We start from the raw sequence: 115,343 nt of genomic DNA, 5'->3' as shown, positions 1-115,343 counted from the left end.
CCTTCGACCTGTTGTGGTCCTCGTAGCGTGACGCGCGAGATAATTCCCGCGATCGGGGCGGTGATCGCCGCTTCCATCTTCATTGCTTCGATCGTGGCCACGGTGTCGCCGGCCTCGATCTTCTGGCCTTCCTTCACCGCGAGCGTCACGACGCCCGCGAACGGTGCCGCCACGTGGCCCGGGTTGTTCTTGTCGGCCTTCTCCGCCACCGGTACGTCACTGGCAATGGAGCGATCGCGGATCGAGACCGGCCGCAATTGGCCGTTCAGGATGCACATGACAGTGCGGTAGCCGCGCTCGTCGGGCTCGGAGATCGCCTCGAGCCCGATTATCAGTTCCACACCGGGAGCCAACTCGACCCGGTGTTCGTCGCCGCGCCGCAGACCGTAGAAGAACTGGTTTGCCGAAAGCCGCGACGTGTCGCCGTACTTCTCGCGGTGTTCGAGGAATTCCTTTGTCGGGCCGGGGAACAGCAGACGGTTCAGCGTCGCCTGACGGTCCTTCGACGAGCCCTCCAGCAGTATCTCGTCCTCGGCGGACAATGTCGCTTCCGGCTTGGCCTGGCCACGTCCTTCGAGTGCCTTGCTGCGGAACGGTTCCGGCCAGCCACCGGGAGGCGTACCGAGTTCACCGCGCAGGAAACCGACCACGGAGTCGGGAATGTCGAACTTCGCCGGATCTGCGGCGAACTCCTCCGAAGGCACGCCGGCACCGACAAGATGGAGCGCGAGGTCGCCGACGACCTTCGACGACGGCGTCACCTTCACCAGATGCCCGAGCATGCGGTCTGCGTCGGCGTACTTGGCTTCGACCTCTTCGAACCGGTCGCCGAGGCCGAGAGCAACGGCCTGGGTGCGGAGGTTGGAGAGCTGACCACCCGGGATCTCGTGCGTGTACACACGTCCCGTCGGAGCCGGTAGCCCGGATTCGAAGGGCGCGTACACCTTTCGCAGCGCCTCCCAGTACGGCTCGAGGTCGCACACGTTCTGCAGGTTCAGTCCGGTGTCGAACTCGGAGTGCGCGGCAGCGGCGACGATGGCCGAGAGCGCAGGCTGGCTGGTGGTTCCGGCCAGTGCCGCCGAAGCACCGTCGACTGCGTCGGCGCCCGCCTGCCACGCGGCGAAGTACGTGGCCAACTGTCCACCGGGGGTGTCGTGCGTGTGGACGTGAACCGGCAGATCGAAGTTGCTGCGTAGCGCCGTCACAAGCTTGGTGGCCGCCGGAGCGCGCAGCAGGCCGGCCATGTCCTTGATCGCGAGCACGTGAGCGCCGGCATCGACGATCTCTTCGGCCAACTTCAGGTAGTAGTCGAGCGTGTACAGCGTTTCGTTCGGATCCGACAGATCGCCGGTGTAGCTCAACGCCACCTCGGCGAGGGCCGTTCCGGTCTCACGCACCGCGTCGATGGCAGGGCGCATCTGGTCGACGTTGTTGAGCGCGTCGAAGATTCGGAAGATGTCGATGCCGGTGTCGGTGGCTTCCTGAACGAATGCGCGCGTGACCTTTTCGGGATACGGCGTGTAGCCCACCGTGTTTCGGCCGCGAAGAAGCATCTGGAGGCAGATGTTGGGAATCGCCTCGCGGAGTGCGGCAAGCCGGTACCACGGATCCTCGTGCAGGAAGCGAAGTCCCACATCGTAGGTCGCGCCGCCCCAGGCTTCGATCGAGAGCAGTTCCGGCGTCAACCGCGCAACGTGCCCGGCAACTCCGAGCAGTCCGCTGGTTCGAACTCGCGTGGCCAACAACGACTGGTGCGCGTCACGGAAGGTGGTGTCGGTGACGCCGACGGCCTTCTGCTCACGCAGTGCCTTCGCGAAACCTTCGGGTCCGAGTTCGAGCAGGCGCTGACGGCTACCGGCAGGAGGAGGCGTCGAAAGATCGATCTTGGGCAGCTTGTCCTGCGGGTACACCGCCGAGGGCCGCTCACCGTGCGGCTTGTTGACCGTCACATCCGCGAGGTAGGTCAGGATCTTCGTGCCGCGGTCTGCCGAAGAACGCAGAGTCAGCAACTGAGGACGTTCCTCGATGAAGGAGGTTGTCACGCGTCCCGCCCGGAAGTCCGGGTCGTCGAGAACCGCCTGCAGGAACGGAATGTTGGTCGAGACGCCACGAATGCGGAACTCGGTGACCGCGCGGCGAGCTCGCGCCACAGCGGCTTCGAGGTCGCGACCGCGACAAGTGAGTTTGACCAGCATGGAATCGAAGTACGCTCCGACCTCGGCTCCGAGCGTGGCGCCGCCGTCCAAGCGGATACCGGCTCCGCCCGGGGTGCGGTACGCGGTGATACGGCCGGTGTCCGGGCGGAATCCGTTTGCCGGATCCTCGGTCGTGATGCGGCACTGCAGCGCCGCGCCGCGAAGCTTGATCGTCTCCTGTGACAGACCAAGTTCTGCAAGCGTCGAACCGGACGCGATCTTGAGCTGCGACTGGACCAGGTCCACGTCCGTCACTTCTTCGGTGACGGTGTGCTCGACCTGAATTCGCGGGTTCATCTCGATGAAGACGTGGTTGCCGCGCTTGTCGAGAAGGAACTCGACGGTGCCCGCGCACGTGTATCCGATCTCCTTCGCGAAGGCGACGGCGTCGGCACAGATCTTGGCGCGCAACTCTTCCGAGAGATTGGGCGCCGGAGCTAGCTCGATCACCTTCTGGTGGCGACGTTGCAGCGAGCAGTCACGCTCGAAGAGGTGGATGACGTTGCCCTGCTCGTCGGCGAGGATCTGCACTTCGATGTGCCGGGGGTCGATGACGGCCTGCTCGAGGAAGACCGTCGAATCGCCGAAGGCCGACTCCGCTTCGCGTGCTGCGGCTTCGATCGATTCCTTGAGCTGTGAGCGCTCCGCAACGCGGCGCATTCCGCGCCCACCGCCGCCTGCGACAGCCTTGACGAAGAGCGGGAAGGTCATGTCCTCGGCGGCTGCGAGCAACTCGTCGATGTCCGCTGACGGCTCCGAAGACGCGAGCACCGGGAGACCGGCGGCCTTTGCCGCTGCGATGGCCCGAGCCTTGTTTCCGGTCAACTCGAGGATCTCGGCGGACGGGCCGACGAACTTGATGCCTGCCTCGGCACACGCCGCCGACAAATCCGGGTTCTCGGAGAGGAAACCGTAACCGGGGTAGATGGCGTCGGCTCCGGCGCTCTTGGCGGCGGCAACGATTTCCTCGACCGAGAGATACGCGCGAACGGGGTGACCCTTCTCCCCGATCTGGTAGCTCTCGTCTGCCTTGAGACGGTGGATCGAATTCCGATCCTCGTACGGGAACACCGCGACGGTTCCGGCACCTAGTTCGTAGGCGGCGCGGAAGGCACGGATCGCAATTTCGCCGCGGTTCGCGACGAGCACTTTGGAGAACATGGACTGCGGAACCTCACTGTCGGGTGTTGCCGCTGAGACATGGCAACACAGCGACCCGCACCGAGGGTTCGGTGCGGGTCGGGGTGATTCAAATAAGGAAGCGCCCCGGGGTGCAGGAGACGGTGATGCCAATAACCGAACCCCGGGACGCTGATCGTGGGCTCAGGCCACCACCGCGCGCTGGGGCACGCCGGTGTATTCGCTGAGCGGTCGGATCAGGGCGTTGGATTCGCCCTGCTCGATGATGTGGGCTGTCCATCCCGTAATGCGACTCATCACGAAGATCGGTGTGAAGACCTCGATATCGAAGCCCATCAGGTAGTACGCAGGTCCAGTGGGGAAGTCGAGGTTGGGTTTGATACCGGTGGCCTCGTTCATGGTGCGTCCGAGGATCTCGTACATCTGGACCCACTTCTCGCCGCCGGTGTGAGTGGCGACGTCGAAGAAAGCTTTCTTCATCGTGGGTACCCGTGAGTCGCCGTTCTTGTAGACGCGGTGACCGAATCCCATCACCTTGTCCTTGGCCGCCAGTTTGCCGCGCATCCAGTCCTCAGCCCGTTCGGGTTCACCGATCTCGAGCATGTCGTGCATGACAGCCTCGTTGGCGCCGCCGTGCAGGGGGCCTTTGAGGGTTCCGATGGCGGCGGTGACGGCGCTGTAGATGTCGGAGAGCGTCGAGGTGACGACACGCGCGGCGAAGGTGGAGGCGTTGAAGCTGTGCTCTGCATACAGGATCAGCGAGACCTCGAAGGCCTTCACGATTTCCGGGTCCGGGACCTTCCCGAAGCACATGTTCAGGAAGTTCTCGGCGAAACCGAGGTGGCTGTGCGGGGCAATCGGGTCGAGACCGCGGCGACGACGATGATCTGCGGCAACGATGGTCGGCAGGACCGCCATCATGCGCAGCGACTTCTCGCGGTTGGCCTTCGGTGAATTGTCCCATTCCTCCGGATCTTCCGCCCCGAGGAAGCTGATCGCGGTCCTCACCACGTCCATCGGGTGGCAGTTTTCCGGCATCTTCGTCACCAGTGAAAGCAGCGAACGATCTGCCCGACGACTGGCGCGTTCGCGCTGACAGAACAGCTCGAGCTGCGTATCCGAGGGTAACTCGCCGTTCCACAGCAGGTAGGCGACCTGCTCGAAGCTGCAGTTGGCGGCGAGGTCCTGGACGGCGTAGCCGCGGTAGGTCAACGAGTTGGTTTCGGGAACGACTTTGGAGATCGCGGTGGTGTCGACGACGACACCGGCGAGTCCCTTGTAGATCGTCGGAACTGCTGTTTCGGGTAGTGCAGACATCACTGACTCCTTCCCAACGTGAAATTGAAGATTCCGGCATCGAATTCGTTGTAGCGCTCGTACTCGAGCACCTCGTACAGGCGCGAGCGCGTCTGCATCTGGTCGAGCAGCCCCGCTTGGGTTCCTGTCGAGTGGATCTCTTGCAGTCCTTGCTCGATTGCACCCATTGCCAGGCGCAGCGTGGTGACCGGGTAGATGACCGCGTTGAAGCCGATATCCTCGAGCGTCTTGGCCGGGATCAGTTGCGATTTGCCGAACTCGGTCATGTTTGCCAGCAGCGGGATCTGCACTGCGGCGCGGAACTTCTCGAAATCGGCTTCGGTGTGCAGTGCTTCGGTGAAGATCATGTCGGCACCGGCGTCGGCATATGCCTTGGCGCGTTCGATCGCGGCGTCGATTCCGTCGATGCCGGCGGCATCGGTGCGGGCGCAGATAACGAAGTTCGGGTCCCGTCGCGCGGAGACTGCGGCACGCAAGCGGCGGACCATCTCGTCGGTCGGGATGATGGCCTTGCCGTCGAGGTGGCCGCAACGCTTGGGGTTGACCTGGTCTTCGAGGTGCAGACCGGCGAGGCCGTCGTCCTCGAAGACCGTGACGGTGCGAGCAGCGCTCATCGGTTCACCGAATCCGGTGTCAGCGTCGACCAGAACGGGCAGGTCGGTGACGCGGGCGATCTGCTTGCTGTGCGCGGCAACTTCGGTGAGTGTGGTCAATCCGATATCGGGCAGGGCCAACCCGGCTGAGAACGCGCCACCGGAAACGTAGACGCCCTCGAAGCCGATTTCCTGGACGAGTTTTGCGGTCAACGGATTGATCGCACCCGGGAGTCGTTGGATCTTCCCGGACGTCAGGCCGGCGCGGAACGCGATCCGCTTGTCCGCTGCCGACGTGGTGGCGGCAATGAGGCCGGTCATCTCAGAACAGTCCCTTCGGCGACTTCGGTGCGCGGGCAAGCACGTCGTCGGGGACGGTGAACGTGAGCTGATCGAGTTCGCCGGCCTTCAACTCGGGGGTGCGCTGAGCCACGTCGAGGAAGCGGTCCTGCTCGGCAGGTTCGATGACCCCCTCGGCGAGCGTGCGGAATTTCGCAATGTACTGATCACGGGAGAAAGGTCGTGCGCCCAGCGGATGCGCGTCGGCAATCGCAAGCTCGTCGACAATCACCTCGCCGTTCTTGAGAGTGATCTCGGCGCGGGCGCCGAAGGCCTTCTCGTTCGGATCCGTCGAGTGGTAGCGCCGCGTCCACTCGGGATCTTCGGCGGTGGAGATCTTGTTCCACAGTGCGATCGTGTCGGGACGCTGCGCCCGCTCGGGCGCGTATGAATGCTCGTGATGCCAGGTTCCGTCCTGCAGCGCCACGGCAAAGATGTACATCACCGAGTGGTCGAGGGTCTCGCGGCTCGCCGTCGGGTCGAATTTCTGCGGGTCGTTGGAGCCTGTGCCGATGACGACGTGCGTGTGGTGGCTGGTGTGCAGCACGATCGTCGCGATCTGCTCCAGATCGCCGATCCGGTCACGCATCCGACGAGCAAGATCGATCGGTGCCTGGCTCTGGTACTCGGCGGAGTGTTCCTTGGTGTACGTGTCGAGGATGGCGCGCTTCGCCTCCCCCGGGCCGGGCAACGGCACCTGGTATTCGGCTTTCGGTCCGCCGAGAAGCCACGCGATGACGCCGTCCTCGCCTTCCCAGATCGGGGACGGTGCACCTTCGCCGCGCATCGCGCGATCGACAGCTTCGACAGCCATCTTGCCCGCGAATGCCGGCGCGTACGCCTTCCAACTCGAGATCTCGCCCTTACGGGACTGGCGCGTCGCGGTCGTGGTGTGCAGAGCCTGTCCGACCGCCTGATACACAGTTTCGGTGTCGAGGCCCAGCAGTGTGCCGATACCGGCTGCCGCTGACGGGCCGAGGTGGGCGACGTGGTCGATCTTGTGCTCGTGCAGGCAGATCGAGCGCACCAGGTCAACCTGGATTTCGTAGCCGGTCGCCAGGCCCCGGATCAGGTCCTTGCCGTCACGCCCGGCGTGCTGTGCAACCGCGAGGATCGGCGGGATGTTATCTCCCGGGTGCGAGTACTCCGCAGCGAGGAACGTGTCGTGAAAGTCGAGTTCGCGTACGGCTACACCGTTGGCCCATGCTGCCCATTCGGGTGAGAACGTGCCGCCGATGCCGAACACCGTCGACCCCGGCGAGTACGGGTGGGAGAGAGCCTGCGCGCGGGCGTTCGACACCGGACGACGGGTCAGCGACGCCGCCGCGACGGACGCGTTGTCGATGATCCGGTTGACGATCATCTCTGTGGTGTCGGCCTGCACCTCGACCGGATCGGTGGCGATCTCGGCCACCTTCCACGCGAGGTGCTCGTCCTTGGGGAAGTCTTCAGCGGAACGGTGGGTGCGAACTGTGTGCGTCTTCAACTCTGTGTCCTCCGGTCAATCATTTGCTGCGGTAGTTGCAGCATATGCAGAGCTTCGAGGTGCATGAAGTGACTGAATGTGCGTATTTTTGTGGTGTGAATCTGCTTATTTTGCAAATGGTGCGAATCTAGGTAATCGTGTTTGAGTGGACAAGACACAGTGGATGAACAGCGCGGCTAAAAAGGACGCCAAGATGCAAAAGATCTACGGCGGTCCCCGCTTGCGGCGGCTGCGCGAAGAGCGAGGTCTCACACAGCTCGCGCTTGCGCGGATACTGGACCTGTCTGCCAGTTACGTCAATCAACTCGAGAACGATCAACGTCCGTTGACGGTCCCGGTGCTACTGAAACTCAATGCGACATTCGATCTTGATGCACAATTCTTCGCCGCGGAGTCCGATGCCCGGCTCGCGGCAGACCTGCACGACGCTCTGACCGCTGTGGGGCCGGCCTCCGCCGGCCCGGCGATGATCGAGGAATTCGTGGCACGCATGCCCGAGATCGGGCAAACTCTCGTCACCCTGCACCGGCGGCTGCTCGCGGCGACAGAACAACTAGACCAGTACAGTGCGCACCTTGCAGCGCCGTCGGAGATCGGCGTCGAAGAAGGGGTGCCGATGCCCTTCGAGGAGGTTCGAGACTTCTTCTACGACAGGCATAACCACATCTCAGAGCTCGACGAGGCCGCAGAGCGTTTATTCGTCGAGAGTGGGTTGCGTATCGGGTCACTGGACGCACAGTTGACGGCCTTACTCGAAACCGAGCACGACATCGTGGTGCGGATGCGTACCGATCCGCCGAATCGCCCGGGACCCAAGCGGACCTATGACGAGGTCAATCGAATCCTGACATTGTCGCGGCACCTCTCGCCAGGCCAGCGTGCATTTCAGATTGCCACGCAGCTGGCTTTTCTCACCCAGTCCGAGACGATCGAAAGGCAAGCAGCGGCCGCGAACACGTTGAGCGACAACGCCCGTGAACTTGCAAAGATCGGACTGGCCAACTATTTCGCTGGCGCATTGCTGCTGCCGTACGGCCAGTTCCTCGCCGCCGCGGAGTCGCTGCACTACGACATAGAAATGCTCGCGTTGCAATTCGAGGTGGGCTTCGAGACTGTATGCCATCGACTGTCCACGATGCAGCGTCCCAACCGCCGTGGGGTACCGTTCTTCTTCGTCCGCACCGACCGAGCGGGAAACATCTCGAAGCGCCAGTCCGCCACCGCTTTCCATTTCTCCCGTGTCGGCGGCAGCTGCCCACTGTGGGTGGTGCACGACGCCTTCTCCACACCTGGCCGCATCCTCACCCAGGTCGCGCAGATGCCGGACGGGCGCACGTATCTGTGGATCGTGCGCACCACCGACGACGGCGCGCACCCGTACGGGACGCCGGATCGAAGCTTCGCTGTCGGTCTCGGCTGCGATATCACCCATGCTGACCGGATCGTCTACTCGCAAGGGTTACGATTGGATGAGCACATGTCCGCGGTGCCCATCGGATCCGGCTGCAAGATCTGTGAGCGCACCGACTGTGCGCAGCGGGCATTCCCGCAGATCGGCCGTCCGGTGCGTGTCGACGTCAACTTCAGCAGTCGGCTGCCGTATCCGCCGGCATCCTGAACTCGCAAGTCACGCTGGATCATTAGGCTGCGACTTGCTTGGGGAGTGCTCTATCGGACCGAGCGGGCGACCGCTTGCTTTTTGATAGCGCTATCGACCGCTACGTCTCCGATCAGTTGGGGCGAAAGCGCATGGCGGTGCATCTCTTTTGGCTCGTGGTCCAGCATTGCCCGGTTGTAACGAGATCTTCCTGGCGAAGGAATTCTCCCGCGTGAAGATCACGCATTCACCCAGTCGGACCAACAGCGTCGGCATTAAATCAACAGCGCCGACCCGATTCACGGCGAGTCGAGCAGCCCGATTCCGTAATCGGCGACGACGGCCCGTACCTCGGCGAGGTAGCGCTGCGCCTGCACCGTGAGCGGGACCCCGGAATGGCTGATCCAACCGATCTCGATGCTCTCGTCCACATCGAGTGGGATGGCGACGATCTCGGGGTCGAGGTCGTCACTGATGATGCCCGTCGAGATCGTGTAGCCGTCGAGTCCGATCATGAGATTGAAGATGCTCGCGCGGTCGGAGACCCGGATTTCCCGCTTGCTCGACAGGGTGGAAAGGATCTCTTCGGCGAAATAGAACGAGTTGTTAGCGCCCTGATCGAAGGTGAGCCGCGGCAGGTCGGCCAGATCATCGAGAGCGACGCGATCTCGGGAGGCCAACGGGTTCTGTCTGGAGATGAAGATGTGCGGCACCGCGGCGAAGAGCGGGCGGAACACCAGCCCGGAATCTCGCAGGAGTTTTTCGATGACCTTCCGGTTGAAGTCATTGCGGTACAAGATGCCCACCTCACTGCGGAGCATCCGGACGTCCTCGATGATGTCCCAGGTCCGGGTCTCACGAAGCGAGAACTCGTACTGTGCCGCGTCAACGGAGTCCACCATCCGGATGAACGCCTCGACCACGAATGAGTAGTGCTGAGCCGAAACTCCGAGCAGCCGACGGGACGGTGGCTGACCGAGGTAGCGCTGCTCCAGCAGCGACATCTGCTCGACGACCTGCCTGGCATAGCCGAGAAACTCCGCGCCCTCCTCGGTCAACGTCGCCCCACGGGCTGATCGAGTGAGGAGGGTGCGTCCCACTCGGGATTCCAGGTCTTTCATCGCGGCAGACATGGTCGGCTGGGCGACGTAGAGAAGGTCGGCGGCGCCGGTGATCGACCCCTCCGCCGCGACCTCGATGAAGTAATGCAGTTGCTGCAGTGTGATGCCTCTGGATTCTCGCGCCATAGCTAAATGCTATAGAGGACCATAGGCAACATTTGTTACCCGATAACTGAACTGGAACTGCAGGATAGTGGCAGAGACTTTCCGCAAGGCCGAGCCCGGCCGATCAAGACCCGAATTGGACGTTCATGTCGAACGATTTCACGTTCAGCATCACCACTACCCGCTTCGACGAGGGCTACTCGCCGTCGGAGCATTCTCGGACCACCACGAACTTCGCCAACCTGGCCCGAGGCGAACACCGTCAGCAGAACCTTCGCCGAACCCTGGCGATGATCAACGACCGGTTCAACGATCTCGAACGCCGGGACAACCCGGGCCTGGACCGCTACGCCGTCGAGCTCGAGATCGTCTCCGCGGAGTTGCAGTTCAGCTCGGACGGCGCGGACCACCGGCACCCCCTGATCGAGGTACTCGATATTCAGATCGTCGATCGCCTCACCGGCGCACGATTCCCGGGGATCGTCGGGAACAACTTCTCCTCCTACGTCCGCGACTTCGACTTCAGTGTTCGACTGCCGGCAGTCAACGAGGGCACCTCCGAGTTCACCGTGCCCGGCGACTTCGGCGACCTGCACGGCAAACTATTCCAACATTTCCTCGCCTCCGAGGCCTACCGGGAGCGCTTCGCGGTGGATCCCGTGATCTGCATCAGTGTGTCCACGAGCCGGACCTACCGCCGGACCGGGAATCACCATCCGACCCTCGGTGTCGAGTACCAGCAGGACGACTACTCGTTGACCGACGAGTACTTCGGGAAGATGGGTCTCCAGGTCAGGTACTTCCTGCCGCCCGGCGGTGTCGCCCCGCTCGCGTTCTACTTCCGCGGCGATCTGCTCAGCGACTACACCGACCTGCAGCTCATCGGCACGATCAGCGTGATGGAGACCTTCCAGAGGATCTATCGGCCGGAGATCTACAACGCGAACTCGCCCGCCGCTCGGATCTACCGACCGACCCTGGATCAGCCGGACTACTCGCCTACCCCGATCGTCTACGACCGCGTCGAACGCGGTCAGCTGGCAACCAAGCAGGGCAAGTACGCGGAAGACCACTTTGTGAAGCCCCACCGCGAGCTACTCGAACAGTGGGCCGCCCGCTTCCCTGTTCTCGTCGGATGATCACCGGAGGAAGGTCGACCATGAACCAGATCATGCCCACGTCCACCGTCGGCAGCCTGCCCAAGCCCTCGTGGCTCGCCCGGCCTGAAACTCTCTGGGCGCCCTGGAAGTTGCAGGGCGATGAGTTGGTCGAAGGCAAGCAAGATGCACTGCGCATCGCCGCCAAGGAACAGAGCGATCGCGGTATCGACATCGTCAGCGACGGAGAGCAGACCCGTCAGCACTTCGTGACGACGTTCATCGAGCATCTCGACGGGGTCGACTTCGAGCAGCGCGAGACGGTTCGGATCCGCAATCGTTACGACGCGAGTGTGCCTACCGTGGTCGGCGCAGTGAGCCGCTCCAAGCCGGTCTTCGTCGACGACGCGAGATTCCTCCGGCAGCAGACCGATCAGCCGATCAAGTGGGCACTCCCCGGCCCCATGACGATGATCGACACGCTGTACGACGGCCACTACAAGAGCCGCGAGAAGCTGGCGTGGGAGTTCGCGACGATCCTCAACCAGGAGGCACGAGACCTGGAGGCTGCGGGGGTCGACATCATCCAGTTCGACGAGCCAGCGTTCAACGTCTACTTCGATGAGATGAAGGACTGGGGCGTGGCGACGTTGGAAAGGGCAACAGAGGGATTACGTGCGGAGACCGCAGTACACATCTGCTACGGCTACGGGATCAAGGCGAACACCGACTGGAAGGCCACCCTCGGCTCGGAGTGGCGACAGTACGAGGAGTCGTTCCCCCTCCTACAGCAGTCCAGCATCGGCATCATCTCGCTGGAATGCCACAACTCCCATGTCCCGATCGACCTCGTCGAACTCGTCCGGGGCAAGAAGGTCATGATCGGTGCCATCGACGTGGCGAACGGGAAGATCGAGACTCCGGAGGAAGTCGCCGACACCATCCGGAACACTCTCAGGTTCGTCGACGCGGACAAGCTTCTGCCGAGCACGAACTGCGGCATGGCGCCCTTCCCCCGGGACATCGCACTGGCGAAGTTAAGCGCGCTCAGCGCGGGTACGCGCATCGTTCGTGAGGAGCTATCGGCCGCGAAGCCTTAACCTATTGGGGCCGCATCTCACCGATTAAGAACAATGTTTGATGCGAGATGCTGGGTATGTGCTGCGCGCCGATGAGAGCATTTGATCGGCAAACCGGACTTTCCACGTATGGACCCTCGGCAAAGACGATGTGACGTCAGCTATGGGATCCGAAGGAGATGATGATGGCGTGGTGGTCGGTGAATGCCATCAGGATTGATTTTTTGAAGAACTGGACTGAGCGGCGGACCCCGACCCTCAGGAATCAGAAAGCACCGAATGCCCCATCAAGAAGTGGCGTGCCTCTACTCCCGGATCATCATTGATTTAGCGGGTGCTAAGTTTCCTCGTGCAGGGAACACCGGTGTGAATCCGGGGCTGTCCCGCAACTGTCACCGAGTAGCAGACCTTCAATGCACTGGCCACGACCTCCCTGGGTTGGAAGGCCGAAGGCGAGTGTTGATCCGGAAGCCAGGACACCTGCACCCCAACAGGTTCACGTCACGAGGATGAATAATGCGAGCGCTCACTCGCCGCGATCGGCTCACCGCCGAGCGGCTACCCAGTCATACCCCCAACCAGTCACCGAACGCACGCAGGTTGGGGTGCAAGATCGTCACCACCGCGATCCTGGTCTCCGCGCTCGTCATCGGCGGATGTTCATCGAATGGGGACACCGGTTCCACGGGATCTTCCTCGCAGGCCAGTGCTCTGCGCGCCGATGGAGACGGCATTCTCACGATCTACAACTCCTACAAGATCGCGGGGCTCGATCCAGCGGGGACGGGAACCAACTGGCTCTTCGACTGGGGTGTCGCAGAGAACCTGCTCCAGGTCACCGACACCGGCGAGATCAAGCCTTGGCTCGCGGAGGATGTTTCGCGTGACGGTGACACCCGATGGGTGGTTTCCTTGCGTGACGGTGTGACGTTCCAGAACGGGAACCCAGTAGATGCTCAGGCCGTTGCGGCTGCACTGACCAGGCAGATCAGTAAGTCCACCGCTGCGCAGGTCTACCTCGATCCGGCCACGGTGGTCACCGCCGAAGGCGGCAAGGTCGTGCTCACCACGCCGGAGCCGAACGCTATGGTTCCAGCGGCGCTGGCCGCTCGCGACAATTCGCTGCAGATCTACGACGTTGCCATCATGGACGCAGCCGGCGGCGATTCCACCAAAATCGTCGGCGCCGGCGCGTACTCCGGCCCCTATTCGATTACCGAGTGGAGCCCCGAGAATCTCGTTCTGGCGCCGTTCGCGAAGCACTGGGAAGGGACCCCGCCGCTGCAAGGCGTGCACGTGAAGGTTGTCGCGGACGAGCAGGCTCGATTAGCCGGCGTCCAGAGCGGCGAAGCCGACATGGCGTTCTACCCATCCACTTCAGCGAAGTTGGAACTGCAGTCGAACCCGGATATCAGTGTGTTGTCCTCGAAGTTGGCGTTGCAGTCGTTGCTGGTCGAGATGAACCTCAAGTCGGGGATCTTCACCGATACCGACGTCCGGAAGGCTTTCACCTCGGCGATCGATTACCAGGGAATCGCAGATGGTGTGGGCAACGGTCAGTTCGAAGCTGCTACCGGGTTGTATCCCGATGCGATGGATTTCGCAGTCGACAATCAGCATTTCGACCTACCGGCGGCGAAAGCGCTCCTCGACGGGGCTGGCTGGGTTCCCGGTGAGGGCGGCCTCCGTGAGAAGAACGGTCAGAAGCTGGTCGTACGATTCGTCACCCAAGCTCAGGGGCCCGAGACCAATGACGTCGCTATCGCGATGAAGGATCAGGTGGCCAAGGCGGGCTTCGATCTGCAGATCGACAATGCCGAGGACTCCGCAGCAGTGAAGAAAAATGCTGAGGGCTGGGAGGCATCGGTGGCGCTGAGTGGTTCGCTCTCTGGCACAGCTGATCCGATTCAGCCGTACCTGGTGCGTTGGACGACCGGCGGCTCCTCCAACGCGCAGGGCATAGCGAATCCCGTCATCGACGAGATCGGCGCGAAACTGCGTACCGAGTTCGACGATCAGGCCCGCAACAACCTCCTCGAACAGGCACAGGGCATTCTCGTCGAGGATCAGGCGTATGTCGTCGCCGGCACCTACAAGTACTTCACCGTTGTGACCGGACCCGAGTGGGCCGACTACCAGGTGTCGAGTGTTCGTCGGCACATCACGAGCACTACCGGACAGTAGCGACGGTCCCTTCGATGCGAGTTCTCGTACTCGTACGGCGCCGGGCGACGGAAGCGTTGATCACCTTGTTGGGCGCCAGTGTTCTGATCTGGTGCCTGCTTCCGCTTGCTCCTGGAGACCCTGCGCGAATGATCCTTGTCGCGCAGGGTATTCCGGAGCCCAATCCAGCTCAACTAGCTGAACTCAGTGAGCGCCTTCACCTGGACTCTCCTTTGTTCTCGCAGTATCTGCATTGGTTGTGGAATTGCCTTCGTGGCGATTTCGGGTATTCGTTCGCCTCCGGCCGACCTGTGGGCGACGAGTTCCTCTCGCGGTTACCGGCCAGTTTGCGGCTTGCACTGGTGGCGTTGGTGATTGCGGTGCTCTTGACGGTGGTCCTCGGAGTCGTCGGAGCATACTGCCGCGGCCGGTGGCCTGATTACGCCGCGCAGGGCTTCGCGTTGCTCTCGGCATCTATTCCCGGTTTCGTGGTGGCTTTGCTGTTGATTCAGGTGTTCGTCATCGATCTCGGGTACGGCAAAGCCGTCCTCGATGGTCAGTGGAGCCAGACATGGATGCCGGCCTTGTGTCTCGCACTCGGGTTGTCGGATGCCTGGTCGCGTCTATTGCGGGCAAATCTGATCGAGTTCATGGACACCCCGGCAGCACACGTTTTGCGGGCCCGGGGAGCGAGGCCATGGCGGATCTTGTGGCGTCACGGATTACCCAACAGCGCCGTCCCGTTGTTGCATGCCTTCGCCGTCGGGGTCGCGATGCTGATCGGCGGTGCCACCGTCATCGAAACAGTCTTCACCTGGCCGGGGTTAGGCTCGTTCGTCGTCGACGCGGTTCGCACACGGGATCTGCCGGTCGTCCAGGCCTTCACGATCTTCGCCACCCTCACCTATGTCATCGTCAGCGTCCTTGCCGACGTCATGACGACCGTGATCGACAAACGGATAACGGTGAACGCATGAGAAGCAGCCTGAAGTTGCGGACACCGAAACCTGTTCGTGAAAAAGGTAAGCGGGTATTTCGTGATACGCCTCGACCGGTACAGATCGGCATGGTGCTGCTCGCGTTGGTTGCCGTCATCGCGCTGTTCGGACCACTGCTGGCGCAATTCCCGCCGAACGAACCCCACTACTCGGACAAGTTGCTAGCACCGAACAGCATCTATTGGTTCGGCACCGACCAGTACGGCCGTGACCAATTCGCTCGAACGGTCAACGGTCTACGACTGTCTCTGATCTCCGCGATTCTTGTCTTGCTCGGATCCACCACCGTGAGCGTGTTGGTCGGTATCGCCGCTGGTTTGTCCGGCGGCGCCCCGGACAAAATCGCCTCTCGACTGATCGACATCGTATTGGCCATCCCCAGCCTGGTGCTCGCGCTCGCCATAGTCGGATTGTTGGGCCCCGGATACGGGAATTTGTTACTTGCGCTGGTGATTTCCAGTTGGGCAACCGATGCGCGGATCGCACGGGCACTGACCATGGAAACACGAACTTTCCCGTTCGTAATGGCTGCCCGCATTTCCGGTGCAAGCACAACAGCGATCGGTGTCCGGCACATCCTTCCGGCCGTCCTGCCACAGATCGCGATCATCTCGACCCTGCGATTAGGTGGCATCGTCGTCTCCCTCGCAGGATTGTCGTTCCTCGGGTTGGGTGTACAGATGCCCACAGCCGAACTCGGCGCCATGCTCGGCGATGGTCGCCGCTTCCTCACCGCAGCACCGTGGCTGTTGATAGCCCCATCGATCGCCATCTTGCTGATCGCCACCGGCGCCAATCTGCTCGCCGAAGGCCTGCAACAGAAAAACAGTAAGGGTTCACGCTGATGTCCCGAACCGAATCTGTCATCGAAATCCGTGGCCTCACCGTCTCGTACCTCGGCGGAGCCAAGGTTGTGGACAACGTGAACCTGACGGTGGGAGAGGGAGAAGTAGTGGCGATCGTGGGCCCCAGTGGCAGCGGGAAGACCACGATTCTCGAAGCACTTCTCGGGACACTGCCCGCGACTGCCACTGTCAGCGGCGAGATTCTGGTCAACGACCAGGACATGGTGGCGATGACCGAAGCGCAGTGCCGGGAGGTGCGCGGTGAAGTCCTCGGCTACGTCAGCCAAGATCCTTTCGGCGCCGTCGACAACTTGATGACGGTGGGCACCAACATCGCCCAATCGTGGAAAGCGAAACAACACAAAGTAACCCACGGCCAGATTGCGTCACGACTCGATCACGTTTCCCTCTCGCCCGGCGATACACGCCGACGCGAATACCCGTTCAGTTGGTCCGGTGGCATGCTCCAACGCGCCTCGATCGTCGCTGCCGGCGCACTCGATCCAGCAGTCGTGCTCGCAGACGAACCGACATCCGCACTCGATTCGAACAACGCACATGGCGTGATGGGCACCCTGACAGGCACTGGCCGCGCTCTCCTTGTCGTCAGCCACGATGTCGATTTGGTCTGTGGCTACGCCGACCGCGTGTATCGGATGGCGGCCGGGCGCATCGTCTCGGTCGACGACAGCGCGACCGCACTGCGTGAGTATCGCGATCGAACAGCGCTTCGGCCACCACGTCCAGTCGCGGCCACCGCAGGAACCATGCCGCTGCTTCAAGCCCGATCGCTGACCAAGAACTACGGTGCCGGACGGGGCCTGGCCCCCATCGACTTCGACGTCCGCAGTGGCCAGATCCTCGGAATCAGCGGATCCTCGGGTACCGGCAAAAGCACTCTGCTGCGATTGCTCGCCGGGGAGGAAGAACCCACAAGCGGAAAACTACTGTGGGACGACCCCGATCGCAGGTCCAGGCCAGGCACCGTTGCCATGGTCTTCCAGAATCCGCGGGGCAGCCTTAATCCGCGGTGGCCTCTGCATCGCATCGTCACCGAACCACTGCGCCCACGACTAAGGGACCGCCTGAGCAAGAACGAATCCATCGACCAGACACGCCATGCACTCGAGCGGGTGGGGCTCGGCCATATCGATCCCTCTCGCGGCGCGACTCAACTTTCGGGTGGTCAGGCCCAACGTGTAGCCATCGCACGTGCGCTGGTCGGCGACACGCGATTGTTGTTGGCCGATGAACCCACGGCAGCTCTCGACGACGAAAGCGCCGAGGTTGTCATGACGTTGATGCGCAGCCTCACCGAAGACGGACTGGCCATCGTGGTGGTCTCCCACGATGATCGCATCCTGGAAAACTACGCCGACACCGTGATCTCCACCGACCCTGCACCTTCCGGTAGCGCCGCCCCCGACTTTCAGACGAGTGTGGTGGTGTGAACGACGCTATTCCAGGGTGCGATGACATCGTCGGAAAAGATTCGTAAACTTTCACCGATCGCTGTATAGCTCGGGCTGGCCGGCTGCACGTTGCACAACACGTCGGTCGCATGAGGAATCACTAGGTCTTCCGAAAGCGCTTCCCGCACTTGTAGTCCGGTGCCGATATACGAGTGCCCTGTGGACACGTAGTCGTGTGCTGTGAAATCGGCCGGGAATCGACCCGCGGCATAGGCCTTCTCCAACGATCGTTCGATGCCCGGCCGTAGGTGCGTGAATGCGTCACGTGCACTGGCTGCGCACAGAATTGACCGTGATACTCCCACTCGCGGCGCCCCTGCCCCTTGATACCGGCGGCGATACCGCGCAGATCTGGCGGCGGCTATCCCGTCACGGGGGCCGAGCGGGGAGGACGCACGGCCGGTGAGAACGCCAAGTCCACATTCAGCAGCAAGTTCGAAACCGGACTCCGAGGCGGTGCCGATCCAGAGTCTTGCGCGCAGGCCCGATACTGCGGGAACAACATCGCTATCGGCGGTCAACGCGCTGCTGAGAATGTCGAGATTGCCGCGGAAGAGTTCGTGTCGACGGGCATGGTCGACACCGAAGCGGCGCGCAGTCACCTCATCGGAACCCGCCCCGAGTCCGAGTTCGAGACGTCCCCCGCTGAGCGCGTCGACCATAGCAGCGTCCTCCGCCAACCGAAGCGGGTGTTCCATCGATCCGACGACCACCGCAGTGCCGAGTCGAATCCGGCTGGTGTGTTGAGCGATGGCGGACAAAAGAACGAGGGGTGACGGACAATGCGCCTGTTGGGCACCGAAGTGGTGCTGCGCGACCCAGAAGGAGTCGAAACCGAGTTCCTCGGCCAGGATCGCCAATTCGATATTCTGTTGCAGCACCACCACCGAGGAATCGTGCCCGACGATATGTGAAATGAATCCGAACCGCACGCACAAACCTCCACCGAACCAATTACTTCCGAGTTCGACTCTATCGTGTGAAGTCAGCCGACTTCGGCGCCTCGATCATTTCGATCGAATGGTCTTGCCGGTCATCGAATGACCACTGTCGCGTGTGGGGAGGGTCGGGACAATCTGTTGCTGAAGGTGAGTCGGAAGCGGCGCCACGTCGAGGCGCACACCGACACTAGTATGCCCTCACCTACTTCGCCGACAATGAATCGCGGAACGTCGGCCGAGCCCCGAAGGTTGACGTCGATCTTCCCGAACATCCCGATGTGTCAGAACGACTGCGGTGACTTTGCGCCATCGGAACTCGGCCCATCGCTGGCTGCGCGGAAGTACACTTTCCCCATGCCCGGACTCTCGCGCCGACGCCTGCTGTTCGGTGCGGCGGCGATGGTCGGGGCCGCACCGGCGTCACCGTCGATCGCCGCAGCCGACCCCGCCGTGCCACGCCCACTTGCGGAACTGCATCCGGAAAATCCGGGGTTGGCAGGCCTGGCGCAGCGCGGTTACAACCCCCGTTTCGTCGCCCATCCCGATGCTATTTTCGTGCCGACCAACGCCGAGGAGACCGTGCTCGCGGTCCAGCAAGCCCTCGACAGGGGTCTGCGCATCGCGGTTCGCTCGGGTGGGCACTGTGTCGAGGACTTCGTCGACAACCCCGACACGAGAGCAATCATCGATCTGAGTCGGCTCACTGCCATCGACTACGACCCCACCTACCAGGCATTTTCGGTCGGGTCCGGTGCCGATCTCGGCACGGTGTACGAGCAACTGCACCGCAGGTGGGGTGTGACGATTCCTGGTGGTAGCTGCCTCGGTGTCGGAATGGGTGGTCACGCCGCCGGCGGCGGATTCGGACCTCAGTCGCGACTGTTCGGGTCGGTCGTCGACCACATCTACGGTGTCGAGATCGTCGTCGTCGACGCCGGAGGGCAGGCTTCGGTTGTACTCGCCACCCGAGATGGTCCGAATGCCGATCTGTGGTGGGCACACACTGGCGGCGGAGGCGGCAACTTTGGGGTGGTCACCCGCTACCTGCTCCGCTCACATGATACCGACGGATCCGATCCGACTCGGCTTCTGCCGATACCGCCGACGAACCTGCTGACGGCACAGATTGTTCTACCCACGGCCACCGAGGAATCGTTCGTACGGTTCGTCGGGAACTTTCTACGGTTCTTCGAACGCAATAGTGAACCGGGCTCGCGGTTTTCGAGCCTCTACGCACAGTTCTTCGCCAGCGCCTATCTCGGAGGGCTCTGCCAGCTCACTCCGCGGCTCAACGCCGACCGCCCAGATGCCCACACCCTGCTCGACGAATTCATAGACGCAGTCACTGACGGGGTGTGGCCGCCGCCGGTCGTGGTGCCCGCGACTCAGGGACCGTTCCTGGATGTGTCGACTCGGCTGTCCGCACCACGAGGTCGAGCTCCATTCCTGGGCAAGTACAAGAGCGCAAAACTGCGCCGCGCGTACTCCGATGACCAGCTACGCACACTGCACCGCTATCTGAGTGATCCGCGGTTCCAGAGCCAAGACTCGGGAGTGGAGTTCTTCCCGGCCGGCGGCGCGATCAACGCCCGCCCCGCTGCGGTGACAGCTATGCCGGGGCACTGTCACGTTGTTGAACGCGGCGAACTGGGAGAATGCGGCGTGACCACTCCAACGCTGTCGTACAAAGGGCACCGCTACCCGGTCGAGATCATCAACCACTGTGTGTGGTTGTACTTCCGGTTCCCGCTCAGCTTCCGTGAAGTCGAGGAACTTATGCTCGAACGCGGTGTCGTGGTGAGTTACGAGACGATTCGCCGGTGGTGCGCCAAGTTCGGGCAGGCCTACGCCAACCAGTTGCGCCGGCGGCGGGCGCGGCCCGGTGACAAGTGGTACCTCGACGAGGTCTTCATCAAAATCAACGGCACACTGCATTACCTGTGGCGGGCGGTCGACCAGGAAGGCAACGTGCTCGACGTGCTGGTCCAGTCCCGCCGAAATACGTTGGCGGCCAAACGGTTCTTCCGCAAGCTGCTCAAAAGGCTGGAGTATGTGCCGCGAGTGATCGTCACCGACAAGCTCGCCAGCTACCAGGTGGCGCACCGCGAGATGCTGGCCTCGGTCGAGCATCGCAGGTCGAAGTATTTGAACAATCGAGCCGAGAACTCGCACCAACCGACCCGACAGCGGGAGCGGGCGATGAAACGCTTCACATCACCTGGGCATGCGCAGCGGTTCCTGTCCGCATTCGGTGACATCTCACCGCACTTCCGGCCCAACCGGCACAAGCTCTCGGCACCCCAATGGCGTACCGAGATGGCCGACCGCTTCGCGGTCTGGCAGGAAGTCACCGCGACCGCCGCCGCCTGAAAGTGAACGACCCGGCGGTGTCCCGTAGCAGGATGACCCAAACTAGATGTGCCACTATATTTTTCGATTAACGTGACAGTGCCTCGCAGGTATCGCCGTTACCGGCACTCTCGGCGCCGGCGCGACATCGGCGGCAACCCCCTCGTCGAACCTGAGCTGGGCCGGATCGGATTCTCACTCTCAAATGCGGAAACGGCGGCGTTGGCGACGAGCCCTATCCCCGACGCAATCTCCGACATCGTCCCCGGCTCGCAGCGATGGATTGATCTGACACCATGGTCGTCGCTCACCGCCGCCCCGAACGACAAGCTCAGTGCCCCGACCGGGTCACGATCGGCGAAACCGCCGCCCATCCAGGCGGCTACCTCGACGTTTACCTTGCTGACCCCGATCACCCAGCCAATGCCAGACACATCGTCCAGACCTACCAGCACTGGAACTGACTTCGCAGCCCACGCTCCGATCCCGACTGACTGCAATGGAGCGCTCACAGCGCATCTTAAGTCCGCAACCACAAGTCAGCCTCGCGATCCCGAATCGACAGTCGCTCTCCCGCCCGGCCTCGTCGAGATGACGATCGTCCACCAAATCCTTTGCACCACTTCACCCGTCCACCCTTTGGAGTCCCGTCATGACCATCCACAACGCCGAACACTCGCGGCCCCGCCCGATGACGGAGCCGCCGGCCATCACTCGTGGTGACAGAGGCACAGACGTCGACGACTGGGACCGCGACAGTGAACTGAGCGAAACAACGAAGGCGGTGATCGCGACCATCTTCGGGCTCGCATTGTTGATCGCGGCGTTCGCGGTGATCGGACGACTCGGGGACTGGGCCACTGATTACGGGACGATTCTGGTGTATCTGGCCTTCTTCCTGTGGATGTCGATCGCGGGCCGGGTGTTCTGGTGGGGCGCGGACAAGCTCATCGCCGAGATCCGGAAGAAGTCGAACACGGCCGGTGATCGTCGGTGACACCCACACGAACACGCACGGCGAGAATGACGCTACGCAGGTCGCTGGCGGGGGTTCTTGCTGCCGGCGCACTGTTGACCGGGACAGCAGGGCTGATCGGTGCGGGTATCGCCTTGACTGCCGGGCCCGCGTCGGCGGGGCCTGCGGAGGATTGCGCGGCGGTGCGGGCCCGCGATCATCAGATCTACCTGAACCTGATCGCCTCGCTACCACCCGGTGCTCCCATCCCGCCCGAGGTCATCAACCCGTGCCTGAGTGCTCCCACCACGACCGCGACGGCCGCCCCGACGACCACCGTCGGACTCCCCGGAGCACAGGCTCCAGGCGGCGGCCCCAACGTCGGGGCTAATGCGCCCACGAACTTTCCCACCTACAACGGCACCCCCATCGTTCCTGTCCCGACGATCGAGGTTCCGCCGATTGCTTCCGAGTCCCCGACCTCGGAAACCGGTGCCGGCGCACCCCCTGACGCGTCGACGCCACAGGTTCTCTCACCCACATCCACACTCAACCCCACCCCGGGTGAGGGAACCACCCCCGACTGCGGTCCCGGACCAGTCCCAGCAGCGACACCCAATAGTGTTCCCGGACAGCAGGAATAAACCCCCACCGTCACGACCTCCGGCCTCGACGAAGGCGACGGACGCGATCGCTACCTCGAATTGGTTCTCGTCGGCGCCGCCGCGTTCACTGCCGGCGGGATCGGAGTGCGCGGGCGCCGTTCACCGTTCGGCCCCCGTCTACCGCTGAATGGTCGTACGCCGGAATCGATACTTTCCCAGGCAGTCGGAACTCTCGCCTCACCCCTGATGCAGTACGCCAAGGGCGGGCAGTCGAAGATCACTGTCACCGAACCCGACGGAGGACGCCGCACGTTCTTCCTCATCCACGACGAGACGTCCTCACACGAAGCGGAAATCCCTGTCGAGGTGCCGCCCGGCGGACACATGTCAGTCAACCCGGACGGCTCCGTCACCGTCTTCGACGCAGACGGAAATCCCGTCTCACTCATCGCAGCACCGTGGGCGTACGACGCCAACGGAAACCCGGTCCCGACCGACTACGAAGTCCGAGACGGCCGCCTCATCCAGAAGGTGTACGCCGACGAAGCGACCGCGTACCCGATTTTGGCTGACCCGCCCGAGGACAAGATCGGGATGGTGGACACCACCGGCCGCTCTGATGGAGAAACGTGGACCGAAACTCTTCCTGGTGGACAAACCGCCACGCACACGCTGGTCAACGCGGAAGCGGTCGACACTCGCATTACTCGTGAAGACGGCACGTGGACCGACACCAGAACCAACGACGACGGTCAAGGAAACATCAACACCTGGTCCGACGACAGTTGGGGTGCAGCGTCGTACAACAACACCGATGTCACCGCGGACGAGTCCTCAACCGAGACGTGGACCACGGACAGTCCGACCAACGGCGCGTCGCCTGATGCGGTGTCCCAGGCGAACGCGGCGAACACCGAGGGCAGCACTGTGGTGGCGAACCAGGACGGAACCACGTCGACAGCGGACTGGGCTGCCAACGACGACGGTTCGTACGATTCGACCATCACGAACCCGGATCAATCGAATTCGTATGTGCATTCCGGTGCGCTTGACGAAAACAACGACAACAACACCACGGTGTCGAACCCGGACAGGACACAATCACTCCTGACAGCCGACGGGGAGCTGATACAACTCAACTCCGACGGATCACCCGAGTCGGGAGTGGACCCGGACGGAAACTCCGACACCCGTTGGGATTCGGATGCAGGTCAGTGGGTGCACAATCCGACGGCGGAAGAGTCGGCAGGATATGCCGCGTTCGTCGATGCCTACGGTATTACCCCTGTCACTGCAGAGGAATGGCGGCAAGCTGCTGCTCTCGGCCCGTATGGGGAATCCGGCGGCGAGAGTCCGTCCGAAGGCGGGAATTACCTCGATTCACTTCAAGCGTCCGCGACTGCAGTTGCGACTTTCGGTAGGGCTCGCCCTTCCCCCGCAGGTGCTGGGCTTATTATCGTCGGAAGCGTCGGGCTTCTCGGCGTACTCGCGTTCAGGGCCTACCAAGAGCGCAACGCGCTCGGGCAGTATGGTGTGGGAAATACAGGGGACGGATCGAAGGAAGCGGAACAAGCGGGCCTCGACAAAGTCTCCGAAGAGGAAGGCGTCGAAGTCTTGCGAGATCAGGTTCTCTCGAAAGTGCCCGGTGTAGACAACAGCCGCCGCTATGACGGCCTGTTCGAGAACGAAGACGGCACCTATACCGGGGTCGAAATCAAGAGCGGTGACTCGCCCTACGGTGGCCAGCAAGAAGCGTTCGACAAGGCCGTCAGCCCGGACAACCCGGCCGTGGCCACATTGCACGGTGAAACCATACGCATCGTAGACGTGATCATGAAACGCGTCCCTCGCTGGACGAAGTGACCCACCGCGACACGAGAGAGGAAAGGAACGATCTCATGGCAATCCCCACCTACATGGTCACCCACAGCGACGGAAGTACCTCCTTCGGTTCCGATTTCGGCGCAGAAGGCATGGCCAAACGACTGCCCCGCAACCTCGACGGCGTCAAACGGTCGTACATCATTTTCGAGAAACTGCCACGCCCCGCATGGCCGGACAATCTCACCGACGCCGAGCGGGCCTCGATGGGACGTACTTACTGCCAATGCGCCGGATCAGCCGAAGGGCTCACCGTCGAAGTCAGCATCGACGACGAATCAGGACGCATCAACTACGCCATCGGCCGCGGCGGACCGCGCGGCAGCGAACCCGACCACGGCATCACCTACAACAACGGAACAAGCGTCATCCCCGTCTACACCGATGAGGTACTCACCCCCGACGAAGCCACCGAAATCCTGCTGTCCTACATCAAAACCGGTGCCATCCCACCGCGATTCGTCACCCGCGCTCTCGCCCTGCCACCCCCAACGCAGGAATACACCTCCCCTTTCTGACGATCACCAAAACCTGTCCGGGTGGGATCGTTCACGTCTCGGTGGTCCGATCCACGTGAGCCCCGAGCTTCCGCTCAGAACACCTGGCTGACTTTCAGCTGTTGGGTGCGTCGCCCGGTTTATTGATCTGGAGTTTCTGAAACCCCGGGAAGCAGCGCGGAAGAGCGGGACAGTTGACGCCCAAAGATGATTGCCTGCACTCAGATGGTCACCGCCCCTGCGCCGCCGGCAACTGTGACCGAAAGTGTTTGAGTGGCTAGAACCAGAAACCCCAATGGAGACGGCACAGTGACCCGGTGAGTAAAGACGGGCCTTGACCCCGGAAGCTGGACACGGGGTTTGTGAACCGTGCCGCGTTTGATGCCGCTTCCTTTCTTGTGACGGATGCAGACCATGCCCAAGCGTTACCGATCGAGCAGCGTGGAGCGAGCGGTGAAGATGGTCCAGGGCCACCTCGACGAGTACCGGTCCCTGCACGCCGCCTGCCAGGCCATCGGCCCGAAGCTCTGGATCGGCCCGGAGTCGCTGCGGACCTGGATCAAACAGGCCCAGATCGACAGTGCTCAGCTGCCCGGTGCCACGTCCGCGGGGCAGCAGCGGATCAAAGAACTCGAACGTAAGAACCGAGAACTCAAGGAAGCCAACGAGATCCTGAAATCTTCCTCGATTTTCTTCGCGAGGGAACTCGACCCTCGCCACCGCTGATCTGCCAGTTCATCGATGATATGCGTGCACAGAACTACAGGGTCGAGTCGATCTGCGCCGTGCTCACCGCGCAAGGAATGCAGGTCGCCCCACGCACGTACCGGGACTGGAAAACCGCGCCACCGTCAGAACGGACGGTGACCGACGCGCACCTGACGAACGCGCTGCTCGGCACCGACAACACCGCTGAAGGGCTCTACGGGCGCCGCAAGATGACCGCCCACCTGCGACGTAGCGGCCACCAGGTCGCAGCCTGCACTGTCGACCGACTCATGAGCGACGAGGCCCTGTCCGGCATCGTCCGTGGCCGCCGGCACCGCACCACTATCCCTGGTAGGAAGAACAGCCGACGGGCCCCGGACCTGCTCGATCGGGACTTCACCGCCGAGGCACCGAACCGGAAATGGGTCACCGACTTCACCTGCTGCCGAACATCGGCCGGGTTCGTCTACGTGGCGTTCGTGATCGACTGCTTCTCCCGCGCGATCGTCGGCTGGCACGCCGCGACCGTGAAGGACACCACCATGGTCACGACCGCGTTGAAGATGGCGCTGTGGCGACGGGACCACAGCGGCCACGCCGTGACCGACGGGCTGATTCACCACAGCGATGCCGGCAGTCAAGGCGGATTCAACTGATCGTCGCAACACCGTCCAGTGGGAGTGAGTATACTTGTTCAGCAAGGACTTCCGCGGGCGTTAGCCATTTGAGTTCTTTGCGAGGCCGATTGTTGAGCGCGTCAGCGATTGCATCAACTTCACGTCGATCGTATCGGGACAGGTCGGTGCCCTTCGGAAAATATTGCCGAAGAAGACCATTCGTATTTTCGTTCGTCCCACGCTGCCACGGACTGTAAGGTTCGCAGAAGTAGACACTGATCCCGGTGGCCGCGGTGAGGTCCGCGTGTCGCGCCATTTCCTTCCCTCGGTCCCAGGTCAACGATCGCCGGAGATGCTCCGGTAGAGGCAACAACGCCTTGGTCAGAGCATCACGGACAGCCTCCGACCCGTACCCGGACAGTGCCGGCCCGTTCTTCACGGGTGGTATCGTGCCATATCCGATCTTGCGCGGCAGGTGCAGCAGCACCGTGAATCTGCTGGTCCGCTCGACCACCGTGCCGATCGCCGAACGATTCAATCCAATTATCAAGTCCCCCTCCCAATGTCCCGCAATGTCGCGACTGGCGACTTCCTCGGGCCGCGCGTTGATGGTGACTTCGTCGGTGATGAACCCGGCCGGTCGCTGCCGCGCCCGGGCGCGAGGCCTACGCAACGCTCGCCCTGTCCGCAAACAGGTCACCAACTCCCGCTCCAATCCGCCGCGCCCTTCGATATAGAGCGATTGGTAGATCGCCTCGTGCGAGATACGCATCGACGTATCGTCAGGAAAGTCGATACGTAACCGATTCGAGATCTGCTGCGGACTCCAGGCAGTCGCCCACCGACGATCACGACGCCAAGGCTTATTTCGACCTTTCCATCCCGCGACGTCCGGTCCGGCGACCACTGTTCCGTCTTTGGCATAGACGTATCCGGAAAGCTTGTCTTGCACGTACTCTCGCAACCGTTCGTGCTCTGCGAGCTTCGCCGGCTTCGGGCGCCTCGCTGCGAGGTCGGCCTTCCATTGCGCGGTAGAGGCGCGGTACTCGATCTGCCCGCTTCGGGTGGCGGCGTTGCGTCGCAGCTCTCGCGAGATCGTCGACGGCGACCGCCCGATGTGGCGCGCAATTTCCCGTACGCCGATCTTCTGGGCTCGCAACATCGCAATTTCCTCGCGCTCGGTGAAGGAAAGGTATCTCCCCGAGACCGGGGTCAGCTCAATGGGCGGCATACCCCCAGCGTGCCGGAACCACCGTGTGCCAACCGGTGCCGACACGCCGCATGCGATAGCAGCATCCTCGCTGGTGAGCCCCTTGACGATCTGCGACCAGAATGCCCGTTCGAGGTCCCTGCGTACCGGGGGACGTCCCGGTGACCGCATCACCGCTCGCCCGGTCAACGCTGCCGCCCATCCTGATGGTCGTCCCATCTAACACCTCCATTGTCGAGGTGTTGCGTCCACCGGTTGAACCTGGCCTGTAACGCTGACTGAACCGTTGACGACAACTGTGATCAGATACCAGCGAAGGGAAAAAAATGTCGACGTTCACTACTGCCGACGGTTCCATCCGAATAGAGCAGAAATCGGTCACAATTACATTTGACGAGACTGCGCCCATCGAGAAAAGACAAGAGAGCCCACGCACCCTCCCCTTCTCAGCCCTGCGTGTCAGGGTGAGTTGAGTCCAACGGTTCACAGCAACCCCGCCTGCAGGGCGAGATACGGATCAACTCTTCTATGACAATGTCCAGCCTGGCCGTGGCCGGGGACAATGCCCGCATGGACTCCTCGCAGCCGCGTTCCGACGGCGCACGCCGACGCCGCGCGTTCACCCCGGCGGACAAGCTCGCGCATCTGGCCGCCTACGAACAGGCCTGCGAAAGCAACGAGGGCGGCGCCTACCTGCGCCGTGAGGGCCTGTACTCGTCGCTGATCAGCGAGTGGCGCAAGCAGCGCGACGCCGGTGTCCTCGACGGCAAACCAGCCGGCGCGAAGGTCGGCAAGCTCACCGCCGAGCAGGTCGAGATCGCCCGCCTGCGTGCCGAACTCGATCGCACCAACAAGCGGCTCGCGACGACCGAGGTCGCTCTCGAGATCATGGGAAAAGCACACGCGCTCTTGGAACAGATCTCCGAGAGCGCGGACACCGACGAGCCGCGCAGGAAGCGTTGATGACCGCCCACCACGACCTCACCGATGCCGGTGTGACCACCAGGGCAGCAACAATATTGACGTCGGTGACCCGGTCGACCGCAGCCCGGAACAGGACGCGTTCGCTGGTGCCGGTGCGGTCGGCAGCAGCGGTGAAGCAGGTTCCGGCGAACAAGCTCACCCCGGCCGAACGCCAGGCGGTGCTCACGATGCTCGACTGCGACCGGTTCGTCGACCAGGCCCCACTCGAGGTTTATACCCAGCTCCTCGACGAGGGCACCTATCTGTGTTCGGTGTCGACGATGTACCGAATCCTGCGGGAAAACATGCAGGTCACCGACCGCCGCCGGCAGGCCCGACATCCCGCCAAAGCCTGCCCCGAGTTGGTGGCCGAAGCGCCACGGCAGGTCTACACCTGGGACATCACCAAACTTCCCGGCCCGACCAAGGGCGTCTACTTCGACGCCTATGTGATGGTCGACATCTACTCCCGCTACGTCGTCGGAGTGCACGTCCAGACCCGCGAATCCGGACTCCTTGCCGTCGAGTTCATGACGGAAATCTTTGCCGTGCACGGCATCCCGAACGTTGTGCATGCGGACCGGGGAACGTCGATGACCAGCAAGCCGGTCGCCACCCTGCTCGCGGATCTCGAGGTGACCCGCTCGCACTCGCGGCCGAAGGTCTCCAACGACAACCCGTATTCCGAATCGCTGTTCAAGACCCTCAAATACGGGCCGGGGTTCCCGGAGCGGTTCGGGTCGATCCACCACGCCCGACAGTTCATGGAAACGTTCGTGACCTGGTACAACCACGAACACCGTCACACCGGAATCGGCCTGCACACCCCCGCCGACGTCCACTTCGGACTCGCCGCGCAGAAAGCCGCTGAACGCTCCGCCGTCCTGGCTGAGGCTCGGCGCAGCCATCCGGAGCGATTCGGGGCCTCGGATCGAGGCCCGAAGATCCTGAATTTGCCCACCGAAGCGTGGATCAACAAACCCGCGGTCATCGACGGCACCGAACCCGTGGCAGATCAGGCCGCCGCGTAACACCCATTGGACTCAATCACCTTGACAAGTTCCGCAGCGATGATTGCCGCGACGTTGGTGGAGCCTTCCCGAAGCTCGCCCGGATACATTCGATTCACGATGGCAGGAGGGGACAAAAGCCGAGATCCGAAGTTCGATCCGAACACTGTCCTTCTCACGCGCGGTGAAACCTTTGAGGCCGCACAAGGATATATCACACTGCTGCGCGAAAAGAAATGGGGCGGGAAAGCAAAGTTCCACCCCAACGTTGCCTTACAACACGCTGTTCCACTTCCTGTGAAGACATGCCCGGGATGGCTCCCCGACACACCATGCGGTATGTCGATCGTTGCGGGATCCAAATGGTGCACAACCTGCACAGATGCCATGCAGGAGCGATGGAAGGAAAATCAAGCAAACCAAAAACCCCTAGCGAAACAGGTTTCCCCAGTCTCCCCTGAGCCAACCCTGATTCATAAGGTTTTGGCAGGCGCGATTCTCGCAACAGGGCTCATAGCGCTCATAGGGCTTGCTAGTTGTTCTGTCGCAGCATTCAGCGATAGCGACGACACTCCCACACACCGAGTTCCGTCGAACTCCAACGACCAATGTGCAGTTCTGCGATTCACTATCTTGTCCGATGCATCCTCAGATTCGGAAAAGAGCAGCGCAGCCGCGAAATACAGCATGCGCTGCCAGTGAGCATCGACTAGTAGGACTTTGTTAGGTCGGGAAGCTGTGGTGACACAGCGGGCAGGTGCCGATCCAGATGGCAAGTGCGCGTTGGATATCGCGGACGATGCCGTAGAGGGTCAGCCCTGTCCATCGGCTTTTGGGTCGGTCAGCCGCAGGGTCGTGAGGAACAGGTGGGCGGCGGTGACGAGGGTGGCGTGGTGGTGCCAGCCGAGCCAGGAGCGGCCCTCGAAGTGATCGAGACCGAGTGCGACTTTCAGTTCTCTGTAGTCATGTTCGATGCGCCAGCGCAGTTTCGCGAGTCGGACGAGTTCGTCGATCGCAGTGTCGGCAGGCATGGTGGATAGCCAGTAGTCGGTGGGCTGCGCTGCGCAGGTGGGCCATTCGGCCAGCAACCACACCTGTTCGACTGTTCCGTCGTCGGCGCGGGGCACCCGATGACCTGCGGGCAGGGCTCGCAGGGCGACGAACCTCGAACGCATGACGGCATCAGGATTGCCCGGTGCGGTCTTGGTACCGCGCCGCCACGCCACTTCCTGCGCCGCGTCCGGTCCGGCAGCGAGCACCATGTCTGCGCAGCTGGACTTCGGGGCCCTGTAACGGGCGGTGAACGGGCGTCCTCGGCCGATGCGCGGTGGCGTCTCGGGCACCGCGTCAGCCGGATAGACGCTGGTAGCGGCCTTGACCGCCACCATGTAGGCGATGTCGCGGTCGGTGAGCGCGGCACGGAACTGCGCACCCTCACCGTAGCCGGCGTCCGCGACCACCACATCGGGTCGTGGCCGGCCCCAGGCGAGGAGTTCGTCGATCATCTCCACCGCCATTTCCCATTTCGGTCGATGCCGCTCACCGTCAGGGATCGCCGATTTCTTCCGACGCGCCGCGACGACGCCCACGGCATTAGCGTCATCGATGCAGTTCTCGTCCCAGCTCTGCGGCACGAACAACTGCCAGTTCAACGGGCATGAGGCGTCATCGGACGCGGCATGCACACTGACCGCGATCTGGCAGTTGCCGACCTTGCCCAACGTGCCGCAATACTGCCGGGCTACACACGGCGAGGAGTCGCCGTCCTTGCCGAAGCCGGTGTCGTCGACTACCCACGCATCTGGTGTGATCAGCTCGCACGCCTTGCGGGAGAGTGCCATCCGTACCGGTTCGACTTTCCAGGGCGAGCTGGTCACGAACTGTTGCAATCGCTGATGGTCGACACCGAGCCGCTGCGCCATCGGCTGCATCGACTTGCGTTCACCGGTGAGCATCAACCCACGCGCGTACGCGCCTGCGGTCGCCACCCTGTCCTTGCGGGATAGTGACGAGAACACCTCGCCGACAAAGGAATCGAGACGTTCATCAACGTCGGACAGGGTTTCGGTATCCACCCCGTCATCGTCTCGAGAATCGTGCCGAATCTCGAGACCCCACACCCAATCGTGACAAACCTAACAAAGTCCTACTAGTCCCCGTCTGGTTCGAGCTGGGGCAATGGCCCCGTCGCCATCCGGTCCGTCTCGCTACTGTGGGGTTGTGAGAATAGGACGTTGGATCGCCACCGTTGTCGTCCTGCTATGCGCGGGGGTGGCCGCTGTCTACTTCACGGTGGAGTCTCGCACTCTGCCGAGTCACCCTGACGCGATCGCCACGCGCGACATCACATGTGAGGCACCGAATGTCCTCGGGGCAATCACGACTGATCCTGTCCGAGAGATTCCGGGAATCCCACCAGCTCCTGAGGCAGGTGCCGTGCCGGAGGACTTCACACCCGTACGGGTTGTCACGTGCAGCGAGAGCGCCGAGGTCGAGGGCAACGACCCGTTGTCACGACGGGTCGACGAGACGGTTCGTGACGGTGACCTTTCCGAGATCATGGCGGCGTTGTCGCAACCTTCTCGGCCGAAGTCCCCGTTCAGTTGGAGTGATTGCAACTTCAGTCTCGGGCGCCAGCCTGTCGTGTGGCTGGTTGACGCGCAGGGCAATGGGATCCGGCCCGCAATCCCTAGTGATCGGTCGTGCGGGATGCCCAGTGCCGCACCGTTGGCCGCTATCTACGATCTGCCCGTCGTCGATCACTCGACCTACACGGTCCAGGCGTACTGAACCATGTAGGTCGACGTGTCGCGAGACCTGAGGGAGGAGTCAGTTCGGGGTAACTTCGTTCTCGCTCGGGACAACCTCGTTCTCGATAGCGATGCGCATGTCGGTGACGGATTGCAGCTCAGGAGGGGCGGCCCGCCCCCTCCCTGCCCCTTCCAATTGAGAGGCAGTGTCGACCGGAATGTCTTGATGGCCGGTCACCGGAGTAATCGTGTACCACCCAACTTTCGGGTCGAGCACGGCAGTGAACAGATATGCGGATCCGGCCTCGACCAACGGATCGTTTTCCAGAAGCAGCAGAGTATTTTTCTCAGCGTCGATTCCGCCTTGCTGGCTGATCGTGATGTCGCCTGAGACATCGCCTTTCAGAACCGAATTGACGTGGACTGTGTACTGGGTTTCGGGTAGATCTGCCATCCGCGATGTCGAGTCGAGTTTTTCGAGGACTGTGCCGACGAAAATGCTGTCCGATGCGCCGGCGACCAAGGTTTGATCTTCGATGTCGTATGCCCAACTGGCCTCGACACTGACAGTCTTCATCACAGAACTTGCAGAAGATGCCTGATCGGACGCGGGATCGTGTGGAGCAGTCGACCCGCATCCGGCGATCAGAAGCGTGATCAGGAGCGCTCCGCCGGATGCTCGGGACGACGTGGTTCGTACGTTCATAGCTTTCCTCACGGATTCAGGTACAAGGTTCGGTAGGCATATTGATCGATGACGCCGAGATGGTTGACCGTGGAACTCACCGGGTCCATCAATTGCGTGGTGCAGTCGTGCGCAAGCCCTTGAGCGTGTCCCAGTTCATGAGCGATCACGTGCTGTCGGTACGCTGAACTGCGAGTATCCAGATTCGCAGTATTCAATCGCAGTGTGCCCATCGTCGTGTTGGTTCGACCGTCCCACGTCCCACCGGGGATGCTGTCCTCACCGATGATGATCTTCGGGAACGTGTCGTCGCGACGAGTTGTCACCCGACCGCTTTCGTTGTTCCACATCGTGACCGCATCATTGAGCTCGGTCGTGTATTTCGTTGTTCCGCCATATCGAAGCTCGCGCGCACCGGTCGAGAGAGTGAGAACGACACCTTTGGACTCGCCGTCGGTGGTGTACGTGGTGGGGTCGGACGCCGATACCAAGAACTTCTTTCCATCCTTAGATCCAGAGAATGTTTGCCCGGATCCGCCATACGTTGCGTTGACTCGTCCATTGGCCGAGCATTGAAGCTCGTCGGACGTAGGGAACTTCAGCGGTCCGGTCTCGTATCCCGTCTGCGCCCACTGATTACGGATATCTCCCCAGTCGGCGTAGGCGGCGGGTGCCCCGTATTCGTACGTGATTGCACCGCCTTGGAAGTTGTTGTAACGCCCGCCTTGTGCCTGTGACTCAGGTGTTGTCGGGTACCCGAGTCTGCCCCGCTCGTCGGCACGAACCTCGGTTACCTGACCTTGAGCATTTCGAAGGGATGGCAAATTGAGCCATTTCGCCATGATCAGGCCACCGATCTGTCGGCCTCGATTCGCGTCGACGTCGGGACTCCAATAGATGCGGTTCGTATCGAAACCGAATGCTTGCCACCTTCCCCGTCCGTCGCTCCCCGCTATCAGCTCGTCACTGTTCGGCTCACCGATCGACGAGGTCCCTCCCTGCCCGTACTGATCCTGACCGCTCAGATAGTTGAAGAATTCGCGCTCGATAGAGCCGTAATCCAATGATTGGATCGGTACTGATCGGCCCAGGCTGCGTGGGGCAACGCGGCGACCACTGCGATGGCGAGGCCCAGAACGAAACCAGATTTCGTCCACGCGCGAAGTCGTCGTGGCCTTCTCGACGCTCGATTCGGATACTTCTCCATGGAAAACCTTCCGTCTGTCTCCGGTACGCGTCCGAGTGCCTTACCACCCTCGGATACGCATCTGATCGCTACTTGTGGTGCACACCGTTGTTCGGGAGGGCATGTCAGGGCATCTGTGCAGGGTCCCGTTCCTTGGACCTGGACCAATGAAATATGTTTCAGCACAGAGAGATACACCGGAATCCAGTAAAGATCAGTCGTCGCACCGTCCGAGGTGTTCGTGGTGACGCTCTCTGTGGGCATTTTCGTTGGTGCGTTGAAAGCCGAACGCGATCGTGGGCACATCACCCGCAATGACGGTCATCTTCCTACGTTTCCGGCCGTCAATGCTCGAATACTGCAGTCAAGTGCACGGCAGAGGCAACTGGTCGCGAGACCATCAGGCAAACAACATCTTTCGTCATCACAGAAGCCGCACCACCCCAAGGCCGAATCCCGGAATCCCCTACGAGCGGGCCGTGAACCCCGAACGATGCTTACGGTAAGGGGAAACGACTGATTTGCCCATAGTTCGATTGTCTCGGTTGTGTCACAGATACCCCATGGTTTGTTTAGGTCCAGGTCAGAGCCCGGCCGGATCCCAAAAATTCATGCGATGGAGGGCTTTTCGCACCTGCTCACCGTCATTGCGGGCGCCGTCGGACGAGCAGGCCGACAATCCGAGAGCCTATTCGGGGGCGCCGGGGAAGGTCGTCAGTGGCTTCATGCTCTTGCTCGGCGGTGTTCGCAGTGAGGTGTCGCCAGGGCACTGTCACGTTGTTGAACGCGGCGAACTGGGAGAATGAGGCGTGAGCACCTCTATACCGTTGTACAAAGGTCACCGCTACCCGGTCGAGATCATCAACCACTGCGTGTGGTTGTACTTCCGGTTTCCGCTCAGCTTCCGTGAGGTCGAGGAACTCATGCTCGAACGCGGTGTCGTGGTCAGTTACGAGACGATCCGGCGGTGGTGCGACAAATTCGGGCAGGCATACGCACACCAGCTGCGCCGACAGCGAGCGCGGCCCGGCGACACATGGCACCTCGACGAGGTCTTCATCCGCATCAACGGCAGCCAGCATTATCTGTGGCAGGCGGTCGACCAGCACGACAACGTGCTCGACGTGCTGGTCCAGTCACACCGAAACAGCAACGCCGCCAAACGATCCTTCCGCAAGCCGCTCAAGGGGTTGCAGTATGCGCCGCGAGTGATCGTCACCGACAAACTGACCAGCTACAACGTCGCTCACCGCGAGATACTGGCCTCGGTCGAGCATCACCGATCCAAGTACTTTCAGCAACCGGGCCGAGAATTCCCATCAATCGACCCGACAACGCGAGCGGGCGATGAAACGCTTCACATCGCCTGGCCACGCGCAACAATTCCTGTCCGCGTTCAGCGGCATCTCACCGCACTTCCGGCCAGTCCGGCACCGACTCTCGGCGTCCGAATGGCGTACCGAGATGGCCGACCGATTCGCGCTCTGGCAGAAAGTCGCCGCGATTCGACGCCGTCGTGTGAAAGTGAGCGGCCCGGCGGTGTCCCGCAAAAGCCTGTCCCAAATTAGCTGCGCCGCTGAACTTTTCGATTAACGTGACAGTGCCCTGCGAAGGTGCGACGGCGTCGTCGCGGCCGGCGTGAGAGCTTCGCCGTCGGCCGTCAGGTGACGAGCACACACCGTCCTGAAACAAGCAAGCGGCAGAAGGGAACGGCATGGGGGAGTGGAACTCGACTGCGGGGAGGTGGGTTCGCGATCACCGGCGGCCGCTGACAATCGTCGGTGTCGTTGTCGCGGTTGTGGCTGCAATCATCGGGGTCATCACCGTCGTCGCCCAACGTGATGACCCCCTCGACATGCAGGCCTATGCCGTGCCGATTGTCTCGATCAACGACATTCCCGCCCACGAATTCATCGGATCGTCGCAACAGGCTGTCGATGCTCGGCCACAGCACTCACCAGTGCCCGAGAACATGAGCGCCCCCGACAACGGACAGTGCGTACCCGGGGGAAAACTGCAAACCACAGTACAATCCATGGTTCTGTCAGGTACACGCTGGTTGGGCAACAAATTCGTCAACTCTGGCGGTGCTCAGATCATCAACGTTCACCTGTCGAACTCCCCCAACACCGACCCTGACGTGATCGACAACTGGCTGTCCTCCCGCGCACAAACCCACCTTGCCGCGGCCGGCGGCAGCGATCAGGAACTACGTATGGCATCGCTGCCCGCTCACCTCCCAGTTCTACCGACTCGACGACGCCCGGGTTTACACCGCCACACTCGAAGGCGATCGGACGGTGACCGGATGGGGTATCGCTGACGGGATCACCGTCCAGGTCGATTTCACCTTTGTCGGACAGCCCAGCGACGAAGCGATCGAGCAGTTCGACGTGGTGTGGCGCGCTCCGGCCGGCAAACTCGTCGGCATGCAAGAGGCTGGCGTTCTCTAGCCGATCCAGAGTTTCAGTGAGTTTGTTGATCCGGGTCTACAGTCTCAGCTCTAACGATCAGGTCGGCTTATCACCAGGTTAATACGACACAGGGCCGTCGGGCAGAAGGGCGCTGCTTTCGCACGTACTCGGGACCGCGAACGGTGTAGAGGATTCGCTCGACGGCACTTGGCGCGATCTGAGTGGCTGCACTCCGGCGATCCGATACGACCCCGCCTTCATCTGCCATCGAGGCCACATGGGGCCACATACCAGTACCGCATATTGTACAAGTCTGGTACGCTTCGGGATAGAGCTTTCGAGGCACACAACGCAAAGTAAAGAACCGCTCCAACGGAGCAAAAGGACGGGGACTATGTCCGCAATTACAGCCACCGATGCACGCAAGGCCCTATTTCCGTTGATCGAACAGGTCAATGACGATCACACCCCAGTCGAGATTGTCTCGAAGAAAGGCAACGCGATCCTCATCTCCAAAGATGACTACGACGCGATGGTCGAAACCGCCTACCTATTGTCCAGTCCCGCCAACGCGCGCCGACTGCTCGACAGCATCGAGGCGGTGAGAGGCGGCCACTACCAGGAAAGGGAACTCCTCGAATGAAGGTCGCTTTTGATCACAACGGGTGGGAAGACTACACCCATTGGCAGTCAGCCGATCGCTCGATCCTCAAGCGCATCAACAAGCTGATCGACGCCATACTGCGAGACCCTACCTCAGGGGAAGGAAAACCGGAGTTGCTCAAGCATTCACTTGCCGGCGCTTACTCGAGGAGGATTGACCGGGAACACCGGCTGGTCTATTTCATCGAAAATGATACCGTCGTCATCGTCCAAGCCCGGTACCACTACTGAGGCACAAAACACGCCGTCCCGCATTGCGGGGCCAGCACCGTAGTCCCACGGCGCTGGCCCCGTTTTCGAGTCGGCTATCAACCGCGGAATGCCATCCGGCATGACGGCAGCACTGTCACGTCAATCGAAAAGTCTGGCTGCGCAGATAGTTTGGGACAGGAAGCTACGGGACACCGCCGGGCCGTTCACTTTCAGGTAGCGGCGTCGGTCGCGGTGACTTCCTGCCAGAGCGCGAATCGGTCGGCCATCTCGGTACGCCACTCAGGCGCCGAGAGCTTGTGTGGGTTGGGCCGGACGTGCGGTGAAATACCCGAGAAAGCGGAGAGGAAGCGTTGCGCATGTCCGGGTGAGGTGAATCGTTTCATCGCCCGCTCCCGCTGCCGGGTCGGTTGATGGGAATTCTCGGCCCGGTTGCTGAAAGTACTTGGATCGGCGATGCTCGACCGAGGCCAGTATCTCGCGGTGAGCGACGCTGTAGCTGGTCAGCTTGTCGGTGACGATCACTCGCGGCGCATACTGCAACCCCTTGAGCAGCTTACGGAAGAATCGCTTGGCGGCGTTGCCGTTTCGGTGGGACTGGACCAGCACGTCGAGCACGTTGCCGTGCTGGTCGACCGCCCGCCACAGGTAATGCCGTGTGCCATTGATTTTGATGAAGACCTCGTCGAGATGCCAATTGTCACCCGGCCGTGCCCGCCGTCGGCGCAGCTGGTTGGCGTATGTCTGTCCGAACTTGGCGCACCACCGCCGGATCGTCTCGTACCTCACCACGACACCGCGTTCGAGCATGAGTTCCTCGACCTCACGGAAGCTGAGCGGAAACCGGAAGTACAACCACACGCAGTGATTGATGATCTCAACCGGGTAGCGATGGCCCTTGTACGACAGCATTGCGGTGCTCGCCCCACCGATTCTCCCAGTTCGCCGCATTCAACAACGTGACAGTGTCGGCTTATGGCCGCACAGCGATGGTCTGCCGCGCTGGACGATTTGTGGACCTGCGGCCGGCTGATGGATGTCTGGGGAATAGATCAACCCACGTTCTTACCTTCGCGCGCAGACGTTGCGAATGTGCTGTTGCGCCTGGGCCGCCGGAGCGACGCCGTCCGGTAAGGCATGGAACAATTGGCGAAAACCTCTGCTGGCCGGTAGCGCGCGCACGGCATCGCGCTACGGACCATGGCGATGACCGAAACGAATTCGAAGAGACGCCGAGACACACTGCCACGAGCTGTCGATGTTCTGGAAGGCTGCGCCGACCGAGCCGAATTGGCTTACACTGTAGCCGAACTCAGTGATACTTACGTGCTTCTCGGGGAACCTCGCCGAGCACGACATGCGGCGCAACTAGCGAGCGGTATTGCCGGAGAGTTGTCGTTGGAACCGCTCTCGGCGCGACTCGAACTCGGTCGTCGTCCTATCGAATCGGCCTCGTTCTCACCCCAGGCCGATTCCGCGTGCACCGACAGCAGTCAGTTGAGTGCGGCCGAACGACGAGTCGTGATGTTTGCGGTCGCTGGGCGGACTAATCGTGAGATCGCAGCAGAGTTATACATAACGGTGAGTACGGTCGAGCAGCATCTGACCCGGGTCTATCGGAAATGGCAGGTCAAAGGCCGTGGAGATTTAGCGCTGCATCTCGGCGCTAACGCTGGATCGGGCGGGAGTCAGTTCACGGTCCGCGGCGTGGCGTGAGCCCACTCCCGCTGCGGTGGGTGTCATGCCTCAGTTTGTTGCTTGGGGATCTTGATCGCGAAAAGGCCGATCAACAGCGCCAAGGCAGTGAAGATCACGGCAGCAATCACCGCGTGCGCCAGTCCGTGCGCGAGTGCGTCCGAGGCAGATGACGACACCCGTTCTCGGTCGGTACGCGCTGACTGATTCAGGGTGGTCAGGATGGCGACACCGAGCGACAGCCCGATCTGTTGTGTCGCTTGAAGAAGTCCGGACGCGGCGCCCATGTCACGAGGTTCCAGACCGCCGAGGACCGTCATGTTCAAGGTGACGAACGCCAGGCTCAGCCCCGCGCCGAGCAGAATGAACGGGCCGAGTACCCCAGTCAAATAGTTGGTAGATGCGTTGGTGGTGGTCAACCAGATCGCTTCCGCCATCATCAACGCTACTCCTACGATCAGCACCGGTTTGCGTCCGAACCGAGCAATGACCTTGGGTGCGAATTTCGCGACACCGAACTGAACTGCAGCCATCGGGAGGAATGCAAGGCCGGCAACGAGGGGACTAAAACCCAAGGCTTCCTGAATGTAAAGGGAAAGCAGGATATAGGTTCCGGCCATCGAGGCCATCAACAACACGAACGTCGCATAAGCACCGGCACGAACGGGATTGCCGAGTAGTCGTAGCGGCATGATTGGCTGATCGGCGGATCGTTCCACATAGACGAACAGTGCAATCAGCGTAGCACCCACGATGATCGGAGCTACGGTGCCGACTTCGGTCCAGCCGCTCGACCCGTTCGTGAGGCCGTAGACGATGCCGACCATACCCACGGTCGACAAGATTGCACCGAGGAGATCGAATTTTCCGGAGTGGCGTTCGGTTTCGTCGAGGTAGCGCAATGCAAGGATGATGGTGAGCACGCCTATGGGCACGTTGATGAAGAACACCAAACGCCAACTCAGAGTGGTGAGTACACCGCCGAGAATCAGCCCTAGCGTGATGCCGAACCCCGTGACCATGGAGAAGACTCCGAGGGCGCGAGTGCGTTCCGGGCCTTCGTCGAAGGTAGCGGCAATCATGGACAGGGCAGCCGGTCCGGCGAACGCAAACCCGACCCCTTGAAGTGCGCGTGCACCGATCAGTAACCAGTCGTTCGGAGCAATGCCACCGAGAATGGAGGCGAGGACCACCAGTGACAGTCCCCAGACGAACATGCGGCGGCGGCCGAGGATGTCGCTTGCGCGTCCGCCGAGGAGCAGGAGGCCACCGTAGGCCAAGGAATAACCACTGAATACCCAAGCGAGGGCCAAAGCCGACAGTCCCAGTCCGGATTGAATTTCCGGGAGTGCGATATTGACGACGTTGCTGTCGACCGCGACCATCAGTTGGCATGTGACGATGACGCCGAGGACGATGGACAAGCGGCGGTCTCGATGTTGGCGTGTGCCGTCTGCCGGTTCGGTAGTTGGCGGCTCCTTATGACCGTGGAGTCGGTCGATGGACGGTGCTTCTGTGTGCTCGATTTCTGTGTCTCGGTTGGTCATCGACAGTCCGTTCGAAGTGATCGGGAAGAGTCGGGTCGGAAGCTCCACGTAATTGCTCAACAGTTGTAGACTCAGATCAGCATAGGGAAGAATTTCAATTTCGTCTACACGTGTTGAGCGAGGCGTAATGGCAGTGCAGGTATCAGAGGCTTCACCGATGTTTGTCAGCCGTGCCGAACGGCGAAGCCACAGCAGAGAGTCGATCGCAGGCGCTGCGCGCGAACTGTTCGCCGAACGGGGTTACATCGAGACCACTATTCGCGCCGTTGCGCAGCGGGCAGATGTCGATCCCGCCTTGGTAATGCAGCATTTCGGATCCAAGAGCGCATTGTTCGATGCGGTGAGCGGTATACCGGTCACATTGGATGACGCTTTGGAGGGCCCGCTGGAGGAGCTCGGCGAGCGCCTGCTGAGGCATGCGTTGTCCGAGGTTGATCGTAAGGACGACCGCACGATGCCGGTACTACGGTCCATGCTGACCCATCCGGAGGCCGCACATGCTGTTCGTTGTGCAATCATGAATCCGGAAACGAGTCCGTGGACGCGCGTGCTGGTCGGAGAGGATGCCGAGAGGCGATCAGCGCTGATCGGCACCCTTGTTCTCGGGGTGCTGGTGGCCCGCTACATGGTTCACATTCCCGGGGTTGCGGATGTGCCTGCGGAGCGACTGGTCGAACTGCTCGGTCCGTGCCTACGTCCGCTGGCCACCGGCGACGCCACCGCGCGCGATTCGCAGGCATTGACGAACCCACTAGATGCGCTGGCGGACGCCGAGAACAAGCGCAGGGTCGCCGCTGAGCGGGTAGACGAGTGCGCACGATCGGCCCTGGAGGGGGGTGCTTCCTACGGCGATGTTGGTCGAATGCTCGGGATCAGCCGCCAGGCAGCTCGTAAACGCTGGCCGAATCCACTCAACAAGTGACACCTTTGGTTGTCGATGCCTCCTTAGGTGTGAATATGGACACGCGTATGGGTGACACATGTAGTTGTCGACCGGTCTCTTCGGTCGACTGAACCATTCATGTGCGAGGTCTGTTGTCGACTGCACTACATCCCTCTACGTCCTCCCTATTGTCGTCTTGTAGGGGCTGCGCGCGAAGTGTTAGGGGTGCCACCCGAAGGAAATGCGGCCGCATTCTTCTCATGGTGGAAGTTGCTGTCCCACATGAGCTCCTGAGTGGACACTGTCACGTTGTTGAACGCGGCAAACTGGGAGAATCGGTGAGGTGAGAACCGCAATCCTGTCGTACAAGGGCCATCGCTACCCGGTCGTATTCGACGGGAGTCAATCGGCCGAAGGCGGTTTGACGACGGCGGTGGTGGTAGGTCCGCTCGATCCAGGTCACGATCGCGATCCGCAACTCCTCGCGGGTTGCCCAGGAACGTCGGTCGAGCACGTTCTTCTGCAGCAGGGAGAAGAAGCTCTCCATGGCGGCGTTGTCGCCGGCCGCACCGACCCGTCCCATCGACCCGACCATGGCGTGCCGGCCCAGCGCGTGGACGAGTTTCCGGCTCCGAAATTGACTGCCCCGGTCGGTGTGTAGAACACAGCCGGCCACGTCATTGCGCCTGGCGACCGCGTCGCCCAGCGCTGTGACGGCGATCCGGGACTTCATCCGTGAGTCGATGCAGTAGCCCACGATCCGGTTGGAGTAGACGTCCTTGATCGCGCACACGCAGAGCTTACCTTCCTCGGTCCAATGCTCCTTGATGTCACTGAGCCACAGCCGGTTTGGAGCATCTGCGGCGAACTCGTGCCGGACCCACCCCTTGGCATCGACGACAGCACAGAGGTCGTCGTGGACCGGTGGGCCGGGCTACTTGCCGTTCTTGCCTCGAATCTTCCCGAACACTGACCACCAGCCCAGGTTGGAGCAGATCCGCCATGCGGTCCGTTCGGCCATCGACTCGCCAGCCTCTCTGGCTTCGTCGACCAGGAATCGGTACCCGAATTCCGGGTCGTCGCAGTGGGCATCGAACAGCGCGTCGGCGCGATAGGCCTCGACGCGTTCGGCGTCGGTGACCGGGTGCGCAAGCCAGCGGTAGTAGGGCTGGCGGGCGATCTTGAGGACCCTTTCGCGTCACCGTGACGGGGATCCCGTCCTCGGCCAGCTCACGGACGAGTGGTGGGGGTCCCTCCCGCTTGCGGGGGAACATCATTTTCCCGGCAGGTTTGCCTGTGACAGATACGCGGCTGCCCGGCGCAGGACCTCGACTTCCTGCTCGAGCAGCCGGTTGCGGCGCTTCAGCTCGCGAAGCTCGGTGTTCTGGTCTTCGGTCGTCCCGGGCTTCACACCGTCTTCGACATCGGCCTTGCGCATCCATCCGGTAAGGGTGGTGGCGTGGATCCCGAAGTCCTTCGCGATCTGTTCCAGCGTGGTCTTCGGATCTCTGGCCCGCGCGACTCGGACTACGTCTTCGCGGAACTCCTTGGGGAACGACTTGGGCACTGCAACATCCTTTCAGCCCGGTCTCTCGACCAGACAGATCAGTTGTCACCTATCCGTGCAGCAGACCCAACGGCATGAAGGCGATGCACTTCCATACAGACGTCTGTCAGGACGATTACGGTCGTCCCGTGACTTCACCTGAAAACCCGCCGACAACCGCACTCGAACTCAACCACCGCCTGTCGACCTTGGTCGACCGCTACATCGACTGGTTCCAAGCGTTGACCGTACAACCCGATTCGATGATCGACCGCGCTAACCGCCGTATGAAATACGCTCGTACCAGGAGACCGTGGAATTGCCTGTCATGAGCGCGCTTGATCATTTCAGGCTCGTCACGAAGTCAGTCGAAACACTTAGGGGCTCAATTCCCTTCGCCCACGCAACTCCGCTGAGAACTGCGATTACTGCGGCCGCTACCGCTGTGTGGGCAATGGCCGACGATGAGGATACGAGACTCAAGAGGGCGGCCGTGCTGAGTTTCCATGATGCTGAAAACGCCAGAAAGTATGTCAATGGCCGTCCGGTCGACAAAGTCGCCGGTATCGATGAGGCACGGTCGGCGCTGCATCGGCGTTCCGACTACTTCGCGGATATGGCATTGGAGTTCGGTGAGGATGTCCGACGAGACCGATGGCGCCCGACCGCGGACTTTGCGATGGTCGAGGCCGCGTCGAAGGGCATGCCCGAATGGAGCGGCGGTTGGTCACCTAGAACGGAAGTCCCATCACAGTGGAGACTGCTCAGCTGCTATGCCCACGGCATGGGGTGGGCGACCGCACGGCACGTGGAATACGGTGAGCCTGACGAGATCGGTCTCGCGAAGTCCACGCTGGTGTTCGATCTCGACGACCTCATGAGCAGCGCGAGCATTGTGCGATTGCTGATCGAACGAGCGCTCGACCGCTACAGGGAGATGGCAGGTTACCCCGAGAGCACGAACGCCGAACTGACGAAGATCCTGCACGAGTCAATGAACCGCCCCGGAGTTTCCGGAGACTGATGTACCCCGAGTTTTCCGGAGTTCGTTTGTTTTACTTCAGGCATTGATGCACCCGAGAGAGGTTCACGATGCCCCGACGTTATCCACCTTCAGTTCCGCCGGAAAGTCCTTGATCTGTTGAAGTCAGGACTCACGGTTGCCGAGGTCGCCGCAGGTCTCGATGTCACCGAACAGACCATCTACAACTGGCTTGGGTCAGGAGCTCATCGATACCGGACAAAAGCCGGGCCTGAGCTCGATCGAGAGCGCCGAACTCGCCGCCGCCCGCCGCCGCATCGCTCAGCTGGAGACCGAACTCGCCATCGCCACACGGTCCACCGAGTTACTGAAGTCGGTGGCGGCCGCAAAAGGCGGTTCGAAGCGATCGAAGTGATGGCCAAGGAAGGACTACCCGTGCAGACGGCATGCCGGGTTATGGAGGTGTCCGAGTCCGGTTTCTATGAGTGGCGAAACCGGCCACCCTCGGAACGCTCACTGCGACATGCCTCGCTGACACAGCTGATCACCGAGGTTCACACCGCCTCCCATGGCACCTACGGCGCCCGGCGTGTTCATGCCGAACTTACCCTTGGTCACGGTATTGCCGCTCGAGCTCGATCATTTGCAACCGGTCTTGCGTCCGATCCCGAGCTGCCAGCAAATTTCCGAGTTGTTCAGCCCCTGCCGGGTCAACTGGATATAACGGGCACGTTCGGCTGTCTTCCCGGCTACGCCGGCCATCTTCTGCGAGATCCGAGCGGTTGCCAACATAACTCCTGAAAATAGCTGATTCACGACATCGGTAAGTCAGGTGTTGCAACCAGCGTTAGAACTTGCCCCGCCCTCCTGGGTTCGAATCAGATTGACATTCTCACCTGGCATAACCGCTTCACCGGGTAGGTGTCGCAAGTAGTCGGCGACGAAGTGGAAGCGGTTCACCAGTTCGTCTCCGGCGAAATATGTGGCCGCCGACCGCAGGATGTCTCGCTCGGTTTCGAGCTTGGTTTTCTCCGCGCATAGGTGTGCGACCTCGGCGCGGAGCCGGGCAGCTTCTTGCTGAGGCGTTTCGCCGAGGTCGGGCCGCGGTGCGCTGCTGGTGTGTGTCTGCGGATCGGGATACCCGCATTCTTCAGCCACGTGGATAGGGGGCCGTGGGATATGCCGAGATCGGCGGCGATCCCGGCCACGGTCGCGCCGTCGGTGTCGCGGTACAGCTCGACTGCGTCGCGGCGAAACTCTTCGGTGTAATTCTTTATGATCATCGGGTTAGATCTTCTCGCTTTTCCCAGTCTGGCACCAGGATCAAGCGTGTCCAACCCACGGAGTCAAGGCCCCTTACAGGATAAACCTTGAGATCTGAGGTTCACCCCGGATCATGATGCGCGCGATATCGAATGTCGCCTCGAACTCGGCTGACCAGTGCAGTCATGGTCAGCCACCGAGCTCGGCCACTCATTCCGCTCGAAAACTGGGGACTCGTCTCTACCTGAGGCCTGTCACCCGCGGGGGAAGTGCAGCATTTCGCTTGGCGTAGTACCGATGCCACCCTGCCGCCACAGGGGTCAACAGTGTCACTTCACCCGTGCGCGCCGCGAGCACGTTCAATCTATACAGCAGGACCGACACTCCGACGACTGTCATGACGCTGACGACGAGGTAGCGAACGTCGCCGTGTTCGAGCAACTCGGAAAGTACAGCAAGCTGGTATATGAGTCCGATAAGCACGTACAAGACCGCGCGAAACACATGTTCGACGACTTCCGACCCCACCCGTACGTACCTAACTAGTCGTATGTACTGCGCCGCATAGAGATACGCAAGCGCCGGCAAGAAGGACGCGACGATTGCCACCAAGAGTTTCTGGATGGAATCGAGTGGGAAAACCGATTTCGTCAGTTTCAGCAGTAAAAGCACACCGAGGGCAAATACGATGTGAAGAATCCATCCCGCCAAGGCCGTCCACCAGTCGACATTCGCAGGGGGTACTGCAGCACCAGCACCCAGAGTTTTACCTGCAACTAACTCTTTCACCTGCTTGCCCGCTTTTATGGACTGCTGGTAGTCCCGTCGTCGACTTTCGCTACGCACAGCTGCAGCAACCTTAGGATTGTCAGAGATGCTGTGCAAAACCGACAGCGCACACAACCCCGACACCCCGACCGTCATCGCTGTAATCCCAACCCCAACAGGAGTGACTGTCGCGACAAGAGTTCCAAGCAGAAGTGGAAGAATCACCGCAAAGCTGCGCAGCTTGTACAGTCGAATTTCGCGGCGGAGTTCCCACTTCTCAAGTGATGCAGGATCGGCGCTCGACGTGTTCCTCACAAGGCCGAGCGCTACAGCGACGAAGCTGAGAGCGATCGGCAATATTTGAATTGGTGTCAAACCGGTCACCCGCATGGGCGATCCCATCAAATGCACCATCACCACCGATGTCGCCATGATGACGCTCACCAGAAGTCCTGGAACGACATACCTATCGAGGAACGCAATCAGCCCGTCACTTGTCGAATCACGTCGCATACCGCTCCCCCACCCGCAACCTACTCAGGTTCTCGTCTCTATGCATCACGTGCCTCCAGCATCTCCCAAGTACGCATGACGCCTTAACGATACCTAGGCGGACTCGAGTCTGAGCGCACCTTCCATCCACAGTGTGGAATGAAACGCGACGAAAATGAGCTATTCCCCAGACCACAGGCCCGACCGGGTTCAGCGTCTGCATAATCTCCGAATCGGAGAACAAGGGCGCAGGTTCCGCGCTCAGCTCGATGTTCCAGCGATACCGTGTGGGTGAAGGGGCAGCGCTCGTCCTCAAGGCACAAAGCGGTTCAGCACAGCCCCTTAGCCAATCCTTAAGGGCGAGTAGAGAGGGAGTCCTGATGCTTGTCGGACGGTTCCAGTCAGTGATCAAGACGGACTACCACCAATTCCATATCGACCCGGTCCAGTCCGACAACATCCCCGATGGTGTCTACCCTGAATTCACCCTTGCGGTGTTCGGCGGACAACCGATCCGGGTAGAGGTCGGAATACGAGTGGGACCAGTCAACCTCGTCCTGGAAATGTACGACTCGGCACCCCAGTACGTGGATGCCGAGTGGGAAGATACGGTCGAAGGTGACCTGTTCTACGACAACCCCGGAGGCGTCGTCGTCTGGCATTTCTACTCCGGCGGCTTTGATCAGGCCATCCCCGAGACAGCCGGCCAAACTCTCACTCCCCCAGGAAAACACCGGTACCGTGTGCGGATCTACGCCCGCGAGCGTGACATTGAATACGATGGCCCACTCGCCGGTGACCCCATCGAGGACTATCTCATTCAGATGTGGCCGACGACAGAACCTGAATCGGCACGAGCGATCAAAAAACCTCTCAGGCCGATAGGTCACGGACGGTGCCAGCTCTTCACCCGCCCGGCGGGCCATAGAGAGGAGCCTCCCGACATGATCGTCAAACGACACCACACCGTCCTCGACGCCGACTACCAGCCAGTTCATGATCGAAGCTGGACCTCCACGGGATTTGGTACACGGGCGCTATCCAGACTTCCCCTCGCCATCTTCGCCGAAGACACCATCAGCGTAAAAGTGGGAATCAAGGGTGGACCGGTAAACGTCACACTTGAGGTTCACGACGGACCAGCTGAATACGACGCCAGCGAATGGGAGGATACCGCAGAAGGAGATCTCGTCCACGACACAGAACATGGGGTCAGCTTCCAATCATTCTGGGACGACGTACCCGAAAATCCCTCTGTTCGCGGCTTTACCCCACCCGGAAAACGGCGCTACCGCGTCCGAATTTTCGCCCGGGGCAAGGCTATTCATCACGACGGGCACCTTGTCGACAGTGATCCGGTCGAGGACTACCTGATCCAGATGTGGCCCACGACGGAACTTCGACAGCCTTAACAGGTCAAACATACCTCGGGCTACTAGGAAATGATCACGCTGCTATCAGAATTCGGCAGCAGCGCGCGTAGAGCGAACGCTATCGATAACCACCTACGGCGCCGAGAAATCTGTTCCGACAGAAACGTAGCTACCACCAAGGAAGCACGCCATCGTCTACGCCAAGAGCTCAAACCGCCAGTCGGACAAAGACATGCTCCAGCTGCCCGAACCCCGACTCCCTGCCATCACGCAGCCCTGACACAACAAACTCCATTCTCTGGACACACCCAGTCATACAGGTAAAATCCGCCTTTACCGGTGCCAATGACTCGTGACGTCTCAACATCGCAAACGCCGAACGGGATCACGCTGTGGCTGTGTCGAGTCGTTCGGTGATCTCGTCGATGAGTGTGTCGACCGAAGCCAGTAAGACGGCTGGTGGTGTGGTCAGGTCGAGTGCATGGCAGTAGATGGTGATGTCAGCTCCGACAATGTCGACCGCATGGGATTCGGTATCACCTTTCGCGTAGATCAGGTGCCCTTCGCGTAGCCCGAGAGCGGTGCAGTACGCGGTCAGTTGGTACATGTCGGCGTTCGGGCCGGTCTTACCAGTAGCGACGCTTTTGTATTTTGCGTCGATCACCGCCACAGGCTTGCCGCCGGGGTCGTACCAGGTCAGGTCCGGTTCGATTGTGACGGTGCGGCCGAGGTCGAGGTAGCGGGCCGGGCACTGTCCGGGGCGCGCTCCGGTGCCGCCGTGGCGAGTGATCGCGGCGGCGGTGGTTGTCATCAGAAAGTCCTCGAACACCTTCCACATGTCGAGGACGAATCCTCGCACGACGACAGTCCCGATCCGGTGCTCGATCGAGCGGTGTGTGGTGATCAGCTCCGCCAACTGCAGCGCCCAGTGGTAGCGCTCGTTCAACCTCGTCCGCAGTGGGGATGGTTCAGCGCCGGGGGTCGGTGGTGTGACGTCGGCGAGCGTGCGGCGAAGCCTGGCCAATCTCGTCCGCAGTCGCAGCGGCACTATCGCGGAACCGAGCAAGATGAGAGTGGCGGCAAGTAGCCGGTTTTCGTCGATGTCTTCGTCGTATTCGTCGTAGCGGATCTCCACTGGCAGTGTGAGTCCGAATCGTCGGGTGATCTGATCGCCAGCGCGTAGTCGCCCACGCAGGACCGGACCTGATTCTTCGACTTCCCGGTAGCCGGAGATCAGTCCGCGAGTGGTGGCCTGCTCGGCAGCGACGACGAATGCTTCGGCCAACGCGGCGACCAGATCGGTGTCCGTGTCGGCGAGCGCGGTGTGCGCCGACCACCAGGTGGGGTCGCGGACGTAACCCATCATCCAGATCACCCGGCTGATCGGTGTTTTCGGTTCAACCCGCACGGTGAGGGTGTCCACGGTGACGGCCCCGATCTTTCGGGTGGTGGTCAGCGTGAACAGTCCGGGCGTCGTCGTGGGTGTGACGGTGACCAGCCCGGTGGCCGCGAGCGCAGCGGCACTGTCCGGTGTCAACGCCACCTGTGGGCGGCACGACGGGCACCCAGGGCAGTGGTACCCGCATGGTGGTCGTTCGACGAGTGTGAGGGTGGTTGGGTCATTCACCGGCAGCCAGGCTCTTTTCCAGGGCGGCCAGGCTGTACCGGGCATCGAGGTCTACGGCGCGGTCACCGAAGTGGAATTCCTCGAGCAACGGAAGGATCGCGGTGTCCCACACCTGCTCCAGCCCGCCGTCGCTGTGGACGGCGGCGCGCATGAAGTAGGAAGGGCCGATCTGAAAGTCAGGGTCGTCGATCGCCGCGTTCAGCGCGTGGTGCAGGTCCGCGACGCGCTGCGGGTACTTGCGGGCGGTCAGCCAACGTCTCAGGACCGATTTCGTCGGCTCCTGCGCTGGGTGCAGGGGAACGAATCCGAAGCGTCGACGCATGGCCGTGTCCACGAGCGCGATCGAGCGGTCAGCGGTGTTCATCGTGCCGATGATGAGCACGTTGCGTGGCAGCACGAACAGTTCGGTGTCGTGCGTGGAGTACATCAATTCGATCGCCTCGTCACGGTATTCGAGGAGGAAGTACAACTCCCCGAAAATCTTGGCGAGGTTCCCGCGATTGATTTCGTCGATGACCAGGACGAACAACTGATCAGGATGCCGGCGGGCGCGGTCGGTGAGGCGCCGCATCGGGCCGGGCTTGAGCTCGAAACCGACCCGCCCATCACCCTGCGCAGTGGGGCGGAAGCCCTCGAAGAAGTCTTCGTAACTGTAGGCGGGGTGGAACTGCACGATGGTGACGTTGTCCGGGCCGGCGAGGTGCCGAGCCAACGTCTTCGCGATGTACGTCTTCCCGGTACCGGGCGGGCCGTAGAAGATCAACTGCGGCCGATCACGCAACAGATCGGTGCATCGGGCAAGCCAGTCAAGATCGACGTGCAACGAATCCGCCAACGCTTGATCCGGGTCAACGATAGAGAACTCGGTCGCCGCAGACTCGTTGTCGTCGTCCAACTCCTCGTCTACTTCATCGTCAGATTCGTTGGAGGTCTTGGCTTTCGGTGGATTCCACATCGGATACCACGGTTCTTGGTAGAAGTCGACAGGACCGTGTTGTTCCTGCTCGAAGGCTCGGCTGATCTCGAAAAGATCGGTGTCGATGTCATCGGAAGCTGGTCGCGGCAGGTATGACACAAAGGTGTCGCGAATACGCCTGCGGTGCTTCGGGCTCACGATCGACAGAAAGAACTCCGGGAACGCGAGATAGCGCAGGGCACCTCGTTGCATGGGCTGATTCGGTGTCTTCACTGCGGCCAAGGCCGCACGAAACGCGCGCGGGTCTTCACCGATCGCGGCCTTGTCGGCCTCGGTGAGGGTGTGCAGATGCAGCCCGAAGTTGATCAGCAACCACAACTGCGAGTAGCGGCCGAAGTTGAACCCTGGTCCACCGTGAAATGCCCCCACAGCAGTTGCCCTGACAACGTCGTCCGGGATAGCGACGGGTTCTTCCATCATCTCCAGAACCCTGCGGAGATACGCAATCTTCGTCCGCCCCAAGAGACTGGACAAAGGCAACATGTTGGTCAGAAAGATCTCGGCGAACAGTTGAATCGCCCCGTCGCTGGCACCGTCGAACTGATCCGCCAGCTTGTCCCAAAATCCCGACGACCCTCGTCCGGACTATCGACATACGTAGCTTTCAGCTCGCGGAAGTTCTCCACCGACCACACCGGCCGGCCGGGAGTGAGTACCGAATCACCCCGCAAGTATCCGTCGACGATCAACCGACGTCCTACCGCTTCGAGTTCATCCAACCCAGCTCGACGACTTGTCGTGTACTCACTCATGTCCGTTATCTATACCCGACCGATCACCCCAGTTTTACCTCACCTGCTCCAACAGCATCCCGAAGGTAATCCCAGAGACATGCAGTCTTCGCTGATCAGGACGTCCGATGGCCTATTTTTCGGTCGGTTCTGCGGTGAGTACGGCGCCGCGAATTTCGCGGTAACGGTGGAGGAGGTCGGTCATGTTTGCGTCGGGGTTCACCAATTCCGGGAGATCGCGGCCGTTGCGGAGGATCTGGTCTGCGAATCCGACTTGCCGGCGGCACTTCCGCAACGTGGTGGCGCTCAAAGGCTTTTCGGCCAAGGCCCGGGTGAGGTAGTCGGTCTGGCCGCCGAGGCTGTGGCGCGGGTTCTGAGTTCCGTTTCCGTCGCGGCGCGCGGCGATCATCTCGACCCAGTCGGCCAGCTCGTCAAGCGCCGCCTCGTCGTTCACGGCGGCACGCAATGCCGCATCAACAGCCTCCGGTGCATTGATGTCGGTGCACGGGTATCCGTGGCGGGTGAGGATTTCGGCGAGTTGGTAGTTGGCGAGATCGTCGTGGCGGCTCCACCACCAGGAAGCCCTCAAATGCACGATGGCGCTCTTGGGCAGCATGGGCGCAGTGTCGGTCATACGAAAGCCTTTCGGTGAGCCTGAGCATGTCAGGGGCAGGGGCAGCCGGTCTTGCCTGCGTCTTTGGGCATAGGCATCTGGCAGCGAGATCTGCTCGAGTAATGTCGCCGTTATGGCTGGACAGCGAGCGCTTGCAGAGTTTCTTCGGGCTCGTCGAGAACGGCTAACTCCCGCTGCGGTGGGCTTGCCCGATTCGCCGCGTCGACGCGTGAAGGGGCTTCGGCGGGAAGAAGTCGCCCAGCTCGCTGGTATCAGCGCTGACTACTATCTGCGGCTAGAGCAGGGTCGTGACGTGCATCCGTCGATTCAGGTGCTCGACGCTCTGGGAACCGCATTGCGTTTGAATGATCATGAGCGCGGACATCTCGCTGATCTGGTCGGTGTCGATAGCGGGCGGCGACCGGCCGTCCCGACCGTAACCCCACCGGTGTCGCCGTTGTTGACAGCACTCGATCCGCTACCTGCATTCGCCCAAAACCGGTTCATGGATGTACTTGACGCCAACACTGCGGCGCGACGTCTGTTCCCCCACATCCGACCAGGGGTGAATTTGCTTCGCATTGCGTTTCTTGCATCTGATGATGCTGAGCTGTACTCAGGCTGGGACGGTGTCGCAGCTGATGCGGTCGCGCATCTACGGTCGCTGGTGGGCGCCGACGTCGCGAGCCCCCGGATGACCCAACTGATCGATGAACTCTCAGCGGAAAGCCGCACATTTCGCGAACTGTGGGCACGTGGTGACGTAAACCCACAGCCTGCAGGGAAGCGACAGCTGCAGCACGCCGAGCTGGGGTTACTCGAGTTGGAGTTCTACAAGCTCAACGTTCCGGGCACAAACGATGTCCAGCTTGTCGTGTACTTCGCCGAACTCGGTAGCGAAACCGCAGCGAAACTCGGTCTGTCATCCCGAAGATAGGACTCGCCGTCCCAGGAAAATCTCGATCTGTTTCCCACACAAAGTTCGTCCGATGATGGGTATTGCTACGAAAATCCATCGAACCAGGGAACGTGAAATGCAGCAAATCGAGTCACCATTCGGATTCCACACCACAGCTGCCGAGGTCGCTGACGGCATAGATCTCACTGGCAAGACCGCGATCGTGACCGGCGGTTCGTCCGGTATCGGCATCGAGACCGCACGAGTACTCGCTCAGGCGGGCACGTCCGTCACTCTCGCTGTCCGCAACACCATCGCCGGAGAAACCGTCGCCGACGATCTTCGCGCTCGTACTCGCAATGGAAACATCGTGGTCCGACCGCTCGAACTCGCCGACATCGGCTCAGTGGCTCGCTTCGTCGCCGATTGGGATCGCCCTGTAGACCTGCTGATCAACAATGCAGGGATCATGGCAACTCCAGAGCTCACAAAAACACCCGAAGGTCGCGAGCTACAGTTCGCGACCAACTTCCTCGGGCACTTCCAGCTCTCGCTCGGACTCCACCGCTGGCTGACCCAAGCCGGAACCGCACGTGTCGTTTCTCTGACCTCGAGCGGACACCTCATCTCACCTGTCGTATTCGACGATCTCGACTTCAAGTTCCGGCCCTACGACCCTTGGGCTGCCTACGGGCAGTCGAAAACCGCTAACGCGCTTCTCGCCGTCGCGATCACCCAACGGTGGGCGCAGGACGGAATCACGAGCAACGCGGTGATGCCCGGCGCGATCGCCACCGGACTACAGAAACACACGGGCGGCCTACGCACCCCGGTCGAGTGGCGCAAGACCGTCGAACAAGGCGCCGCGACAACCATTTTCGCCGCTGTCTCGCCGCTCCTCGAAGGAATCGGCGGACACTACCTCGAAGACGTCGCCGACGCGCAAACCGTCACCGAACGAGCCGAGCTCGCCCGCGGCGTCGCGCCATACGCGCTCGACAAAGACAACGCCGACCGGCTCTGGGATCTTGCCGAGAACCTGGTTCACACTAGAGGAACCCTCGCATGAGTACGAACGTGGACACCATTCGACACATCGGCTGGATCGACCTGGGCGATCAAGGCGTTCCGATGGCACAAGCCCTGGCCGACCCCGAGAACCACATACTGCACGTCTGGGCCAGAAGAAACAGCTCACTGGACCCCCTCACCGGTCGATCATTCGTCCGCCATGACACCCCCGCCGCCCTCGCAGAGGCGGTCGATGTTCTAGCACTCTGCGTCCGTGAGGACTCTGACGTCGAAGCGCTACTCATCGAAAGCGGGATCGAAGGCGCACTCCGCGGAGGCAGTGTCCTGGTCAACCATGGGACTGGACTGCCCGGCTACGCACGAGGGATCGAATGCAACTGCGAGCTCGAAAGATCATCTCGCTCGATGCACCGGTCAGTGGTGGTCGACCCGCGGCGGAAACTCGCACCCTCACGACAACGGTCGGGGCCAAAGGAAGCCCACGAACCGCTCGGCTCTATGTTCGGAACCTACTCGATACGGTACTGTCACGCCAATCGAAAAGTTCAGCAGCGCAGCTAATTTGAGACAGAATTTACAGGACACCTCAGGGTCGTTCACTTTCAGGCGGCGGCAGTCGCGGTGACTTCCTGCCAGAGCGCGAATCGGTCGGCCATCTCGGTACGCCATTGGGGCGCCGAGAGCTTGTGTGGGTTGGGCCGGACGTGCGGTGAGATGTCGCCGAACGCGGACAGGAACCGCTGCGCATGCCCAGGTGATGTGAAGCGTTTCATCGCCCGCTCGCGTTGTCGGGTCGGTTGATGGGAATTCTCGGCCCGGTTGCTGAAAGTACTTGGATCGGCGATGCTCGACCGAGGCCAGTATCTCGCGGTGAGCGACGCTGTAGCTGGTCAGCTTGTCGGTGACGATCACTCGCGGCGCATACTGCAACCCCTTGAGCAGCTTACGGAAGAATCGCTTGGCGGCGTTGCCGTTTCGGTGCGACTGGGCCAGCACGTCGAGCACGTTGCCGTGCTGGTCGACCGCCCGCCACAGATAATGGTGGCTGCCGTTGATACGGATGAAGACCTCGTCGAGATGCCATGTGTCACCGGGCCGCGCTCGCTGTCGGCGCAGCTGGTTGGCGTATGCCTGCCCGAATTTGTCGCACCACCGCCGGATCGTCTCGTAGCTGACCACGACACCGCGTTCGAGCATGAGTTCCTCGACCTCACGGAAGCTGAGCGGGAACCGGAAGTACAACCACACGCAGTGGTTGATGATCTCGACCGGGTAGCGGTGACCTTTGTACAACGGTATAGAGGTGCTCACGCCACATTCTCCCAGTTTGCCGCGTTCAACAACGTGACAGTGCCCCTTCACGACCACGTCATTGGGGCCGGGATAGGGCAGAACGATGGTGACGGTTTCGACGGGCGCGTCTTGGCTACAGGCGACGACGCGTGAACGTGCTGTTTCATTGGTGGTTAGTCATAGGTGGTTCCAATCGTGGGGCCTGCGGGGTCGTTGTGGTGGGGTCAGGACACCAGGACCGATCGCCGGGTCTGCGAGGACTTGATCTGCAGCTCGACCGACCGAATCAGGTTTTCGGGCTTCAAGATTTCGGCGATCTCGGCTTCGGTGAGCAGACCCCGCTCGAGGACGAGGGCGGGGATGCTTCGGCCGGTCGCCATCGCATCGGCGGCCACCGAGGTCGCGGCGGCGTACCCGATGTAGGGATTGAGGGCGGTCACCACGCCGATCGAATGTTCGACGGTGTGCCGCAGATGCTCGATGTTGGCGGTGATCCCCACAACGCACCGGGTGGCCAGGGTGTCGCACGCATGGGTCAGGTGCGTGATCGACTGAAACAGGCTGTGCGCGATGATCGGCTCGAACGCGTTGAGCTGGAGCTGACCGGCCTCGGCGGCCAGGGTGATCGACACATCGTTGCCGATCACCTCGAACGCGACCTGGTTGACCACTTCGGGGATGACGGGGTTGACCTTGCCGGGCATGATCGACGAACCCGCCTGCACCGGAGGCAGATTGATCTCCGACAGACCCGCCCGCGGGCCGGAGGACAATAGCCGCAGATCGTTGCAGATCTTCGACAGCTTGACCGCGGTGCGCTTGAGGACACCGGAGAGCTGGACGAACGAGCCGACGTCCTGGGTGGCCTCGACGAGGTTGGCGGCGGTGGAGACCGGGATCTCGGCGGTGGTGTTCAGGTGCCGGCACACCAGTTCTGCGTAACGGGGGTGGGCGTTGAGGCCGGTGCCGATGGCGGTGCCGCCGAGGTTGATCTCCTCGATCAGTGCGCCGGCCTCGAGGAGCCGGTCGGCGTCCTCGCCGAGCATCACCTCGTAGGTGCCGAACTCCTGGCCGAGGGTCATCGGCACGGCGTCCTGCAGCTGGGTGCGGCCCATCTTCACGACGTCGGCGAATTCGACGGCCTTGCCGTTGAACGCGGTCGCCAGGGTGCGCATCGAGTCTTGCAGGCGGCGCAGCGCGAACTGCACGGCCACCTTCACCGCGGTGGGATATACGTCGTTGGTGCTCTGGCCCATGTTGACGTGATCGAGCGGGTGCAGCAGGTGGTAATCACCGCGGCGGTGGCCGAGGGTTTCGAGCGCGCGGTTGGCGATGACCTCGTTGGCGTTCATGTTAGTCGAGGTGCCGGCCCCGCCTTGGATGACGTCGACGACGAACTGTTCGTGCAGCGCACCGTCGCGGATCTCGATGCATGCGGCGACGATCGCGTCGGCCTTGTCGGCGTCGAGCAGGCCTAAGTCCCGGTTGGCCAGCGCCGCGGCCTGCTTCACGCAGGCCAGGGCGACGACGAGGTCGGGGTAGGTGGAGATTGGGATCGCGGTGATCGGGAAGTTCTCCACCGCCCGCAGGGTGTGCACACCCCAGTAGGCGGCGGCGGGTATCTCGCGGTCGCCGAGCAGGTCATGTTCGATACGCACCGGCTGGTTCCTGTGGTTGCTCACGAGACACCTGCGGTGGCCGGGGCCGTCTTCAGTGCGGTGGCGAGGAGCTCACCGAACCGGGTGACGTCGTCGGAGGTGTTGTACATGCCGAACGAGACCCGGATGCCATCGCGGACAGGCGAGACTCGGGCGTTGTTCTCGGCGAGGGATGCCGGCAGCTCCGGTTGGGTCAGGTCGAGGACGTAGATGTGAGGGGAGCGGTGCTCTCGCGCGCGCGGGCCGACCAGCCCGACGCCGAGAGAGTCGGCGATCTCTATCAGCTGGTCACCGAGTTCGTGAGTGTGCTCCTCGATATTGGCGACGCCCACCGACTCGATCAAGTCCAGGGCCGCACCGAGGGCGTGGATGGCCGGAAGATTGAAGTTTCCGATTTCGAACCGGTGCGAGTTGGCGCGCAGCTCGATCGGGTCGGCGGTCGCCACCAGGTCCGGGCGGGCGTTGGCAATACCGGCGGTGCCGACGTACGTCGGCGTCAGCCGGTCGGTGTCGGCGGCGGTCCACAGGAATCCGAGACCCTGCGGGGTGAGCAGGCCTTTGTGGCTGCCCGAGGCGAGGGCGGCGATACCCAGCGTCGGCACGTCGAGCGGGATCACACCGACGGACTGCATGGAGTCGGCGACGACGGCGATGCCGCGGTCGGCGGTGGCGGCGGTGATCGAGGCGACATCGTTGCGCTGGCCGGAGTGGAACATCACGTGCGAGATACCGATGGCGCGGGTGCGGTCGTCGATGTAGGAGGCGAAGGTGTCGGCGTCGGCCCACTTCTTGTCGTTCGGGACGAGCCGGACCTCGAGACCGGCGGAGCGCTTGGACAGCCAGGCGTAGGCGTTATTGGGGTGCTCGCCTTCGAGGAGCAGGACGTTGTCACCCGGTTCCCACTGCACACCGTTGGCGCAGATGTTCAGGCCCTCAGAAGTGTTCTTGGTGAACGCGATCTGCTCGGGGGCCACGGACAAGAAGGTGGCGAGCTTGGCGCGGACCTGCTCGACCCGCTCGAGCCACAGGTACTTCGGCCCGGCGAGGGTGAGGGCGGAGTCGTAGAAGCGGTCCAGCTCTGCCCGCACCAGACGCGACAGCGGCGTCTGGTGGGCCGAGTCGAGGTAGAGGGTGTTGTCCGCGGCCGGGAACTGGTCCCGGATCCCGGAGTTGTCGAGGAGAGCCATGAGAGGTCGCTTTCTACTGTGGTGGGTTTCTTGCGGTGCCCTCGGATATGCCGGGGAGACCGTTCGCAGGGCGGCGTCGGGCGCGACACCAGCCGTGAGCTGTGAAGTGATGTGGGTGATGGTTGGGTCGGTGGTGTCCGCCGCGGGGATCTAGTCCTGGTGGTGCAGTACTGGGTAGTCCTCGTAATGCCTTGTGTTGGAGTCGATTACAGCGAGTTGATCCTTATCGACAATGGCGTTGGCGAGGTCGCGGTGCACCTCGAGGGAGAAGGCGGCGATGTCCGGGGTGTACTGCTCGTGCAGTAGCCACTGATCGTCGCGGTGCCGGTCGGTCAGTTCGGTGACCATCTTGATCAGGTACGGGCTGTGCGAGGCGGCGGCGATGATCATGTGCAGATCGAGCGTGGCGAGCAGGTATGCCTTGTAGTCGTGTTGCTCGAGGTGCTCTTCGAGTTCGACGACCACCGCTTGCAGTTTGAGCAGGTCCGATCGGGTGGCCCGGCGGCAGGCGAGCAGCGCGCTGGAGAGTTCGACAGCTTCCCGGATGTCGAGGGACTCGGTGATCGAGATGCCCGCGAGCAGGCCCGCATCGTCGTCGAACCCGCCGTCGAGGTGCGGTTCGGAGACGAAGCTGCCGTCGCCGAGCCGGGTGTCGACATGGCCTGAGAGCTGCAGGACCTGCAGTGCCTCCCGGATGGCGTTACGGCTGACCTTGAACTCGGCCGCCAACTCGCGTTCGGACGGCAACCGGGTCCCGATCGCGTACTGCCCAGACCGCATGCGCTCGAGCAGCCGCTCCGCGACAACCTGGGACTTACGGGTTCGATCCGCCGGACGCGACATTTTCATCCCTCCTTTCTACCGAACATTGATCGGGGTGGTTGGACCAATCCCGGCGTGGTGTCAGATCTCCGCCGCCATGAATTGGTTAAACCGGTCCTACCAGTATGCGTTGTGGCGGTGGCCACGTCAATCCTCGGAGCGGCCTGGGACACCGGGGTGTCGAGCAGTTCGAACAGCTGGCGCAGCGGGGAGCGGTGGGCGTCTGACCACAGGGCCATAGTCACCGCGGTGCGGGCCTTTAGCCCGTCGAGACCGCCGGTTGGAATCAGCCCGGCCGTCAGCAGCGCGGTCTCCGAGCCGGCAAAGCCACCGTAGGTGTTACGCAGGGTGTTTCCGCCCCCCGGTGAGCGAGGCCAGCACCACCGGGATGCGGGCGGCGACTTCAGCCACCCGGGAGGCCTGGTCGGTGAGGATGTGTCCGCCACCGAACCCCTCGATGACCAGCGCATCGGCGGCCCTGGCGGCATCAAGCCACCAGCCGTCGTCGCCTATCGCCAGCAGCACCCGCGGCCGCCGATGACAGTACGTCGGGGTGGGCAGGATCACCCGCTCCTCGTGCACGACACCGGCCGGTCCGAGCTCCCCGGAGATAAGGCGGCGGTGGAGCTGGTGTGCGCCTTGCGCACCGAGCGGGCCGAGTGTAGTCGACCATTGAAGGCCACCAGCACATCGTGGGCCCGATCCGCTGGACAGACGGCGGCCCGGACGGCGTCGGCGAGTTGACCGGACCGTCCGCACCGGGCAAATCGCTGTGCCGCATCGCCCGGGTCACCACGACCGCGATCCCCGACGGAATCAGCAGGTCCAGGACGAAGGCGGATTCCTCGTTGATGTCGGTGCCCTGACTGACCACCACCGCGTCGCCCCGCTTGCGCGCCGCGGCGATGCGGTCGACGACGTCGGCGAGGACCTCGAAGGTGATCTCGCAGGAGGGCCCGGGGGTCGAGCGAGTCGACCTCGACGCGTGCGATCTCCTTGAGCTGGGGAATCCCGGCGATCAGATCCGGGCCCTGCGGGCGGGGATGGGCTCGGCCGGAGTCGTTCACAGTGGAGGCGATGGTGCCGCCGAGCGTAAGGACCAGGGCGCGGGGGCGATACGGCATGACCTCAGGACTCCGCGCCGGAGGCCTGGGCGCCGGCGAGCCGGCCCGGTCCGTGCCCCTTGCTGCTGGCGATCGCGGCCGTGTCGAGGCTTGCATTGGTCGCCACCTTCGCGGTGTTTTCTTCGGCCCGCGCTTTCGCTGTGGCTTCCTCGGCCCGCGTCTTCTCATGGCGGGCCGTGGCGGCGGCGTGCGTGCCCCAGCCGAACTTCAGTCCCCACTTGCGGGTGGGGCCGGTGAAGCTGCCCTCCGAGCGGTCCAGGATCACCGCGGCGAGAGCGTCACCAATGATGTTCACCGAGGTCCGGGGCATATCGGCAAAGAAGTCGATGGCCAGCAGGATCGCGACGCCCTCTGGTGGCAGTCCCAGCGCGGTCGACGCGGCGAGCAGCGTGACGATGGACGCCGACGGCACCGCCGCGATGCCCTTGGTGAGTAGCATCAGCACCGCCACGGTGGCGATCTGGTGGGTCAGCGGCATCGGCACCCCGTAGGCGTTGGCGATGAACAGCACCGCCATCACCTGGTACATCGAGGCGCCCGAACAGTTGAACGAGTAGCCCAGCGGAACGGTGAATGAGTAGGTATTGCGTGAGACACCGTAGTCGTCGAGCTTGTCGAGCAGCGGTGCGAGGGCGACCTCGGTGCTGCGGGTGATGAACGCGATCATCGTGGCTGGGAAGATGCAGCGGAACAGGCCCCAGTAGCGGACGCCGAAGGTGATACCGATCAGTGGGAACAGGCCGAACACGATGACGGCGAACCCGAGATACAAGATGACCAGGAACTGCCCGAGCGCGAGCAGCGACGAGAATCCGTACTTCGCGGCGCTGTGCGCCATCAGCCCGAACACGCCGATCGGGGTCAGTTTGATGATGTACCCCATCACCGTGAACATCGTCGCCGACAACGAGTCCAGGAAGCTCTTCACCGGGGCCGCCTTCTCACCGATGGCGGCCAATGCGACACCGAAGAAGGCGCCGAACACCAGCAGTGCGAGCAGGTTGCCCGTGGACATCGCCTCGATGACGTTGCTCGGGAAGACCTGCAGGATCATCGTCTTGAAATCGACGCCTTGCTGCAGGTTTTCCAGATTCGAGGTATCCGAGGTCGGCAGATCCACACCCTTGCCGATCCCGGTCAGATTCCCGATCGTCAGGCCGATCAGGATGACCACCGTAGTGACAATCTCGAAGTAGATGATCGACTTGCCGGCCAGGCGGCCCAGCGTGCGGGTCGATTCCATCGTCGCGATCGCCAGAATGATCAGCGGCAGCATCAGCGGCACGATCACCATCTCGATCAGATGAATGAAAATCGTGCCCAGAAGCTGCAGGTTCAGGCCCCACTGCTCATTGAGAGTGCCCACGAGCAACCCGGCCACGACGGCGATCATGACCTGGGCAGGGAGATTGATGCGGCGCAGCCACCGGAACGGACCGGTGGCCGGCGCGGAATGCGCGGCCGGATGTGCGAACGAAGTCGACATGAGGTTCCTTCACCTACTCGGAGGCAGAAATTGGTCTATCTGGTTGGACCAGTACGACCAGTGTTGATTGTGATGCCGCCCTAAGTCAAGAGGGAAACGTGATCTGTTTCACGCTGGCAACATAACGGTGACCCCACCCATGCAGTATCGCCAGCAGATGTCGCCGCGGCGCCCGGGCCTTTGACGTCCCGTTTCCGGCTTGCCCGGCCGCCGAGCGAACCCGCACAGACACCCGCGATGTCGCCGCAAGATCGTGCAGACTGAGCGACTCGGTTCGCCCCGCATTCGCAGCAGTTGGAGTCGCCGACAGGGAGGCGCCCTGTGTTCCGACGCGGTACCGAGACCCCCGGACGAACACGATCTGGGCGAATCCCGGATCGTCGACGACACCGAACCGGGCCACCGCCCGTGGCGTGATCTGCTGACCTCCACACCGGGCCGGCTCATCCTGCTCGTGGCGGCCGTCCTGGCCGCCGGTGTGTGTAGTCGGCAGCGGTCGCGGCCCGGCAACAACAGATCCAGACGCTGCGCGCGCCCACACCGAACCACTGTCGGTGGCCGCGCAGAACCTCTACAGCTACCTTTCGGTCGCCGACGCCGCAGCCACCACCTCGTTCATCTCCACCGATGCCGATCCGGCGGCACTGCTGCAGACCTACACCCGACTTCTCGCCGACGCATCCACCGCGCTGGTCACCGCGACCACCGGGGTTGACCCGACCCGACCCTGTCCAGCAGCTCTCGGACATGTCCCGCTACCTGAGCCTTTACGCGGACTGGTCGCCACCGTCCGTGCCAACGACACGCCGGGAACCCGATCGATGTGGCCTAGGCGACATCTCAGCCCTGATACAGGACACGGTGCTGCCGATCGCGCGCACCCACTACGCCGACCAGGTCGATGCCGTCGCAGGGACACAGACCCGGACCGAGCAACTGCCGACGTCCGTACTGGCCACCATGGCGGCGGCACTGGTGCTGCTGGTCCTCTCCCAGTTGTATCTGGCACAGCGCACACCGGCGCTCAATCCGGCCTTGCTCGCCGCGACGGTCTTGATGGCACTCCTCACGCTGTGGCTGGGCACGGCAAGCCAGGTATCCTCAGCAGCCGGCGAGCACGCCCGGGTGGGACGGCACGCAACCGCTCGCCGCCATCGCGAACGCCCGAATTCTCGCGCAGCAGGCCCGCGCTGACGAAACCTTGTCGCTGCTGCAGCGCGGGGCCGGCACTCAACCCGAGATCGACTACGCCGCCCACATCGTCGCACCGACCGACCTCATCGCCCAGCATCCGCCCGGATCGTCGGCGGCGGCCGCTGCCCTGGGCGAAGCCGACACAGCGCTCGACCTGCGGGAAGGTGCTCACACCCGAGTTCAGCAGGCCCTCGATTCCGGCGACTTCCGAGATGGGCGCGCATCGCGGTGCGCCCGTCTGCAGATGATTCCGCGGCAGCGTTTGAAGACCTCAACACCCATCTGCAGGAGGCGATCACCGCACTGCGTGAAGACGCCCTCGACACCACGGCTCAGTCGTATCGGGTGTTGGCCGCCCTCGCGGACGGGGCCGTGGTTGCCAGTGTGCTCGCCGCACTCGCCGTCAGCGGCGGCCTGTAGCTCCGAGTGAACGAGTGTCACTGATGATCCCTCGCACCCGCACCACCCGTCGACATCGTCGCGCGGCACTCGTGCCCAGTCACGCTGCGGTTCTCGGCGTCGGCGGGTCGATCCTCGATCGGGCGTGCATCGATGATCTGCGACCTCCATTGCGCTTTAATACTGTGCCGCTTGTTCTTTCGAATCGGTCGCCATGTTCGTAGGCGCTTGCACGGTTTCTGCGGAATGACACCCCACCGAGTGGTGTAGATCGATCGGTAGATCGTCTCGTCGCTGATCGCCAACTTGTCGTCGCCGTGGTGCAGTCTGAGGTGCCCGACGATCTGCTCCGGCGACCACTCGTCTTCGAGTATCGATACCACCTTCTCACGCAGTACTGGGCGTCGTTGCAGCAAGCATGGTTTGGGTCGTCTGGCCTGTGTACCTGCACGTCCTGTGCGGCCGCAGCTCGGTAGGCGTACCGTCCACCATTCCTGCTAATTTCCCAGCTTATCGTCGGGGGTGCCCGGCCGAGAGCTGACGTCATCGAGCGCACGGAATCGCCCGAAACCATTGCCCGCGAAATTTCCTCACGTTCAACAGGTGTCAATTGATCGGGACGCGCTTTGTGCGGTGCAGGTGCAATGCCGCCGTGATACATCAGGAGAGTGTGTAGACCGATCCCGGGCTTTCCCCGTGGCACGGGAGATGACGCTGATTGACTCCCCAGCTCGCCACCGTCGCCACGACTCCTCCTTCTTCTCATCCGACATGCCTGGCCGACCTATCTTCGACACTCACACCGTCATTCAGCTGCACTGTTGCGCTGACCCTTTAATTGTAAGGCGACTTTTTCAGGAACTCGTTTTCCATCCGCAGCCTGCGGATTTCTGACTCCATCTCCGCCACACGTGCCGCCTCCACAGGGTTCGTCGCGGTCGCCGGGTCGGGATTTTTCTTACGCCAGGCATCGACCCAGTTCGTCAGCGTTCCGGCGTTTATTTCCAGTTCACGAGCCACATCAGCGGTCGAACGATCCGGACTGACAACCATCTGCACAGCTTCCGCCTTGAACTGCGGACTGAATTGACGACGCTTCTCGGTCAAGTACAGATCCTCTCTCATGCCGAGATTCACTGTCCAAGATCATTGGTACACCCCAGGAGTGTCACAGAGTTCGGTTAATTCGTAACAGATATCTACTGCCGGGCTGGATGGCGACGATCTTGTCTCGTCTGCCGAGATCGTGGCCAAATCTCTTGTTTTCAGGAGGATTTGGGATCGATCGACTGTCACAGGTGGCAACGGTGTTAGGAGTCCGCTTTCGCGGACATGTTGTGTGAATGACAGTTTCAAATCACCTTTTCTGCTACTACGGATCGCATGAACTCTACTTAATTCTGCCTGCAACGAAGAGGACTCGACTGTGGCTGAAGTAGTCATCCGCCAGCTCATAGACGATCTCGACGGGAAACCGATCGACGACGGAATTGGCCAGCAGATCTTTTCTCTTATCAAGGTGTTGATTGTCGAATCGGCTTACGGACTACCAAATGCTGACAAGATCGAGGCAGCGTTCGCTCCCTTCATCAAGGCTACGGAGAAAGTTTCCTCGGCCGGCAAGATTCGCGCGAAAAGCAAGGACTCGTCTGCCGTGTCGGGGCCTGGCCGATCATCTGACAACTGAGTGCGATCCGGGAGTGGGCGGGTAAGAACGGGTTTGATGTCTCCCCTGCGCGGGCGAATCAAACCCGATGTCATCAGCGCTTTCGACCCAGCACATAATGGTTGGACGACCGCAGCTTTGTTCGACGATGCTTACGCGTCGTGCATCACGGTGTGCAGGCAATGGGCCAGGTCTGCAGCCCTGGAGAGTTTGGAGTGTGACAGCCGGGCAGCCTCAGGCGCAGTGTTCAGCGACGCAGCCGTGCCGATCGAGCTGATGCCGACGAAGGATGAAGCTACAAAGTACGCTCGTGCCCGGCCACTTCACCACTCTCCGCAACCTAATGCCGGCGATCGCCTCGTATAGCTTGGTACCAACGCACAACGAATTCGGTCGAGCTGTCCATGCGCTTGCGCGGAGCCCTCTGAGTTGCTCAAGGCTGTCTGTAGCTCCAGCGCCTGCGTCTCATCGAACTCGACGCCCCATTGGTCGAACGAATTGATATTGCAGAGAACGCCTTCGGTGAATGTCTGATGTTCGTACAAAGCGATTAACTGCCCGAGGACCGAGGGCGTGAGTTCGGCGCCAGGATAGTCGTGGACGGCCGGTTGCCGGGCATCGCTTGAGATCGTCATGGTTCAGACGATCCCGGTGGGTTCGGCGGACCGGACGGCATGCCCACCGAACTGGTTCCGTAGTGCCGAGACGGCTTTCATAGCGGGGGAATCGTCCTGGCGAGAGGCGAACCGTGCGAACAGCGCCGCGGAGATGACCGGTGCCGGGACGGCGTGGGCGATGGCCTCTTCGACGGTCCAGCGACCCTCGCCGGAATCCTCGGTGTACCCAGAAATCGCCGCTAATTGAGGGTCACCGGAGAGCGCCTGCACCAGAAGATCAAGCAACCAGGACCGCACGACGGTGCCCTTCGACCAAGCACGCAAGACCGCAGGCACATCCACGATCAAGTCCTCGGCGGCAAGCAGTTCGTAGCCCTCAGCATACGCTTGCATGAGCCCGTATTCGATGCCATTGTGCACCATCTTCGCATAGTGTCCGGCGCCTACAGGTCCAGCGTGGACGAAGGAGTCCTCCCGCTCTCCGTCCGGTCGCAGCGCGTGGAAGACTGGCATCAACCGGTTAATGTCGCAGGTGTCGCCTCCGGCCATCAGTGCGTAGCCGTTCTGGCGTCCCCACACACCGCCGGAGACGCCGCAGTCGAGGTAGCGAATGTCGTGTGCGGCGAGGATGTCGGCGTGTACCTTGTCGTCGGTAAACCGGGAGTTGCCGCCATCGACGACGAGGTCACCGGGCGCGAGCAGGAGGGAAAGCTGCTCGATCACCTTGCGTGTCGGCGCACCAGCGGGAACCATCACCCACACCGCCCGCGGCGACGGAAGCGCCTCGACCAACGCTTCGAGGCTGCTTGCATCGCTGGCCGCGACGTGAGGGTCGTATCCGATGGCCTCGAGTCCGCGTTCTCGCAGTCGCTCGCGCATGTTCAGTCCCATTTTGCCCAGACCGACCAATCCCAGTTTCATCGTCACCGTTCTACTTTCGATTCTTGAATGTCGTGCCGAGGTCTATGTCTACGGGAGTTTCGGGGCCCCCTCACCTGACCGCATGGGCAGCCGACACTGGCCGCTCGGCTAAGTGCGCTACCTTGCCGCGCCTTCGATACTGATAATCGACGCATTGTTTGAATGCGCCTGTGTGGAGCGAAAGACGGAGTGCAGCAGAAGTGACTGTGTCTGAAATGCGGAAGAGGGGCCGAGACCCGCTGGTGGTCAGTTCGGGCGTCGTGGGTGAGGCGTTGATTGGTAACCCCGATCAGGTCACCGAGCCGGTCTCGATGGTGATCTTCGGGATTACCGGGGATCTCGCGCGCAAGAAACTGATCCCGGCGATCTACGACCTCGCACATGGCGGTCAGCTGCCGCCGAACTTCGATCTCGTCGGCTTCGACCGCGACTGCACAGACGTAGAAACTCGGCTACGGAGCGCGGTGATAGCGCATTCGCGTACACCGTTCGATCCTGCGGTGTGGGCTGAACTGGCTGAGCGCTTTCACCTCGTGCAGGGATCGTTCGACGATACCGCTGCGTTCGCGAGGCTTTCCGCCCGGTTGTCCGAGCTTGATGTCCGCCGCGGCAAGCCTGGCAACTACGTCTTCTACCTGTCCATCCCTCCCTCAGCGTTCGCCACGGTTTGCGACCAACTCGCAATCACCGGACTGAACCGCAATGCGTACGGCTGGCGCAGGATAGTGGTGGAGAAACCGTTCGGTCACGACCTCGCCAGCTCGCAGATCCTCGGTGCCGCGCTGGAAAGGGTATTTCCCCCGTCTTCGATCTACCGCATCGACCATTACCTGGGGAAAGAGACGGTGCAGAACATCCTCGCACTGCGCTTCGCGAACGGGATGTTCGAGCCGTTGTGGAACAACCGGCACATCGACCACGTGCAGATCACCATGGCAGAAAGCGTCGGTGTGACCGGGCGCGCCGGGTACTACGACGGCGTCGGTGCCGCCCGCGATGTGATCCAGAATCATCTGCTGCAACTGGTGGCGTTGATCGCGATGGAGGAACCCGTCGCGTTCGACGCAGACGGCATCGCAGCCGAAAAGATCAAGGTCCTCTCCGCCACCGAACTCCTCGGTCCGCTGTCGGAGACATCGGCCCGCGGACAATACGGTGCCGGCATGGAGAACGGTGTTCCCATGCCGGCGTTGGCCGACGAAGCCGGGTTCCCCGCCGAATCGGCGACCGAGACATTCGCGGCCCTGACAGTGGGCATAGCGACCCGGCGGTGGGCCGGCGTGCCGTTCTTCATTCGCTCAGGCAAACGACTGGCGCGACGGACCACAGAGATCGCGGTGACGTTCACACCACCCGCCCATGGCTCACCCGTGGCCGGGGCGGCTGCAGTCTCGAATGTGCTCGTGTTCCGGCTCCAGCCGGACGACGGCATCGAACTCCATATCGGCGCTAAGCGTCCGGGTGGGGGCATGCATATTCAGCCGGTCAGTCTAGGGATGAACTTCCAGTCGGTGTTCGACCCGGCGCCAGAGGCCTACGAGAGGTTGATCTGTGACGTGCTGCGAGGGGACGCGACCCTTTTTCCCCGCAGCGAGGAAGTTGAATGGTCTTGGCGTGTCATCGATCCACTGCTCGAGCACTGGGCCAGGTGCAACGGACCGGATGTGTATCCGTCCGGGAAGTCCGGTCCAGAGTCGGCGAATCAGATTCTCAGCAGGTTCGGTCGGGCGTGGCGGGCGCTCTGATCCATACGGGTGGGCGATTGTGGGACTGACGGAGGTTTTCGGTCCCACAATCAGCACTCTTCGTAGCTGACGAGCGACGACGAATATCCCCGAACACGCTCGTGTTCGGGGATATTCGTGGTTTCCGGGCTACTTGGTGAGGGCGTCCTTGAGTGCCTTCGCGGCCGCGGCGGGGTCTTCGGCGCTGTAGATGGCACCACCTGCAACAGCGACCTCCGCTCCTGCGTCACGGACGGCGGCAATCGTATCGAGCTTCACGCCACCGGCGACGGAGAAGGCGACACCTGCGATCTTGCCGTCGTCGAGCAGCGTCTGGATGGAGTACCCGGGCTGAGCCTGCTCGTCGAGTCCGGCGTGGATCTCGACGAACGCAACACCGAGCTTGGAGATCTCGCGGGCACGTTCGACACGATTTTCGACGCCGATGAGGTCGGCCACGACCTTCTTGCCATGCTTCTTGCCTGCTTCGACGGCGCCCTTGATGGTGGCGTCGCCAGCGGCGCCGAGGACGGTGACCAGGTCCGCTCCGGCACCGAAGGCCAGGTCGGCCTCAAGGAAACCTGCGTCGGCGGTCTTGAGGTCGGCGAAGACCTCTTTATCCGGGTGAGCGGCCTTGATAGCGCTGATCGCGCTTAGTCCGGCGCTCTTGATCAGCGGGGTGCCGAGCTCGATGATGTCGACATAGGGAGCCACCTTATTGGTAAGCGCCAAGGCGTCGGCGGTCGTGAGCAGATCGACTGCGACCTGTAGTTTCGTCATGTTTTCTCCTGGTTTTCTATCTTCGGGGGATTTAGGTGGATGTCAGATCAGCCGATGTTGGCGTGCCGTTCCCACAGCCGCTCGGCGGTCTGGTCGGCACTGCGCCACAAAGCTTGGAAGAGGGCGTCGAATGCGAGTAGTACGGACTGTTCAAACAGGCTGCCCGCGTACTGGCGGGTGACGGCGCCGCTGTGATCCTGTTTGTCGGCCGCAGGCAGGAGTAAAACCTCGCCCGCGCGCTGGGCGAGCGGCGAGTCTGGGGTGGTGGTGACCGCCAACACCGAGGCACCCACCTTGTTCGCGGTATCTGCTGCGCCGACCACCGAGGGGGTGGAGCCCGACCCGGACACGGCGATCAGCACATCCCCGGCCCCGATGGCGGGGGCGGTGACCTCCCCAGCCACATGCACGCGCAGACCCAGATGCATCAGCCGCATCGCGGCCATCTGAATGGCCAAGCCGCTGCGCCCGTTGCCGATCACGAACACCGCCCGCGCGGAGGTGATAAAGGAACCGGCGCGGTCCCACTGCTCGGCGGCAACGGAATTGAGTAGACGCTCGTTCTCATCGAGCACGATGCGGCGCCCGTCACTGAACCGTGTGCGTGCCTGCTCGACGATGACGGTCATGGTCCTCCTCGGGTGAAAGCGGCTCTGGATCTGATTCCAAGGCTGCCGACTGCGGTCCGCTGCGGCACCCGGTCGGTCGGCCGGTTCGGGCTAGCCGGTTGGCCAGTGACCGGTCGCGGAGACCAGTTATATGGTGGGCAGGTGGTAGTTGCGGAGGGCTCGGTTCGGTTGGAGATCGACTCCTGGGCGGAGATGCGGACGGTAATCTCAGGACCGCTCCCGGATATCGCGACCCGCTTCTCCCGCTTCCTGCGCCAACGGTGTCCCCACGATGCCTTGGTTATTTTTACCCGTGAATGCACCGGGCGCCCCCGCAAAGTCGCCGGAAACCGTGACATTGTTGACCGGGTCACCATCGAAGAACTCGACGAGATCAAGCAAGCCCTCGAACCCGGTGGCGTCGTCGCCGGAATTCGTTCGCTCGGGGGTGGACGCCGACGCATCTGGGCCCTCCGCGACACCTGCGACACCCTGCTCGTTTTGGTCACGCGGCCATCTCAGACGTCCGCCCCCGATCCCGAACAGATCGCCGCTGTATTCGGGATCGTTGCGACATCCATCCAGCACCAGGTCACCCAAGCCAGCCCCGACTATCTTGCTGAGTCCCGGGCCGCATCGAGTGAACGCGCACGCACCATCGCCGCATTGACCGAAGTCCACGAGGAGACCTTGTCGTCGATCCTCGGCACCCTCCGCTCGAATGACCTCGACGATCGCCGATCCCGCATCACTGCCAGCGAGACCGCATCAGCCGCCCTGATCGCTCTGCGATCAGCTGGCGCCGCCGATCAGGCCCTGTCCGAAGAAGCAGTCACCACCGCATTCGCCAGACTTCAGGGCGAACTGCGCCCCCTGCTACGGCATCGAGAGGTTGACGTGGACTACGTCGACCCGCCCGCAGACGGCCGTCCGCTTCCCGGCGAGGTCGCGCATGCGGCACGCGCGATGGTCCGCGCAATCGTACTGGCCTTCGGCGCACAACCGGTACTGGCCAGACTCAGGATCGCGTGGGACTGCGACGGCGACAACGTCCTGATCGAGGTCCGCGATCAGGGACCCGGTGAGATCGACCGAACAGCCCTCACACGACAGCTCTCCGGCCGGCTGCAGACCCTACGCGGCCAGATCGTCATTGAGTCCATCGCCGGATGGGGGAGCCGAGTCACCCTCACCGTCCCCCTGGATCCACCAGCGGTCCGACCACATGAACACTTGCTGTCCATCCTGAATCCCCGCGAACTCGAAGTCCTTGCTCACCTCGCAATGGGCAAGCGCAACCGAGCCATCGCCGAGGAACTCGGAATCAGCCAGAGCACGATCAAGTTTCACGTGGCGAGCGTGCTCAAGAAACTTGACGTCGCTAATCGTGGCGAAGCTGGCGCGATCGGAATTCGAGCTGGAATCGTTCCAGGCAGCGAACATCCTGGGTTGCTTGGTCGAAATTAAGAAGGTGTTCTGAAAGTGTCACGTCGCGCGGGTCGACTGCCACGGGCGTCGTCCGTGTGTGGGGCGAGGCGTCGGGTCATCAATCCGATCATTACCCATAGCCTCTCGGGCTTCGTCGACCAGGAATCGGTACCCGAATTCCGGGTCGTCGCGGTGGGCATCAAACAGCGCGTCGGCGCGATAGGCCTCGACGCGTTCGGCGTCGGTGACCGAGTGCGCGAGCCAGCGGTAGTAGGGCTGGCGGGCGATCTTGAGGACCCTTTCGCGTCACCGTGACGGTGTTTATGACAGCTTGAGTCGAGACCACCGTGACGGCTAGACCCAGACCCATCTGCGACTCGCCGGAACGGTAGTGACGGTTTGAACTGAGCCCACCTCAGAGTTGGTGCCATCTGAGAGTTGGTGCCATCTGGCTTTTCGGATGCCAGCAACTGGTGGAGGGCAGTGATGGAGACTCGGATGGAGTTGTTCGCCCGCATTCGACGTGACGCCAGGATCGAGGAGTGCTCGATCCGGCAGTTGGCCCGCCGCCACCAGGTCGGCCGGGCAACGGTGCGGATGGCGTTGGCGCAGGCGGAACCGCCACCAAGAAAAGTTCCGGTGCGCTGCTCACCGAAGCTCGATCCGTTCAAAGCCGCGATCGACGCCATGCTCACCGCCGGTATCGACGCACCACGAAAACAACGCCACACGGCCCGCCGAATCCTCGCCAGACTTGCCGACGAACATGGAGCGCAGCACCTTTCGTATTCAACGGTGCGTGACTACGTGCGGGTCCGGCGAGCGCAGATCGACGTCGAAGCCGGACGCCGAATCGAAGTATTCGTCCCGCAAGAACACGCTCCCGGCGCCGAAGCGGAAGTCGATTTCGGTGAAGTGTGGGTGATCTTGGCCGGGGTGAAAACGAAATGCCACATGTTCGCCTTCCGGCTCTCGCATTCGGGAGAATCCGTGCACCGCGTGTACTCGACGCAAGGGCAGGAAGCGTTTCTCGAAGGACATATCGCCGCGTTCGAGGAGATCGGCGGTGCCGGCGACCCGTCACATCCGCTACGACAACCTCACCAGTGCCGTGCAGAAAGTGATCTACGGGCAATCCCGAGCGCGGGTGGAGAACCAGCGATGGGTGCTGTTCCGCTCGCATTTCGGGTTCGACCCGTTTTACTGCCAGCCTGGTATCTCCGGGGCGCATGAGAAGGGCGGCGTGGAGGGCGAGGTGGGCCGTTTTCGCCGAAATCGGTTGTCCCCGATGCCGGTTGTCAATTCTCTGGACGAGTTGAACGAGAAGATCCGTGGCTGGGATACCGCCGATGACGGCCGGCGCATCAACGACCGGATACACACTGTCGGGCAGGACTTCGCCGTCGAAGCACCGCTTCTTCTGCCTGTTCCAGTCGAGGGGTTCGATCCCGGGTTGTCGCTGGAACCGCGGGTCGATCGTAGTGCGTTGATCACGGCGCGGATGGCGAAATACTCTGTCCCAGCACGTTTCATCGGCAGGAAGGTGCGAGTATCACTGCGCGCATCGGAGGTGGTGGTCTTCGACGGACGGGCGGCGATCGCTCGCCATCAACGGGTTATCTCCCGGGGCGGTCAGAGCCTCGATCTCGACCACTACCTGGAAGTACTGCGCACCAAACCCGGTGCCCTGCCCGGGGCGAGCGCTTTGGCCGCAGCCCGCAGAAACTGGACGTTCACCGCCGCTCACGACGCGTTCTGGGCGGCGGCCCGCAAAACCGACGGTGACGCCGGCGGAACCCGCCAACTCATCGATGTCCTGCTCCTGCACCGCACCATGAACGCCGATGACGTGATCGCGGGCATCGACGCAGCGCTGACCGTGGGCGCAGTGACCGCTGATGTCGTCGCGGTCGAAGCCCGCCGACACGCATCATCGAATACCAACACGGGTGGGTCCGGTTCAGCTCGTCATCTCGTTGCTCGCCGCGACGGCCGCGAGCAACGCGTTGTCAGCCTGACCAGGCGCCGTCTCGCCGATCCGGCAGCGATCATCGCAGGCCTGCCGGCCGATTTCCGGCCCGCACCGACGGTCGATCACTACGACCAACTACTGCGATTACCCGAACGCCGAGGCCCCGCCCAACCTGCCGCCCGAGCCGAGTGAAAGAAAGGCCCGAACATGGTTCGTCCCACCGCCGTAGTGTCCACCACGCTGCGCCGCCGAGGTTTGACCGAGGAAGCCGCCACCGCCGCAGTCGATCAAGCCTGCCGGAGACTTCGGCTTCCCACCATGCGTGCCGTCGTCGCCGTCGGCGCCGACGCCGCCACCGCAGCCCGCAAAGACCAACTCTCCTACTACGGATTCCTCGCGGAACTTCTGCTCTCCGAATGCGACGACCGCGACCGCAGAAGTGTGGTGCGGCGAATCAGAGGAGCGGGGTTCCCACGCGAAAAATGGCTGGCCGACTTCGATTTCGATGCCAACCCCAACATCAACCCCGCCACCATCGGTGCCCTCGCCACCGGCGACTGGATCCGCAAAGGCCAACCCCTGTGCTTGATCGCCGGACTCCGGAACCGGGAAATCGCATCTACCCATCGGGCTCGGCGCCGCAGCAGCCGAACACGGTTACCGAGTCAAATACGTCCTCGCGACCCGGTTGGTGAACGAACTCGTCGAAGCCGCCGACGAGAAACAACTCGCCCGCACGATCGCCCGTTACGGCCGAGTGGATCTCCTGTTGATCGACGAACTCGGCTACATGGAACTCGACAAGCGAGGTGCTGAGCTGCTCTTCCAAATGTTGACCGAACGGGAGGAGAAGAATTCCGTCGCGATCGCCTCCAACGAGTCCTTCTCCGGTTGGACGAAAACGTTCACCGATCCGAGGCTTTGTGCGGCGATCGTGGATCGGCTCACGTTCGGCGGCAACATCATCGAAACCGGCACCGATTCCTACCGGCTCGCTCATACCCGAGCTCAGCAATCCGCCTGATCCCATCCGCAAGGTGGGTCCGGATCAAGCCGCCCCACTGGACCTGAATGAGATTGACATACTCATTTGACTTGCTTCGCAAACGAATACTCCCCGGTTGAGTCCAGCAGAGTGGTGTACGACCAGTCGCCTTGAAACTACGGGCGTGTCGTTACCCGAATGAGGACGGCCACCGCGTGATTCTTCAAGAGAGCTACCAACTCGACCTGAAGAGAGAACACGCGATGACCGATCACAACTTTATCGACCCCGAAAAGTTTCTGTCCGACCAACTCGCCGCTGCGAGCCCCGACCTGCTCCGCTCGATGCTCGGAACCTTCATCACAGCACTGATGGGCGCCGAAGCAGACAGCCTGTGTGGAGCCGGATACGGCGAACGCACCGACGACCGAGTAAACTCACGTAACGGCTACCGCCACCGCGACTTCGACACCCGCGCAGGAACACTCGACGTCGCCATCCCGAAGCTGCGGCAAGGATCCTATTTTCCCGATTGGCTGCTCGAGCGCCGCAAACGCGCCGAACGTGCCCTGACCTCGGTCGTGGCGACATGCTATCTGCTCGGGGTGTCGACGCGGCGGATGGAAAAACTCGTCGAGTCGTTGGGCATCAACAGTTTGTCGAAGTCGCAGGTGTCGGTCATGGCCCGTGACCTGGATGAGCAGGTCGAATCGTTCCGCGCCCGCCCTCTAGATCAAGGCCCGTACACGTTCGTCGCAGCCGACGCACTGGTACTCAAGGTGCGCGAGAACGGGCGGGTGATGAACGTGCATGCCCTGCTGGCAGTCGGCATCAACAAAGACGGGCACCGAGAAATACTCGGCATCGACGTCTCCTCCGGGGAGGACAAGGCCGGCTGGTTGACGTTCTTCCGCGGGCTCGTCGCCCGCGGCCTGAGCGGCGTGAAGTTGGTGACCTCCGATGCCCACGCCGGGCTCGTGGCGTCGATCGGAGCGACACTGCCCGGGGCGTCATGGCAACGCTGTCGAACGCACTACACGGTGAACTTGATGTCGATCACCCCGAAAGCGCAATGACCGTGGGTAAAGACGATGCTGCACTCGATCTACGATCAACCAGACCGGAAAGGCGTTGAGGAACAGTATGATCGGATGCTCGATGCATTGTCGGACAAACTCCCGAAGGTAGCGGCACACCTCGATGACGCCCGCGCCGAGTTGCTCGCGTTCACCGGGTTCCCGAAGGAGATCTGGCGTCAGATCTGGTCCAACAATCCACAGGAACGACTGAACAAGGAAATTCGTCGTCGAACCGATGTCGTCGGGATCTTCCCCGACCGGACCTCGTTGATCCGGCTTGTCGGAGCCGTTCTTGCCGAGCAACACGACGAATGGACCGAAGGACGCCGATACCTCGGCCTGGACGTCCTGGCTCGCTCCCGAGTGACCGTCGTGGCTCCGGAAACCGTTGACGACAGCACAATTGATGAGGAGATGAATTCGGCTACCCCTGCAGCGCTGACAGCCTGAACGAGGAGATCACGCAGTGCCCGTCCTTACACACCACACATTTGGACTTGACCGTCACGACCAAACAAAGCGCGCTGCCCCGCACCGAAACTTGTCCATGCCGACTGCCTCGGACCAACCGTATTTGCCCTCCAGCTCTTCACCGATCCGATTCGACAGACCCGCAGAGGCAACCCGGACTCGCAAGGATGCAATTCAGTCGATAGGTGATCGCCCCTATCGAGCAGCTGGGGCGGGAAGTTGCCCAGCCGGTTGCCTGGATTTATCGGGACCTACGCCCCTCTGCACGATGGTTTCGTGCCGCTCTAGATCTGACTGCGAAAGGGTGTACGCTACTTTCCCATGTACGAATCGCTGTCGAACGCAGGCTCATGGTGGCGCCCCTCCTAGGGGCCCCACAGTTCGCAGTATCCGACCGTGGCCGCCTTTCGAGGTGGCCATTCCGCATGTTTGGGTGTCTCGAAAGCGGCAAGTAGTCCGAAAGGGACCCTTGTAATGACCGCCCTGTTGTCCGACGCTCTGCGCGGAAACGAACCGTTTGCCATCATCAGCCGTGAATCCGGTGTTTACGTACTAGTTGGTGACATCGTCTCGGTTCCCTCACTTGCCGATATACCGATTGGCCCTGGAGCTGATGGTCCAGCTGTGCTGGCATTGATCCCGTTCCGACAGATCCGAGAACGAGGTTTCGTATGCCACGATGACAAGGCCCCATTGCTGTGTCTGCGGGTCCGCGAGCACGCTCAAGTAAACGTCGACGACGTATTGTCTGCGCTTCTGCCTACTGAACTCGCGGTTCATGACGGACGATTCGAGCCTGACGACGATCGCTACAGTTCGATTGTCTCTCGCATCATCGTCGACGAGATTGGCAATGGCGCAGGCGCAAACTTCGTGATTCGCCGCGACTTTCGGGCACAGTTGGACGACGCGTTGGTCAGTGGTCTGGAGATCTTCCGCCGGCTGTTGCAAGATGAATCCGGCTCGTACTGGACATTCTTCGTGCACACCCCCTCGGTCACGCTGGTTGGGGCAACTCCGGAACGTCACGTGGGGTACGACGGAACTTCCGCGATCATGAATCCGATCAGTGGGACCTACAGACACCCGGTCGAGGGCCCGAATGGCGATGACTTCCTAGACTTCCTGGACGATGCGAAGGAAAGCGCTGAACTGCTTATGGTGGTCGACGAGGAACTCAAGATGATGAGTCGTCTTTGCACCGAAGGCGGGCGCATCATCGGCCCGAAGATTAAGCAAATGGGCCATCTTACACACACCGAATACGAACTTGTCGGTGAAACGTTCCTAGACCCGAGAGACATACTGCGGGAAACAATGTTTGCACCCACTGTCACGGGATCACCTATCGAAAATGCGTCCAAGGTGATCAAACGTTATGAGACCTCCGGTCGTGGTTACTATTCGGGGGTCCTGGCGTTGTTCGAACGGTCCAAAGGTGTGACTACGCTCGACGCCCCGATCTTGATCCGGACATGTGAGATAGCCCCCACCGGTGATCTGAAGCTCTCCGCTGGCGCAACATTGGTACGGAACTCAGTGCCGGAACACGAAGTGCACGAAACCCGTTCAAAGCTGGGTGGAGTCCTCTCGGCGTTGGGTATTGAAACAGCGAGACCAAAGCCGGCCGAGGCAATCCAACTGTCCAGCCTTCCCCCTGTGGTGGAGGCGCTACAACAACGCAACTCACAATTAGCATCGTTTTGGCTCGATTCCCAATCTACGCCAACTGCGTTGTGCGCCAAAAGCGTAGTGGTAGTTGACTTCGAGGACCAATGGACCGCGATGCTCGCGCACCAACTACGCCATCTTGGAATGGACGTGACCGTCATTCGGTGGGAGCACTTCGACTCATCTGACGCCGATCTCCTCGTGTGCGGTCCTGGTCCAGGTAATCCCTCAGTACGCGATTCCCGGATCGAGACGGTCGAACGCGCTTTGCGTGATCGTCTTTCGCGTAAGAAACCGGTCCTGGCAATTTGCCTGAGTCATCAAGTACTAGCGAGAATGCTAGGTTTGGAAATCACACACTTGGACCCGCCCCAGCAGGGCGTGCAGAAGACCGTTCACGTATTCGGCGAACAGCGAACCCTCGGGTTCTACAACACGTTCGCCGCTATTCCAGGAGATATTGCGGATGGACTGGTCTCAGCAGATGAGGGCCATGTCAACGCGATTCGAGGTGAAGGATTTGAGTCCTTCCAGTTCCACCCGGAATCCGTACTCTCGGTCGACGGAATCGAGTTGCTGTCTGAAGCTGTCAACCGCCTGGTGACGACGGCCGACTACGAACCATCTCTCCCAGGCAAATGAGCGTCGCTGGTAAGAGGACAGTGGATTGGGAAACGCTGGACACCAGATCGCAGGTGTTCTTTCTGGTTCACATGGGTGAACGTGCGACATAGGGGACGCGCCGATACGGCTGAGCCCGTATTGGATGCAGTGCGGCGGTTGGGTCGGGCATAGGGACTGACTGACCCGTTCTACCGATGGAATGCGAGTTCCCATGCATCTTCCAAACGGGACTGGAGACCCCAAACCTGCACTCATCGAAGGCCATCGGTCGAAACCCGTTCCTTTGCAACGCAGTCACAATGCTGCGCAAATGGACATTCGGCCATCCCAAAATCGGCTAGCACTTTTCATTTTTGGCACGTGAACACTCAGCCGGAAAGTTGAATGATCCCCACATGGATACTGAGCTTGCGGTCTCTCCCGCGCCGGCTGTGAATGGAACACGAAAAATCTCTCACTGGATAGATGGGCCGTGGCGGCACACCAACATATGATCGGCGCCTCGTTGGAATTCGTACTCGACTTCTACGGTTCGGCCAACGATGTTGCGAGTACGCAGATCGGAAAGCAACTCAGCGAGTCGGGGATAGGGTTCCTCCGATCCCACGGCCACCAGCGGGAAGATACGCACCTCCCCGGTGGTGATGCGCATCATCTCGGAGATCGCGTCGACATGAAATGTGTGATCGAGGCGCTCGGCGTAACTGAACAGCAGATGGGAGCTGAGCACCAGATCGAAGCTGGCATCTGCGAAGGGCAGCGACGGCAACCGCCCAGGGACATAGTGGTCGGGATGCCTGCGGATATGAGCAGCGAACTGCTGGGCAGAGCGCTGCCTGAGGCGCCGATGTTCGTCGGGATCCGCAAAGAACGTCCACTCGTACTGCTCCGCGTGTGCACGGACATAGCGATTCCCGCGATCCACCTCGGAAGTCACGAAGGCAGCAAGTTCGTCCGCGCTGCTTTCGAAATAGGCTAGGTCGCAAGCAGTTACATCAGCACCGAAGCTGCTCGCTTCGCTGGCGAACCCGGCTCCGCCGCCGGGGCAGTCAAGGATCCGAAGGGATAGATCGTTGTTTGTGAGGTCGAACATCGCCCGGTACTCGCTGAACGATCGGGAACTGATCAACATCTCGCCGATTCCGTTAATACGTCGGTCGTTGCCAAATGTCATAAAATCATCCTCTCGAAATGAGGTCGCCTCACTGCATGAACCGGGGAATGAATGCCGCAGAAGCGAGGGCCTCGACCGCGCACGGGCGTCCGATGGAACGCACAGTTCAGGTGCCACCACAGTTGGGGATGGTCATCACTAGCCAATTAGAGCACAGGCTCCGATGAGTGCATGCCGGATGACTTGAGGAACAGGGCAACCGAAAACTGTTACGCTGCCACACCGCCAGCACCCAAAACCGCCGGCGCCCCACACACCCCCCACAACCACCCCGGGACATGTCATCACCCCAGGTCAAACCCACAACTGTCAGATACAAAAGGTGTAACGTCTACTTGTCGATATCCCTGGTTCGGTCCGGGAGCCGGGCTGGCGTAGGGATCGTCGATGGCACGAGAGGACTCATCGCCGCCATCCCACCTGCCGTGCTGCGCTACCAAACGCGCGGTGCGGTTCGGCGACGAACCTCGAGAGGGTGCCGCAGTAGTGTACGAAATTGATTTCCTTCCCGTAGAGAGCGAATCCGGCGCAGGCTCGAAGAGTGGCGACGCGATCAGCGCTCAGCTCACGTTGAACGATGGGCGAACGGTCGTCCTCGTCATCGATAGCGGATTTGGCGCAACCGGCGAACAGATGGTCGAGCACATCCGGACGCACTACCGCACCGATCGCGTCGACATCATGATCTCTACTCACCCTGACGCCGATCACCTCAACGGACTCAAACACATCGTCGAGACGATGGAGGTGGGGGAACTTCTCATCCATCGTCCCCGCCAGCACAACCGCAACGTCGCGGACTTCAGTAATTTGGAAGCTGTCGACAATCTCATCGCCACAGCCGAAAAACGACGGGTCACGATCTCGGAGCCGTTCACTAAGAGCTTGTCTCATGTGGGGAGTTTCTTGAAGCAGGCCAGTGCGGCGGCGAGATGAAGGAACCCCGCGAAGTGTTCACCACGGCGCTCGTAGCGAATGGTCAGACGTCGGTAACCGGTGAGCCAGGCGATAGTGCGTTCGATCTTCCACCGGCACCTGCCGAGTCGGTCGTTGCGCTCGATGCTGCGGCGGGCGATCCGCGGTATGATTCCACGCTCACGTAGCCACCGACGGTGAACGTCGTAGTCGTAACCCTTGTCTGCTCGAAGCTTGTCCGGTTTACGTCGGCGAGGTCCGCGCCGAGACTTCACCGCCGGGATCGCACCAACCATGGATTGCAGCAGAGTGCTGTCATGGGTATTCGCTCCGGACACACCCACGACCAGCGGGATTCCATTCGCATCGGACAAGAGGTGAATCTTCGATCCTTTCTTGCCGCGGTCGACCGGACTCGGACCGGTCAGTGATCCCCCCTTTTTGCCCGGACGCTTGCCGCATCCAGGATCGTCGCCGACCAGTCGAGTTCACCGGCACCGCCGAGGTGGTCGAGTACGTGCTGATGGACTCGCTCAAAGAGTCCGGATTCGACCCAGGTGGTGAACCGGCGGTGCGCCGTCGGGACAGTGACCCCGAAGGACGGCGGCAGATGTCGCCATGCGCATCCGCTCGTCAACACGAACACGATCGCGGTGAAGATCGCGCGATCGTCGACCGGCGTGGTGCCACCGCCCTGCGGCCGGACGGTGAACTGCGGAACCAACGGTTCTACCATCTCCCACAAGGCATCCGGCACCAAACGTAAAGACAGGTCATTTACCACGAGCCATATTATGTCCCACAAGTCACTTCATCCACATGAGACACGCTCTTAGCAGCCGTGTCGAGATGAAGCCCCGAGATTCGAAGTGCAGCCCCTCCCTCACACCACCGAGCCTGAATACCCCATACCCCGCCGACCCCCACCGCCGACATCTAAATCGCAGGCACCCACACACCCATCACAGGACATGTCATCCTCACAGGTCAAACCCTTAGACCCTGGCCCCGGGAGCGCCGCCCGATCAGTGTAAGGGTGAGGACCACCGCTCCCGATAAGCGAAGACTGCGAGTTCCGGACAACGCGCCTCGGGAGGTCCCGCCTCTCCCATACTCGTCCCCATCAGCTGAGTGGCGCGCGGCGAAATCCGCGAACAGCTCAGGGTCTGAGTATGGCATGACTGCCCAGTGCAGGTCTTCGGCAGAGTTGATCAGGGAGTGGTCCGCCGCGTCTTGCTGGCGGGTGTGGTCCTCAATCAGGTGTATCTGCACCACCTGGGCGGCCCGCGGGATGATGTCCGCAATGTCGTCGGCAGTGGTACTGAGTGGGCTGGTGATGCTCTCACCATCCCAGTCCACGTAGAAGCCCGCCTGCTTGCCGAGGTTGCGCTGCTTAGCGGTGGCGGTGAACGTCTCCAGATCCGGGCGCTCGTAGTAATCCATCCGCAGATCCACGCTCCAAAATCCGGCGAGCCCCGGGGCAAATTACTCAGCCGCTTGCAGCTTCTCCGCGCGAGGTCGCCGGGTTGACCTCAGGCCCTCCGGCACGATCACGTCGCCGGCGGGTCTGGGCTCAAACCCGTATAGGCCGAGAGGAGCAGTCCACTCGTGCTCGGCGGCCTCGTACAGCCAGCGCGCCTTGGCGAACTCTTCCATAGTGAGCACGATCAGAGACTGGGCCCGGCCTGGACTGTCATTGGAAGCAAGCAGCGCCGCGTCCTCGACCAGTGCGACGGTGTTTGCCATCAATTCCTTCCACCACTGCCGTGCGAAGTCGGCCGTGACGGTCTCCAGTTCTTTTTCATTCGTACTCGCCATGATCCAAGTATCGGCACCACAGGTGATGCTGGGTGCCGTTGATTTTGATGAAGACCTCGTCGAGATGCCATGTGTCACCGGGCCGGGCCCTCCGCCGGCGCAGCTGGTTGGCGTAGGTCTGCCCGAACTTGGCGCACCACCGGCGGATCGTCTCGTAACTGACCCCGACACCGCGTTCGAGCATCAGCTCCTCGACTTCATGGAAGCTGAGCAGGAACCGGAAGTCCAACCATACGCAGTGGACGTACCGAGCACAGGCGCCGTCGAGGCGCCCAGCTTCATTATCTGTTCGTGCTCTGTCGTGCCACTCCATAGGCTGAGCAGATGCAAAAGTTCGTCGTCAACACACCCAGAACGTACCGGCACTTCGAGAAAATCCTCAGCTCGTACGGCCTCACCTTGTAGTACGTGGCTTCGCGCTGCGTAACAGATCTCGGCGGTCAGTTTCGGACGTGCCGCCCCACACCCCGTAGCGTTCGCCGCTGTCAATCGCGTATTCCAGGCACCTCATCTGGACAGGGCAGCTGTCACAGATATCCTTCGCCGCGCGCTCGCGACGAATTCGTACACCGCGCTCCTCATTGTTCCTCCCGAAGAAGACATCGGGGTTCAGGTAGCGACACCGTCCTTCGAGTTGCCAGTTCCACTCGCTCGCCACCGGCCGTGGATACCCGAGTGCCGATCGCATCATGACTTATGCGCTCTCCTTGTCGCGGATTTGGTGCGGTGCAACGCGCTGGCGAGTACCCACCGACCGGGAACAACGTTTGGTCAGCGCACCTCGATCGCTAACGATGCCGACGTCCCTGCGATCGGTGATCGCAGGGACCAGCGCGTTTCCACGAATCGCAGGGCAGAAATCTTGGTGCTCGAACAGGTTGTGGCCGGATCAGCGATTGCCTCTCTCACCTTTTCGGTGAGACGTGGCGATCACCGACAGGTCGACGAGGGCGTTCTCAGCGAGTCGCGCGGTTGCGAACGCCGTCATCGGGTCGATGCCTTCGAGCTGATGTGTTCTGCGACTGTTGTCGTTCTCGTGGCGTGAACGTCATACATGGTGTTCTCCCGGTGTCGTGAGATGGGCGGGTTCTGCTCTGTTCTCGCCCCGCGGACGGCAACGACGGCGTGGGTCATTCAACCCGAGCAGATGGCTCTGCAGTCGATGTGTGCGCAGCCCACAGACAGATCGCGGTATTTGGGTACGGACGAAATGCAAATCCCAGTTTGGCCTGGGCCGAGGCTCGAACGCATCAGACAGCGTGAGGAAAGATCCACACACTTCTCCTCATCTGTATGGGCAGCAGTCCAGTTCGCCGCCGCGGAGTCGACACCCACGGCCACAGCAACGACACCAGCAACTAGGACCGTGCTGCGACTCGCTTGCTTCGCCGCTCATCAAGAGATGGGGTTCTCCGGGTAGTTGGGCGTTGCGATGATCGTGACGATTTCCGCGCCTTCGTCTCCGGCTGTGTACTCGTGGGGCACTGTCCCCGGGAAGATCAACAAGTCGCTTGCGGCGAGCGTCGACTGAGCATTTGTCGGTCCTGCCGTCACGGTGCCGGAAACCAAGAATACGTACTCGACGCTGCCCTGTGTATGGGGAATGCCCACGAAATGACGTCCAGGAGGAAACCAGGTTCGTGTGATCTCGATTGCATACGCGCCGCTGAGGCGGTGTAACACCTGATGTGCTTGTACCGCATTTTCGAACACGTCCGCGACGACGTGCGCGGTCTCCGGAACGGGCTCAGCAATCAGGTCCGTCAACGGAATCGCCAGCGCCAGCGCCAGCGCATTAAGTGTTTCGAGGGTGGGGTTACCGCGACCCGATTCGACAGCAGACAGACTTCCTACGGAAATACCCGCTCGTTGCGCGAGCACGACGACGGTCATGCCGCGTGCTTTGCGGCGGGACTTGACCTGTGCCGCGACGGATTGGCTGAGCGTGACCATTGAGCGAGGGTAGCTGTCAATCTGGAATCGACTCCTACCCGAGGTAGACCGTGGCCTCAATTTCGACCTTGGCGCCGATGGGAAGTGTTCCGGCGGCGTAGCAGGTCCGGGCAGGCAGGATGCCACCGGCGAATGCATCCTGGTATATCTCGTTCACGACGGCGAAGTCGGCGATGTCAGCGAGCAGAACGGTCGTCTTGACGACGTCGTGGAGCCTGCCCCCGGCGGCGCGCACGATGGCCTCCAAGTTCCCAAGCGCCCGCCTCGCCTGCGCGGTCACGTCATCAGCAACCAGTTGCCCAGAGACGTCGATGCCGACCTGGCCTGACACAAAGAGGAAGTCGCCGGCGCGTATGCCGGGAGAGTAGGGCGCCTGCGGGGCGGCGGCTCCTTCTGGGGTAACGACAGTGAAGCGCTGAGGCTGCGACATTAACAACTCCTTAGGGATGAAGATTGACCAAGAACCTCTATTGTATTGAAAAAATTTTACGTTATAGTGAATTTTGATGATGATGCAGGTCACATTTCAAGTGCCAGCGATCGTCCCCCACACTTTCCCCTCGGTCCGTTTATCAATGGCGGACTGCCATGCTTTGAGTAATGGAGCCACATGTCGAACGAGACCAGTTCCTCCCTCATCAACAATCTGGATGAGGACAGGTTGACCTTCCGGATCGGCCGCCTGGGCGCGTATGTCGCCCCAATCGTTTTCGGTGGCGGCACTATCATCTTGTTTCTCGTGCTCGGGGCGTTCGATCTGACTGCGCTGGCGGTGAGTGGTCTAGTCGGGCTACTGGTCGCGTCGGCCTTCGCACGTAGCCAGGGCACCTTCTGGGAGGCTGCCGTGCGCGGCTTGACGTCTCCGACGTGTGCCACGTTGGTACTGCTCATGCCGATCGTCGGGATCGTCGGCTCCATGCTGAAGAACAGCGGCATTTCGGACGGCTTCATCTGGCTGTCGGAAACGCTGTCGGTACCGGCAGGGCTGTTCCCGGTCATGACGTTCGTGATCACCTGTTGTATCGCGATGGCAACCGGCTCGGCTGGCGGCACGCTCATTACCCTGTTTCCGCTGCTCTATCCGGCAGGTGCCGTACTCGGGGCATCGCCTGTGCTCATTGCGGGCGCGATCATCTCTGGCGCCCTGTTCGGTGACAACCTCGCCCCCCTCTCGGACACAACGATCATCTCCGCTTCCACCCAGCGATACCGCCGCCGAGAGGGTATCGCCGAGGTTTCCGGCGTCGTCCGTGCTCGTAGCCGATATTCCCTCTCTGCTGCTGCCATTGCCACAGTCCTGTTTGCCGTGCTCGGCATGTCCACTGTGCGTCCAACGTCGACAGAGGCGACTGGACCTGCCGTCGAGCCCGGTGGTCTTCTGATGCTCGTAGCGGTTGTCGCCCTCCTCGTCGTTGCGTTCTGGAAGAAGAACCTCTTTGCAGCGCTGGGCGTTGCGCTGGCAGTTGGCATAGCGGTCGGGCTTTTCGGCAATCTCTTCTCCCCGGCCGACATCATCGGAGTGACGGACAGTGTGCCGTCCGGCTTCCTTGTCGACGGGGCGGCGGGGATGATGTCGCTCGTTGCAATGTTGCTGGCAGTGTTTGCGATCGTCGGCGTGGCCGAGGCAGCGGGCGTGTTCGATGACCTCATTGCTCTGCTCACCCGTGGACGCTTCACACAGACACCACTTGGCGCGGAGTTGTCCATCGGCGCAGCTTCGGCTCTGGGAACCATCGGATTCGCTGGAGCAAACGGGCCGGCACTACTGTTCCTCGGGCCGATCATGGATCGAGTGGGGGCCCAGGTGCAGCTGCACCCTTACCGTCGATCAAACGTAATGGATTGCTTTGCAATGGGAGTCGGCTCCGTCTTCCCGTTCGCCAGCTACTCCCTCTTTCTTGGTGGAAGCCTCACCGTCGGGTTTGCTGAGGTGGAGTCACTTTCACCATTCGAGATCTTTCCCGCAATGATCTACCCGTTTGCGCTCACCGTGGTAATTCTCGTTGCTGTCCTGACCGGGTGGGGCCGACGTTTCGAGGGACCGGATGGGAAGCCGGTGAAGAACCGCCCAGCACCCGTCGAACAAGCTCCCGTTGCGCAAGAGGGACCGCGCTCGGACGGCGACAAAGAGCTGCACTCTGCGGCACCCACCGTCCCCTCAGCCTGACCGTTCGACCTGAATAGAGAGACATCATGAACCCTTTCCTTGACGATTCTGTCACCGTGGCCCATCAGCGGATCGCGCCCTATATTCGTCGAACTCCATTGTCGAGGACACAGATCGGCGGAGCTGATGTGTGGTTCAAACACGAATACCTGCAACACACCGGCTCGTTCAAGACTCGCGGTGCGCTCAACCGAGTTCTTGCCGCACGATCGTCCGGTGAACTGACTGACGCCGGCGTTGTCTGCGCGTCGGGTGGAAACGCCGGACTCGCTTACGCGTACGCAGGCAAGCGCCTCGGTATCGCGACCACCGTGTTTGTTCCGTCAATTGCTCCGGCTGTGAAAGTGGACGCGTTGCTTCGGCTCGGCGCCGACGTGCGTATCGTCGGGTCGGAATTTGCCGAATCTTATGTTTCTGCAATGGATTTCACTTCCAAAACTGGCGCCACCTTCGGGCATCCCTACGACCAACCGGAAATGGTTGCCGGAGCGGCCACCATGACGGCGGAGATTATCGAAGACGTCGACGATCTCGACGCGGTGTTCATAGCTGTCGGCGGAGGCGGGCTGGTCGGAGGCGCGATGCTCGCAGCCCCGGCCGGTACCACCGTGGTGGCTGTCGAGCCGCGTATGTGTTCCGCGCTGAACAATGCTCTGATTGCCGGGGAGCCCGTAGACGGGCCTGTGGGAGGGGTAGCGGCCGACTCCTTGGGCGCACGACGCATCGGATCGATTGCCTTCGATCTCGCCCGCCAGCACCACCCGCAGGCCATCGTCGTCGAAGAACACGAGATCGTCGCCGCACGTGAATTCCTATGGCGCGAATACAGAGTCGTTGTTGAACACGCCGCAGCAACAGCGGTTGCGGGCCTATTGTCGGGCGCATTCGTCACTGAGCCGGGGGCACGGATCGCGGTTGCGCTCTGCGGCGCAAACACTGACCTCTCCACTTTGGTCGAGAGCGCGGTGCAGCGATGACAGAAGGATCGCTTGGCATTTGGTCTACGCTGCGGGACCCACAAGCGGCTATTGCTCTTGCGCAGGAACCATTCGGTTGGATTGCGATCGATCAGCAGCACGGATTCGCCCGTCCTGGAGATACTCTCGACATCCTTACGGCACTGCGGAACTGGAACGGACGGAAGTACGTCCGGGTTGCGGAAAACTCTTTTGCCGAGATCGGCCGCGCCCTGGACAACGGGGCGGACGGCGTCATTGTGCCCATGATCAACTCACCACACGAGGCACGAGCCGCCGTAGAGGCGACACGGTTCCCGCCCGTCGGCCGACGCAGCTGGGGACCATACCGGGGTGGCGCTGCAGCCAACGCAACCCCGGAAGAGATCAACGCGACGATCGAATGCCTCGTCATGATCGAGACCGCGGAAGGACTCGGATCCGTCAAAGAAATCGCCGCTGTCCCAGGGGTCACGGGCGTCTTCGTCGGCCTCTTCGATCTCGCCTGTGCACTCGGAATCACTGTGCACGACCTGTTGAACGCGCAAGACGCCGGCGCACCGCTCTCACACATCGTGAGCGCGGCTAGAGACGCAGGTATCACCGCAGCCGCATTTGGCGGCAGTGGCGACACCAGCCGAATCCTCACGGAAGCGGGATTCCACCTCACCGCAGTCATCACAGATGTCGATGCCATTGTCCTCGGCGCAGTGCTCGCGACGACCGCAGCGAGCCCGCAGCCGAAAGATGGTCGGTCGGATACCTGATCGACGTTCGGTGTCTCCCCAATCAGAGTGACTGTGGTTGGTGTGACGCCCTCTGTCAGACTTCGATAGAAGATGCACAGGAACATTTTTCGTTCCAATATCTTCGACAAAACGCGGCGCGCGGCCATCCCATTTCCTTAGTTGTGGGTCGGCCACGCGCCGGCGGGCACTGGACCGATTCCTGCCAGCTCACAAAGCCTCACAAGTGGGTCCAGCGCGGCCAATCCGAAAGTGAGCTGTAGAGCTCTCGACGCTGATGGACATCATCGTCCGGATCTGATCACGGTCGTTCTCATTGAGAGCGTCCGAGCGGACCCGTTCGGTTTCGACCATAAGTTCCGGTCGACGATTTGCGGTAGTCGGGTGTTGGTCACTAAATCGGTCCGAATGCGGTCGACGCTCCCGGTTCCGAAAACACATTCCAATACGGATTCCTGTCGTCGCAGAACTGCAGCACCGGAAGTGCGTACCAAATAGCACTGGTCCAGAAACGAAAAGCCGGTACCGTACAACTCGCACGTCAACGTGATTACGAACGCTTATAGCGGGTGAGTTCGGCGGCGTAAGAAACGCGGATGCGGCCTCGTTTGATCTTGAGGGTGGGAACCGTGATGTCGGCAAATTCGCCTAGACGATGCAGGTGTGTTCCCCCGCACGGCGCAACATGGAGGTCTCCGATACGGACCGTCCGCAAACCTGCGTCATTGACGTCGGCCGATACACGAAGATCGCTGGCGATCGCGTCCATCGCGCTATCACGTAGTTCCTCAGCGACGCGGGATCGCCCCGACTCGTCGAGGAGGCGTGTGTCGGAGCGATCGATTGCGAATTCGATTCGGGCCTGACCCGGAAAGTGGATGTTTCCGAGGAGAGTCCACCCTTGTGCTTGACCTGCTGCTTCAAGGAGGTGCCCAGCGGTGTGATAGGCCGCGTTCTGTAGTCGTTGCTCAAGATCAATTCGGCTGCACACGGATTGGCCGACGTGGTAGAGACCGCGCTCTTGATCGTCAACGACGGCTGACACGATGACCAGACCGGATTCAGGATCGCGGGTCGGGACGATTTCATGATTGTCAAGCCAACCCTTGTCTGCAGGTTGACCTCCCCCCTGCGGGTGAAAGATACACTGCTCCAATGCAACCCATTCACGACCGTCTCGCACTCCGAGCGCCACGATGGAGGTATGGAGATGATCGAGGTAGGTGTCGTCAAGGTAAGTGCGTGTCTGACTTGCCTCTGGCTTACGAGAGTGGCGATCGACGGATGATGGCTTTGGCACTCGTGCAGCCCCTCTTCGTGTTATCGATAGGTATGACCTATGGCTAGTGTGGAGCGATGGCGGTCCAGACTGCGACACCGAATTTCGAGCCGGCATCGCCGTAGGCTATTGGCGAAAATTGGTGAACGTGCAGGACGCTGTTGCCGTGTGGTAAGCGGATACCCGAAATGTTGGGTGGAGTGGACCCGTCAGGGTCGGTCATTCAATCGAGTTGTCTCGGAACTGGATTGGTCAGGTTAGTGTAGGGGAGACGAGGAAGACTGCGATGTCGGCTTCGCTGTCGAAGGTTTCGTACCGGTGGGGAAGATCGCCGGGAAAGCTGAGGAAGTCACCGGTTTTGATAGTGACCGGTTCGTCGAGGATTCCCGCGAGTACCTGGCCGCTGGCAACCAGGAGGTGCTCAGTCGTTCCTGCCGCGTGGGGGATACCGTCCATTCGGGTGTGGGCAGGCATCCGCAGACGCCATATCTCGGTGCTGTGACCTGCGCCGACCCGTCGGAGTAGTTCGCGGCTGATCTCCCCAACGGTCTGTGACGTGCTGGCTCGGTGGACCGTGCCGGAAGAAACTGGGTCGTCGAGCAAGTCAGTGATAGGCAGGTGCAGAGCCGCGGCGAGAGCGGCGAGAGTGTCGATCGTCGGGTTGCCTCGGCCTGCTTCGATACTCGACAAGGATGCCTTCCCGATGCCGGCCCGACGTGCGAGTTCGGCAGCGGAAAGGCCGCGCTGTTCGCGGCGCCGTTTGAGCTGAGGACCGAGTGCGGCACCCACACGTTCGGTCACAGGGTCCACCAAACATTCCTGAGAACGTGTTCGCCCAGGGAGTCCTTCATCGCCGCGGCTCTGCCTACCATGCGATCAGCGCTGAGCGTATCGGCGTCGTACTACTACTGTGCTGCACACCGACACGATAGCAATGGCGAGCAAGTAGAAACTCGGCGCCAGCGCAGTCCCGGTGAAGTCGATAAGCCAGGTCAAGATGAACGGGGCGAAGCCACCGAATACGGTGACGCCGATGTTGTAGGCGATTGACAGGCCTGTGGTTCGAGATTCGGCGGGGAAGAGTGCCGACATCAGGGCCGGCACCGGCCCGAAGTAGGCGGCGGCCAACAAACCGAAGATGATCTCGATGCCGACCATCATCGGCAGGTACGGGAAGCCGTCGATGAGCGCGAACAGGGGGATGGCGGTGAGAGCGCTGGCGATGGCGGCGGGGAGCATGACCCTGGTGGCACCGATCCGGTCTGCGAGGATCCCGAACAGCGGCGCAGCGACGAACAGGACTGCGCCGAATGTCAAGGTGGAGACGAAGGCACCGGCTGGATCCATCCCCAAGGAGCGGATCGCATAGGTGGGCATGTACAAGGCCATGTAGGCCGACACCGTGCACAGCGCGACGATTCCGACGATGGTGAGCATCTGGCCTCGGTTGGTGGTGAAGGTATCGGTGACCGGGGCCTTGGAAGGAGTGGTACTCCGGAACTCGGGGGTTTCCTCCATGGTGTTGCGGATATACATGCCAACCGGCCCGATGAGCAGGGCGAAAATGAACGGAACACGCCAACCCCAGCTCTCCAGCGAGTGCTCGGACAGGTAGTTGTTCAAGATGAAGCCGAACAGACCTGCAAGCAGGATCGCCGCTCCCTGGGTCGCTACCTGCCAGCTGCCGTAAAACGACTTACGGTTTGGTGCGTATTCGACAAGGAATGTTGTAGCGCTGGCGAATTCACCTCCTGCCGAGAATCCCTGCAAGAGGCGAGCCAACACGATGATGACGCTGGCGGCGACGCCGATCGTGGCTGCAGTGGGCGCCACTACGATTATCACGGTACCGGCGAACATCAGCATGATCGACAGCATCAAGCCTGCTTTGCGGCCCTTACGGTCGGAGTATCTTCCGATGACGACGGCCCCGATCGGACGCATGATGAACGAGATCCCGAAGGACAAAAACGCCAGCATCAGCGAGGATGTCGGGTTGTCCGTGGGGAAGAACAGAGCCGAGATTGTGACGGCGAAGGTGCCGTAGACGGTGAGGTCGAACCACTCAAGTCCGTTACCGACAGAGGCGGCCACGACAGCCTTGCGCGCGTCGCGCACTTGCTCGGCTGTCGGAGTAGTTCTGGGTATGTCGGTCGTGGTCGGTCCATGGGCTGGGCTACGGGATTCGGGGGCCATATCACGCGTCCTTATTTGCTGAGGAGAGAGAGAAAAGGGATCGCAGACTGCATATTGGTCCGCAGGCGATCAAGGAACTGATCACACGAGCGGATCTGGTCGAGGTCGATGTACTCATCCGGGATGTGCGCTTGTTCGATCGACCCTGGCCCGTAAACCACGGTGTCGATGCCTGCGCTGCGATAGATGCCGGCTTCGGTGCCGTAAGAGACCCAACTACCGTCGTGTGCTTCGCCGGTCAAGCCGTTGACGAGGTCCAGCGCAGGTCCAGATGGGTCCGGTGCCAGCGCGGGGACGTCGACGACTCGTTCGATGGTGACGCCGGTGCTTGAGTCGACCTGACGCATCGCGCGCTCGAATACGGCGATTCGGGAGAAAATTTCACGTTCAAGGGCATCGGCATCATGGTCAGGCACTGGGCGAATTTCTACATGAACTGTGCAGTCGCTAGGTACGATGTTCGGCTCGGTTCCACCATGGATCGGCCCGACGCTCACACTCGTGTGGGGAACAGCAAACTGATCCGAAAATGGCCCTTCGATGGACAACCGGTCGGACAGGTCGGCGAGAAAAGCCACTAAGCGCCCGGCGAAAGCAACGGCATTAACACCGGTCGGCGCCAGCGACGAATGCACTGAGCGGCCTCGGAAAGCCACTCGATATCGGCGACAACCTTTGTGCCCGATGACCGGGCGCATCGAGGTCGGTTCGCCGACTATCCCCACACGCGGCGTGCCATCGCTAGTGAGCAGATCGAGTAGTTGCCGAGCACCGGCGCAACCGGTTTCTTCGTCGTAGGTGAACGCGACATTCAAGGGCACCGACAACGGCGCTGCCAGAAAGTCCGGTAGGTGCGTGAGCACCGACCCACAAAATGCCTTCATGTCGGCCGCACCACGCGCGTACAGGCGGCCGTCGCGCACCTGCGGTCGAAACGGTGGGCTCGTCCAATTCTGACCCTCGACCGGGACAGTATCCAGATGTCCGGACAGCAGCACCCCTCCGTCAGTGCGGCCGTCTGCGTCGGCAATGGTGACGAGCAGGTTCTCCTTGTAGCCGTCGGGGCTCTGCTGGAGTATCACGGGCACCCCCGCGGCTTCGAGGGTTTCCGCGATTCGGGTGGTCAGCGGGAGGTTGGTTCGACTGCTCGTGGTGTCGAGGGAGAGCAAGTCGATGATCGTGTCCAGGCTGCGTGGAGCGGTGTTGGTGTCGGTCATGATTGGTTCTCGCGAGAGTCGTCGAGGTAGGCCACACAGTCGATTTCGAGATCGAACTGTGCCGGCCAGGAGGCAACAGGCACGAAGGTACGCGAGGGAAAGTCGGTTCCGAAGAACTGTGCGTAGACCTCGTTGATCATCGAGTACCACCCGGCGTTCGAGCAGTAGATGCGGATGTTGACCACGTCGGACTTTTTCGCACCAGCTGCGGTGAGGCACGCCTCCAAGGATGCGAGGGCTTCGCGGGTCTGGGTGCGGATATCACCTACAACAAGTTCACCGGTCACATGGGAGTACGGCGGCGTCCCGGAAACATACACGAAGTTCCCGGCCCGAGTGACAAGTGAAAGCGGTGCGTGCGACAACGCCTCTGACAGGACCGGAACCGGGACGATTTGCTTGGGCATGACACTCCTTCGACGACAGTGTGACCGTCGCCACTAGTTCATTGTTACGAACGAAGTGTATGTTTTAAAGAACTCGTTCGCTAGACCCAATCATTTCGTTCACGTAAATAGTCGCGATGAAGGGAAACCATGCTTACCCGTTCCGATGTCCTTGCCGCTGACGTCCAAATCCGCGAACACATCCGCCGCACCCCACTCGTCCAGGTTTACGGCAGCCCCCAGCCACTCTGGCTGAAATGCGAGTTCATGCAACACACGGGTTCGTTCAAGGCGCGGGGAGCATTCAATCGAGTGTTTTCGGCGAAGTCCCGGGGGGAACTGGACCCCGCCGTGGGCATCGTCGCTGCGTCCGGCGGCAATGCCGGAATGGCCAATGCCTACGCCGCTGCTCGCGCCGGAGTCCCGGCCACAGTGTTCGTTCCACTGACCGCTCCCCCGGTAAAGGTCGCACGACTGCGTGAATATGGCGCGCTCGTTCGTCAGGTGGGAAACGAGTATGTTGAAGCGTTCGATGCTGCAATCGAGTACGCCTCACAGACCGGCGCCGTCTTCTGCCACGCCTACGACCAGCTCGAGATCGCGGCCGGAGCAGGCACCCTCGCTGAGGAAATCCTGCACGACGAACCAGAGATCGACACCGTGATCGTCTCCGTCGGCGGCGGCGGCTTGTTGGCCGGTGTTCTTGCCGGAATCGACGGACGGGCAAAAGTGGTTGCTGTCGAACCGCGAACGATCCCGACGCTGAACGCCGCCCTGACCGCGGGAAAACCCCTCGATGTTTCCGTATCGGGTATCGCAGCGGATTCACTCGGCGCACGGCGCATCGGCAACGTCGCGTTCGACACCGCCTCCAAAATCGCTGTTTCGAGCGTGTTGGTCGACGACGTAGACATCGACGCCGCCCGAACGCGCCTGTGGACCGAGTACCGCATCGCTGCCGAACACGGGGCGGCTACCGCGTACGCGGCATTGACGTCCGGCGCGTACACCCCTACGACTGGAGAGCGTGTCTGTGTCGTCATCTGCGGCGCCAATACTGATCCCGCGACGCTCGCCACTGTGCCCGTCGAAACGGCTCTGTCACGTCGCTGAGCGCGGTCCTGGAGAATATAACATGACCATCCCAGTGCGATCCGCACAAGGCCGACCGCCCTGTAGGTCTTCTAGTCACATTACTGATCACATTACTGATGATTGCGTGCCGGAATGACCTTATCCACCAGTCTGTTTCCAGCGCATTCGTGGCCTGGCCACTGGCAGTGCCGCGCGATACTCCGATCGAGGTTTATGGAGTCGCGAGAGTAGAAGAAGGACAACGCCGGCCAGGTGGCAGTATCGCGATGAGCATCATGCTGATCCCTCCCGAAGAATCTCGCCGGTGGGACGGTTCCGGTAATCACTGAAGACCCAAATGTGTTTGGAAAGAAGACAATTTCTATCAGAATCGCCACTATCGCTGGGCAATAGGACATCAAGAAGTTGTGCGCCAGGGTGGGACATTCCGGCGGTCCTGGACATCGATCTTCGTGGTCGACAGTGACGACTGACCGCAATGCAGGTCAGCGCACCCGAATAACTCTGCGTAGAGGTTCGTTGTAGAGGCTGACCGTGCTGACGTTCTTTGCCCCGGGTACCACCGAAAGAATGCCGCTTCGAGCGGCCACTTGCCAAGAGGCGCAAGACGGGCACCGACCTTGTGGAAGCCGCTGGGCACCTTTTCGGTGCCGGCGGCTTCGTCATTTCCAGGGTGGTCAGTGTCGGCCGGGGAGGTTGACTGGCGGATGTGCAGCATTTTCAAACGTGCGATCTTCGTGAGCCGACTTTCACACCGACCAGCGGCGCAGGCTGCGCGCGCGTGGCGTGGACGAAGGACTGTGACCGCGCGCGCCTGAGACTCGCGCGCAGGCTGCGCGCGCGTGGCGTGGACACCACCAGACCAGCAGTACCGATCATACTCAGGCGTCACTGACGCTGATCACCTCGTAGTCAGCGATCCCACCAACTCGGCAGCCAACACGCACACACGGATATTGCGTTGCTGAGACTGCTCCACGAGCATCTCGAAGGCCCGAACATCATCGATCCCATGCAACGCCATCAACACCCCCTTCGCCTGCTCGATCACCGCCCGCGACCTCATCGCCTCATGCAAACCGTCAACCTCCGTACGCCACTGCTGCGCCCGCCGCGCATTCCACACCGCTCCTTCGACCGCGGCGACAAACACCTGCAACAACACCTCGTCGATCTCGCTGAAACCATGATCGCTGTAACTGTAAAGATTGAGCGCACCGACATGCTGCTCGTCGGTCGTCAACGGCGCCGACAGGTAACTCGCCACCCCCATCCCAGCGACATTTGAGGCAAAAACCGGCCATTTCCGCGCGGCATCGTCGACCCGAACCCGCACCACCTGCCCTGCCCGAGCCGCCTCGAGACACGGACCTTCGTTCGCCCGGTACTGATCGACATCGACATCGAGAGCGCGCTCATCCGTACGCGCCACCGTCTCCGGCGGGTTGCTGTCGACAGAGAGAACGGTCACCCCCGCCATGTCCGCACTTGGGATCGTCGCCACGATCTGTCCGCACACCGCCTGTAACAACACCGGCAAGTCCATCGACGTTCGCAAAAGCGCACCGAAACGCTCTACGGCAGAAGATATTTCATCACTGCTGTACTCGTATACCGCAACATCCTCGACGGCCGGAGAAGAGGTGTCAGTGATGATCGAAGAAGGCGCATCGGCAACAGGTCTGACGGGGCTTCTCATGACAATCCTGTCCCGCAGGAACTTCCGGTCCTGCGCACACTGAAAAGGTGGCGTCGCCAGCTTCACCGATACCGATGACTCTACCTCCCCAGATGGGTACCAGCGCCTGTAGGGGACCATCTGTTTCGCGTTTTCACCGTGCCGTGGTCAGCTCGCGTCGGCATCGAACCGTTCACCGCCGATGACGTCCTGCGCGGGCACTGTCACGTTGTTGAACGCGGCAAACTGGGAGAATGTGGCGTGAGCACCTCTATACCGTTGCACAAAGGTCACCGCTACCCGGTCGAGATCATCAACCACTGCGCGTGGTTGTACTTCCGGTTCCCGCTCAGCTTCCGTGAAGTCGAGGAGATGATCCTCGAACGCGGTGTCGTGGTCAGCTACGAGACGATCCGGCGGTGGTGCGACAAATTCGGGCAGGCATACGCCAACCAGCTGCGCCGACAGCGAGCGCGGCCCGGCGACAAGTGGCATCTCGACGAGGTCTTCATCCGCATCAACGGCAGCCACCATTATCTGTGGCGGGCGGTCGACCAGCACGACAACGTGCTCGATGTGCTGGTCCGGTCGCGCCGAAACGGCAACGCCGCCAAACGATCCTTCCGTAAGCTGCTCAAGGGCTTGCAGTATGCGCCGCAAGTGATCGTCACCGACAAGCTGACCAGCTACAGCGTCGCTCACCGCGAAATACTGGCCTCGGTCGAGCATCGCCGATCCAAGTACTTTCAGCAACCGGGCCGAGAATTCCCATCAACCGACCCGACAACGCGAGCGGGCGATGAAACGCTTCACATCACCCGGACACGCGCAACGCTTCCTCTCCGCTTTCGCGGGTATTTCACCGCACTTCCGGCCCACCCGGCACAGACTCTCGGCGCCTGAGTGGCGTGCCGAGATGGCCGACCGCTTTGCGGCCTGGCAGGAAGTCACCGCGCCCGACACCGTCGCCTGAAAGTTAACTGCCCGGCGGCGTCCCGTAGCGGCCTGTCCCAAACTAGCTGCACCGCTATATTTTTCGATTAACGTGACAGTGCCATTCAGATCCCAATTGGCCAAATCGAAGACTCGCGAAGGTCTTGCCGATCGGAAATCAAGGTTCGGCGACCCGTCAACGGCGATACAGCACAATGTTGGACTTGTATTCCTTGTGGGTGTCAACCGGGCCGGAATTGCCGGAAACCCACCGCCCCCTTGAACTTACCCGCGACGCCGACGGCCTGGATGGTCGCCTGCTCACCCGCGGTCAGACGTGAGTCGTCGACGAGTCCGCCGGTCCGTATCACGGTGCCATCGGTCAGTGTGATCACTTCGGAGAAATACGCGACGAAGGCACCGTCGTCACGCTTGTAGAGCATCCGGCCCACACCCTTCGTCTGTCCGACCTTAACGTCGCCGTCGAACAGCTCGTATTCGACGGTCGCCGCGTCCTCGACGGTCGGATTCAATCCCTCGGGATCCTCATTGTTCGAGCCGTACTTCAGCACTCGTTCCGAGAGATGCGGATGCTGGTAGGCAGGACCGCACGTACTTTTCGTTTCGAACATCGAGCGTCGACGAAACGGATTGATCAGCCCGCCAAGCGGGTTTCATCGCCGACGAGAATTGCCTGATGTAGTTCGCGCAGTGCACGACACGGTTCGAGCCCGAGCTCCCGCGTCAACGTCTCGCGCGCGGTTGTGTAGACACGGAGCGCATCCGCGCGCCGATCACTCCGGTAGAGAGCCAGCATCAACTGGTGATAAAAGACCTCGCGGAGCGGCTGCTCGTAGACGAGGTCGTAGAGAAAGCCGATCAGCTCACGGTGACGCCCCAGGATGAAGTCGCATTCGACGAGCAGTTCGACACATTCCCGTCGCGCCTCCTCAGCCCAGGTGCCGAACCGGCCGACGATCTCCCCCTCGTCCAGATCGCTCAGTATCGGGCCCCGGATCAACTCGAGCGCGGACCAGAACGAGGCCGAGGCCTCTTCATGACGGCCTGCCCGCATCCGCGTGCGCCCCTCTCGGACGAGCCGGCGGAACACCAGCAGGTCGAGATCATCGTTACCGAGTTCGATCAGATATCCCGGCGCCCTCGTGATCAGTGGAGACCGGCCCGGCTGCACCGTTGTCAGGTACTTGCGGAGCTGCGAGATGTAGACGTGCAGACCGGCGGTGGCACGGCGCGGTGGAGAATCTCCCCACAGTTCACGCAGCAACTGATCACTGGAGACAACCTGATTCGATCGGATCAACAACGCGGCCAGAACCGTCTGAACCTTGCGCGCACCGAGCGACGACACGTCCTCGGTCACCTGTTCGCCCGACTGCTCGTCATTGCCGCGGGAGTCGTCCGACACTACGTTCAACCCACCAAGTATTTGATAACGCACTCTGACCTCCCGTTCATAGCGCCGACTACGATGGACCGGGCACTTCGGACCGGTTATCACAGAAGTCTGCCCAACCGATCGGCACAGCACATCAGAGAAACTACGTATCTTCGGCCGGCGGGTCACCGACCCGCCGGGTTCTGTCGAGAATGTGCCGCTTGTGCTGCGCTTTGGTTCGGCTTCAGCGCAGACCACGAGCATGGACGACATGCCCAGCCCTTCACACAGCATTGCCGTCGAACCCACCGGCGTCGGCGCCGAGCCCGTGTTGGCCCTACATCGACGTGGCGACCTCGCCGCCGAGTATCCCCGGGTCCGCGAGCTGCTCGCCGATCTGTCACCCGGCGAATTGTCCAAAGCCGGCCGCGCGCTGTCGAAGATCACGGCGCACGACGTCCTGGCCTCGCATCCGGGGACCCCGACCATCACCGTCGGGGTGACAGGTAACGCAGTCCTGAGCGGCCTTTCAGCCGCGGTGACCGCACAGTGTGCCCGCCACGGCCTTTTCGCAAGCGTCGATGAATCCGATTTCGACTCCTGGATCCGCGATCTCGGCGATGGCGAGACACCGTTCTCGGTGTCCCCACCCGACCTGGCCCTCGTTGTACTCGATCCCGCCGTCGTGTTCGGATCTGTTCCACCGGTCTGGCGTCCCGACAACGTGCAGTCGGTACTCGATCAGCGGATCGATCTCCTGGCCTCGCTGGTCACGCACTTCACTCGGCGGAACCCGGCAACGACCCTGGTACTCAACACCATCCCGCTCCCCCGAGTGGCTGCCGCACAGCTCACTGATCACCGATCGCGCGCACGGCTCGGAGCCATCTGGCGAAGCGCCAACGTGCGAATCCTGGGACTGGCCGAGCTTGCGGGCGTCGTCGTGGTGGACACGGAGACACTGTACTTCGACGGAATCGCCGTCACCGAACCGCGATTGAGCGTCTACGCGAAAGCCCACCTGCGTCCGGAACTGCTGAGTCGATACGCCAGAGAGGTCGGCCACATCGCCAGGCAACGGCTCGGTCGGAGCAAGAAGGTCCTCGCGGTGGACCTCGACGGAACACTCTGGGGCGGCGTGCTCGGTGACGACGGGATCGAGGGCATCGAGGTCGCCGACACCTACCGGGGCGAGGCCTTCCGCTCGCTGCAGGGCGTCGTCAAAAAACTGGCCGCACAGGGAGTTCTGGTCGCGGCGGTGAGCAAGAACGACATCGAACCCGCCACCGATGCACTCCGCAATCACCCCCGGATGACCCTCCACGAGGATGACTTCGTGCGAATCGTGGCCAATTGGCGGCCCAAACACGACAACCTGCAGGAATTGGCGCGAGATCTGAACCTCGGAGTCGACAGCATCGTGTTCGTCGACGACAGCGCCTACGAGCGCGGGCTCATCACCCGCGAACTTCCCGACGTCGATGTCATCTCCTTCGACACCGAACCCGCCCACCATGTCGAGAAGCTGCTCACCGACGGCTGGTTCGACACGATCGAACTGACGACCGACGATCGGCTGCGGCCGCAGCGCTACAAGGAAGAACTGGTCCGGCGCGACTTTCTCCACACGTTCGAGAGTCCGTCAACGACTACCTCAGTGAACTCGACGTGGGTGTCCGGGTGGCCCGGGCCGACGACTGGGAACTGCCTCGGATCTCGCAGGTCACCCTGCGTACCAACCAGTTCAACCTCACCACACAACGTCTTCAGCCGGCGGACGTCAAGGCCCTTCACCGCGATCCGGACAGCTATGTGCTGGGAATCCACGCCACCGACCGCTTTGGCGACAACGGACTGGTGGGCGCGATACTCGCGCACCGCTCCGGGCCAGAGATCCACATCGACAATTTCCTGTTGAGCTGCCGGGTGTTCTCATGTGGGATCGAGCAGGCGTCGCTGGCCGCGCTCCTCGATCACGCCCACCGACACGGTGTGACCGCGGTGACGGGTGAGTACCGGCGGTCGTCGAAGAATCACAAGGTCCGGGACTTCTACACCCGTTCGGGGTTTGCACAGGTCAGCGACGACGGGTCCCTGACGATCTTCCGGCACGAACTCGAAACACTGCCCGCCGCACCCGATCACGTTCGGGTCACCGCAGAACTGGAAGGAACGACAGCATGACCTCGATCGACGATTTCGTCGGGCTCGTCAACCGTGAGCTCGGCCTGACGGTTGACGTGGACGACGTACAGCGCAACCTCGACGAGGTGGCGGGGTGGGATTCGGTGCTCCTGTTGACGCTCCTGACCGCTTTGGAGCGGGAGACGGGCCGACCTGTTCCCTTCGCCGAAGTACTCGAGGCGGACAACCTGGCGCGCATCTACGCCCTGGCGACGGAATCGTGACGCCCTACCTCGATCGGGTACCCGCGCCCACCGACCCGATCCGCTTGTTCTGCTTTCATCAGGCTGGCGCGGGAGCCTCGACCTACGCCGGTTGGGTGGACGAACCAGGGCCCGACATCGCGGTTTACCCCGTGCAGCTGCCCGGTCGGGAGAGCCGCAAAAAGGACAGCCCCATAACCGATTTCGCAGCACTCATCGACGAACTGGACGATTCGATCAGTCCCTGGTTGGACGTCCCGTACGCCTTCTACGGACACAGCATGGGCGCGGCCGTGGCGGCGTCACTGACCCGTCGACAGGCACATCGCGATCGACGGTTGCCGCAGACGCTGTTCGTGGGCGCCTACCCGGGCGACCAGTACGCGCCCCCGATGTCGGTCGCCGACCTCACCGACGACGACGTGGCGGATCTGCTGGTCGGGATCGGTGGGATGTCGGCGGTGGTCCGTCGTTACCCCGACTGGACGAAGGCGGCGGTTGACCTACTGCGGGCTGATCTCGACGCGTTGCACAGTCGAGTCATCCCTGCCGCGCCAGATCCGCTGGATGTCCCGATCCGCGCGTACGCCGGCTCCGACGATCACCTCGTCGATGTCCACGACATCGCCGAGTGGAGCCGCAGCACCACGAACTCGTTCGAACTCGAAGTCTTTCCCGGCGGCCACTTCTTCCTGCATGACTCCGGACGAGCACTGCGTTCAGACATCTCCCGCACGCTCCACGCCGTCCGGGATCACGCACGAAACACCTGATCTCGCGAAGACACAAAGGACACCTGACATGACCATCCCGGTAGGTACCACCGGTTCCAGTCGGCTCGACTCACTCACGGGCTTGCGGTTCTGTGCCGCGCCGGCCGTGTTCGTCTGCCACGCCTATCTCGTCGCCACCATGACCGGAACCCGCACGCTCCCCGAGTGGGCGACCGCGGCAGGATTCGCCGGAGTGGGCTTCTTCTTTGTCCTGAGCGGTTTCGTGTTGACATGGTCGGCGAAGAAGAACGACTCCGACCTCGGCTTCTGGCGGCGCCGATTTGTCAAGATCTACCCGAATCACTTCGTGACATGGGCCATTGCCATCGTCTTGGCCGTGTGGGCCGGAGAGGCGATCACCACCGGACAACTGGTGCCCTAGCCTCCTGATGCTCAACGCGTGGTTCCCGACGCCGAGATCCTGCGGGCCATCAACATCCCCAGTTGGTCACTGAGCGTCGAATTGTTCTTCTACTTCATGTTCCCGTTCCTGCACCGCCTGATCGTGCGGATCCCCGCACATCGCCTGAGGCTCTGGTTTGTCGGTGTCGCCGCCTTGATCGCGGCGGCGCCGGTCGTCGCCGACACGCTGCTCTCCGGCGAACCCGAGTTGCCGGGAATGGGCATGTCGATCTACCAGAACTGGTTCGTCTACGCGTTCCCGCCGGTTCTGTTGCTCGACTTCATCCTCGGCATCCTCCTGGCCCGAATCGTGATGGATAAGCGGTGGATACCGATCTCGTTGCCGGTCGCGACGCTTGTGTTGGTGGCAGGTTTCGGACTGCAGCTCTCACTCATGACGACGGTGTACGCCATGGTCATGCCGACCGTGGTGCCCATCGCGCTCGTGATCGGGGCGGCCGCCGTGCGCGACTCCCGAGGCCCCGGAACGGTATTCGGTTCGCGAACGTGGGTTTGGCTGGGAGAGGCCTCGTTCGCGTTCTACATGGTCCACTACCTCGTCCTGCACTACGCGCAGGTGGCGGTCGGTATCGAGGCGTGGCGTTCGAATGTCGGCGCGATCGTCATGAGTCTTCTGCTGCTCGGTGCCAGCGTCGCGATCGGGCGAGCTCTCTTCGTCCTGGTGGAGGATCCGCTGGTGAAACGCTGGAGTCGCCTCGCACACGGACGCCGAACACCGAACTGATCCCGAGCGACGGGCTCGGAGTGGAGCCGAGCCGATGAGCGACCCCGACGACTGGCGCGCCCGGATCGATCCCGAGCTGGCACCGGTCGCCAACGACTTGCGCCACGCCCCGCCGCAGACGTTCGCCGCCATCCGGACCGCAGCCGAGCAGCAGCTGGCCGACGCCGCCGCCCGACGAGCACTGCCACCGGTTGTGGGTGTCGATCTGGTGACACCAGAGGGCGTGCCGATCCGTCTCTATCGCCGACCACGCCCGAAAGATCCGGTGCCGGTGTTCGTCTGGATTCACGGCGGTGGGTTCACCGCCGGAAGTGCCGGCGCCGCAAACAGGTTCTGCGCCGACATCGCGGCCCGGCTCGACATCGCGGTCGCAGGCGTCGAGTATCGGCTGGCCCCGGCACATCCCTTCCCCGAGCCCCTCGATGACTGCTACTCGGCGTTGACCCACCTCGCGGCGTCGGCCGACGCACTCGGACTCGACCCAGATCGATTCGGCGTCGGTGGCGCGAGTTCGGGCGGCGCCCTGGCGGCAGCGACGGTTCTGCTCGCGCGCGACAAAGGCGAGGTGGCCGTGGCGTTCCAGCTACTCGATGTGCCGATGCTCGACGATCGACTGGCAACCCGTTCGGCGATCGACTTCACGGACACTCCGGGCTTCACCAGTGCGGGCGGTCTCGCCGCCTGGACGGCCTATCTCGGGCCACACCAACGCCCCGGGGACCCTGACGTGACGTACTACGCTGCGCCCGCCCGGGCATCCGACCTGTCCGGTCTACCGAGGACGTACGTGGCGACGACAGAACTGGATCCCCTTCGGGACGAAGGAGTCGAGTACGCTGCCAGGCTTTCCGCTGCCGGAGTCGGCGTAGAGCTGCATTCGTTTCCCGGGACATTCCACGGATCGGAGATGTTCGCCCCGTTCGCCGCGATCTCCTTGAGAGCGGCCGAGGAACGGCTTCGCGCCGTCGCGGCAGGGCTGGCCGTGCCTGCCGACGACCGGGTACGTCTGCCCTGACCGGCGTACCGCGCCATCGCCGGCGCGTGGCTACGTCCACGCGCCGTCGCCACCCCCGACCCGCGCGGTCACCGGGAACTCGATGCGCGGCACACTGTCCAAAAGCGCTGCGGTGTAGGCGTGCTGCGGGTTCTCGAAGACCTCTGCAGTCCAACCGGATTCGACCACCACCCCATCCTTCATCACGTGAACCCGATCGCAGATCTCCTGAACCACACCCAGATCGTGGGTGATGAAGACGATGCCCAGCAAGCGTTCCTTCTGTATCTCTGCCAACAAATCCAGGATCTCACCACGCACCGATGCGTCCAGAGCCGACACCGCCTCATCGCACACCAGGACATCCGGTTCGGTTGCCAGGGCCCTTGCGATCGCAACTCGCTGCCGCTGTCCGCCGGAGATCTCGTCAGGGCGCCGTCGTTCGACATCGGCGGGGAGCCCCACCAGGGCGAGAAGTTCGGTCACGGCGGTGCCCGGCCTCGTCGCCTCGGCGATGATCCGCCGTACGGAGTACCGGGGATCGCAGGCCGCCAAGGGGTTCTGGTGGATCAGCTGAATCCGCCGTCGGATCCGGCGCCGACGGCGTTCGGGTAGTTCCGACCACGGCGCCCCGTTCACCTGAATCGTTCCGGTGCTCGGTCGGTCCAGTCCCATGATCAGCCGGCCGAGTGTGCTCTTACCGGCACCCGATTCGCCGACGATGCCGACGGTCTCCCCCGCCGCGGCGGTCAACGAGACATCGCCGACCGCGACTCGCCGCCCGTAGGACTTGCTGACGCCGGCGACGTCGAGGACGGTGTTCCCCCGCTTTCCCGGGCCGACGCGCCGATTGTGCTTCGAACTGTCCAGCAGGTGCCTGGTGTAGTCGTGCGACGGTCGCGTCAGGATCTCCTCGGTCGTTCCCTGTTCGACGAACACACCGTCTTTCATCACCGCGATCCGGTCGGCCACCTTCGAGATCGCCGCCAGATCGTGGCTGATGAAGAGGATCGCGGTCCCCTCACGTTTGATGTCAACGACGAGGTCCAAGATCGTCTGCTGGGTAATGACATCCAGCGCCGTGGTGGGCTCGTCCGCAACGAGCAAGTCCGGCCGGGCCGCCACCGCGGACGCGATCAGTGCCCTTTGGCGCAGTCCGCCCGACAGCTCGTGCGGATACTGGCCGAAACGGGTGATTGCGTCGGCGATGCCTGCCCGATGTAATGCGTCGAAGGCCAACCGCTTTCGCTCAGGCGAACCTCCCGGCGCCTCTCGAACCGCCTCCTGCACCTCCCTGCCGATCGTGCGCAGCGGATCCAGCGACTCCATCGCATCCTGCGCAACGAGTCCGATTCGCCTGCCTCGCACGTCTCGCCAGTCGGCGGCGTCGAATCCGGTGGCGTCCCGTCCGTCGATCAGGAAGCGATCGGCGTGCACCGTCGCGCCCGGACCACTCAAACCCAGTAGGGCCCGGGCCGTCACCGATTTACCCGAACCGGACTCGCCGACGAACGCCAGACATTCACCCGGGGCGATCGCGAAGGACACACCGGAGACAACTCGCTTCTGGGCTCCGAAGCCGATGCGAAGGCCTGAGACCTCAACAAACGTCATGTCACCGCCTGCCTTTCGTCAGTTTGCGACCCGCAACGGTGAAGATGACGACCACCAGCACCAGTGCCACGCCTGGGAATGTGGCGATCCACCACGCACTCGACAGGTACGGCTGGCCGGCAGCGATCATCGCTCCCCATTCGGGGCTCGGCGGTGGTGGGCCCAATCCGAGAAGGCTCAGCCCCGCGGCTGCCGCCACGGCGGTTCCGGTACCCAGCGAGGCGAGCACGATCACCGGACCGGCTATGTTCGGCAGCACGTGCCGGATTCCGTACAGCACCGGATGGACGCCGACCACCTTTGCCGCCTCGACGTACTCCGAGCGGCTCACCGACATCGCCTGACCGCGGATGAGCCGGGCGTAATAGGGCGCCGCGGCGAAGCCGACCGCCACTGCGATGTTGGCTGATCCGGGTCCGACCAGCGCGATGATCATGAGCGCGAGCAGAACTTCCGGAAAAGCCATCCAGATGTCCACGACCCGCATGAAACCCGAGTCGACGAATCGTCCTCCCAATGCTGACGCCAAGCCCACGATCGATCCGATCACGAGTGCGATCGACGCTGCGACGATGCCGATCATCACCGACACCTGCGCACCGTAGATGATCCGCGAGTAGACGTCCCGGCCGAGCTGGTCGGTGCCGAGAACATGCCCCCAGCCCGGTGCGGCATACGAGTGTTGCGCGTCGGTCGCGGTCGGCGACCCGGTGGCGAACCAGCCGGGGAACAACAGGATCAACGCAACGAGGACGATCCCGGACACGGTCAACCCGATCGTCACCTTGGTCCGAACGGAATTGTCGGACGCGGTGGATCCGGGCACAGGGAATTCGGGGAGTTCTGATGCCGCCATGTCGCCGATCGTCATACGCTCGCCTCCCGGACGCGGCGAAGTCTCGGATCGACGAGCGGCGCGGTGAGATCGGCCGCGGTGTTGGCGATCACGAAGACAACCGCTGAGATCGTGACCACCGCGGTGACCACCGGTGTGTCGTGTCCCTTCACCGCATCCACCAGAACCCGGCCCAGACCGGGTCGGGAGAAGACCTGTTCGACGAGAACCGCTCCGCCGATCAGCGTTCCCAGGGTCCACGCGGACATCGTGACCGTCGGCAACACCGCGTGACGCATCGTGTGGTGCCAGAACACGGAACGCTCGGTGAGGCCTCTGGCCCGTGCGGTCAGTGCGAACGCCGAGCGTTCGACCGACAACAACTGATTTCGCATGATCTGCGCCAGCACACCGGCAATGGGCAGGGCGAGCGCAATGGTCGGCAGCACCAGGCTCACCGGTCCGGTCGATCCGAACGCCGGAAACCACTGGAGTCCGAACGAGAAGATCGACAACAGGATTATCCCGGTCCAGAACGGAGGGGTCGCCACGAAGAGAACCTCCACGAAGCCCAGCAACCTCGGTGACGCCCCTGTCCGCCCGACCGTCGCCACCGTCGCGCACAATGCCAGCACCAGACCGGTAACGGGCCGCCGCGATGGCGAGCACCAGCGTCGGGGTCACCTGGCCCGCCAGCACGCGCGATACCGGCTCGTCACGTTGGTACGACCACCCGAGATCGCCGGTTGCCAACCCCGACAGCCGATCCCAGTACTGCTGGATCAAGGGATCGTCGAGGCCGTACTGCTCGGTCACCTGTTCCCGTAGACCCGGCACATTGGCCGACTCCGCACCTATGATCGACTCCGCGTTGTTGCCACCGGCGAAGGCATTCACGAAGAACACGGCAGTGACGGCGCCCCAGACCACGAAAACACCCGCAGCAACCCTGCCGATCACGAAGAACGCCGGGCGGAAAAGGGTCTCTACGTCAGCCATACCCGACCCAGAGCAGGTTCGTTCTGGACGGTCAGGGCAAGCCCCTTCACACGCTTCTGCGAACCGAAAGTGCGTTGAATGACAAAGGTCGGAAGGATGTACGCCTGCTCGAGAACCTTGTGCTGCACTTTGCCATAGAGGCTGTTTCGCTCGGTCCCGTCCGGGGTGTCGAGGGCCTGATCCAGCCATCCGTCGAGCTCCGGATCGTTCACGCGAGCTACATTTCCACCCCCGGCAGCTGGTAGCTGTTCGGAATGAAACAGCGATCGCAGTACCGACCCATCGGTACCCGTCGCCGACGCCGCGCCCAGATCGTAGTCCCCGGTGCTGAATGCCTGAACAATTCCGGTGGTGTCGAGTGGGCGCAGTTGCAGATCGAAGCCCACCGCCTTGACGGCCTCTTTCACTGCGGTGTGATAGTCCAGCTGGGATTGGGTGGTGAACTCCGAGGCGTAGGTCAGTGTCACCGTCAGCGGGTCGCCATTTCGACTCCGGAATGCACCGCCGCCGGTGGTGTAGCCGGCTTCCTCGAGCAGTCTTTTGGCCTTGTCAGTCGAGAAGCCCCACGTCCCTTCGACCGAAGCATCGTATCCCGGAGTGGAACTCGTGATGGCCGACCAACCGGAGCCGTAGACACCCTGGAAGAGTCCGTCCGTGATCGACGTGGTGTCCACAGCGGATTGGAATGCCTGCCGCACCTTCTGGTCGGCGAATGGTCCCCGACTCGAATTCGGGTAGTAGGTGAACGGCGCACCCAAGCTGTCTTTACCGGTGATCTCGATGTCGGGCTGCCCCCGAAGGCCGGCCACCTGCGTCGGCGGAATCTGATCGGCGAGGTCCAGCTGGCGTGAGCTCAGCGCCCCCACCCGGGCGGCATCGTCGGCGAGGAACTGGACTTCGAACCCGTCGAGATATGCCTCTCCTTGATTCGACACCGACTCCGGGGCCCAACCGTAGCCGGGTCGACGAGCGAAGGCCGCCTTCTGTCCGGGCGTCAACGAGGCGGAGACGAACGGCCCGGTGCCGACAATATTGCTCCCTCCCTGGATAATTCGACCGGGGTCCTGCAGGATCTGCGGTGAATGGAAGCCCAGATAGGTACTGCTGACCGCACCGAGGAACGGCGAATAGGGTGTCCGCAGATAGACGACCACCGAGTGCGGTCCCGTCACCTCGGTGCGCTCGTACGGGCCGAGCAGGGTCTTGGCGTACCGCGATTTGGTGGCGGGCGCCACCACGTGGTCGAAGTTCGCTTTCACTGCATTGGCATCGAATGGTGTTCCGTCACTGAAGGTCACATCATCACGCAATTCGAAGCTGTACTGTTTGCCGTCCGGCGACACCGTCCACGACTTGGCCAGCCACGGTTCGACCACCCCGTCTTGCCGCAGGTTGGTCAATGAGTCGTAGACACTGCGTAGAACCAGGGCCGACAGACTCGAGACGGAGACATGGATGTCCCAGCTGTCCGGTGCCGCGGTGGTCGCGAAGGTCAATGTCCCGCCGCGGCGTGGCGGTGCATCATCGGAACCACCGTCGGAGTCGGTCGAGCAGGCCTGTAGGCCGACCGAGACCAGCGCCAGGCCGATCGCCGACAGGGCAGACCGCATCAGAAAGTCTCTACGGGAAAGCATGGATTTCTCCTTCAAGGGAATAGAGGGTCCGGCGACCGAGCGCCATCGGGGACGTCAGGGTTGCCTGGGAGGCACACGAACTGGGAAGGGTCAGGCGCTCGCGGCCGACGCGACGAGGTCGGTCGCGGCCTCGGCGAGTCGGCGCAGACAGCCCCGTCGCTGCGCCGGGTCGTGGATGTTGGAGATCGCGATGATCTCGTCGGCACCCGTGCTGTCGAGCAGGTCCGCGAACCGTCGCCGGACCGTTTCGACATCACCGACGACATCCGACGTAGTGTCGAGAGTTTCGCTTATCACCAATTGTTCGGAAGTCAGATTTCGTTGCAATGCCGCATCCATCGGCTCGAGAACTCGCGGATCGCCGGCGAGGAAATCCAGGACTGCGAGCCGCTCTGACGCAGCCAACGCCTCGGCGTGCTCCTGGTCATCACCGACCCATACCCTGATCGCGAGGATGGCCCGCGGCCGTGCGCCGGGAAACGCCGGCACAAAATTCTCGCGGTAGCTTCGCAGCGCATCGATGGCACGATCGCCCCGCTGGTTCACACAGAAGAATGCGTATCCGAGTCCTGCGCCGCCGGCATACCGCGCGCTGTTGACACTGGATCCGAGAACGAAGACGTCCGGCAGCGGTGCATCACCAGGTGACGCGATCAGCGACCGGTACGGGTCCGTGGGGTCGATGTCTCGCTTACCGCCGATAGCCAGGAGCTGGGCCAGGTGATCCGCGAACCGTTCGATCCCGTCCGGGTGGCGCAGGAGCGCCGCTCTCGTCTGCTCGTCTCCGGTTCCGGTCGACCGTCCGATCCCCAGATCGATTCGTCCCGGGTGGAGGGCTTCGAGTGTCCGGAACTGTTCGGCCACATGCAAAGGCGTGTGGTTCGGGAGCATGATCCCACCCGCACCCACTCGGATCGTGGAGGTCCGGTCGGCGATGTGGCCGATCATGATCTCCGGCGCCGAGATCGCCATGTTCCGAACACCGTGATGTTCGGCCACCCAAAAACGAACGTAGCCGAGTTCTTCGGCCAGCTGCGCCAGACGAACCGTCTCGAAGAGGGTCTGTGTCGGGCCGGTCGCCGCGGAGACCGGACCCTGATCGAGGAAGGACAGAACGGTCATCGCTTACTCCTCACGAGCGCAGTCTGGTCGGCGCCATCCGGGGCGCCGAGGCGGTAATGATCTCGAAGCGTGGTCCCCCGGTACTCCGATCGGAAGATTCCGCGTTGTTGCAACAAGGGCACCACGAAGTCGACGAAGGCCGGGAGCCCGTCGAACGTCACGTCCGGCATCACCGTGAAGCCGTCGACAGCACCTGCGACATACCATGTTTCGATCAGATCCGCGATCTGCTCCGGGGTTCCGACCGCCGTGATGTGGCCACTGGCACCACCTCGGCGAATCACGTCGCGGATCGTGAGTCCCCGCAGGACCAGGTCGACAGCGCGGCGGCCGCGACGAGGATCGACGGCCAGTCTGTCCCTGACCGAATCGGGTGCCGGCCGGTCCACTTCGAGTTCGTCGGGATCCACACCGAGCAGAGCCGCCAGTCCACGGACAGAACCGTCGAGATCGCCCAGTTCGTCGAGTTGCTCGCGCCGGAGCAGTGCTTCGGATTCCGTACTACCGATACTGGTGATCAGTCCCGGACAGTAGCGGACGGCGTTCTTCTCACGCCCGAACTCGGAACTCAGCCGGCGGATTTCAGCTTTCTCCGCAAGAGCAGAATCGATGTCGGGCACTGCACTGAACATGGCCTCGCCGGTTCGCGCGGTGAGCCGTCGGGACGAATCTGATACTCCTGCGTGAAAAATGACCGGATGCCCTTGTTCAGACGGTGGCAACGTGATGGGACCGCGGACGTCATAGAAAGTTCCGTGGTGGTGTATCGGGACGATTTCGTTCATGTCGGCGTAGAAGCCGACTCGAGCGTCTGCAACCAATGCTTCGGCATGCCAGCTGTCCCACAACGCCTTCACCACAGCGACGAACTCGTCGGCGCGTGCATATCGCTCCTCCGAGGAGGGTATGTTCGCTGCGAAGTTCATGGACACAAGCGGATTGGAAGTGGTGATCGCGTTCCATCCCGCCCTCCCGTTGCTGGCCAGGTCGAGCGCGCGTATCCGCCTTGCCACGTTGAAGGGCTCATTGGAGGTCGTGGACAACGACGCAACAAGACCAATGTGGTCCGTCACGGCCGCGATGGCGGCCAGGATGATCGTCGGTTCGAGCCCATTGACGATTGGGTAGTCGGTCAGTGGGGCATGAAGTCCAGGCACATCGGCGAGGAAGATGGCATCAAGTTTGCCCCGTTCGGACACCTTGGCGACTTCCAGATAGCCGTCTAGCTTCGCGAAGGCCCGTGGGTCGGCCCCGGGCCAACGCCACGCTCCGGGATGGTTTCCGGCACCCACGGGGTGGACGTTCAGGATGAGGTCGCGCGACCCCACTGGGGCCGTCTGCAATGTCACGGCTTCGACTCCGTCATGTTTCGCACTCCGTCCTCGCTCTGATCACCATCAGACGGTTACGTTGCATCGTCGGCCTAAAGTCCCGCTTAACTCACGGTGCTTCTAATTCGCTTCTCGGCGCCCCGGCGCTCATCCCGGCCAGCATGATGTCGAAGGTGCGCGAACATCGACCCTCAACGTCGTGATCAGCGGTCTCGCGTAGCCAGGCAACCGCCGACAGCACGTCAAACAATTCGTCGACGGTGCAGTCCGCGCGCACTGTTCCCGCACGATGGGCTGCGGTCAGGAGTTTGTGGCCGGCGGCGTGCATCGCCAGACACGAGTGATGAGACGGCGTGCCCTCGTCGTACATACTTTTTGCCAGAATCCCGACCAATCCGCGAAAAGTGCTGTAATGCAACACGGTTCGCTTCATCCAGTCGACCAACGCCGGGTATGGATCCATCTCCTGCGAGACGTCGTCGGCGTGCCTGACCAATCGATCGAGTCCGTCTCGGGTAGCAGCCTCGACCAGGCATTCCCTCGACGGGAAGTGACCGTACAAGGTGCCGACCGCAACTCCCGCCGCGGAGGCGATGTCGGCCAACGACGCGTCCGCCCCCTCGACTGCGAACGCCTTCGCCGCGGCCGACAGCACCGCATCGTAGTTTCGTTGCCCGTCCGCCCGCTTCGGTCGCTGGGCCACATACGCCCGATCTCGCTTCATCTGAACCTCTCCTGTTGACAAACTGAGGCTACCTCGACTTACCATCCCTGCGTAACTCGAACCAGGCTCACCTTAAGCCCCCCCATCAGCCGGAGGAAACACATTGAGTGACCAGGCCAGATCCACCGCAACGGACGTGGATCGTCCCGAACCAGATGTCACCGACCTCGACCAACCCGATCAGGCGACGTCCTCGTCGTCGGACATCGGTGCACCGCTGGCGGGAGGATTGGCTCTCGCCGCCATCGTCAGCGCCGAGTTCATGCTCCAACTCGACAGCACGATCGTCAACGTCGCACTCCCTGAACTCCGCACCGACCTCGGTATCACCGAGGCAGGAGCTTCCTGGGTGCTGAACGGTTTCCTACTCGCCTTCGGCGGATTCCTCCTTCTCGGAGGACGTCTCGGCGACATCCTCGGGCATCGCCGAGTCTTCCTACTCGGAGTGTCGGTGATCGCAGTCGCATCACTGGTCGCCGGATTCGCGCCGAACTTCGCGACTCTGATCATCGGGCGCGTCGGACAAGGCGCGGGCGCCGCACTCGCCGGCCCGGCCGGACTCGCCCTCCTGGCGACACTGTTCCAGGGCACCAGGCAGCAACGCGCGTTCGGCCTGTATTCGACGGTCACCGGCCTCGGTGCGGCATCCGGTCTCATTCTCGGAGCACTGGTCACCGAAGCCGGCGGATGGCGCTGGAGTCTGCTGATCAATGCACCGCTGGCCGTCATCATCCTCGTGATCGGTGCCAAGACGATCCATCCACCGAACTTTGCCCCGGTGAAACGATCGCTCGGTGTCCTCAGTTCGGCACTCATCACGATCGCGCTGACAGCGGGCGTCTTCGGATTGGTGCGCGCATCACACGACGGCTGGAGTGACACTCCGGCCCTGATCTCGCTGGTGGCCGCACTGATGCTTCTCGGGGCGTTCGTCGCGGTGGACAGCCGCGTCGATGATCCGCTCCTGCCGGGCCGTATCTTCGCTTCCCGGGTACGCGTCGGAGGATTCATCAATCTGTTGCTGCTCGCCGCCGTCCTCACGACATTCCTGTTCTTCATCCCGCAGTACCTCGCGGCGAGCCTGGGCTTCACGCCGTTGGCGACAGGTTTCGCGATCCTCCCGTTTGCGGTCGCGATCTTCTTCGTCGCCCAGTTCGCACCCCGATTCCTTGGATCGATCAGCCTCAAGGTGCGGGGACTGATCGGACTCGTGCTCGTGACGTTGGCGGTGGCGCTGCTGACCCGTCTCGACGGAGGCAGTCAATACTGGGCGGACGTGTTCCCGTGGCTGATCGTGCTCGGTGCGGGCGTCGGTCTGGCAATCGTGCCGTTCAACATGATCATCCTGGGAAGCACCGCCGTGGAAGACACGGGCATCACTGCCGGAATCCTGCAGACCGCTCTGACATTCGGTGGATCACTCGGCATCGCCGTCCTCCTCATCCCTTACACGGCGGGTGACGACGGCCCCCAGATATCGTCCGTCTTCGAGTGGTCGACCGCAATCTCGGCCCTGGCCATCGTTGTGACACTCGGCTTCTGGTTCACCCGGGAGAAGAGTTCACAGGACGCCGTCGGGGCGCAGTAGGCGCATCACGCTGCCGGGCCGGCTCGCCTCGCGGGGCGGGGCCGGCTCAAGCCCGCCCTTAGAACGCCTGTGCACGCTGATTTCCGACAAACCCTACAAGACCACACGGAGTACGAGATGACCGAAATACCTGTGCGCCATCTGGGAACGGATCGTGTTGCAGCCCTGGGCCTCGGCGGATTGGGAATGAGTGAGTTCTATGGCCCTACCGATGAGTCGCAATCGATCGCGACCATCCGGCGGGCCGTCGAATCGGGCGTGACCCTCTTCGACACCAGCGATGTGTACGGTCACGGCGAGAACGAGCGACTACTCGGACGCGCTCTGGCCCCGCACCGCGAGAAAGTCCAGATCGCAACCAAATTCGGTGTTCGACGGGCTGACAACGGTATCGGCCAGGAAGTCCGCGGTGATGCGGCCTACATCAAGGAGGCGGTTCACGCCTCACTGGAGCGGCTCGGGACCGACCACATCGACATCTACTATCAGGCGCGCGTCGACGTGAACACACCGATCGAGGAAACTGTTGGCGCCCTGGCCGAGCTGGTCAAGGCCGGCGACATCCGGTACATCGGTCTCTCCGAGGCTGCCCCGGCCACGATACGGCGGGCTCACGCCGTCCACCCGATCACGGCACTGCAGACCGAGTGGTCGGTCTGGTCGAGAGAGATCGAAGCCGAGATCGCACCGACCGCACGCGAACTGGGGATCACCATCATCCCCAACGCACCGTTGGGTCGCGGCTTCCTCACCGGACGTTATCGCTCCCGCGACGTCTTCGACGAGAACGACTTTCGCTATCTCGCCCAGCCGCGACTGAGCGAGGAGAACTTCGATTTCAACCTGTCATTGCTGGCGTCCTTCGAACAACTCGCCCAAAGCCAAGGCGTCACCCCGGGTCAGCTCGCGTTGGCGTGGCTGTTGCACCAGGGCGAGGATGTGATCCCGATTCCCGGTACCCGACGGGTCGATCACCTCGACGAGAACCTCATCGCCGCCTCGATTACCCTCACTGCCGACGAGGTACGGCAGATAGGGGATGCGCTACCGGCGGCTCGCGTGCGGGGCAACAAGTTGACCGACTTCAGTCTCCAATTCGTCGACATCTGAGAACTGTCGGACGTCCGGGCCTGGCCGCACCGCCGAGCCGGGCTCGGACGTCGTCGGCGACAGTGCAGGAGGCCATTCGTTAAAATCAGCGCTTGCCGTAACCTTGAGCGCTGACCGGCGGGAGGGGAAGCTCATGGGGTGGACTCTGCGCGCCTCACCTCAAACGGCACCATCCCGGTTCGTACGTCCGAAGCCGCCAAGCTCACGGATGCCCTCGATCAGCTCGCGACGGGTACTGGTGGGCTGATTGCGCTCGCCGGCGACCCGGGTTCCGGGAAGACCCGACTGGTCGTCGAAATGTGCTGGCAAGCAAGGGAATCCGGGATCCGGGTCGTACACGGGCGCAGTGCAGCACACGATCAGCAATCGCCTCTGTCGCCGCTTCTCGGCACCGTCGGACCCGGGCAAATCCGGTCACCGGTGTCCGAGCTCTACCGCTCACTGAACGAGCTGAGTTCGACGACCACCCTCGTGGTCCTCGACGACTTCCACCACGCGGACCATGACAGTATCGAGCTCGTCGAATATCTGACCCGGCACCCCCTCGACGGGCCGCTGCTCATCGTCCTCTGCTATCGCCCACGCCAGGCAGGCGCGATGCTCCGCTCTGCGCTGGCAAAGGGATGCGAATCAGGGAGCACCTTGCGGATGCCTCTGCCTTCTTTGACAGTTCAGCAGTCGGCTGCGTTGACCGGCCTCACCGGATGCGAGCTGACAACGCTGCACGCGGCAGGCGAGGGAATCCCGCAATACCTTCTGCTCCTGGCATCGTCGATCCGGGAGAACCCGGTGGTCGACCTCGCTCCCTCGTCTCACTTCGACGATCTCGTCGCCGGCGAGACATCGGCGTTGACGGCCCCCGCCGCCGCACTCCTGCGAGCTGCCTCGATCCTAGGGAGCACCTTCTCGATCACCTCGGCTGCTGCGATCCTCGAACAGCGCATCGAGATCACGCCGGCGCAAGACGAACTGCTGGACCACGATCTCATCCGGCCGACGCCGGAGCCGACCGTGTTCCGGTTCCGTCACGACGTTGTGCGCACCGCGATCTACCGACAGGTCCGGCCGACCCACCGGAGGAAGCTGCATCGAAGCGCCTCGGTCGTCCTGTCCGGATCTGCCGAGGCACCGACCCTCGCCCGTCATCTGGAGATCGCCGCCAGCCGATGCACCTCCGGTCTGGAGACGTTCAACGACGCGGCCCAGCAGGTGATCGGCGAGCGTCCCGATGAGGCCATCAGGTGGTTGCGCATCGCAGCCGACGTCGCCGTTCCGGGTGACCAGTCCGTCCACCAGAATCTGTTGTTGGCGAGAGCACTTGTCACACAGGGGGATCTCACCGGCGCGGCCCGTCTCCTCACCGTGCAACGGGGCGTCGCCACCGATCGCAGGCGGCCTCAGATTGTCACGGATCTGGCGCTCGTCAAATGTTTCCTCGAGGAAGATGTCGCCGCCACGACCGACCTGCAGGTCGAGATCAACAGGCCGAGCAGGCATCGACCCGGCGACAAGATCCGGATGATCGCACGGCTCGCGATCATCGGGATGTTCGACGGCGAGCTGCCCGGCCTCGACCTGATCGATGACCTGGCCGGAACCGGTGCCGACGACGAATGGTCGATGACCAATGTCGACGAACTGGCGATGGTCGGGCTCTCCGCGCTCTCGGCCGCCTACCACGGTGACTTCACGACGGCCGTCGACAACACCCGCCGCGGGACCGAGCTCGCGATCCTGTCCACGGACGACGAGCTGGCGGAGTACCCGGACTATCTGACGATTCTCGGGTGGTCCGAAATCATGACCGCAAAATTCGATTTGGCCATAGCGCATTTCGAACGTCAGCTGTC

General features: G+C 62.0%; 96 protein-coding genes, 17 pseudogenes and 1 riboswitch (2 of these 114 only partly in view). Of the genes and pseudogenes, 59 read left to right on the top strand and 54 right to left on the bottom strand.

Annotated features, from left to right (window positions below):
- The 4 genes from ABH922_RS28215 to prpD form a co-directional block, all read right to left on the bottom strand.
- Positions 1 to 3,356, bottom strand: the 5' portion of a protein-coding gene (locus ABH922_RS28215) for a pyruvate carboxylase (protein ID WP_424810301.1). Its footprint begins 28 nt before the window's first position; only the first 3,356 of its 3,384 coding nucleotides appear in the window; it begins with the start codon at positions 3,354 to 3,356; the stop codon falls past the left edge of the window.
- Positions 3,357 to 3,518: 162 nt separating this feature from the next.
- Positions 3,519 to 4,652 (bottom strand): bifunctional 2-methylcitrate synthase/citrate synthase, encoded by a 1,134-nt coding sequence (locus ABH922_RS28210; RefSeq protein ID WP_424810300.1) that lies wholly within the window; start codon positions 4,650 to 4,652, stop codon positions 3,519 to 3,521.
- A complete protein-coding gene (prpB, locus tag ABH922_RS28205; protein WP_424810299.1) occupies positions 4,652 to 5,566 on the bottom strand; it encodes a methylisocitrate lyase in 915 nt (304 codons plus the stop codon). The genes ABH922_RS28210 and prpB overlap by 1 nt, the downstream gene beginning before the upstream one ends.
- A gap of 1 nt (position 5,567) precedes the next feature.
- A complete protein-coding gene (prpD, locus tag ABH922_RS28200) occupies positions 5,568 to 7,070 on the bottom strand; it encodes a 2-methylcitrate dehydratase PrpD (protein ID WP_424810298.1) in 1,503 nt (500 codons plus the stop codon).
- A gap of 193 nt (positions 7,071 to 7,263) precedes the next feature.
- Between prpD and ABH922_RS28195 the strand changes: the two genes are divergently transcribed.
- Entirely contained in the window at positions 7,264 to 8,688 is a 1,425-nt protein-coding gene (locus ABH922_RS28195) for a short-chain fatty acyl-CoA regulator family protein (protein WP_424810337.1), read from the top strand.
- A 278-nt stretch (positions 8,689 to 8,966) separates the two neighbouring features.
- On the opposite strand, the gene ABH922_RS28190 is transcribed toward ABH922_RS28195, so the two are convergent.
- The gene (locus ABH922_RS28190) at positions 8,967 to 9,914 is read right to left on the bottom strand and encodes a LysR family transcriptional regulator (protein ID WP_424810297.1); all 948 of its coding nucleotides are present in this window, start codon (positions 9,912 to 9,914) and stop codon (positions 8,967 to 8,969) included.
- A 125-nt stretch (positions 9,915 to 10,039) separates the two neighbouring features.
- Between ABH922_RS28190 and ABH922_RS28185 the strand changes: the two genes are divergently transcribed.
- From ABH922_RS28185 to ABH922_RS28160, 6 genes are all read left to right on the top strand, one after another.
- Entirely contained in the window at positions 10,040 to 11,032 is a 993-nt protein-coding gene (locus tag ABH922_RS28185) for a putative oxygenase MesX (RefSeq protein ID WP_424810296.1), read from the top strand.
- Positions 11,033 to 11,052: 20 nt separating this feature from the next.
- Positions 11,053 to 12,090 carry a methionine synthase gene (locus tag ABH922_RS28180; RefSeq protein ID WP_424810295.1) on the top strand — a complete coding sequence of 346 codons (1,038 nt, stop codon included), beginning with the start codon at positions 11,053 to 11,055 and terminating at the stop codon, positions 12,088 to 12,090.
- A gap of 296 nt (positions 12,091 to 12,386) precedes the next feature.
- A riboswitch (cobalamin riboswitch) is annotated at positions 12,387 to 12,571 on the top strand.
- 14 nt (positions 12,572 to 12,585) lie between these two features.
- Positions 12,586 to 14,253: an ABC transporter substrate-binding protein gene (locus ABH922_RS28175; protein ID WP_424810294.1), complete on the top strand. Its 1,668-nt coding sequence runs from the start codon at positions 12,586 to 12,588 to the stop codon at positions 14,251 to 14,253.
- A gap of 14 nt (positions 14,254 to 14,267) precedes the next feature.
- Complete coding sequence (locus tag ABH922_RS28170) at positions 14,268 to 15,209, top strand: ABC transporter permease (RefSeq protein WP_424810293.1); 942 nt, start codon at positions 14,268 to 14,270, stop codon at positions 15,207 to 15,209.
- Complete coding sequence (locus ABH922_RS28165; RefSeq protein WP_424810292.1) at positions 15,206 to 16,075, top strand: ABC transporter permease; 870 nt, start codon at positions 15,206 to 15,208, stop codon at positions 16,073 to 16,075. The genes ABH922_RS28170 and ABH922_RS28165 overlap by 4 nt, the downstream gene beginning before the upstream one ends.
- Positions 16,075 to 17,526, top strand: a complete 1,452-nt coding sequence (locus tag ABH922_RS28160) for an ABC transporter ATP-binding protein (protein WP_424810291.1) — start codon at positions 16,075 to 16,077, stop codon at positions 17,524 to 17,526. The genes ABH922_RS28165 and ABH922_RS28160 overlap by 1 nt, the downstream gene beginning before the upstream one ends.
- Here ABH922_RS28160 and ABH922_RS28155 read toward each other — a convergent pair.
- Entirely contained in the window at positions 17,505 to 18,479 is a 975-nt protein-coding gene (locus tag ABH922_RS28155; protein ID WP_424810290.1) for an LLM class flavin-dependent oxidoreductase, read from the bottom strand. The genes ABH922_RS28160 and ABH922_RS28155 overlap by 22 nt on opposite strands.
- 108 nt (positions 18,480 to 18,587) lie before the next feature.
- On the opposite strand from ABH922_RS28155, the pseudogene ABH922_RS28150 reads away from it, so the two are divergent.
- From ABH922_RS28150 to ABH922_RS28110, 9 genes and pseudogenes are all read left to right on the top strand, one after another.
- A pseudogene (locus ABH922_RS28150) lies at positions 18,588 to 19,403 on the top strand (FAD-binding oxidoreductase); the annotation flags it as partial.
- 696 nt (positions 19,404 to 20,099) lie between these two features.
- Entirely contained in the window at positions 20,100 to 20,858 is a 759-nt protein-coding gene (locus ABH922_RS28145; protein ID WP_424810336.1) for an IS6 family transposase, read from the top strand.
- 275 nt (positions 20,859 to 21,133) lie between these two features.
- On the top strand, positions 21,134 to 21,301 hold the full coding sequence (locus ABH922_RS28140) for a hypothetical protein (protein ID WP_424810289.1): 168 nt from the start codon (positions 21,134 to 21,136) through the stop codon (positions 21,299 to 21,301).
- 188 nt (positions 21,302 to 21,489) lie between these two features.
- Positions 21,490 to 21,834: a hypothetical protein gene (locus ABH922_RS28135; protein WP_424810288.1), complete on the top strand. Its 345-nt coding sequence runs from the start codon at positions 21,490 to 21,492 to the stop codon at positions 21,832 to 21,834.
- Positions 21,831 to 22,436, top strand: coding sequence for a hypothetical protein (locus ABH922_RS28130; RefSeq protein WP_424810287.1), 606 nt, complete (start codon positions 21,831 to 21,833; stop codon positions 22,434 to 22,436). Before ABH922_RS28135 ends, ABH922_RS28130 begins: the two co-directional genes overlap by 4 nt.
- Positions 22,437 to 22,496: 60 nt before the next feature.
- On the top strand, positions 22,497 to 24,260 hold the full coding sequence (locus ABH922_RS28125) for a hypothetical protein (RefSeq protein WP_424810286.1): 1,764 nt from the start codon (positions 22,497 to 22,499) through the stop codon (positions 24,258 to 24,260).
- Positions 24,261 to 24,295: 35 nt separating this feature from the next.
- Positions 24,296 to 24,796: a hypothetical protein gene (locus ABH922_RS28120; protein ID WP_424810285.1), complete on the top strand. Its 501-nt coding sequence runs from the start codon at positions 24,296 to 24,298 to the stop codon at positions 24,794 to 24,796.
- A gap of 393 nt (positions 24,797 to 25,189) precedes the next feature.
- Positions 25,190 to 25,501, top strand: coding sequence for a transposase (locus ABH922_RS28115; protein ID WP_424810284.1), 312 nt, complete (start codon positions 25,190 to 25,192; stop codon positions 25,499 to 25,501).
- A 20-nt stretch (positions 25,502 to 25,521) separates the two neighbouring features.
- A complete protein-coding gene (locus ABH922_RS28110; RefSeq protein ID WP_424810283.1) occupies positions 25,522 to 26,139 on the top strand; it encodes an IS3 family transposase in 618 nt (205 codons plus the stop codon).
- On the opposite strand, the gene ABH922_RS28105 is transcribed toward ABH922_RS28110, so the two are convergent.
- Positions 26,132 to 27,529 (bottom strand): IS30 family transposase, encoded by a 1,398-nt coding sequence (locus ABH922_RS28105; protein WP_424809851.1) that lies wholly within the window; start codon positions 27,527 to 27,529, stop codon positions 26,132 to 26,134. The two genes, ABH922_RS28110 and ABH922_RS28105, sit on opposite strands and share 8 nt — an antisense overlap.
- Before the next feature lie 351 nt (positions 27,530 to 27,880).
- Between ABH922_RS28105 and ABH922_RS28100 the strand changes: the two genes are divergently transcribed.
- Positions 27,881 to 29,304 (top strand): IS3 family transposase gene (locus ABH922_RS28100; RefSeq protein ID WP_424810315.1). Its coding sequence is split into 2 segments (ribosomal slippage): positions 27,881 to 28,241 and positions 28,241 to 29,304, totalling 1,425 coding nucleotides; the frame shifts between segments, so codons are not numbered across the junction.
- 791 nt (positions 29,305 to 30,095) lie between these two features.
- Here ABH922_RS28100 and ABH922_RS28095 read toward each other — a convergent pair.
- Complete coding sequence (locus ABH922_RS28095; protein WP_424810282.1) at positions 30,096 to 31,358, bottom strand: IS701 family transposase; 1,263 nt, start codon at positions 31,356 to 31,358, stop codon at positions 30,096 to 30,098.
- A gap of 145 nt (positions 31,359 to 31,503) precedes the next feature.
- On the opposite strand from ABH922_RS28095, the gene ABH922_RS28090 reads away from it, so the two are divergent.
- A complete protein-coding gene (locus tag ABH922_RS28090) occupies positions 31,504 to 32,073 on the top strand; it encodes a hypothetical protein (protein ID WP_424810281.1) in 570 nt (189 codons plus the stop codon).
- Between the two features lie 39 nt (positions 32,074 to 32,112).
- On the opposite strand, the gene ABH922_RS28085 is transcribed toward ABH922_RS28090, so the two are convergent.
- Positions 32,113 to 32,739, bottom strand: coding sequence for a hypothetical protein (locus ABH922_RS28085; protein ID WP_424810280.1), 627 nt, complete (start codon positions 32,737 to 32,739; stop codon positions 32,113 to 32,115).
- 8 nt (positions 32,740 to 32,747) lie between these two features.
- Entirely contained in the window at positions 32,748 to 33,782 is a 1,035-nt protein-coding gene (locus tag ABH922_RS28080) for a M12 family metallo-peptidase (protein ID WP_424810279.1), read from the bottom strand.
- A 931-nt stretch (positions 33,783 to 34,713) separates the two neighbouring features.
- On the opposite strand from ABH922_RS28080, the pseudogene ABH922_RS28075 reads away from it, so the two are divergent.
- From ABH922_RS28075 to ABH922_RS28055, 5 genes and pseudogenes are all read left to right on the top strand, one after another.
- Positions 34,714 to 35,407: pseudogene (locus ABH922_RS28075) on the top strand (IS6 family transposase); the annotation flags it as partial.
- Between the two features lie 211 nt (positions 35,408 to 35,618).
- Positions 35,619 to 36,227, top strand: a complete 609-nt coding sequence (locus ABH922_RS28070; protein ID WP_424810278.1) for a hypothetical protein — start codon at positions 35,619 to 35,621, stop codon at positions 36,225 to 36,227.
- Positions 36,205 to 36,357 (top strand): hypothetical protein, encoded by a 153-nt coding sequence (locus ABH922_RS28065; RefSeq protein WP_424810277.1) that lies wholly within the window; start codon positions 36,205 to 36,207, stop codon positions 36,355 to 36,357. The genes ABH922_RS28070 and ABH922_RS28065 overlap by 23 nt, the downstream gene beginning before the upstream one ends.
- Before the next feature lie 355 nt (positions 36,358 to 36,712).
- Positions 36,713 to 36,961: a type II toxin-antitoxin system Phd/YefM family antitoxin gene (locus ABH922_RS28060; RefSeq protein WP_424810276.1), complete on the top strand. Its 249-nt coding sequence runs from the start codon at positions 36,713 to 36,715 to the stop codon at positions 36,959 to 36,961.
- The gene (locus ABH922_RS28055) at positions 36,958 to 37,212 is read left to right on the top strand and encodes a Txe/YoeB family addiction module toxin (RefSeq protein ID WP_424810275.1); all 255 of its coding nucleotides are present in this window, start codon (positions 36,958 to 36,960) and stop codon (positions 37,210 to 37,212) included. Before ABH922_RS28060 ends, ABH922_RS28055 begins: the two co-directional genes overlap by 4 nt.
- A gap of 191 nt (positions 37,213 to 37,403) precedes the next feature.
- Here ABH922_RS28055 and ABH922_RS28050 read toward each other — a convergent pair.
- Positions 37,404 to 38,103 (bottom strand): annotated as a pseudogene (locus tag ABH922_RS28050) (IS6 family transposase).
- 288 nt (positions 38,104 to 38,391) lie between these two features.
- Between ABH922_RS28050 and ABH922_RS28045 the strand changes: the two are divergent.
- Positions 38,392 to 38,907, top strand: coding sequence for a helix-turn-helix transcriptional regulator (locus tag ABH922_RS28045; RefSeq protein ID WP_424810274.1), 516 nt, complete (start codon positions 38,392 to 38,394; stop codon positions 38,905 to 38,907).
- A 23-nt stretch (positions 38,908 to 38,930) separates the two neighbouring features.
- On the opposite strand, the gene ABH922_RS28040 is transcribed toward ABH922_RS28045, so the two are convergent.
- Positions 38,931 to 40,433: an MFS transporter gene (locus ABH922_RS28040; protein WP_424810273.1), complete on the bottom strand. Its 1,503-nt coding sequence runs from the start codon at positions 40,431 to 40,433 to the stop codon at positions 38,931 to 38,933.
- Positions 40,434 to 40,590: 157 nt separating this feature from the next.
- On the opposite strand from ABH922_RS28040, the gene ABH922_RS28035 reads away from it, so the two are divergent.
- Positions 40,591 to 41,355: a TetR family transcriptional regulator gene (locus ABH922_RS28035; protein WP_424810272.1), complete on the top strand. Its 765-nt coding sequence runs from the start codon at positions 40,591 to 40,593 to the stop codon at positions 41,353 to 41,355.
- 265 nt (positions 41,356 to 41,620) lie between these two features.
- Here ABH922_RS28035 and ABH922_RS28030 read toward each other — a convergent pair.
- Positions 41,621 to 42,883: pseudogene (locus ABH922_RS28030) on the bottom strand (IS3 family transposase).
- A gap of 128 nt (positions 42,884 to 43,011) precedes the next feature.
- Here ABH922_RS28030 and ABH922_RS28025 point away from each other — a divergent pair.
- The 4 genes from ABH922_RS28025 to ABH922_RS28010 all read left to right on the top strand — a co-directional run bounded on the left by ABH922_RS28025 (position 43,012) and on the right by ABH922_RS28010 (position 44,645).
- Positions 43,012 to 43,194 carry a hypothetical protein gene (locus ABH922_RS28025; protein WP_424810271.1) on the top strand — a complete coding sequence of 61 codons (183 nt, stop codon included), beginning with the start codon at positions 43,012 to 43,014 and terminating at the stop codon, positions 43,192 to 43,194.
- Positions 43,191 to 43,886 (top strand): hypothetical protein, encoded by a 696-nt coding sequence (locus ABH922_RS28020; protein WP_424810270.1) that lies wholly within the window; start codon positions 43,191 to 43,193, stop codon positions 43,884 to 43,886. The genes ABH922_RS28025 and ABH922_RS28020 overlap by 4 nt, the downstream gene beginning before the upstream one ends.
- Before the next feature lie 190 nt (positions 43,887 to 44,076).
- Positions 44,077 to 44,259, top strand: coding sequence for a hypothetical protein (locus ABH922_RS28015; protein ID WP_424810269.1), 183 nt, complete (start codon positions 44,077 to 44,079; stop codon positions 44,257 to 44,259).
- Positions 44,259 to 44,645 carry an IS3 family transposase gene (locus ABH922_RS28010; protein WP_424810268.1) on the top strand — a complete coding sequence of 129 codons (387 nt, stop codon included), beginning with the start codon at positions 44,259 to 44,261 and terminating at the stop codon, positions 44,643 to 44,645. The genes ABH922_RS28015 and ABH922_RS28010 overlap by 1 nt, the downstream gene beginning before the upstream one ends.
- Positions 44,646 to 44,777: 132 nt before the next feature.
- Here ABH922_RS28010 and ABH922_RS28005 read toward each other — a convergent pair.
- The 3 genes and pseudogenes from ABH922_RS28005 to ABH922_RS27995 form a co-directional block, all read right to left on the bottom strand.
- Positions 44,778 to 44,966: pseudogene (locus tag ABH922_RS28005) on the bottom strand (IS3 family transposase); the annotation flags it as partial.
- 24 nt (positions 44,967 to 44,990) lie between these two features.
- Positions 44,991 to 45,127 (bottom strand): annotated as a pseudogene (locus ABH922_RS28000) (transposase); the annotation flags it as partial.
- 220 nt (positions 45,128 to 45,347) lie between these two features.
- The gene (locus tag ABH922_RS27995; RefSeq protein WP_424810267.1) at positions 45,348 to 46,319 is read right to left on the bottom strand and encodes a hypothetical protein; all 972 of its coding nucleotides are present in this window, start codon (positions 46,317 to 46,319) and stop codon (positions 45,348 to 45,350) included.
- 428 nt (positions 46,320 to 46,747) lie between these two features.
- Between ABH922_RS27995 and ABH922_RS27990 the strand changes: the two genes are divergently transcribed.
- Positions 46,748 to 47,779: a hypothetical protein gene (locus ABH922_RS27990; protein ID WP_424810266.1), complete on the top strand. Its 1,032-nt coding sequence runs from the start codon at positions 46,748 to 46,750 to the stop codon at positions 47,777 to 47,779.
- A gap of 346 nt (positions 47,780 to 48,125) precedes the next feature.
- Here the strand turns inward: ABH922_RS27990 and ABH922_RS27985 are convergent, their stop codons facing one another.
- From ABH922_RS27985 to ABH922_RS27975, 3 genes are all read right to left on the bottom strand, one after another.
- Positions 48,126 to 49,277 (bottom strand): McrC family protein, encoded by a 1,152-nt coding sequence (locus tag ABH922_RS27985; protein ID WP_424810265.1) that lies wholly within the window; start codon positions 49,275 to 49,277, stop codon positions 48,126 to 48,128.
- Between the two features lie 82 nt (positions 49,278 to 49,359).
- Entirely contained in the window at positions 49,360 to 50,763 is a 1,404-nt protein-coding gene (locus ABH922_RS27980) for an McrB family protein (protein ID WP_424810264.1), read from the bottom strand.
- A gap of 444 nt (positions 50,764 to 51,207) precedes the next feature.
- The gene (locus ABH922_RS27975) at positions 51,208 to 51,708 is read right to left on the bottom strand and encodes a hypothetical protein (protein WP_424810263.1); all 501 of its coding nucleotides are present in this window, start codon (positions 51,706 to 51,708) and stop codon (positions 51,208 to 51,210) included.
- A gap of 112 nt (positions 51,709 to 51,820) precedes the next feature.
- Here ABH922_RS27975 and ABH922_RS27970 point away from each other — a divergent pair, with 112 nt between their 5' ends.
- From ABH922_RS27970 to ABH922_RS27955, 4 genes and pseudogenes are all read left to right on the top strand, one after another.
- Positions 51,821 to 52,624 carry a helix-turn-helix transcriptional regulator gene (locus ABH922_RS27970; protein ID WP_424810262.1) on the top strand — a complete coding sequence of 268 codons (804 nt, stop codon included), beginning with the start codon at positions 51,821 to 51,823 and terminating at the stop codon, positions 52,622 to 52,624.
- A gap of 97 nt (positions 52,625 to 52,721) precedes the next feature.
- Positions 52,722 to 53,654 carry an SDR family NAD(P)-dependent oxidoreductase gene (locus ABH922_RS27965; protein WP_424810261.1) on the top strand — a complete coding sequence of 311 codons (933 nt, stop codon included), beginning with the start codon at positions 52,722 to 52,724 and terminating at the stop codon, positions 53,652 to 53,654.
- A pseudogene (locus tag ABH922_RS27960) lies at positions 53,651 to 53,974 on the top strand (NAD(P)-binding domain-containing protein); the annotation flags it as partial. The gene ABH922_RS27965 and the pseudogene ABH922_RS27960, both read left to right, overlap by 4 nt.
- Positions 53,975 to 53,988: 14 nt before the next feature.
- Positions 53,989 to 54,183 carry an NAD(P)-binding domain-containing protein gene (locus ABH922_RS27955; RefSeq protein WP_424810335.1) on the top strand — a complete coding sequence of 65 codons (195 nt, stop codon included), beginning with the start codon at positions 53,989 to 53,991 and terminating at the stop codon, positions 54,181 to 54,183.
- A 36-nt stretch (positions 54,184 to 54,219) separates the two neighbouring features.
- Here ABH922_RS27955 and ABH922_RS27950 read toward each other — a convergent pair.
- From ABH922_RS27950 to ABH922_RS27920, 7 genes and pseudogenes are all read right to left on the bottom strand, one after another.
- Positions 54,220 to 54,928 (bottom strand): annotated as a pseudogene (locus ABH922_RS27950) (IS6 family transposase).
- 206 nt (positions 54,929 to 55,134) lie between these two features.
- On the bottom strand, positions 55,135 to 56,568 hold the full coding sequence (aspA, locus tag ABH922_RS27945; RefSeq protein WP_424810260.1) for an aspartate ammonia-lyase: 1,434 nt from the start codon (positions 56,566 to 56,568) through the stop codon (positions 55,135 to 55,137).
- Between the two features lie 20 nt (positions 56,569 to 56,588).
- Positions 56,589 to 57,755, bottom strand: a complete 1,167-nt coding sequence (locus ABH922_RS27940; protein ID WP_424810259.1) for an aminotransferase class V-fold PLP-dependent enzyme — start codon at positions 57,753 to 57,755, stop codon at positions 56,589 to 56,591.
- 150 nt (positions 57,756 to 57,905) lie between these two features.
- The gene (locus ABH922_RS27935) at positions 57,906 to 58,598 is read right to left on the bottom strand and encodes a FadR/GntR family transcriptional regulator (protein ID WP_424810258.1); all 693 of its coding nucleotides are present in this window, start codon (positions 58,596 to 58,598) and stop codon (positions 57,906 to 57,908) included.
- Positions 58,599 to 58,916: 318 nt separating this feature from the next.
- Positions 58,917 to 59,144 carry a hypothetical protein gene (locus ABH922_RS27930; protein ID WP_424810342.1) on the bottom strand — a complete coding sequence of 76 codons (228 nt, stop codon included), beginning with the start codon at positions 59,142 to 59,144 and terminating at the stop codon, positions 58,917 to 58,919.
- Positions 59,141 to 59,484: pseudogene (locus ABH922_RS27925) on the bottom strand (asparaginase domain-containing protein). Before ABH922_RS27925 ends, ABH922_RS27930 begins: the two are co-directional and overlap by 4 nt.
- Before the next feature lie 221 nt (positions 59,485 to 59,705).
- A complete protein-coding gene (locus ABH922_RS27920) occupies positions 59,706 to 61,094 on the bottom strand; it encodes a dicarboxylate/amino acid:cation symporter (RefSeq protein WP_424810257.1) in 1,389 nt (462 codons plus the stop codon).
- Positions 61,095 to 62,048: 954 nt separating this feature from the next.
- Here ABH922_RS27920 and ABH922_RS27915 point away from each other — a divergent pair.
- Together ABH922_RS27915 and ABH922_RS27910 are read left to right on the top strand one after the other, a co-directional pair.
- Entirely contained in the window at positions 62,049 to 62,381 is a 333-nt protein-coding gene (locus tag ABH922_RS27915; RefSeq protein ID WP_424810255.1) for a hypothetical protein, read from the top strand.
- 228 nt (positions 62,382 to 62,609) lie between these two features.
- Positions 62,610 to 62,801 carry a hypothetical protein gene (locus tag ABH922_RS27910; RefSeq protein WP_424810254.1) on the top strand — a complete coding sequence of 64 codons (192 nt, stop codon included), beginning with the start codon at positions 62,610 to 62,612 and terminating at the stop codon, positions 62,799 to 62,801.
- Between the two features lie 17 nt (positions 62,802 to 62,818).
- Here the strand turns inward: ABH922_RS27910 and ABH922_RS27905 are convergent, their stop codons facing one another.
- Together ABH922_RS27905 and ABH922_RS27900 are read right to left on the bottom strand one after the other, a co-directional pair.
- Complete coding sequence (locus ABH922_RS27905; RefSeq protein ID WP_424810341.1) at positions 62,819 to 63,196, bottom strand: hypothetical protein; 378 nt, start codon at positions 63,194 to 63,196, stop codon at positions 62,819 to 62,821.
- Between the two features lie 418 nt (positions 63,197 to 63,614).
- Positions 63,615 to 63,887 carry a transposase gene (locus ABH922_RS27900; RefSeq protein ID WP_424810253.1) on the bottom strand — a complete coding sequence of 91 codons (273 nt, stop codon included), beginning with the start codon at positions 63,885 to 63,887 and terminating at the stop codon, positions 63,615 to 63,617.
- Between the two features lie 319 nt (positions 63,888 to 64,206).
- On the opposite strand from ABH922_RS27900, the gene ABH922_RS27895 reads away from it, so the two are divergent.
- On the top strand, positions 64,207 to 64,467 hold the full coding sequence (locus ABH922_RS27895; RefSeq protein WP_424810252.1) for an Lsr2 family protein: 261 nt from the start codon (positions 64,207 to 64,209) through the stop codon (positions 64,465 to 64,467).
- A gap of 319 nt (positions 64,468 to 64,786) precedes the next feature.
- Here the strand turns inward: ABH922_RS27895 and ABH922_RS27890 are convergent.
- Positions 64,787 to 65,071 (bottom strand): annotated as a pseudogene (locus tag ABH922_RS27890) (glucose-6-phosphate isomerase); the annotation flags it as partial.
- A 13-nt stretch (positions 65,072 to 65,084) separates the two neighbouring features.
- Positions 65,085 to 65,984 (bottom strand): phosphogluconate dehydrogenase (NAD(+)-dependent, decarboxylating), encoded by a 900-nt coding sequence (gene gnd, locus ABH922_RS27885; RefSeq protein ID WP_424810251.1) that lies wholly within the window; start codon positions 65,982 to 65,984, stop codon positions 65,085 to 65,087.
- 215 nt (positions 65,985 to 66,199) lie between these two features.
- Between gnd and zwf the strand changes: the two genes are divergently transcribed.
- The gene (gene zwf / locus ABH922_RS27880) at positions 66,200 to 67,729 is read left to right on the top strand and encodes a glucose-6-phosphate dehydrogenase (RefSeq protein ID WP_424810250.1); all 1,530 of its coding nucleotides are present in this window, start codon (positions 66,200 to 66,202) and stop codon (positions 67,727 to 67,729) included.
- A 129-nt stretch (positions 67,730 to 67,858) separates the two neighbouring features.
- Here zwf and hxlA read toward each other — a convergent pair whose 3' ends face one another.
- Positions 67,859 to 68,488, bottom strand: coding sequence for a 3-hexulose-6-phosphate synthase (hxlA, locus tag ABH922_RS27875; RefSeq protein ID WP_424810249.1), 630 nt, complete (start codon positions 68,486 to 68,488; stop codon positions 67,859 to 67,861).
- 47 nt (positions 68,489 to 68,535) lie between these two features.
- The gene (gene hxlB, locus ABH922_RS27870; protein ID WP_424810248.1) at positions 68,536 to 69,117 is read right to left on the bottom strand and encodes a 6-phospho-3-hexuloisomerase; all 582 of its coding nucleotides are present in this window, start codon (positions 69,115 to 69,117) and stop codon (positions 68,536 to 68,538) included.
- A gap of 192 nt (positions 69,118 to 69,309) precedes the next feature.
- Between hxlB and ABH922_RS27865 the strand changes: the two genes are divergently transcribed.
- From ABH922_RS27865 to ABH922_RS27840, 6 genes and pseudogenes are all read left to right on the top strand, one after another.
- The gene (locus ABH922_RS27865; RefSeq protein ID WP_424810334.1) at positions 69,310 to 70,563 is read left to right on the top strand and encodes a LuxR C-terminal-related transcriptional regulator; all 1,254 of its coding nucleotides are present in this window, start codon (positions 69,310 to 69,312) and stop codon (positions 70,561 to 70,563) included.
- A gap of 15 nt (positions 70,564 to 70,578) precedes the next feature.
- Positions 70,579 to 70,839 (top strand): hypothetical protein, encoded by a 261-nt coding sequence (locus tag ABH922_RS27860; protein ID WP_424810247.1) that lies wholly within the window; start codon positions 70,579 to 70,581, stop codon positions 70,837 to 70,839.
- A 171-nt stretch (positions 70,840 to 71,010) separates the two neighbouring features.
- Positions 71,011 to 72,688: pseudogene (gene istA, locus ABH922_RS27855) on the top strand (IS21 family transposase).
- A 15-nt stretch (positions 72,689 to 72,703) separates the two neighbouring features.
- A pseudogene (gene istB, locus ABH922_RS27850) lies at positions 72,704 to 73,520 on the top strand (IS21-like element helper ATPase IstB).
- A gap of 224 nt (positions 73,521 to 73,744) precedes the next feature.
- Positions 73,745 to 75,010: pseudogene (locus ABH922_RS27845) on the top strand (IS256 family transposase).
- A gap of 495 nt (positions 75,011 to 75,505) precedes the next feature.
- Positions 75,506 to 77,344 carry an anthranilate synthase family protein gene (locus ABH922_RS27840; protein WP_424810246.1) on the top strand — a complete coding sequence of 613 codons (1,839 nt, stop codon included), beginning with the start codon at positions 75,506 to 75,508 and terminating at the stop codon, positions 77,342 to 77,344.
- Positions 77,345 to 77,780: 436 nt separating this feature from the next.
- Here ABH922_RS27840 and ABH922_RS27835 read toward each other — a convergent pair whose 3' ends face one another.
- Complete coding sequence (locus ABH922_RS27835) at positions 77,781 to 78,500, bottom strand: methyltransferase domain-containing protein (RefSeq protein ID WP_424810245.1); 720 nt, start codon at positions 78,498 to 78,500, stop codon at positions 77,781 to 77,783.
- 387 nt (positions 78,501 to 78,887) lie between these two features.
- Between ABH922_RS27835 and ABH922_RS27830 the strand changes: the two genes are divergently transcribed.
- Positions 78,888 to 79,436: an MBL fold metallo-hydrolase gene (locus tag ABH922_RS27830; RefSeq protein ID WP_424810244.1), complete on the top strand. Its 549-nt coding sequence runs from the start codon at positions 78,888 to 78,890 to the stop codon at positions 79,434 to 79,436.
- On the opposite strand, the gene ABH922_RS27825 is transcribed toward ABH922_RS27830, so the two are convergent.
- The 6 genes and pseudogenes from ABH922_RS27825 to ABH922_RS27800 form a co-directional block, all read right to left on the bottom strand.
- Positions 79,391 to 80,151 (bottom strand): IS5 family transposase gene (locus ABH922_RS27825; protein ID WP_424810243.1). Its coding sequence is split into 2 segments (ribosomal slippage): positions 79,391 to 79,866 and positions 79,866 to 80,151, totalling 762 coding nucleotides; the frame shifts between segments, so codons are not numbered across the junction. The genes ABH922_RS27830 and ABH922_RS27825 overlap by 46 nt on opposite strands.
- Positions 80,152 to 80,402: 251 nt before the next feature.
- A pseudogene (locus tag ABH922_RS27820) lies at positions 80,403 to 81,233 on the bottom strand (AbiV family abortive infection protein).
- Positions 81,234 to 81,249: 16 nt separating this feature from the next.
- Positions 81,250 to 81,474, bottom strand: a pseudogene (locus ABH922_RS27815) (IS6 family transposase); the annotation flags it as partial.
- A gap of 153 nt (positions 81,475 to 81,627) precedes the next feature.
- Complete coding sequence (locus ABH922_RS27810) at positions 81,628 to 81,921, bottom strand: WhiB family transcriptional regulator (protein WP_424810333.1); 294 nt, start codon at positions 81,919 to 81,921, stop codon at positions 81,628 to 81,630.
- A gap of 707 nt (positions 81,922 to 82,628) precedes the next feature.
- A complete protein-coding gene (locus ABH922_RS27805; RefSeq protein ID WP_424810242.1) occupies positions 82,629 to 83,186 on the bottom strand; it encodes a helix-turn-helix domain-containing protein in 558 nt (185 codons plus the stop codon).
- Positions 83,187 to 83,220: 34 nt separating this feature from the next.
- Positions 83,221 to 83,616, bottom strand: a complete 396-nt coding sequence (locus ABH922_RS27800) for a RidA family protein (RefSeq protein WP_424810241.1) — start codon at positions 83,614 to 83,616, stop codon at positions 83,221 to 83,223.
- 180 nt (positions 83,617 to 83,796) lie between these two features.
- On the opposite strand from ABH922_RS27800, the gene ABH922_RS27795 reads away from it, so the two are divergent.
- The 3 genes from ABH922_RS27795 to ABH922_RS27785 are packed head-to-tail and all read left to right on the top strand — an operon-like array spanning position 83,797 to position 87,076.
- Complete coding sequence (locus ABH922_RS27795) at positions 83,797 to 85,353, top strand: Na+/H+ antiporter NhaC family protein (protein WP_424810240.1); 1,557 nt, start codon at positions 83,797 to 83,799, stop codon at positions 85,351 to 85,353.
- 26 nt (positions 85,354 to 85,379) lie between these two features.
- A complete protein-coding gene (locus ABH922_RS27790; protein WP_424810239.1) occupies positions 85,380 to 86,330 on the top strand; it encodes a threonine/serine dehydratase in 951 nt (316 codons plus the stop codon).
- Positions 86,327 to 87,076, top strand: a complete 750-nt coding sequence (locus ABH922_RS27785) for an HpcH/HpaI aldolase family protein (protein WP_424810238.1) — start codon at positions 86,327 to 86,329, stop codon at positions 87,074 to 87,076. The genes ABH922_RS27790 and ABH922_RS27785 overlap by 4 nt, the downstream gene beginning before the upstream one ends.
- A gap of 529 nt (positions 87,077 to 87,605) precedes the next feature.
- On the opposite strand, the gene ABH922_RS27780 is transcribed toward ABH922_RS27785, so the two are convergent.
- The 5 genes from ABH922_RS27780 to ABH922_RS27760 all read right to left on the bottom strand — a co-directional run bounded on the left by ABH922_RS27780 (position 87,606) and on the right by ABH922_RS27760 (position 92,154).
- Entirely contained in the window at positions 87,606 to 87,824 is a 219-nt protein-coding gene (locus ABH922_RS27780; RefSeq protein ID WP_424810237.1) for a hypothetical protein, read from the bottom strand.
- Between the two features lie 762 nt (positions 87,825 to 88,586).
- A complete protein-coding gene (locus tag ABH922_RS27775; RefSeq protein WP_424810236.1) occupies positions 88,587 to 89,135 on the bottom strand; it encodes a helix-turn-helix domain-containing protein in 549 nt (182 codons plus the stop codon).
- Positions 89,136 to 89,210: 75 nt separating this feature from the next.
- Positions 89,211 to 90,530 carry an MFS transporter gene (locus ABH922_RS27770; RefSeq protein WP_424810235.1) on the bottom strand — a complete coding sequence of 440 codons (1,320 nt, stop codon included), beginning with the start codon at positions 90,528 to 90,530 and terminating at the stop codon, positions 89,211 to 89,213.
- Between the two features lie 11 nt (positions 90,531 to 90,541).
- Entirely contained in the window at positions 90,542 to 91,747 is a 1,206-nt protein-coding gene (gene argE / locus ABH922_RS27765; protein ID WP_424810234.1) for an acetylornithine deacetylase, read from the bottom strand.
- Positions 91,744 to 92,154, bottom strand: a complete 411-nt coding sequence (locus ABH922_RS27760; RefSeq protein WP_424810233.1) for a RidA family protein — start codon at positions 92,152 to 92,154, stop codon at positions 91,744 to 91,746. Before ABH922_RS27760 ends, argE begins: the two co-directional genes overlap by 4 nt.
- A 129-nt stretch (positions 92,155 to 92,283) precedes the next feature.
- Between ABH922_RS27760 and ABH922_RS27755 the strand changes: the two genes are divergently transcribed.
- A complete protein-coding gene (locus tag ABH922_RS27755; protein ID WP_424810232.1) occupies positions 92,284 to 93,246 on the top strand; it encodes a threonine/serine dehydratase in 963 nt (320 codons plus the stop codon).
- An 883-nt stretch (positions 93,247 to 94,129) separates the two neighbouring features.
- On the opposite strand, the gene ABH922_RS27750 is transcribed toward ABH922_RS27755, so the two are convergent.
- Entirely contained in the window at positions 94,130 to 94,993 is an 864-nt protein-coding gene (locus tag ABH922_RS27750; RefSeq protein ID WP_424810231.1) for an ANTAR domain-containing protein, read from the bottom strand.
- A gap of 174 nt (positions 94,994 to 95,167) precedes the next feature.
- On the opposite strand from ABH922_RS27750, the pseudogene ABH922_RS27745 reads away from it, so the two are divergent.
- A pseudogene (locus tag ABH922_RS27745) lies at positions 95,168 to 95,879 on the top strand (IS6 family transposase).
- 202 nt (positions 95,880 to 96,081) lie between these two features.
- Here ABH922_RS27745 and ABH922_RS27740 read toward each other — a convergent pair.
- Positions 96,082 to 96,471, bottom strand: coding sequence for an allene oxide cyclase barrel-like domain-containing protein (locus ABH922_RS27740; RefSeq protein ID WP_424810230.1), 390 nt, complete (start codon positions 96,469 to 96,471; stop codon positions 96,082 to 96,084).
- Between the two features lie 23 nt (positions 96,472 to 96,494).
- The gene (locus ABH922_RS27735) at positions 96,495 to 97,265 is read right to left on the bottom strand and encodes an AfsR/SARP family transcriptional regulator (RefSeq protein WP_424810332.1); all 771 of its coding nucleotides are present in this window, start codon (positions 97,263 to 97,265) and stop codon (positions 96,495 to 96,497) included.
- A 241-nt stretch (positions 97,266 to 97,506) separates the two neighbouring features.
- Between ABH922_RS27735 and ABH922_RS27730 the strand changes: the two genes are divergently transcribed.
- The 6 genes and pseudogenes from ABH922_RS27730 to ABH922_RS27705 all read left to right on the top strand — a co-directional run bounded on the left by ABH922_RS27730 (position 97,507) and on the right by ABH922_RS27705 (position 102,557).
- Positions 97,507 to 99,153, top strand: coding sequence for an HAD-IIIC family phosphatase (locus ABH922_RS27730; protein WP_424810229.1), 1,647 nt, complete (start codon positions 97,507 to 97,509; stop codon positions 99,151 to 99,153).
- Positions 99,150 to 99,419, top strand: coding sequence for a hypothetical protein (locus tag ABH922_RS27725; RefSeq protein WP_424810228.1), 270 nt, complete (start codon positions 99,150 to 99,152; stop codon positions 99,417 to 99,419). Before ABH922_RS27730 ends, ABH922_RS27725 begins: the two co-directional genes overlap by 4 nt.
- Positions 99,416 to 99,643 carry a phosphopantetheine-binding protein gene (locus tag ABH922_RS27720; RefSeq protein WP_424810227.1) on the top strand — a complete coding sequence of 76 codons (228 nt, stop codon included), beginning with the start codon at positions 99,416 to 99,418 and terminating at the stop codon, positions 99,641 to 99,643. Before ABH922_RS27725 ends, ABH922_RS27720 begins: the two co-directional genes overlap by 4 nt.
- Positions 99,640 to 100,395, top strand: a complete 756-nt coding sequence (locus tag ABH922_RS27715) for a thioesterase II family protein (protein ID WP_424810226.1) — start codon at positions 99,640 to 99,642, stop codon at positions 100,393 to 100,395. The genes ABH922_RS27720 and ABH922_RS27715 overlap by 4 nt, the downstream gene beginning before the upstream one ends.
- Positions 100,319 to 101,542 (top strand): annotated as a pseudogene (locus ABH922_RS27710) (acyltransferase family protein). The gene ABH922_RS27715 and the pseudogene ABH922_RS27710 overlap by 77 nt, the downstream one beginning before the upstream one ends.
- 34 nt (positions 101,543 to 101,576) lie before the next feature.
- On the top strand, positions 101,577 to 102,557 hold the full coding sequence (locus ABH922_RS27705; protein ID WP_424810225.1) for an alpha/beta hydrolase: 981 nt from the start codon (positions 101,577 to 101,579) through the stop codon (positions 102,555 to 102,557).
- A gap of 30 nt (positions 102,558 to 102,587) precedes the next feature.
- Here the strand turns inward: ABH922_RS27705 and ABH922_RS27700 are convergent, their stop codons facing one another.
- The 7 genes from ABH922_RS27700 to ABH922_RS27670 all read right to left on the bottom strand — a co-directional run bounded on the left by ABH922_RS27700 (position 102,588) and on the right by ABH922_RS27670 (position 110,795).
- The gene (locus ABH922_RS27700) at positions 102,588 to 104,150 is read right to left on the bottom strand and encodes an ATP-binding cassette domain-containing protein (RefSeq protein ID WP_424810224.1); all 1,563 of its coding nucleotides are present in this window, start codon (positions 104,148 to 104,150) and stop codon (positions 102,588 to 102,590) included.
- 1 nt (position 104,151) lies between these two features.
- Positions 104,152 to 105,021, bottom strand: coding sequence for an ABC transporter permease (locus tag ABH922_RS27695; protein ID WP_424810223.1), 870 nt, complete (start codon positions 105,019 to 105,021; stop codon positions 104,152 to 104,154).
- Entirely contained in the window at positions 105,018 to 105,599 is a 582-nt protein-coding gene (locus ABH922_RS27690; RefSeq protein ID WP_424810222.1) for an ABC transporter permease, read from the bottom strand. Before ABH922_RS27690 ends, ABH922_RS27695 begins: the two co-directional genes overlap by 4 nt.
- A 372-nt stretch (positions 105,600 to 105,971) precedes the next feature.
- Complete coding sequence (locus tag ABH922_RS27685; RefSeq protein WP_424810221.1) at positions 105,972 to 107,618, bottom strand: ABC transporter substrate-binding protein; 1,647 nt, start codon at positions 107,616 to 107,618, stop codon at positions 105,972 to 105,974.
- Between the two features lie 90 nt (positions 107,619 to 107,708).
- Positions 107,709 to 108,740, bottom strand: a complete 1,032-nt coding sequence (locus ABH922_RS27680) for an LLM class flavin-dependent oxidoreductase (protein ID WP_424810220.1) — start codon at positions 108,738 to 108,740, stop codon at positions 107,709 to 107,711.
- The gene (locus ABH922_RS27675) at positions 108,737 to 110,089 is read right to left on the bottom strand and encodes an NtaA/DmoA family FMN-dependent monooxygenase (RefSeq protein ID WP_424810219.1); all 1,353 of its coding nucleotides are present in this window, start codon (positions 110,087 to 110,089) and stop codon (positions 108,737 to 108,739) included. The genes ABH922_RS27680 and ABH922_RS27675 overlap by 4 nt, the downstream gene beginning before the upstream one ends.
- Before the next feature lie 91 nt (positions 110,090 to 110,180).
- Positions 110,181 to 110,795, bottom strand: coding sequence for a TetR/AcrR family transcriptional regulator (locus tag ABH922_RS27670; protein ID WP_424810218.1), 615 nt, complete (start codon positions 110,793 to 110,795; stop codon positions 110,181 to 110,183).
- 103 nt (positions 110,796 to 110,898) lie between these two features.
- Here ABH922_RS27670 and ABH922_RS27665 point away from each other — a divergent pair, with 103 nt between their 5' ends.
- The 3 genes from ABH922_RS27665 to ABH922_RS27655 form a co-directional block, all read left to right on the top strand.
- The gene (locus tag ABH922_RS27665) at positions 110,899 to 112,383 is read left to right on the top strand and encodes an MFS transporter (RefSeq protein WP_424810217.1); all 1,485 of its coding nucleotides are present in this window, start codon (positions 110,899 to 110,901) and stop codon (positions 112,381 to 112,383) included.
- Between the two features lie 132 nt (positions 112,384 to 112,515).
- Positions 112,516 to 113,493 carry an aldo/keto reductase gene (locus ABH922_RS27660; RefSeq protein WP_424810331.1) on the top strand — a complete coding sequence of 326 codons (978 nt, stop codon included), beginning with the start codon at positions 112,516 to 112,518 and terminating at the stop codon, positions 113,491 to 113,493.
- Positions 113,494 to 113,631: 138 nt separating this feature from the next.
- Positions 113,632 to 115,343 carry the 5' portion of a LuxR C-terminal-related transcriptional regulator gene (locus tag ABH922_RS27655; RefSeq protein WP_424810216.1) on the top strand. The gene runs 1,018 nt beyond the window's last position, so only the first 1,712 of its 2,730 coding nucleotides appear in the window; it begins with the start codon at positions 113,632 to 113,634; its stop codon lies off the right edge, out of view.

Origin of the sequence: Rhodococcus sp. 27YEA15 (assembly GCF_049739425.1) — a bacterium.
Classification (GTDB): domain Bacteria; phylum Actinomycetota; class Actinomycetes; order Mycobacteriales; family Mycobacteriaceae; genus Rhodococcus_F.
This window is presented reverse-complemented; position numbering and strand designations above follow the sequence as displayed.

What these genes read in the sequence shown, in the direction of transcription:
- ABH922_RS28210 (WP_424810300.1), bottom strand. Translation starts at nt 4,652, where the DNA reads ATGTCTGCACTACCCGAAACAGCAGTTCCGACGATCTACAAGGGACTC.
- prpB (WP_424810299.1), bottom strand. Translation starts at nt 5,566, where the DNA reads ATGACCGGCCTCATTGCCGCCACCACGTCGGCAGCGGACAAGCGGATC.
- ABH922_RS28195 (WP_424810337.1), top strand. Translation starts at nt 7,264, where the DNA reads ATGCAAAAGATCTACGGCGGTCCCCGCTTGCGGCGGCTGCGCGAAGAG.
- ABH922_RS28190 (WP_424810297.1), bottom strand. Translation starts at nt 9,914, where the DNA reads ATGGCGCGAGAATCCAGAGGCATCACACTGCAGCAACTGCATTACTTC.
- ABH922_RS28185 (WP_424810296.1), top strand. Translation starts at nt 10,040, where the DNA reads ATGTCGAACGATTTCACGTTCAGCATCACCACTACCCGCTTCGACGAG.
- ABH922_RS28180 (WP_424810295.1), top strand. Translation starts at nt 11,053, where the DNA reads ATGAACCAGATCATGCCCACGTCCACCGTCGGCAGCCTGCCCAAGCCC.
- ABH922_RS28175 (WP_424810294.1), top strand. Translation starts at nt 12,586, where the DNA reads ATGCGAGCGCTCACTCGCCGCGATCGGCTCACCGCCGAGCGGCTACCC.
- ABH922_RS28170 (WP_424810293.1), top strand. Translation starts at nt 14,268, where the DNA reads ATGCGAGTTCTCGTACTCGTACGGCGCCGGGCGACGGAAGCGTTGATC.
- ABH922_RS28165 (WP_424810292.1), top strand. Translation starts at nt 15,206, where the DNA reads ATGAGAAGCAGCCTGAAGTTGCGGACACCGAAACCTGTTCGTGAAAAA.
- ABH922_RS28160 (WP_424810291.1), top strand. Translation starts at nt 16,075, where the DNA reads ATGTCCCGAACCGAATCTGTCATCGAAATCCGTGGCCTCACCGTCTCG.
- ABH922_RS28145 (WP_424810336.1), top strand. Translation starts at nt 20,100, where the DNA reads ATGCCGGGGCACTGTCACGTTGTTGAACGCGGCGAACTGGGAGAATGC.
- ABH922_RS28140 (WP_424810289.1), top strand. Translation starts at nt 21,134, where the DNA reads ATGGTCGTCGCTCACCGCCGCCCCGAACGACAAGCTCAGTGCCCCGAC.
- ABH922_RS28135 (WP_424810288.1), top strand. Translation starts at nt 21,490, where the DNA reads ATGACCATCCACAACGCCGAACACTCGCGGCCCCGCCCGATGACGGAG.
- ABH922_RS28120 (WP_424810285.1), top strand. Translation starts at nt 24,296, where the DNA reads ATGGCAATCCCCACCTACATGGTCACCCACAGCGACGGAAGTACCTCC.
- ABH922_RS28115 (WP_424810284.1), top strand. Translation starts at nt 25,190, where the DNA reads ATGCCCAAGCGTTACCGATCGAGCAGCGTGGAGCGAGCGGTGAAGATG.
- ABH922_RS28110 (WP_424810283.1), top strand. Translation starts at nt 25,522, where the DNA reads ATGCGTGCACAGAACTACAGGGTCGAGTCGATCTGCGCCGTGCTCACC.
- ABH922_RS28105 (WP_424809851.1), bottom strand. Translation starts at nt 27,529, where the DNA reads ATGGGACGACCATCAGGATGGGCGGCAGCGTTGACCGGGCGAGCGGTG.
- ABH922_RS28085 (WP_424810280.1), bottom strand. Translation starts at nt 32,739, where the DNA reads ATGAACGTACGAACCACGTCGTCCCGAGCATCCGGCGGAGCGCTCCTG.
- ABH922_RS28070 (WP_424810278.1), top strand. Translation starts at nt 35,619, where the DNA reads ATGGGGGAGTGGAACTCGACTGCGGGGAGGTGGGTTCGCGATCACCGG.
- ABH922_RS28060 (WP_424810276.1), top strand. Translation starts at nt 36,713, where the DNA reads ATGTCCGCAATTACAGCCACCGATGCACGCAAGGCCCTATTTCCGTTG.
- ABH922_RS28055 (WP_424810275.1), top strand. Translation starts at nt 36,958, where the DNA reads ATGAAGGTCGCTTTTGATCACAACGGGTGGGAAGACTACACCCATTGG.
- ABH922_RS28045 (WP_424810274.1), top strand. Translation starts at nt 38,392, where the DNA reads ATGGCGATGACCGAAACGAATTCGAAGAGACGCCGAGACACACTGCCA.
- ABH922_RS28040 (WP_424810273.1), bottom strand. Translation starts at nt 40,433, where the DNA reads ATGACCAACCGAGACACAGAAATCGAGCACACAGAAGCACCGTCCATC.
- ABH922_RS28035 (WP_424810272.1), top strand. Translation starts at nt 40,591, where the DNA reads ATGTTTGTCAGCCGTGCCGAACGGCGAAGCCACAGCAGAGAGTCGATC.
- ABH922_RS28020 (WP_424810270.1), top strand. Translation starts at nt 43,191, where the DNA reads ATGAGCGCGCTTGATCATTTCAGGCTCGTCACGAAGTCAGTCGAAACA.
- ABH922_RS28010 (WP_424810268.1), top strand. Translation starts at nt 44,259, where the DNA reads ATGGCCAAGGAAGGACTACCCGTGCAGACGGCATGCCGGGTTATGGAG.
- ABH922_RS27990 (WP_424810266.1), top strand. Translation starts at nt 46,748, where the DNA reads ATGCTTGTCGGACGGTTCCAGTCAGTGATCAAGACGGACTACCACCAA.
- ABH922_RS27980 (WP_424810264.1), bottom strand. Translation starts at nt 50,763, where the DNA reads ATGATGGAAGAACCCGTCGCTATCCCGGACGACGTTGTCAGGGCAACT.
- ABH922_RS27975 (WP_424810263.1), bottom strand. Translation starts at nt 51,708, where the DNA reads ATGACCGACACTGCGCCCATGCTGCCCAAGAGCGCCATCGTGCATTTG.
- ABH922_RS27970 (WP_424810262.1), top strand. Translation starts at nt 51,821, where the DNA reads ATGGCTGGACAGCGAGCGCTTGCAGAGTTTCTTCGGGCTCGTCGAGAA.
- ABH922_RS27965 (WP_424810261.1), top strand. Translation starts at nt 52,722, where the DNA reads ATGCAGCAAATCGAGTCACCATTCGGATTCCACACCACAGCTGCCGAG.
- ABH922_RS27955 (WP_424810335.1), top strand. Translation starts at nt 53,989, where the DNA reads ATGCAACTGCGAGCTCGAAAGATCATCTCGCTCGATGCACCGGTCAGT.
- ABH922_RS27940 (WP_424810259.1), bottom strand. Translation starts at nt 57,755, where the DNA reads ATGGCTCTCCTCGACAACTCCGGGATCCGGGACCAGTTCCCGGCCGCG.
- ABH922_RS27935 (WP_424810258.1), bottom strand. Translation starts at nt 58,598, where the DNA reads ATGTCGCGTCCGGCGGATCGAACCCGTAAGTCCCAGGTTGTCGCGGAG.
- ABH922_RS27920 (WP_424810257.1), bottom strand. Translation starts at nt 61,094, where the DNA reads ATGATCGCCGTCGTGGCCGGGTTGCTCGTGGGCACTCTCAATGAGCAG.
- gnd (WP_424810251.1), bottom strand. Translation starts at nt 65,984, where the DNA reads ATGAAACTGGGATTGGTCGGTCTGGGCAAAATGGGACTGAACATGCGC.
- zwf (WP_424810250.1), top strand. Translation starts at nt 66,200, where the DNA reads ATGCGGAAGAGGGGCCGAGACCCGCTGGTGGTCAGTTCGGGCGTCGTG.
- hxlA (WP_424810249.1), bottom strand. Translation starts at nt 68,488, where the DNA reads ATGACGAAACTACAGGTCGCAGTCGATCTGCTCACGACCGCCGACGCC.
- hxlB (WP_424810248.1), bottom strand. Translation starts at nt 69,117, where the DNA reads ATGACCGTCATCGTCGAGCAGGCACGCACACGGTTCAGTGACGGGCGC.
- ABH922_RS27865 (WP_424810334.1), top strand. Translation starts at nt 69,310, where the DNA reads ATGCGGACGGTAATCTCAGGACCGCTCCCGGATATCGCGACCCGCTTC.
- ABH922_RS27840 (WP_424810246.1), top strand. Translation starts at nt 75,506, where the DNA reads ATGACCGCCCTGTTGTCCGACGCTCTGCGCGGAAACGAACCGTTTGCC.
- ABH922_RS27835 (WP_424810245.1), bottom strand. Translation starts at nt 78,500, where the DNA reads ATGACATTTGGCAACGACCGACGTATTAACGGAATCGGCGAGATGTTG.
- ABH922_RS27830 (WP_424810244.1), top strand. Translation starts at nt 78,888, where the DNA reads ATGGCACGAGAGGACTCATCGCCGCCATCCCACCTGCCGTGCTGCGCT.
- ABH922_RS27810 (WP_424810333.1), bottom strand. Translation starts at nt 81,921, where the DNA reads ATGCGATCGGCACTCGGGTATCCACGGCCGGTGGCGAGCGAGTGGAAC.
- ABH922_RS27805 (WP_424810242.1), bottom strand. Translation starts at nt 83,186, where the DNA reads ATGGTCACGCTCAGCCAATCCGTCGCGGCACAGGTCAAGTCCCGCCGC.
- ABH922_RS27800 (WP_424810241.1), bottom strand. Translation starts at nt 83,616, where the DNA reads ATGTCGCAGCCTCAGCGCTTCACTGTCGTTACCCCAGAAGGAGCCGCC.
- ABH922_RS27795 (WP_424810240.1), top strand. Translation starts at nt 83,797, where the DNA reads ATGTCGAACGAGACCAGTTCCTCCCTCATCAACAATCTGGATGAGGAC.
- ABH922_RS27790 (WP_424810239.1), top strand. Translation starts at nt 85,380, where the DNA reads ATGAACCCTTTCCTTGACGATTCTGTCACCGTGGCCCATCAGCGGATC.
- ABH922_RS27785 (WP_424810238.1), top strand. Translation starts at nt 86,327, where the DNA reads ATGACAGAAGGATCGCTTGGCATTTGGTCTACGCTGCGGGACCCACAA.
- ABH922_RS27780 (WP_424810237.1), bottom strand. Translation starts at nt 87,824, where the DNA reads ATGGACGCGATCGCCAGCGATCTTCGTGTATCGGCCGACGTCAATGAC.
- ABH922_RS27770 (WP_424810235.1), bottom strand. Translation starts at nt 90,530, where the DNA reads ATGGCCCCCGAATCCCGTAGCCCAGCCCATGGACCGACCACGACCGAC.
- argE (WP_424810234.1), bottom strand. Translation starts at nt 91,747, where the DNA reads ATGACCGACACCAACACCGCTCCACGCAGCCTGGACACGATCATCGAC.
- ABH922_RS27760 (WP_424810233.1), bottom strand. Translation starts at nt 92,154, where the DNA reads ATGCCCAAGCAAATCGTCCCGGTTCCGGTCCTGTCAGAGGCGTTGTCG.
- ABH922_RS27755 (WP_424810232.1), top strand. Translation starts at nt 92,284, where the DNA reads ATGCTTACCCGTTCCGATGTCCTTGCCGCTGACGTCCAAATCCGCGAA.
- ABH922_RS27740 (WP_424810230.1), bottom strand. Translation starts at nt 96,471, where the DNA reads ATGTTCGAAACGAAAAGTACGTGCGGTCCTGCCTACCAGCATCCGCAT.
- ABH922_RS27730 (WP_424810229.1), top strand. Translation starts at nt 97,507, where the DNA reads ATGCCCAGCCCTTCACACAGCATTGCCGTCGAACCCACCGGCGTCGGC.
- ABH922_RS27720 (WP_424810227.1), top strand. Translation starts at nt 99,416, where the DNA reads ATGACCTCGATCGACGATTTCGTCGGGCTCGTCAACCGTGAGCTCGGC.
- ABH922_RS27705 (WP_424810225.1), top strand. Translation starts at nt 101,577, where the DNA reads ATGAGCGACCCCGACGACTGGCGCGCCCGGATCGATCCCGAGCTGGCA.
- ABH922_RS27700 (WP_424810224.1), bottom strand. Translation starts at nt 104,150, where the DNA reads ATGACGTTTGTTGAGGTCTCAGGCCTTCGCATCGGCTTCGGAGCCCAG.
- ABH922_RS27695 (WP_424810223.1), bottom strand. Translation starts at nt 105,021, where the DNA reads ATGACGATCGGCGACATGGCGGCATCAGAACTCCCCGAATTCCCTGTG.
- ABH922_RS27685 (WP_424810221.1), bottom strand. Translation starts at nt 107,618, where the DNA reads ATGCTTTCCCGTAGAGACTTTCTGATGCGGTCTGCCCTGTCGGCGATC.
- ABH922_RS27680 (WP_424810220.1), bottom strand. Translation starts at nt 108,740, where the DNA reads ATGACCGTTCTGTCCTTCCTCGATCAGGGTCCGGTCTCCGCGGCGACC.
- ABH922_RS27670 (WP_424810218.1), bottom strand. Translation starts at nt 110,795, where the DNA reads ATGAAGCGAGATCGGGCGTATGTGGCCCAGCGACCGAAGCGGGCGGAC.